Below are 114,558 nucleotides of genomic sequence, written 5' to 3'. Positions count from 1 at the left end.
CCACGATCCGGACGGCCGGCAACGGCCGATCTCCGACCCGCTCCGGCAATGCGACATAAGTGATGTCTCCCGCGTACCCTTCGCCGTCCGCCGCCGCGGCATAGCTTTCAAGCGACGGGGTCGCCGAGCCGAACACGACGGCGGCGCCGCTCAGCCGCGCCCGTTCCGCGGCCACGTCGCGGGCATGGTATTTCGGGCTTTCTTCCTGTTTGTAGGAAGTTTCGTGTTCCTCGTCGATGACGATCAAGCCGATCTTCGCGAAGGGAGCGAAAACCGCGGAACGGGCGCCGACCGCCACTTGGGCGCGGCCCTCCCGGATTTTGCGCCATTCGTCGTACCGCTCGCCCTGGGACAGCCGGCTGTGGAGCACGGCGACTCTCGCGCCGAACCGGCTTTTGAACCGGTCCACCATCTGGGGCGTGAGCGCGATTTCCGGCACGAGCACGATCGCTTCGCGCCCTTGCGACAGGCACATCTGGATCGCCTGCAAATAGATTTCCGTTTTGCCGCTTCCCGTGACGCCGTGCAGGAGGAAAACCCGATGCTCCCGCGAAGCCAGCGAGGACGCGATCGGATCCAACGCCGCCTGTTGGGCGGGCGTCAGCGCGAGCGGAGAAGAAGCCGCGAACTCACGGCCCTGATAGGGGTCGCGGTCTTCCGTTACCTGGCGAATCTCGACGGATCCCCGGTCGGCGAGCGCCCGAATGACCTGCGCGCTGACGTCCGTCGCTTCCGCCAACGCGGCCAGGGCGATGGGCTCCGGATGCTCCGCCAAGTACGCGAGCACGTCCCGCTGCTTCCGTGCCCTTGCGGGAAACTCCCGCAAGAGCTCGTCCAGCTTATCCGAGTCGGGCGGATACACGACCGGCACGGTCTTGACCGACAGCCGGTCCTCCACTTTCTGCAATTCCGTGAGGCGACCTTCCTTCAACCAACGCTTCAGCAGCGGTCCGCGATCGGGAAACTGCTGCAGCAGCGAGGACCACTTGACCGCGGAGCCGCGGCGGAACGCCTGCCACACGGCGGCTTCCGATTCATCCGCGTCAGGCGGGACTTCCGCCCCTTCCGCCGGGGCGATGTATTTCTCGGTCCGGCCCTTCAAGGCTGCGGGCAGCATCGCCTGCAAAGCCACGACGAGCGGGCACACCCACCGCCGGCTCATCCAGACGCCGAGCTCGACCAGCTCCGGCGTTAACGGCGGCAAAGCGTCAAGCACGTCGGTCAGAGACTTCAGCCGGCTGCGGTCGACTTCCGCTTCCGGCGCGAAGCCGACGACGAAGCCCTGCAAAGTTCGGCCGCCGAATGGAACGGCGACGCGGCTGCCGATCTCGGTCCAGGCGGCGAGCCGCTCCGGCACCTCATAATCAAAAGGCCGATCCGTCTCGCGGGTCGGCACGTCTACGATCACTCTGGCAATGATCATGCGCGGTTCATCCGTTCCGCGGCCAGCTGCCAAATCCGTTCCGCGACTTGGCGTTTGGCCGACAGAGGAATGCTTTCCACGAGTCCTTCCGGCCCGAACACCGAAGCGATGTTCGTATCGGTCCCGAATCCGGCGCCCGGCTGGGAGACGTCGTTGGCGACGATCAGGTCGCACTTTTTGCGCGCGAGCTTGTCCGTCGCGTATTTCTCCAAGTCGCCGGTCTCGGCGGCGAATCCGATCGTGAACGGCGCGCGCTCGCCGGGATGCGCCTCTTTCCACTCGCCGATCGCCTGAAGGATGTCCGGATTGCGGACCAGCTCCAGCGTCAGCGTCTCTCCGCTTTTTTTGATTTTCGCGTCATGCCGCACCGCCGGCCGGTAATCCGCAACGGCCGCGGCTTTCACCACCGCGTCCACCGCTCCGAGTCTCCGCAGGACGGCTTCGTGCATGTCGGCGGCGGACTGCACGCGTACGACTTCCACGCCACCCGGCGGCTTCTCGTCCGTCTTCGCGCAGATGAGCGTGACCTCCGCGCCGTAGTCGCGGGCCGCTTCCGCCAACGCGAAGCCCATTTTGCCGGACGAATCGTTCGTGATGTAACGCACCGGATCGATCCGCTCCACCGTTCCCCCGGCGGTGACGAGCACCTTGCGTCCGGCGAGCGGACGCGGTCCCGTCAGCCAGGCGGCCGCGGCTTCGGCGATTTCCTCCGGTTCGGCCAGCCGGCCTTTGCCGACGTAGCCGCAGGCGAGCTGCCCCGTCCCCGGTTCGACGAAGCGCACGCCTCTTGCCGCCAGTTTGTTCACGTTCTCGATCACGGCGGGATGCTCCCACATATGTACGTTCATCGCCGGCGCCACGATGATCGGGGCCGTCGCGGCGAGCAGCGTCGTGGTCAGCATGTCGTCGGCGATGCCGTTCGCCATTTTCCCGATGACGTTGGCCGTCGCCGGCGCCACGATGACAAGATCCGCCGCGTCCGCCCAATCGATGTGCTGCACGACGGCGGCATCCCGTTCGTCGAACACGTCCGTCGCGACGGGATGGCGGGACAGCGTCTGCAGCGTGAGCGGCGTAATGAATCGCGTCGCCCCTTCCGTCATGATGACGCGGACCGACGCTCCCCACGATACGAGCCGGCTGCACAGCGTCGCGGCTTTATAGGCGGCGATGCCGCCCGAGATGCCGAGCACGATCGTTTTGCCCGTTAGCGGCTTCACGGTTTACTCCTCCCATGCGTTCCAGACTAGAAAAAAAACAACCGCTGGGGTTGTCTTTCCTCGGGCGATGGCGCCCTGCCTTTATTTATTCAGGTGCTCGACGAGCACGTAATCGTGATAGATCTCTTCGAGCGCGACTCCGACCACCTTGTGGGATTTGGGAGCCATCATCTCGGACTGCTTGCCGTCCCTCAGGCCGCGTGCCCGTTTGGACGCCGCCACGACCAGCGTGTATTTGCTGTCGACCTTGCGGACCAATTCGTCAATCGATGGATACAACATGCGTTTCACCTCTCCGTTCCATTTTGCGCGGGGGTCAATTCCTGCAATTCGCGGAACAGCTCGTGCAGGAATCTCTCGCGTTTGCAATGCTCCGCGGTAATGATCGAAGCGATCCGGCTGCAGGCCGAATCGATCTGATCGTTCACGACGGCGTAATCGTAATGATACAGCAAGTTCATCTCTTCCACCGCCACGGAAAGCCGGTGGTCGATCGTCGCTTGCGTCTCGGTGCCCCGGCCGACGATCCGCTGCTTCAGCTCGTTCAAAGACGGCGGCAGCAGGAAAACGAACACGCCTTCCGGGAACTTCTCCTTCACCTTCAGCGCGCCTTGCACTTCGATTTCGAGGATGATGTCCTTGCCTTCCGCCAGCGTCTTCTCGACGAACTCGCGGGGCGTACCGTAATAATTGCCCACGTATTCGGCATATTCCAGCAAAGCGTCCGTGGCGATCATATGCTGGAAATGCTCACGCGTTTTGAAAAAATAATTGACGCCGTCTCGTTCGCCTTCGCGGGGCGACCGGGTCGTCGCGGAAACCGAATAGATCAGTTCGGGATGCCGCCGCCTCAGCTCGGTGCACACCGTGCCTTTGCCGACGCCGGACGGTCCGGATAATACGATCAGTAAACCTTTGTTCATGGATATCCCCGATTCATTCGTCATGTTCGTCGTCTTTGGTGGATAACCGGTGAGCCACCGTCTCCGGCTGAACAGCGGACAAGATCACGTGGTCGCTGTCGGTAATGATCACGGCACGCGTGCGGCGGCCGTAAGTCGCATCGATCAGCATATGCCGGTCCCGGGCTTCCTGGATGATCCGTTTGATCGGCGCGGATTCCGGGCTTACGATCGAAATGATCCGGTTCGCCGAGACGATGTTGCCGAAACCGATATTGATGAGCTTGATTGCCATGCAGCGTTTCCCTCCGGTCTGTCCTCGTCAGCAGCTTCCCGGGGCAGCGCGTAACTACGCTCCCATTGTTGCCGAAAGCGGCTCCCCGCATACTGCGGATTGGATGTCATTTCCACATCCTACTGATTTATTGCTTTATTGTACTTCAAATCACTAGGACGGACAAGAGGACGGACAAGTCCGCGATTACCCCCGCAGGGACACGGCGGCTCCCTTGCGCACGACGTATTCCGTCAATGCGGCGGTCATGTCATAGAAGAGAAACGGCGTGATCAAATAGATGCCGTTGAAGTGCGGCATGGCGGCATCGAGCAGCTCCTGCGCGATCGCGACGCCTTCCGCCCGGCCGGCCGGACCTTCCAGACCGTTCATTCGGGCCCTGACCTCGTCGGACAGCTGAATGCCCGGCACCTCGTTGTGCAGGTATTCCGCGTTGCGCCCGCTCGCCAGCGGCATGATGCCGAGGAAGATCGGCACGCCCAGATGGCGCGTCGATTCCGCGATCCGCTCGATCAGCGCCGGGTCGTACACCGGCTGCGTCATGATGTAGTCGGCTCCGGAAGCCACCTTGCGCTCCAGGCGTTGGACCGCTTTGTCGAGGTGCTTCACGTTCGGATTAAACGCGGCGCCGACGATGAACTTGGCTTTCTGCTTGAGCGGCTTGCCGGAAAACGCGACCCCTTCGTTGAGCTGCTTGATCATCCGGATGATCTCGAAGGAGGTCAGGTCGTACACGGAGCTCGAACCCGGCAAATCCCCGAACTTCGCCGGATCGCCCGTGACCGCGAGCACGTGGTCGATGCCGAGCGCGTCGAACCCCATCATGTGCGACTGGGTTCCGATCAGGTTCCGGTCCCGGCAAGCAATATGGGCGAGCGGGCGGATGCCGATCCGCTCCTTCACGAGCGCGCCGAGCGCCATGTTGCTCATCCGGGTGACGGCCAGCGAGTTGTCGGCCATCGTGACCGCATCGGCTCCGGCATCCTTCAGCGCCTTGGCGCCTTGCATAAAGCGCGCGATATCGAGGTCGCGCGGCGGGTCCAGCTCCACGATGACCGTATGGCGCCGGGACACAAGCTCGACGAGGCTCGGCTCGCCGACGTCCGTGAAGCCGCCCGATGCCGGCGTTTCCGACACCGCGATCCGGGAAGGCGACGTCTCCGGCCGGACCGGGCGTTCCGCCGCGGGCACGTAACCGTTCAGCGCCTGGGCGATCGCCGCGATATGCTCCGGCGTCGTGCCGCAGCAACCGCCGATCAGGCGCGAGCCGAGATCGGCGAACCGGATCGCCGATTGCGCGAAATATTCCGGCGTCGCCTTGTAGACGACCTTGCCGTCCACGAGGTCCGCGATGCCGGCGTTCGGAAACACGCTCAGGGGAGCGCCGAGATCCGCGGGAATCGTCTCCATCGCGCGGAGAATCGCGTTCGGTCCGCTGCGGCAGTTAAAGCCGATCACGTCCGCGCCCTCCGCCTTGAGCCGCCGGAACGCTTCGCCCAGCGGCACGCCGTCGTGCGTGCGGGCTGCGTCTTCCACCGCGAATTGGCAGATGACCGGAAGGTCGCTGCGTGCGCGGATCAAGCTTAGCGCCAGCGAAAGTTCCTCCAGGTCGAAGAAAGTTTCGAGCAGCAGACCGTCGGGTTTCGCCGCGAGCAGCGCCCCGATCTGTTCCTCGAAATCCCGCTTCATGCCGGCCGTGCGGGCGTTTTTGCGGCCGCCGGCGCGGATCGCTCCCATGGCGCCGACGACATAGGCCTTGTCCCCCGCGGCTTCGCGCGCGATGGCGACGCCGGCAGCGTTGATCTCTTCCGTTTTCTTCTCTAATCCGTATTTAGACAGTTTCCCGTGCTGGGCGGAAAACGTGTTGGTCTCGATCACGACCGCGCCTGCGTCGACATACCGCCTATGCACGTCGCCGATAATGCCCGGTTTGAGCAGGTTGAACTCTTCGTACGATACCCCGACCGGAAAACCGAGCTCGTACAAGTACGTCCCCATCGCCCCGTCGCCGACGAGCGGTTTCTGTTGAAGCGCCGTGCGCAAATCCGGTTTCATCCAGCTCCCCATCCAATCCATCCATAAAGTACTTATTAATGTAGCATAATTTGGCCGCCGGTAAAATGGAAAAACCCGACCAAGAGCGATCGGGTTCATCCGTTTTCCTTAACGGCGCGGTCATGCTTCCGCCTTCCGTATCCCCTTCTCGCGGACGGCGGCACGGGAACGGATCCTCGCCACGCCCAGCGAAACGGCTGCCGTCGCGGCCGCGACGATGACGGCCGTCGCTCCCATCCAACTGACGGAAGAGAGCGAGACCCGCTCCACGACGACGCCGCCGATTCCGGCTCCTGCGGCCATCGCGAATTGCAGGACGGAGGTGTTCAAGCTGAGCATGATGCCGGAGGCTTCCGGAGAGAGCGACATGAGATAAAATTGCTGGGTGGGACCGGACGACCAGGCGGAGAAAGCCCAGAGGATCAATACCGGGAAAACGACCGCCGGCGAATGCGCGCCCGCCGTCAGTAAAACGAGCGCGAGGGCGTGCAGCAGCATCCCGCCGACCAGCGTCCGGGGAACACCCCATTTGTCCGTTCCGTAGCCGCCGAGTTTGGAACCGATCAAGCTGGCCAGCCCGAACGCGAAAAGCGCGATGCTGACCTCTCTCTCGTCCATCCCGGTGATTTTGAGCAAAAACGGAGAAATGTAAGTGTAAGCGACCGAATAGCCGAAAATCCAGAAAAAGGTGATCGACAGGGCGATGGCGATTTTCCGGTCGCGGAGCAAGAGCAGCTGCCGGCGCAAGGGAACCGGCTCTTCCCCTTCCGATATCGGGATCGTAACGTAGACGAGAACCATCGCCAGAATCCCGAGCGCGCCGATTCCCGCGAATATCGTTTTCCATTCCAGCGCGGCGGCGACCACCCTTCCGAGCGGAACCCCGATGATCAGAGCGGTGCTGAAACCCATGACCAGGGTAGCGATGGCGCTCCCTTGCTTGCCCGGCTGCGCCAGCTTGGCGGCGACCGTAAGCGCGACGACGACGAACAGCCCCGTGCTGAGAGCCAGAATCACGCGCGATGCCATCAGCGCAATGAAACCCGGAGCCGAGACGGCGAGCGCATTGCCGATCACGAACGCTCCGAGCGCGGATAAGAGCACTTTCCGGCGTTCCATCCGGGCGGTCATCGCCATCAGGATCGGCGTTCCGAACGCGTAAGCGACCGAAAATACGGTGATCAGCTGGCCAGCTGCGGCGAGCGATACGCCGACGTCTTCCGAGATCATATCCAAAATGCCCGCGATGATAAACTCCGACGTTCCCACCAAGAAGCTGACGGCAGCCAACATGAAAATTTTCCAAGTGTTCGTCATGGATCAAAGCTCCCTTCCCCAACGCATTATTTTATATTTCTAAAAATATAGAAATAACAGCAAAAAAATTACTCCAGCAAATAAGGCGCGTATTTTTGCGCCACTTCGCGATTGACGCTGTAGTAGATGAAAGTTCCGTCTTTCCGGAGATTCAAGAGGCCGGAATCCGTCAGTTGCTTCAGGTGGTGGGACAGCGTGGAGCCGGCCACCGATTCCAGCTTGCCGCCGATATCGGAGCAGCACATATTCTTCTCCTCGATCAGGAGCAGGGCGATTTTGAGGCGCGTCGGTTCGCCGAGCGCTTTGTATACTTTAACGGCTTGTCGGAGTTCTTCGTTGTCGCTGGCCATGGATCGTTCACCTTCGCCGATTGGATTGATATTTCTAAAATCATCGAAATAAAAATAACATAACTTCCCTGGAAAGTAAACCCTCATTCCCCGGGTTGGGCGCAAAAAAAGCCGGGTTGCCCCGGCTTTCCTTCGATTCAACACCGTTATGCTTGCACCGAGCCTTCGAACGAGATGGCGGCCGGTCCGGTCATGTAGACGCGGTTGTCGGCTTCTTTCCATTCGATCAGCAAGTCGCCGCCGGCGAGCGAGATCGTGGCTTTGCGGTCCGTCAGCCCGTTCAGCACGGACGAGACGAGCGTCGCGCATGCTCCGGTTCCGCAGGCGAGCGTCGGGCCCGCGCCGCGTTCCCACACGCGCATGTCGACTTGCGAGCGGGAGTTTACCGTGGCGAATTCCACGTTGATTTTGCGCGGGAACAGCGGATGCTTCTCGAGCTGCGGTCCCCATTTCGCCAAATCGAAGCCGGCCGCGTCGTCCACGTAGATGACGCAGTGCGGATTGCCCATCGACACCGCGGTAAATTTGAATGCCCGGCCGTCCACCTCGACCGAATGGCCCAGCACCGGATTGGCGTCGATGGTCGTGGGCACGTCCAGCCCGTTGAGGATCGGCGCGCCCATGTCCACGGTCACCCGTTCGACCTTGCCCTCCGAGACTTCCAGAACGAGCGGCTGTACGCCGGCGCCCAGCGTTTCGATCGTGAGCTCCGTTTTGGACGTCAGCCCCTTATCATAGACGTATTTGGCCACGCAGCGGATGGCATTGCCGCACTGCTCGGCTTCCGAGCCGTCCGAATTGATGATGCGCATGCGGAAATCGGCCCGCTCAGAGGGCAGGATGTAGACGAGTCCGTCCGCCCCGATGCCGAAAAACCGGTTGCACAAACGAATCGCCAAATCGCTCGCGCCGGCCGGCAGCTCCTTCTCGCCGTAAACGACGACGAAGTCGTTGCCGAGCCCGTTCATTTTCGTGAATTGCATATGATCCTCTCCTTCAACCTTGCTCCGGAACACCGGTTCATGGCCTGTATCATACCGCAATCCCGCTCAAATGAGCATACAGCCAAACGCGGTTTGTTTGCACTTTTCCGTTACATCGGCGGTTTATGCTTCCGTGATCCGCAGCTTGTCCAAGGCCGTTTTGGCCCGGCTGCGGGCTTCCTCCACCGTATCGGCGGTCGACAAAGTGACCGCCATGCGGCGTCCCGGCTTCGTCACCGGCTTGCCGAACACGCGCGCTTGGGTATCCGGCACGGCGAGCGCTTCCTCCAGTCCTTCGATCCGGTAATCGTGCAGCTCGGCGTCCGCTTTGAGCGGGCGGCTCGCGCCGGGGGACACGACTTTGATCTCGGGAATCGGAAGCCCGAGAATCGCCCTGGCGTGCAGCGCGAATTCGGACAGGTTCTGGCTGACCAGCGTCACGAGGCCCGTATCGTGCGGACGCGGCGATACTTCGCTGAAGTACACCTTGTCTCCGGCCAGGAACAATTCGACGCCGAAAATACCCGCGCCTCCGAGCTCGTCCGTAATCGTTTTGGCGATCCGTTTCGATTCGGCCAGCTGCGCCGCCGTGATTTCATGCGGCTGCCACGATTCGATGTAGTCCCCGTCCTGCTGGATATGGCCGATCGGCTCGCAGAACAACGTGCCGTTCACGGAACGCACCGTCAGCAGCGTGATCTCGGAATCGAACCGGATGAACTGCTCGACGATCACGCGTCCTTGCCGCACGCGCCCCCCGTCCATGGCGAGCTGCCAGCTGCGCTCGACGTCGTCTTCGGAGCGGCAGACGCTCTGGCCTTTGCCGGAGGAACTCATGAGCGGCTTCACGACGCAGGGATACCCCATTTCGCGGGTCGCGGTGACGAATTCCCCGTAGGTGTCGGCAAAACGGTAATCCGCCGTCGGCAAGCCGAGCGTTTCGGAAGCGAGTCTCCGGATTCCCTCGCGGTCCATCGTCAGCCGGGCCGCCCGGGCCGTCGGGATGACGCGGAATCCTTCTTCCTCCAGCTTCACGAGCTCGGAGGTTGCGATCGCCTCGATTTCCGGCACGATCAGATCCGGCTTTTCCCGCTCGATCAGCTCCCGGAGCGCGGCGCCGTCCAGCATGTCGATCACGTAGCTGCGATCCGCCACGTGCATGGCCGGCGCCCCTTCGTAGCGGTCCACCGCCACCGTGTCGGCGCCGAGCCGCTGGGCCTCGATGACGACTTCTTTGCCGAGCTCGCCCGAGCCGAGGAGCATGATTTTTTTCGTCTGGTACATGGAAGAACGATACCGCCTTTCGTTGCGTGGTTTTCCCCATTATACCTTTCCGGCGTCCCGGGCACCTATTATTTTTCGCGCGAAAAAACCTCCGGGAGCGGACAGTAACGTCCGAACCGGAGGTTTCAGGCTTGCTTCTGGGCGGTGACTTACCGGGACAGGGGGCGTGTCGGTTGCGCGGCCGCTTTGCCGTAGCTGATTTTGCTGCCTTTTTTGGGCTTGGACGTGCCGAGCACGCTGCCGATGCCCATGAAGAACGTCGGGATTCCGGCCGCAACGGTGACGAGCGCCCAATCGCGGAAACCGAGCGGTACGGTTTTGAAAACGGGCTGAAGGGGCTCCACGTAGAGGACCGCCACCATGAGCACGAGTGAGGACAGCACCGCGAGTACGAGGAAACGATTCTCCAGTAGGCGCCGATGGAAAATGGAACGGGAGCTGCGGCAGTCGAAAACGTGGATCAGCTGAGCCATGACGAGCGTCGCGAACGCTACCGTCTGGGCATGGACGAGCGATGCGGCGTCGCCGGAGCCCTCCCGCAGCGTCAACACGAACGCGCCCAGCGTGCAGAGGCCGATCAGCAGGCCGCGGCTGATGATTTTCCAGCCGAGACGGCGCGCGAAAATGTTCTCCCTGGAAGACCGCGGCTTCTGGCGCATCAAGTCGCTTTCGGCTTGGTCGACCCCGAGGGCCATCGCCGGCAAGCCGTCCGTCACGAGATTGACCCACAGGATCTGGATCGGCACGAGCGGCAGCGGGAAACCCATCATCATGGCGAGGAACATCGTCATGATCTCTCCGACGTTGGAAGCGAGCAGGTAGCGGATGAATTTGCGGATGTTCTCGTAAATGCCCCGCCCTTCTTCGACGGCCGCGACGATCGTGGCGAAATTGTCGTCGGCGAGCACGAGCGCGGACGCTTCCTTCGTCACGTCGGTGCCGGTGATGCCCATGGCGATGCCGATGTCGGCCGCTTTGACGGCGGGCGCGTCGTTCACGCCGTCCCCGGTCATGGCGACGACGTGTCCGTTCCGTTGAAGCGACTGCACGATGCGAAGCTTATGCTCGGGAGACACCCGCGCGTAAACGCTCACCTCGTCTGAAATCCGATCGAGCTGCTCGTCGCTCATGACGGACAATTCGCTGCCGGTGACGACGCGGCCGTCGCGCTGCATGATCCCGATGCTTTTGGCGATCGCTTCCGCGGTCAACCCGTGGTCGCCCGTGATCATGACCGTCTTGATGCCGGCTTGGCGGCATTTGACGATCGCCTCGTGAACTTCCTTGCGGGGCGGATCGATCATGCCGACCAAGCCGACGAATACGAGGCCTCTTTCCGCTTGTTCGTTCGTTTCGCAAACTTCGTGCGACTTCAGGTCCCGGTATGCGAAGCCCAGCACGCGAAGGGCGTCCTTCGCCATCGCCTCGTTGGCCTGCAGCACCTTCTGGCGCAGCGTCGCGGTGAACGGGGTGATCTGGTTGTCCCAGAGCACGTATTCGCAGTGCTCCACGAGCAAGTCGGGGGCGCCTTTGGTCATCAGGAGCTGGCCTCCCTGATGGGAGACGAGCACGGACATGCGTTTGCGGTCGGGATCGAACGGATATTCTTTCTCGCGCCGGTACAGCGTGTCCAGCGAAGCCCGGCTGTGTCCCGTTTTCGAGGCCAGCACGAGCAGCGCGCCTTCGGTGGGATCGCCTTTGACTCTCCAATCCGCCGTTTCCGGGACCGTGTCTTCCTTGCCGGGTTTGCGCTTCTTGGCGTCTTCGTCCTTCTCCCCGCGGGCCAGCTCCGCGTTGTTGCACAGCGCCGCGACTTGCGCCAGCCGGCGGATGGCGGCGTCGCCTTTGGCCTCCACCGTCCTGCCGGCTTCCTTCAATTGACCGGTCGGGTCGTAGCCTTCTCCGGTGACGTCGATCCTGCGGCCTCCGAGCCACAGGCGGGTGACCGTCATCTGGTTTTGCGTCAGGGTGCCGGTTTTATCCGAGCAAATGACCGAAGCGCAGCCGAGCGTCTCCACGGAAGGAAGCTTGCGGACGATCGCCCGGCGGCGGATCATGCGCTGCACGCCGAGCGCCAGCGCGATCGTCACGATGGCGGGCAGGCCTTCCGGAATGGCCGCGACCGCGAGGCTGACGCCGGCCAGGAACATGCCGTAGAGCGGCTGGCCGTGCAGGACGCCTGCCACCACGACCATGACCGTGAGCAAGATGGAGATGACGATCAGGATTTTACCGAGCTGTTCCAGACGGCGCTGAAGCGGTGTCTCCGCTTCTTCGGTCTGCTGGATCAGATCGGCGATTTTGCCCATCTCCGTTTTCATGCCGGTCGTCGTCACGATCCCCTTCGCGGTGCCTCTCGTGACCATCGTGCCGAGATAGCCGCAGTTTTTGCGGTCTCCCAGCGGAAGATCGGCCGCCGTCAGCATATGGGGCTCCTTCACCACGGGCACGGACTCGCCCGTCAGCGCCGATTCGTCGACCGCGAGCTGCTGGCAGTCAATGAAGCGGAGATCGGCGGGAATCCGGTCGCCGCTCTCCAGCATGACGATGTCCCCGGGCACGAGGGACCGGGCGGGCACGGTATCGAGGCTTCCGCCGCGGATGACCTTCGCATGCGGAGCGGACAGCTCCTTCAGCGCCCGCAGCGAGCGTTCGGCTCGGTATTCCTGGAAAAAACCGAGGATCCCGTTAATGAGGATGATCGCGATGATCGTGAGGGCGTCGAGCATTTCCCCCAGCAAGCCCGAGATGATGACCGCCCCCACGAGGACGAGCACCATGAAATCTTTGAATTGATGAAGCAGCAGCTTCAGCGGAGGTTCTCCCTGCTTCTCCTGCAACTCGTTGACCCCGATCTCGGCGAGCCGCCTCTGCGCTTCTTCCGGCGCCAGCCCGCCCCTGGGATCGGTTCGAAGCGCCTCCGCCAGCCCGGCTTCGTCCAACTGGTGCCACGTTTTCCCTTCCACTTCGCGTTCATCTCCTCCCGTAAATGCGCTGTTTCGCTCCATCGGATCGCGCGGACAGCCTTTTCAAGCTATGTCTATTCAGACAAGCCGGGAAATATCCCCGTCTCCCTTTCCCTTTGCGGACAACTATGGCATCATAGCAAGTACGAACGGAAACCCGCACAGGAACAGGAGTTATCGCCTTATGTCTCTCGACGGCATCGTAACGCGCGCGCTCGTCCGCGAGCTTCAGGGCGTCGCCGGCGCCCGGATCGCCAAAATCTATCAACCGACCGACAACGAAATCGTTCTCCATATCCGCGGCCAAGGAACGAACGGCCGCCTGCTTCTGTCCGCCCACCCGTCGATGCCGCGTTTCCATTGGACGCAGCAGGCGTGGGAAAACCCGACGGAGCCCCCGATGTTCTGCATGCTGCTCCGCAAGCACTGCGAAGGCGGCGTCATCGAAAGCGTCCGCCAGGACGATTTGGAACGCGTCGTTTGGATCGACATCCGCCACCGCGACGAATTGGGCGACTTCTCGTTGAAACGTCTGACCCTCGAAATCATGGGCCGGCACAGCAACCTCATCCTGATGGATCCCGCGACCGGATACATCCACGACGGCATCCGGCACGTCACGCCCGCCGTCAGCAGCTACCGTGTCGTGCTTCCCGGCACGACATACGTGGCCCCGCCTTCCCAGGACAAACGCAACCCGCTGCTCGAAAACGCGGAATCGGCGGCGGCTGCCGCTGCGGAAGCGATCCGGCCGGACGGGACGCTTGACGCCCGCGCCGCTGCCCAAGCATGGGTGAACGCCTACACCGGCCTGAGCCCGCTCGTCGCCAAAGAAATCGCCGATCGTGCCGAAGGGCGGCCGGAGCGTTTGGGAGCCGTTTTCCGCGAAGCGATGGAAGACGTCTCCGCGCATCGCTATCGCCCGAATCTGGTGGAAACCGCGGACGGTAAAACGGTATTCTCCGCGCTGGAATTGACGCACGCGGATGGTGCCGCTACGACGTTCTCTTCGATGCACGAATGCCTGGAGGTTTACTACCGCGACAAAGCGGACCGGGATCTCGTGCGGCAGCGGACGGCGGACTTGAACCGGTTTCTGGTGAACGAGACCGCCAAGCTGGAGAAAAAACTCGTCAAGTTGGAAGAAACGCTGCAGGAGTCCGAGGAAGCCGATAAGCTCCGGCGCTTCGGGGAGTTATTGAATGCCCACCTGCACGAATTGAAGAAGGGCGACGTTTCGGCGACGGTCATCGACTATTACGAGGAAGACCAGCCGGAGATTTCGGTGGCGCTAGACCCGCTGCTGACGCCGACCGAGAATGCGCAGCGTTATTTCCGCAAGTACAACAAGCTGAAAAACAGCAAAACGGTCGTGGAAGAACAAATGTCCGCGGCGAGAGCGGAAATCGGTTATCTGGAGTCGGTCCTGCAAGGTCTCGCGACGGCCAGCCCTTCCGACATCGAGGAGATCCGCGAGGAACTGACGGAACAAGGGTACATCCGGCAGCGCGGCGCCAAACGGGGCGCGAAGAAAAAGAAAAAAGACGCCCCCGCCGTGCTTTGCTACACGTCCAGCGAAGGCATCTCGATCTACGTCGGCAAAAACAACACGCAAAACGACTACGTCACCAACCGGCTCGGCCAGCCTTCCGACACCTGGCTCCATACGAAGGACATCCCGGGGTCGCACGTGCTGATCCGAAGCGCGGAATACGGCGAGCAGACGTTAAGGGAAGCCGCGACGTTGGCGGCCTATTACAGCAAAGCGAGAAATTCCAGCAACGTGCCGGTCGACTACACGCGCATCCGCAACGTCCGCAAGCCGAACGGAGCCAAACCCGGCTTCGTGACGTACGAGGGGCAGAAAACCTTGTACGTCACGCCGGACGAAGCGTGGGTCCAATCGCTCCCCAGCGTCGTGAAGTGAGTAAAAGCGGCGCGCGGCGAATAACGGCATACAAAAACGGCGGAGCCGGTCATAAGACCGGCGTCCGCCGTTTTTATCATTACCTTATAGCTTCCTTGCGGCCAACAGCTTGTCCACGACCGTCTCGTCCACCGTCCGATTGCCGACCCTTCCGTGAAAAGTGACTCCTTGGCGCGTGCCGTGGAAATCGGAGCCGCCGGTGACGATTTTCCCGCGGGATTTGGCAAGCGTTCGGTAATGGCGCGCCGTCGATTCGTCATGATCGGAATGGAACGCCTCCAGCCCGTCCGCGCCCTGGTCCAGCAACTCCAGCACCAAGCGGTCGTTCCGGTACAATCCAGGATGCGCGACGATCGCGGCGCCGCCCGCTTCGTGGATCCACCGAACCGCATCCGCCGGTCCGATCCGCGGCGGATTGACGTAAGCCGCCGCCCCTTCCGCCAAGTAGCGGTTGAACGCTTCCTTCAGATCCTTGACGTAACCTTTGCGGATCAGCACTTCGGCCATATGCGGCCGCCCGATGGAGCCGTCTCCGCGGGGAGACGAGGAAGCCTCCCGCTCCACTTCTTCCATCGTAATGTCCAGGCCTAGCGCGTTCAGCTTCGCCAATATTTCTTCATTGCGGCGCGTCCTCACCTGGCGGAGCGAAACGAGCCTATCGAGCAGAACCGGATCGTCCGTCCGGAATCCGTAGCCGAGGATATGGATGTCCTTGCCTTCCGCCGACGTGCTGATTTCCACGCCCGGGATGACGCGGATGCCGTACTCTTCGCCTGCGGCGAGCGCTTCCGTGATGCCCGCGACGGTATCGTGGTCGGTGATCGCCACGGCCGCAAGTCCCGCTTCCTTCGCCATCCGGACGACTTCCGCCGGACGGTGGCGCCCGTCCGATGCCGTCGTATGCGTATGGAGATCAACTTGGCTCATGGGAAAGCCCCCTTAATTGTTCCAGTAGTGCGGCAGCCGGCATCGGCAGCAAGGAAGACGCCAATCGCACGGCGAAAAATTGGCGCCGGAACGAGACGTCCCGAATCCGGATCGGCTTCAGCACGCCGAGCGCCGCCTCGTGCTTGATCGTCCAGACCGAAAGCACCGCGAGCCCCAGCCCCGCCTCCACGGCGGACTTGATCGCGGCCGTGCTGCCGAAATCGCTCACGACTTTCAGGTCGGTTTCTTTCACGCCATGCCGGAAAATTTCGTCTTCCACGACTTGCCGGGTTCCGGAACCTTTCTCCCTCAATACGAGCGGCTGAGTCAGCACCTCGGCGAGCTCGACGCTTTCCCTCTCCGCGAACGGATGTCCCGCCGGCGCGACAAGGACCAATTCATCGGCCATGACGGCCTCGGCATGGATGCCGGGCGTATCGCAGGGCGCTTCGATCAAACCGAAATCGAGGCCTTGATGCTGAATGGCGTCGATGATCTCCGTCGTATTCATGACCTTCATGCTGACGGCGAGCTCGGGATGCCGGCTGAGGAACGACCCGAGCAGGCGGGGCAGCACGTACTCCCCGATCGTCAGGCTGGCGGCGAACTGCAGCCGCCCTTTCAAATCCTCGACGAAACGGATCATCATCGCGTCCGTATCCCGCATCAATTCCACGGCTTTGCGGGCTTGCGGCAGCAGCCAGTGTCCGGCTTCGGTCAGTTCGAGTTTTTTCGTGGTCCGGTTCAAGAGCTTCGTCCCGTAACGCTCTTCCAGCGCCTGAACCTGCATGGTCACGGCGGGCTGGGTCATATGAAGGGCATGGGCGGCCGCGGAAAAGCTTCCCCGTTCCGCGACGGTGTAAAAAATATGCAGCTGATGCACGTTCAGGGCCATGCTTCTACCGCCTTTTCGCCTCTCGATTTTAGGTTTATTATAGCATATTCGGAGAAAAGGCTGCTTTCGCAAGGAATCCCTGCGAAAGCAGCCTTAGGGCCGCCGCCGGCTTAGCGGCGTTTGCGGTTGTTTTTGATCAAGGTCATGCGGCGCGAATGCCGAAGCCAAGAGTAGTAGGTTTTCAGATCCCGAAGCTCCATCGTCTCCGACATGCGGCCGAGAAACGTCACCACGATCATCTTGTGCAGCGGTTGTCCCAGCAGATCCATATCTTTGTCGGATTCCGCGAACTCCGCCACGAACACCAAGTCGTCGTCGATCGTGTAGACGTCCTGTTCATTGCGGTAATAGGATAGGATGCGCCCTTCCTTCAGACACTCCCACATAAACTGCGCGATATCGGAAAAGCCCGTTTTCTCGCTCTCCACCCGGTCGGACCAGCGCGTCCTGGCATGATTGGTAATGATGATATCGGCCACTTTCTTGTCGCCGAGAACGACGTGAAAAGGCTCGTACGTGTTCCAACGCTCCGTCTCTTTGTCCTTCACCGGGCATCCCCTTCCGCACTAGGTCTTAAAGCCTATCAGCTTGCCCGTTTCCGCTAGGAAGTTATGTCCATTTTACCGCATCGATTCCCGACCGTTCAACAAAAATTTATATGGTTCCCAACATTCGCCAATCGAAATCGGCAAGGCGATCTCCCTTTCGTCCTCCCGACCGCCCGCTCCATCTGAATTACCCCAAAAAAAGAACAGCCTCCCGTAAGGGAGGCATCGTGTCGCAATGAAAACCACGTTCCTTACAAGCTGTAAAACCTCGTTTTATCGGGAACGTTTTTCTCGTATTCGGTTTTGATCTCGCCCCGGTAGGAGCGTTCGATCTTGCGGACGTAGGGAAGCTTTTGCAGATGGCGCAACGCTTCTTCCGCGCTGTCCGCGTTCATGTACAGTACCGCGTAGTTCATCTTGCGGGACAAATAATGGAGGGAACCGTATTTATCCAATCCCCTTGCGGCTTTGAAATCACTGAACCATACGATATAACCGAGCCGTTCTGCGAACATGGGTCACCCCTCCGACTTCTCGTCTCCGTTTCAGCCGACAGCCGGACCGTCGTCCTGCCGTCCTGCCGTCCGCTCGTTCATCCGCAGCCGCCGCTCCCGCAGGAGCAGCTTCCGCCGCCTCCGCAGCCCCCGCCCTTGGCTTGGGAGTCCGCTTCCGGCACTTTGACGCTCTCCGACACCGCGCGGGCCACGGTGAACGAAATGTCGTGCAGCAATTCGTCCAGCTCGCGCTCCGCTTGTTTGAATCGGTTGACCGATTCCAGCTTGTCCATTTCGGCCTGCACGGCGTAAACCCGGTCGAGCGCTTCGTTATAGTCCGGATGGAAGCGGCCGAACCGCTCGCATTCCGCGAATTTCTCTTTGGCTTTGGAAAGCCGGCGGGACACTTCCTTCGCTTCCGCGTCCTCTTCGACTTTCTTCTTCCAGTATACGTAATCATCCGCCATCGCGGATCGTTTGATCATTTCTCCCAGCGTGTACGCCTTTGATAGAAGCTCCGTCCAATCGGCAGGCTCCTCGAAGGCGTCCAGAGGCAATACGGGGAGGGTTTCCGGCATCACAGCCAAGCGTTTCACCTCACCTTGCGGCATGAAATTCAATCTTTATCATACCACATATGGGAGACGAACGGTCAACTTTCGACGCTTAAGGCACGCTCGGGGAATCCCATTGCGGCAGAACGATTTTCACCAGGCCGAACCGATCCGCCGGCAAAGACACCGTTTCGTAAGTGTCGGCCCCTCGTCCCGCCTGATCTTCGCGCGCCTTCCACCTTCCGCGCACCTCCCAGCTGTCTGCATGCGTGTCGATGGAATGCGGAACGAATAGATCCGGCTCCGCTTCGTCATCTCCAAGCTGCAGCGCCGTACGCCAGCCGATCGCCCGGCGGATCAGCTCCTGCCTCGTCGTGGCGTGATACGCGCCCGGCTTCCTGAACCAGGCGGCCGGCACCTGCTCCAGGCCCGGAAACAGCTCGGAATCCGATACGACGGAACGGTCGGGCTCATAGAAGGACAAGACGGTGCCGCAATAAATCCAGCCCGGCTCCGTCGACGCTTCGTTTCGATCCGCAGTCTCCGAAGCTGCTGTCCCCTCGGCCGGCGCCGCCGGGGGTTTAGACGGCTTGAAGCCGGTTTTCGCCAGCCTCGCCTCCAAACCTTTCAGCGCGTCCCGGCTCACGAGGAAATCCCGGTCCCCCAGCCGTTCCGCAAGCTTCCCGGCGATCTCGGCATCCTCCAGAAGCCATGACGCGGTTTCCGCGCTGTCCGTCCTCAGCAGGACGGCTTCTTCGAGCCGGATTTTGCCCAAATTCCGCAACCAATCCCGCAGCGCGTCTTCGACGGGACCGGGCACCGGCATGCCCGATCCCCTTTCGAGAAACGAACGGACCCGCTCCAGCGGCCAGCCGTTCTCATAAGCCCTTTCGGCCGCGGATTTCGTTAACCGATAAACATAGACGCGATCGGCCGATACCGGCTCCGCCAACTCCTCCAAGGCCCACCTTTCGGCAAGTCCAACGCCTGGCGGAACGTAAATTTCCCCGTCGGGTTGGACGTGAAACGGCTCCGTTTCGTCCTCAGCCGCCGCGAAGACGCTTATATCCAATGGCACTGTCAGTCGGAATACTCCTTCATTCCCGATGGTACCCCATTCCGCCCAACCGAACGCAGCAAGCAGATCGAGCCAAACCTCCACGTCGATAGGCCGGACTCCGATCCTCGCGATTTCGAGCTCCCGGTACCAGGCGTCCGGACGGCAGTCCGCGATCGCGGACGCGGCCATGTGCCTTGCCGGATCCGACGCCGCATACCGCTCGAGGATCCGGCGGTGCAGAACGGCATCCGCAAAGGCGATCGGGTTTGCCGTCCATGCCGCGGCTCCGGCAGCGTCCACGGCAATGGCTCCGTCCATCCTTTTCAGCACGCCCGTTACGAGACCAAGGTCCACCGCCAGCGCGGAAGCGGCCGGCTGCTGATCGTGCTGCGGGTAGACGAGCCCCAGCGGGGCAAGCTCTTCCGAAGCGATCTTCATCACGGACGCCAGCTTCTCCGCAGCCGGCTTGGAGATCGCTCCTTTCGCGGTGAGCGGAAGGCCTTTGCGTCCGATGAAAGCCCATGCGGACAGCAGCTTAAGCGCGAGGGTCGGGCGATACGGAGCCGGCCGGGGCACGACGTCCGCGGACTCGATAGCCGCCAGCGGCTCCGCGTTGGCGGGAAGGAGGAGCCGCTGCCATACCGCCGCCATGTCGGTCGGCACGTAGTAAAGCCGATCTCCCCAGGTTTTGCGGATCGCGAACAGGACGCCGGCCCTTCGCAGACGGGCCAAACCCGCCCGCCATTCGGCTCCGGTATGCAACCCATCCTTCAGCGCTTCTACGGCGCCTTTCTCCTCCTCAAACGCCGTTGAGCCGAAACGGAGCAGCAGACAGGCGAACAGTCTCTTCAAGGTTGGGTCCGATTGCCTCGCCCAATCCTCCGCCCACTCCGGCGAGGAGAGGATGTCCCGGAGGACCATCCCCCTCTTCAATCGAACGGCGACCGCCGGCTCGGCACCGATCACCGCGCCGATCGATTCCGGCAGCTTGTCGACGGAAGGCGCGGCGTTCATGTGGCGGCTCCTTCCGCCCCGCTCACGCCGGCTGCCTCCCAGACGTCGACGGAGTAGGCATAGCCTTGCTCGACCAGAAACCTCCCGCGGTTGCGGCTGAACTCGACCTCGTCCGTTTCCTCGCTCACCAGCGTGTAGAACGAGGCGGCCGAGCCCGACTTTTTCGGACGGAGGACTCGGCCCAAGCGCTGGGCTTCCTCTTGCCGCGAGCCGTAGCTGCCGGATACCTGGATCGCCACGGCGGCGTCCGGCAGGTCGACGGCGAAATTGGCCACCTTGGACACGAGAAGCGTGCCGATCTCGCCCCGGTTAAACCGGTCGAACAGCTTTTTCCTCTCTTCTTGCGGCATGGAACCGGTCACCAGGGGGAGGCCCAATTCGGCGGCAAGCCTCCGCAGTTGGTTTAAATATTGGCCGATCACGATCGTCGGCATCCCCGCATGCCGGACGAGCAAGCCCCGCACGACCTCCGCCTTGGCCGGGTTTTCCCCGGCGATCCGATGACGGGAACGCGGCGGCGCTTCCCGGTATTGCCTCGCCGCAGGCTCGGGGAGCGGTACCCGGATTTCATGGCAGGCCGCTTCCGCGATCCAGCCTTCCCGCTCGCCCCGCTTCCAGGCCAGCTCGTAGCGTTTGGGGCCGATAAGCGCGAAAACGTCGGTCTCCCGCCCGTCTTCCCTCACCAGCGTGGCGGTGAGGCCGAGCCTTCGGGTCGCTTGAAGATCGGCGGTCATCCGGAATACGGGAGCGGGAAGCAGATGGACTTCATCATAAATGATCAAGCCCCAGTCCCGATCCTCGAACAACTTCCAATGCGGGTGTCCGCCCGTCTTGGAACGGCGGTACGTCAGCACCTGGTAGGTCGCGACGGTTACGGGCCGCACTTGTTTGCTCGAGCCCGTGTATTCTCCGACCTCCTCTTCCCCCAGCGTCGTGTTCCGAAGCAGTTCCCGGATCCATTGGGTTACGGACATCGCGTTCGGGGTCAAAATCAGCGTTTCGCAGCCGAGCGCGGCCAACGCGGCCATGCCGACCCACGTTTTGCCTGCCCCGCACGGAAGCACGGCCACGCCGCTCCCGCCTCCGTTCCGGTCCGGACCCAGGAACGCGTCCAGCGCTTCCCGCTGGTAGCTCCGCAGACTCACGGATTGGCCGTCCGCGTTGATTTCCTTGAATCCGACCGCCAGCGATCCGCCGCTCCGGAATCCGGCTTCGTCGACGACGGGGCAGCCCCGCGCGGCTAACGCGCTTTTGAGAGCGCCTCTCCGATCGGGCTTCACGGCGACCCGAATCTCGCTGTTCTCCGGTGAGCTGTCGAAGCATTCGGCCGCATCCGGCCATTCGAAAGCCATCCGCAGCCGATCCGGCACGTCGGACGTCAAATACAAACCTTCGGGCCCGCTGCGCAGCCGAAAACGGCCGAAGCTCCCCATGCGTTCGCGGATTTCCCGCTCCACGGAAACCGGGATGCCGAACCGGGCGACCCGGCGCAGCTTCTCCACCACGGAGTCCGCGTTCTCTCCGTTCGCGGCGGCGTTCCACAGCGAAACCGGCGTCATCCGGTACGTATGGAGATGGCCCGGCCGTTTGGTCAGCTCCGCGATCGGGCGAAGCGCGTTCAGCGCTTCTTCGCAGAGCGGGTGGCGGGCGTCAAGCAGCAGGGTCCCGTCAGATTGCACCCACAGCGGCAGGGACGACGACATCAGCGTGATACCCCCTTTATCTCGCCGCTTTCCGGAATCCCGCGTCCAGCGCCTCCTGTTCCGTGCAAAACCATTTTTCGGGCTTCGTCGCCCGATAGGAGCTGCCGCCGGGAACGTGATAGATTTTTTCCCCTTTGGCATTGATGTTGCCTTTGATCGGGTTCGGGCAGGCGGGAGGCGCCGAGTCCGCGGACGATTCCGGCGCGGTTGTCTCTTTTCCAGCGTTCCCCGCGGCGCCTCCCCATAATCCGGCTCCCTTCGCCCGCGCTTCCCGCTGAAGCGACACGAACGAATCGGCGAAACCGACGTTCGGCGGCACGGTCATGACCTGCGCGTAGCCTTCGCGCATCAGCTTCTCATTGAACATTTCGTCGTCTCCCGCCACGAATACGTACCGGAGCAGACGCCCGTATTTATCCGTGTTCGAAACGTCGGGAAACAGGATCACCCGGCGCCCCGTCAACGCGTTGCCGCTGAAATCGGCGGCCTCTTGGCCGTAACGCTCGACTTTTCCGTGGATCTCCGGCGTGTTGACGCCGATCAGCCGAACTTTGTCTCCGCTCTCGAGCTCGAACGTGTCGCCGTCCACGACTCGCTTCACCGTACCCTGTTCCGCCCGGTCTGCCTGAAGCTCGGGATAGCGGCTGATAATTTTCCCGATGTCGGTTCCGGCATCCGCCGGCGCCGTTTTCGCTCCGCAGCCGGCCAAAGCGCAAACGACCGCCGTCAGCCACAAACAGGCAGCCACAACCGTCCGTTTCGTTCTCCCCATTTTTCTCCGCTCCCTTAACGAATGGTTTCCCCGCAAATAGAAAAAGCCCGTACGCCCGGCAACGCCGGCATACGAGCTTTCCGCCGAGTCCATCAGTGGATCGTGTGCTCCCGATGCTCGTGCTCCGAGATGCCGCTGAGGGCTTCCCCAGCCTCGGATACGAAAATTTCCCTGACGGCGAGGTCGCCGAGCGACACGATTCCTTTCAATTCCCCGTTGTCTACGACCGGAAGCCTGCGGATTTGCTTGGCCCCCATGAGGCTGACGGCCTCGTCCACCGACAGGTTCGAGGAAACGGTCTGCACGTCGTCCGACAGCACCTCCATGACGGAAGTCGAGCCCGAATGCTTTCCGGCGTAGCCCCGGATGACCAAATCGCGGTCCGTAATGACGCCGATCAGCTTCTTTCCTTCGACGACCGGCACGAAGCCGATATCGTGGTCCCTCATGGCCACTGCCGCCTCGTAAATGTTGTCCTTGGGCGTGACGGTCACGCAGCCCTCGGTCATGACATCCGCAATTTTGCGCATGGTGTCCCTCCTTTCCGGTATAGCGTGACCGAAACGGGGGCGGTCCATGCGGAAATTATGCTCCGCTAACCGTCGATGCCGCGTCGTCGGCCACCGCCGTCAGCAGGCGCGCGGCGACCAGCATCGCCCTCTCGTCGACGTCGAACCGCGGATGGTGATGCGGCGCCGAGGAACCGTCTTCCGCGCCGGCACCGACGAAAATAAAACAGCCGGGCTTTTCCTTCAGATAATAGGAGAAGTCCTCCCCCGCCATGATCCGTTCGCTGACAACCGTCCGGCAATCCGGCAAGGCCGACGCGGCGACCGCCAAAACCCTGGCGGCTTCCGCCTCGTCGTTCACGACCGGAGGATAGCCTTCGAAATAGCGGAACCGATACTCCGTGCCGTGCATTCGGCAAACATGGGCGACGACTTCCTCCAGCCGCCTGCGCACCAAACTCCGCGTTTCCGGCGTGAAGCTCCGCACGGTGCCGCTCAGCCTGCAGCGCTCGGCGATGACGTTGTTCGCCGTCCCCGCGTGGAGCTGTCCCACCGACAAGACCGCCGCGTCGAGCGGATTGACGCTGCGCGAGACGATCGTCTGCAGCGCCGTCACGAGCGCGGCGCCCGTCACGAGCGCATCGGCGCTTTCATGAGGCAAGCCGGCGTGCCCGCCCCTTCCGACGATTTCGACTTCAAATTCGTCGGGGCAAGCCATGATCGGACCCGGACGCGTCGCCACGACGCCATAGGGAAGGGGCGACCAAAGGTGAACGCCGAAGATGGCGTCAATCCCCTCCAGCACGCCTTCCGAAACCATGCTGACCGCTCCTCCCGGAAGCGTCTCTTCGGCGGGCTGGAACAGGAACAGGCGGGTGCCCTCCGTCTTGTCCCGGTTCAAGCTGTAATAACGGGCGACCGCCAGCAGCTGCGCGGTATGGGCGTCATGCCCGCAGGCGTGCATGACGCCCGGCACGGTCGACGCATATTCGCACGCTTTCTCGTCGGCGATCGGCAGCGCGTCGATATCCGCCCTCAGCGCGACGTTTCGGCCCGGAAGCGCCCCCGTCAGCTTCGCGGTGACACCCGTGCCCGCCACGCCGCGGCGCACCTCGAGCCCCCACGATTCGAGCAGGTCCCCGATCATTTTCGACGTTTCGAACTCGTGAAAGGAAAGCTCCGGATGTTGGTGCAAATGCCGGCGCCATTTCACCATGTCGGGATAAAGCGACTGCAGGATACTCTCCTTCATGATCGGGCGCCTCCTTCTTGTCGGCCGACCCCTCAGGCCGGACCCTATTCCGCTATTGTACCAGAATCCGGTTCTCGAGTCATCGCCGCTTTAACGCTTTCCATCAAAAAAATGTCAAATAACGTTCGAAGTTCGTCCCGCCGCCAGGGTTGCAGAAGCCCGTCAAACCGTCTATGATGAAGGGTGAAAACGAAGCTGGTTTGGACGTTCCAAAGGAGGAGCTTGAAACAGATGATACTCGAAAATACGGGCTTAAACGGACTGCGCAGCGACCTTGCACACCTTGACGAATCGGCCGAGAAACTCGGTTTCGTCCGTTGGCAATGGGAATACCGCCGCGCTACATATGATTTGAAACTGCACGACCGTTCCAGCGGGGAAGATTACTTCCTGCGCTTCAGCACGCGCGCCGTGGAAGGCAAACTCGAAAATCCGGACGCCGTCCTCGAATTGGAGCACGTCTACATCGGACGCGCGACGTTCCCCCACGGCCTGGACTACGAATCGCCGATTCCGCAGCCGATTTTGAATACGGCAACGCAGCGCGCGCAGGAACTGAAGCAGCTGCTGGCTTAAGACGAGAAGGGGAATTCCATGATGAAAACCCCGGCCGCGGGCCAGCGTGGGTCGCCGGATTTTCTTCTTCTTATCTTGACGCTGCTGCTCGTCGGTTTCGGCCTGGTCATGGTATTCAGCGCGAGCTCCAGCATGACCGTCGTTTCCGCCAAGTTCGGCAATGACGCTTTGTATTTTACGAAAAAACAGCTGCTGTGGGCAGGGCTCGGCACGTTCGTGATGCTGATGCTGATGAACGTCCACTACGAGAAGTTCAAAAAGTGGTTCGCCCCGTTCCTGTTTCTGACGATCGGCATGCTGGTCGTCGTCCTGTTCGTGGCCGACAACATCAACGGTGCCCGAAGCTGGCTCGGCATCGGCGGATTCGGCATTCAGCCGACGGAATTCGCGAAGCTGGCGGTCATCCTGTACCTGGCCGCCATCATCACCAAAAAAGACGAGAAGTTCCGGGAATTCAAACGCGGTTTGCTGCCGGTTCTCATCGTCCTTTTCGTCATCGTCCTTCTCATCCTGATGCAGCCTGACGTCGGATCATGCTTGATCCTCATGCTTTGCGCGGCGGCGGTCATCTTCGCCGGGGGGTCCAACCTGAAGCAATACTTCACGATCGTGGGCGTTGCGGCCGGACTCGGCATTCTCGGGGCCAGCATCTATACGATGTCCCATCCGGGCGGCGGTTTCCGCGGGGCGCGTTTCACGGCGTTTTTGAACCCGCTGGCGGACGAAAAAAACACGGGCTACCACCTGGTCCGCTCGCTGGAAGCGTTCGGCCACGGGGGCCTGACCGGCGCCGGCCTTGGGCACAGCGTCCAAAAGCTGTTCTACCTTCCTTACGCTTATAACGACTTCATCTTCGCGGTCATCGCAGAAGAGCTGGGCTTCATCGGCACGACGGTGTTCCTGCTGTTCTACATTCTCTTCCTCTGGCGGGCGCTCATCGTGGCGCTTCGGTGTCCGGATGTGTACGGAACGCTCGTCGGCATCGGAATCGTTTCCCTGATTTCCATCCAAGCCCTGATCAACATGGGCGGCGTCAGCGGAGCCATCCCCGTTACCGGGGTCACGCTTCCTTTCATCAGCTACGGAGGTTCGTCCATGCTGATGACCTTGTTCTCGATGGGCATCCTGCTCAGTATCTCCCGGGAATACAACCGGGTCGGAACCAAGGAGAAGGATCGGCGCCCCAACAGAACGTGACACAGACACGACAAAGGCCATCCCCGCGACTATGCCGAGGGGATGGCCTTTTGCATTCGTTCCTTATTTCACCCGTTGCGAATCCGCATCGGGCTCTTCGTCCTTGAAGGCGACGCCTTCGATTTTCACGTTGACCTCGACGACGCGCAGGCCGGTCATGTTCTCGACGGCTTCGCGCACGTTATCCTGAAGCCTCCGGCCGACTTCGTGGATCGGAATGCCGTAATGCACGACGATCCTCAGGTCGATCGCCGCTTCGAGCTGCCCGACTTCAACGGAAACGCCCTTCTGGGCGTTGCGTCCGCTGAGCCGCTTGGCGAGCCCTTCGGAAATGCCGCCCGACATGGCGGCAACGCCCGGCGTTTCCAATGCGGCAAGCCCGGCTATCGTAGCGACGACGTCGTCGGATATGCGTATAAGTCCTTCCTGAAGAACTTCTTCCGTCATGGCAGCCCACTCTCCCGAACCGTTATTGTTATCATTGTAATGGAAGACCCCTCCATAAAGCAACCGGCGCGGCGGCACGCCGCAGGCGGATTGTCCTCCCAACATTTACTTGCCTTTCCGTTTTCGCTATAGTAAAGAACGACGGCTTGGCCGTCATGACGTCAAATGCAACGAGGTGTCCGGACTTGAAAAAGTTGTTTTTTCCCCTGCTGATCGCCACGTTCGTGCTCAGCGCCGCCGCCCATTACATGCACTGGGGGGCGGAAATCGAATTCATCCTTTCCGCGGCCGCCATCGTCTTCGTGGCCGGATTCCTCGGAAAAGCGACCGAGTCCGTCGCCCATTACGCCGGACAGCGCGTAGGCGGACTGCTGAACGCGACCTTCGGCAACGCCGCCGAACTGATCATCGCGATTTTCCTGATTAAAGAAGGTTTGTTCGACGTCGTGAAAGCCAGCTTGACGGGCGCGATCATCGGCAACCTGCTGCTCGTCCTCGGCGCGAGCGCCTTAGCCGGCGGTCTGAAATTCAAAGAACAGAAGTTCAACGTGCACCTGGCCGGACAGAACGCCTCGCTGATGCTGCTGGGCATCATCGCCTTGTTCGTTCCCGCGGTGTTCGTGAAAACCGAAAACTTCCCGGAATCGGAGACGCTGACGCTCAGCGTTGTCGTCGCAGCCTTCCTGATCCTGGCCTATGCAGGCTGGCTGATCTATTCCATGGTCACGCATAAAGACCTGCTGGAGGACCATGTGGACACGCAGGCGGACCATGGCGAAGAGGCGGCTTGGTCCAAAGGCAGATCGATCCTGTACCTGACCCTGGCGACCGTCATGGTCGCGTTCGTGAGCGAATGGCTCGTGCATACCCTGCACGTGTTCACGGCGCGTTTCGGCATGTCCGAGCTGTTCGTCGGCGCCTTCGTCGTCGCCATCATCGGCAACGCCGCGGAACACAGCGCCGCCATCATGCTGGCGCTCAAAAACAAAATGGGCGCCGCCGTCGAAATCGCGGTCGGCAGCAGTCTCCAGATCGCTTTGTTCGTCGCTCCGGTGCTCGTGTTCGTCAGCTTGCTGTTCGAGCAGCACATGAACCTGATCTTCTCCACGATCGAGCTTGCCGCGATCGGGGTGTCGGTGCTAATCGCCACCTCCATCTCCCGGGACGGATCGACGACCTGGTACGAAGGCAAATTGCTCCTCATCGTATACGCCATTCTGGGCGTCGCCTTTTACTTCGTCTAATATCGCACGTCAAACCGACCGAGGGCAAAAAAAAATAGAGTGGCTTCCTCATGGAAGCTACTCTATTTTTTGATTCAAGGCTTCGTAAAGCAGCGCCAGATTGCGTTCCAGCTGGCTGACCAGCAGTTTGCCGGTCCCCTCTTCGAGGAGTCCCGCCCGCACCGCGAAGTCGACCGCACGGGAAAACCCGTACATCTGCGTATCGAGCACTTCTTCGTAAAGCGGACATTGCCGGGTGGTCAAATTCTCCATCTGAATGGCGATCAGCTTCTCGATTTTATCGGCATCTTCCTGCAGCAGGCGTTGCGCCTTATGCTTCAGGTTATCTATCGTATCCGTTTCCAGCAGAGCCATTTCCACTCCCCCCGCGCCGAACTGCTCCTATCTTCGCTATCCCTTTCATATTAGACGAAATTCGGCCGAAGCACAAGGACGGGGCGTCCCGGATCGATCCCGCAGCACCCTTCCGCGCAAAATAAAATACCCCCCGTCGTCTGACGGAGGGCAGGTTACCGAATGGATTAATCCACGACTTTCACGTTCAGGTTGTGCTTCGCGAAAATTTCGGCCAAAGCGCTTTTCGCTTCCTCGGCATCCGGACCGTGAACGTGCAGTTCATAGGAATGTCCGCCTACCAACGTGGTGAACAGTCCGAGGATGCTTTTGACGTCGATGTACTTGTTTTCGGCTTGAAGTACGATCGAAGAGCGAAATTTGTTGGCGGTTTGGGACAATTCCACGATTGCCGCGTTGTTAGACATCGGAATCCCTCCAGATTTTAGGTATGACCTTCTAACCCCCATCATACATTGTCGCGCGGAAGGCATGCAAGGGGGGAAAACGTTATTTCAACGCTTCCGGGTTCAAGCCTTCCAGCTCGGGCACGACGAAGATGCCGTCTTTGCGGATGAGCCGGTCGTCGAAGTAGATTTCTCCGCCGCCGTAGTCCTCGCGTTGGATGAGCACCAAATCCCAGTGGACCGAGGAACGGTTGCCGTTGTCGGTTTCCTCGTAGGCTTGGCCCGGCGTGAAGTGCAAGCTTCCGGCGATTTTCTCGTCGAACAGCGTATCCTTCATCGGATGCAGGATGTAAGGATTGAAGCCGAGGCTGAATTCGCCGATGTAGCGGGCGCCTTCGTCCGTGTCGAGAAGCGCGTTGATCCGGTCGGTGTCGTTGGCGGTCGCTTTGACGATTTTGCCGTTTTCGAACGTGAATTGGATGTTCTCGAACGTAAAGCCGTTATAGACGCTCGGCGTGTTGTAGGAAAGCGTGCCGTTGACGGAATTCCGCACCGGGCACGAAAACACTTCGCCGTCCGGAATGTTGCGGTCTCCGGCGCATTTTTTGGCTCCGATGCCTTTGATCGAGAACGTCAGGTCCGTGCCGGGACCGACGATGCGGACTTTGTCCGTGTTGTTCATGAGCTGCTCCAGCGGGTCCATGGCGCGCCTCATCTTGGCATAATCGAGGTTGCACACGTCGAAATAGAAATCCTCGAACGCTTCCGTGGACATGTTGGCCGATTGGGCCATCGAAGCGTTCGGATAACGCAGCACGACCCACTTCGTTTTCTTCACGCGCTGTTCGCTGTGGATCGGATGGCGGTACAAGCGGTCATAGAGCTTATAAGAGTCCGAAGGCACGTCCGCAAGCTCGTTGATGTTTTCGCCGGCGCGGATCCCTATGTAGCCTTGCATCTTTTTCATCCGTTCCAAATCGAAGGACGCCCAGGTTTCGATCATTTCGGTGGTGGCGTTGCGGAGCAAGCTCCGTTCCACGGAACGGTCCGTCAGCTCGACGAACGGCCGTCCTCCCCGCTGCGCGATTTCTTCGATGATGCATTTCAGCAGTTCCCTTTCGGAACCGATCATTTCGACCAATACGTTTTCGCCCGGCTGAACGTCGATGGAATATCCGACCAAATTCGCGGCCAGCCGCTGCAAACGCGGATCTCGCATAGAATACTTCCTCCTTGAGCCATTATCATGGAATTCGATGAGCATTCTTCCCCATTGTAACACTCCGCCCTGCCGGGAGGAAATCGGTGACGGAAACCCGCTTCTCGCTGTAGGGTTTTCCGTTCCACGTATAAGCGAGCTGAGTCTGTTCGGTCATTTGGCGGGGAAACCACGTCTTCGGATCGGCGGTCCATAAGCAGACCGTCTGTACTTTCAGCGTCGCAAGCGCCGCGTCCAATCGCGAATCGGCGTGCGTGAGCAGGTCCTCCGCCCGTTTCTTCTGCTCCGCGGTCAGCTTGCGTCCCTTGAGATCGGTCCGCAAACGGTCCAGCTCTTCCTTCAAGGAATTCGCGATTTGGTTTCTGGCCGTCTCGGGAACCAAGGTGAGCCGCAGCCTGACGTCACCGGCCCCATTTGCGGCCTGCTGCGTATCGTACTCGGCTTTCGCCCCGCCGCTCTGGATCGCTTTGAGAAGCTCCATCGGGTGAAAGGTTGACGGCCCCTCCTCCGCGGCTTTGGCCCGGAGAACCTGCCCGCCCGACCATTTAAGGTTCAGGTTCCCGTGTCCGGTGACTTCTCCTTGATACCGGGACTGATTCGCCACGGTGCCGCTGGGGTCATAGATCGCGACTTCGCCCGCGAATCCGTAGCTTTCGCTCCCGGCCAGCGCGGAAGCGGACATGGCGAACGCTTTATCCGCCGGCACTTGGTTCCCGTAACCCATACAGCCCGAGAGGCAGGACAAACCCAGCAGGGCGGCGGACGCCAAATAAAACCTGCGCAACATGAAAAAGCCTCCCTTCCTTATGCGGGTAGGCTTTCCCCATTCACTTAGGTTCATGCGGCTTCGTCAGCCGATCTCGACGCGGTTGCGTCCCAGGCGTTTGGCTTCATACAGAGCCATGTCCGCCCGGTAAAACAAGGATTCCACGCTGATCTTCTCGTCGGTCGAATGCCATTGCGACATGCCGCAGGATACGGTCACTTGCGGCTCGGTCTCGCTCTCCACCCGTTTGCGGATCCTTTCGGCGACTTTGCCCGTAATGTCGTAACCGACTTCCGGCAAATAGATGGCCAGTTCCTCGCCCCCCCATCGCGCGGCGATGTCGCCGTCCCGGATGGAGCTCTGGACGATGCCGCTCACCTGCTTGAGGATTTCGTCTCCGACCTGATGCCCGTAAGTATCGTTGACGCGTTTGAAATGGTCGATGTCGACCAGGATCAGCGAGCCGCAGTCGTTCCTCTTCTGCCTCCGCAGGATGCGTTCGTTCAGGTAATGCCGCGCGAACAGTCCGGTCAGATTGTCCGTGATGACCATCCGGCGCACTTCCGCGTGCAGGCTGGCGTTCGATACGGCCAGACCGAGGTGCGTCGACAGCACTTGAAGCAGCTTGTAATTGTCGTAGGAAAAATGGTTCGGCTCGCGGTGGCTGATCATGACGGCGCCGATGACTTCCCCGTTCAGGACGAGCGGCGAAGCGAGCAGCGAGCGCGAATCCGTAACGGACATCAGCTTGGAGGGAACCGGCGCCGCGGACGAGTAGTCCGAGAGGATGATCGGCTCCTTCGTGCTCCACATGACCCCGACGAAGCCGTAGTCGATCGAGAAGGATTCCCCGATCATCTCCGCCACGTTCGACGAGACCGCCACGAATTCGGTTTTGGCCGGGTTCACCTGCAGGATGCAGCAGAAATCCGCCCGGAAGATCCGGAGCAGCTCCGCGGAGGCGAACTGGATGGTATCGGATAGCTTCAGGCTGCTGTTGAGCCTTTTGGTCAAATCGTTGATCAAACGAAGTTCCCCGACGAGGATGTTGGCCTGCTCGTGAAGCTTCGCTTTCTCGAAGGCGGCGCCGGCGGAGCCCGCCAGCATGGAAAGCAAGCGGCTGTCCGCCCCGTCGAAATCGGACTCCGGCACGTCCAGGCGGAGAACGCCGTAAACGCCTTGCTTGCCCGCAAGCGGTACCGCCAGGCGGCGCCAGCCTTCGAGGCGCTGGTCGCGCATCGTGCCGTCGAGAAACGCCTGCCGGCACAGTTCCATTCCGCTCTGATGAAAGGCAAGCGGTTTCACCTTATCGTTCATGCTGCTGTAATCTTGGGATAAAAAGAGGTCCGCCCGGGAGGAGGGATACAGCCGCTCCAGGGAAGCCAGCAGCTCGGACAGCACCTGCTCCACTTCCATGTGGTCGTTCAGCCTGCGCAGTACCTCGAACAGGATCTCGCGCCGTTTTTCCTCCCGTTGGACGCTTCTTTGCTCCCTCAAGAAGCCGGCCACGAACAGGTGCTCGAACCGGCGGTACAGGCACCCTCGGTAATGAAGGGCCGCAGACTGGAGCAGCTTCAAGTCGTCGGCTTGGGCCGTGCCGCCGGGCAGCAGGCACGCCAAAACCGCGCAAACCGTTCCGGAGGCGCGGGTGAAGACCGGCACGGCGACGGAATCCCACGATCGCAGGGAAACGGCGTCCCGTTCGTCCGCGCGGGACAAAGCCGGGCGGCAGGATTTCAAGGCCGCGGAAACGGCCGCGGGCATGGGTTGGCCGGCCAAGCCGGCGCGCGATTGGAAGGCGCCGTCTTCGAGGCCGCTCCGCATCGCCGCGCAGGTTCCGTCCGCATGGTAGACGAGAAACAATCCGGTCAGCCAGGGAAAGCCGTCCGCCTGTTCGAACCAATCGGACAGACTGTCCGCCAGCATTTCGTGTATATAAGGAAGATCCGAATCGGTCAGTTCCTGATTTTGGAGCCATGGGGGCAATTGAAGAAGGTTGCCGGGATTCGGCGTCCCGCTCGAATCCGAAACGCCGGGGTGCTTATGATGCCTGCTTTCCGCCATAACCCTCATCACCTCCATGGGCGTATACCATTCCTTTCATATTACAATGAAAGCGTGAAATTTGCACTAGGTTCAAAGATTGATTGTTGGGTCTTTTTGCTTAATTTATCCAGGCCCTTCCTCTTTCGCTGAAACTGCTTGGAAAATTTCCTTGACATCCATACTCAATTTCTTATAATATATCTGTTGAATATTGGGCTCAACTTGTGTCACCCTCACGGGTCTCCCACCGGCGGGCAGCGGCTGAACTTCCCGGCGGAAACCGATCGCGATCGGTTGCGGCGAAATCCGGCACCAGTAAAACCCCATTTTTCAAAAATTCCCTTTTGGAAAAAGGAGTCTGCATAACATGTCCCGCTATACTGGTCCCAAGTTTAAATTGAGCCGCCGTCTCGGCATTTCCCTCAGCGGCACCGGCAAAGAACTGAAACGCCCTTTCGCACCGGGTCAACACGGCGCTAACCAACGCCGCAAGATCAGCGGTTACGGCGTTCAGCTTCAAGAAAAGCAAAAGCTTCGCCACATGTACGGACTGAACGAAAAGCAATTCCGCAACCTGTTCGACCGCGCGACCAAGCTGAAAGGCATCGCCGGCGAGAACTTCATGTTCCTGCTGGAAAGCCGCCTCGACAACCTGGTTTACCGCCTGGGCTGGGCCAACACCCGCTACGGTTCCCGTCAGCTCGTGTCCCACGGCCACGTAACGGTCAACGGCAAGAAAGTCGACATCGCTTCCTACACGGTTCAACCGGGCGACGTCATCGGCCTGCGTGAGCGCAGCCGCAGCCTGAAGTCGATCAAAGAGGCGAGCGAAGCCCGCCATCACCTGCCGACTTACCTCGACTACAACGCCGCCGCCATGGAAGGCAAGTACGTTCGCCTGCCTAGCCGCGACGAGCTGTCCCAAGACATCGACGAGAAGCAAATCGTCGAGTTCTACTCCCGTTAATCTCTTTCCTGCCTGGCAGGATCGCGAAAGCACCGTCTTCGGACGGTGCTTTTTTCGTTTTCCCTCTGGACCCTCCTGCTCTCCCTGCTATAATGGGGGAAATCGAGCCTTCCAGGAGAAGGAGATATTGAGGATGACGAGACAGCGGGTTTTCACCGGCTCCCCTTGGGAGCCCGTCGTAGGCTATTGCAGGGCCGTGCGCGTCGGCGACCGAATCGAGGTCGCGGGAACGACCGCCATGAAAGACGGAGAAATCGTCGGAGACGGCGATCCTTACGAACAGACGAAATTCGTCCTGCAAACGATCGAAAAGGCGCTGCGGGAGCTGGGAGCGGAATTGTCGGACGTCGTCCGGACCAGAATGTTCGTGACCGATATCTCCCGATGGGAAGAAATCGGCAGAGCGCATGGAGAGTTTTTTCGCGAAATCCAGCCCGCCGCCAGCATGATCGAGGTCAAGGCGCTCATCGACCCGCGCCTTCTCGTGGAAATCGAAGCCGAAGCCATCGTTGAGAAATAATTCTTACATTATATAGAGGAAAAACGGTCCCCAAGCGAGGGGGACGCTTGGGGACCGCTTCGGTCTCTTTTTTTATTTCTTCATGATGTCTTTCACGGCTTTGTCGAACTTCTCGAGCAGCTGGTCGCCGGTGATCCGCTTGCCGAGGTATTCCTGCATGGCGGAGCCCCATTGCTGCGTGATGCCGTCCGGGAAACGGTCCCAGTTCCAGTCTTTGATCTGGTCCGGATGCTGCGTGCTGAACGTCGCGAAGTCTCCTCCGATTTTGCCGACGGCTTCCGGATTGGGGGCGATCGTCGTGAGCGCCGGCACGAATTTGAATTCGGTCGCGATGTATTTCTTGCCCACCTCTGAGGTGACCATCCAGTTCAGAAAGGCTTTCGCCTCTTCCGGATGGGCGGACTTGCTGTTCACGATCCAGTTGTTCGGAACGCCGGCGAAGATGTAAGGCTTATCGCCGAGCGGAACCGGCATCATGCCGAGGTTCAAGTTCTTGTCGACTTCGTCGACCATGCCTTGGATCCAGTTGCCGTGTTGGACCATCGCGCCTTTGCCGGCCGCGAATTCCGCCACCTGCGTGTTGTAGTCCGTCGTCAGCGGTTTGTCCTGCCCATTGGCGAACATAATGTCCACGAGGCGCAGCCACTGCTTCATGACCGGATCGTCCTTGAACGTTTTCTTGCCGGCTTTGACGTCTTCGATCCACGCCGCCGGGTCCGGTTGATTGGCGAGCGCGATGTTGAGCGTATGGATGCCCATCGACCACCACTCGTTCGTCAGCTCCCAAGGCGTGATCTTCGCCGCTTTGAGCTTCTTGGCCGTTTCTTCGAGCTGGTCCAGCGTTTGCGGCAGCTCGGTGATGCCGGCTTTGGCGAACAGGTCTTTGTTATACGTGAAGCCGTAAGCTTCCATGTTCATCGGCATGCCGAGCAGCTTGCCGTCCTTCGTGATCTGGGCGACCGTCGCGGGGACCAGATCCTTTGCCCACGGCTCGTTCGACAGATCGGCCGCGCGGTCCATGTAAGGAACGATGCCCGCCCATCCGCCGGAGTTGAAAATTTCCGGCTCTTCGCCTGCCGCCAGCGTCGCCTTCAGCAGCGCGTTGTAATCCTCGCCGCCGCCGTGCGTCTCCACGACGACCTTCACGCCGGTTTCTTTCTCGTACTCGTCCGCCAGCTTCTGAAGCGCGTCGGCGATTTCGACCTTGAATTGGAAAATCTTGATCGTGACGTCTTTCTTCGGCGCGGGGGTTGTCGCCGAAGCGCTCGGGGACGCCGATGCGGATTCGCTCGGAGATGCGGCAGGACTGCTGCCGGCAGCCTCGTTGTTGCCGCCGCTCTTGCCGCATGCGCTAAGCACGGACAGCATGAGCATCGCGGTCAGGACGAGAAAGGAAAGCTTCTTTTTCATTCGTGGACCTCCCAAATGGATTCGTAATTACAGTGTCATTGTAAGTTGGAAACGTTTTATTCCGACACCGAGAATATTGAACAATCAGGTGTAAAATCTTGATTATTTCGATCGGTGTAGATGGAATATTACCCTTTCACGGATCCGGCGGTAATGCCTTCGACAATGTGCTTCTGCAAGAGCAGGAAAAACGCCACGATCGGGATCGTGCTTAACGTCAACGCCGCCATCGCCATGTCCCATTTGCGCAAATACTGGCCGAAAAACTTCTGGATGGCAAGCGGGATCGTCGTGAATTTGGCGTTGACGACGAGCACGGGAAGCAAATAATCGTTCCAAATCCAAAGCACGTTCAGGATGACGACGGTCACGACGATCGGCTTGAGCAGCGGGAACACGATTCGCCAGTAGACGCCGTAAGGCGAGCACCCGTCCACGACGGCCGCTTCTTCGATTTCCTGCGGCACGGTTTTGATGAAGCCGTGGAACAGGAACATCGAAAGCGAGATCCCGAATCCCAGATAGCAGATGACGATGCCGTACAGTTCCCCTCTCAGTTCGAACACCGAAGTGATCCGCATCAGCGGCAGCATGACCGATTGGAAGGGAATGATCATCGCCGCGACGAACGCGGTGAACAACAGCCGGTTAAACCGAGTCGGCCTTCGGACGATCCGGTAAGCCGTCATCGAACTGACGATCACGAGGCCGATGACGCTGAGCCCCGTCACCGCCAGGGAATGCAGGAAAACGGTCGGAAAGTCGATCGCCGTCCACGCTTTCCGGAAGTTGTCCAGCCCCCATTCGGCCGGCAGGGCGGCGGCGTTCCTCAAGATGTCTCCCAAGCTTTTGAACGAGTTCACGATCAGGAAATAAAACGGGGACAAAAACAGCAAAGCCAGCAGGATCCCGGCGGCTTCGACGGCCAGAAGCCCGGCGGAATATCGGTTTCTTTCGGGCATGTCAGGCTTCTACCTCCCGTTTCTTGGTGATCAGGACCTGCGTGACGGTGATCGCGGCGACGGCGATGAAGAAAATCATCGCTTTGGCGGTGCCGAGCCCGTACCGGTTGTTGACCAGGCCTTCCCGGTAGATGTTCAGCGCGATCGACTCCGAAGCGTAGCCCGGTCCCCCGCTGGTTAGCGAGAGGTTCAGGTCGAACATTTTGAAGGCGTTGGACGAAGTGAGGAACAGGCAAACCGTGATGGCCGGCATGATCAGCGGAACGATGACGCTCCGCAGTACCTGTCCCCGGCTCGCTCCGTCGATTTTGGCCGCTTCAAGAAGTTCTTTCGGCACGCCGACGAGCGCGGCGATGTAAATGATCATCATGTAGCCCGCGGTTTGCCAGACGAACACGATGACGATGCCCCAGAAAGCCGTGTTCGGCGTGCCCAGCCAAGACAGTTCAAACCAGCCGAATCCCGTCTTCTCGCCGAGCGTGCCGAAGCCGCGGACGAAGATGAAATACCAGATATAGCCGAGCAAAAGGCCGCCGATCACGTTCGGGAGGAAAAACACGGTGCGCAAGACGTTCCGCGTTTTGAGTCTCCGGTTCAGCATCAGGGCAAGCGTGAAAGCCGCGGCGTTCGTGAGGACGACGGAGACGATCATAAAGCGGGTCGTGAACCAGAACGACAACCAGAAGCGGCTGTCGTCCGTAAACACCCATTGCAAATTGTTCAGGCCCGTCCATTTGGCATTCGCCGGATCAAGGCCGTTCCACTCGGTAAAGGTGTAATAAAACCCCATGAAAAACGGCGCGACCACGATCAGCAGGAAAAAGACGAGACCGGGTCCTACGAATACGGTTTGCTGCAGCCACTCGCTCCACCTTTTCGGATTTTTTCGCATCGGGACTTCCCTTCTTTCTGTCAACGGTGGGACGTATTCAAGCGATCACATTCCCTCGAAGCTAGTATAAAGGGGCTCCCCTCCTTGCAACTACCGAAGGAAATGATAAAAAAAGTGGAATATATTGACCTGCGCACCGGTTATCGCTTACTGTTTGTATCGAAGACGAGACCGCCCAAAGGAGACCCGAAGGCATGCCCGCCTACTCCCCGTTCCGCAACACGATCCGCAACAAGCTGATGCTGCTGCTCCTTCTCGCGACGATTCTGCCGATCGCCTCTTCGATGGTCATCTCCTACAACTCGACCAAACGTTCCATCTCCGACGAGACGATCGAGAAGAACGCCCGGCTGCTGTCCCTGGGCACGACGAACCTGCTCAATTACGTCAACAACATCAACCAGAAATCCCTCGCGGTCTACAACTCTATCAACGTCCCCCGCTCGCTCTATTACATCCTCGAGCACAACATGGAGGACGAGGTATTCCCGAACGACCTGTCCGACGTCATCGCCAACCGCAATCTGCTCAAAGACCACTTGTACAACATCTATCAGAGCGTCAGCGAGTTCAACCAGGTCCGGCTGCACGTCGTCAAACAGAAAGTGACGTATATCCTGAAGAACGACAGCATCAAACTCGAAAACGACGCTTCGCTGACGTTTTCGGGAGCGCTTACCAAAACGTTCATCGAACCCTCCCACCTCGGCAGCACGTTCGGCGTGGTCAGCATGTCCGCCGGCACCCGGGAGATGGTGTTCACGCTGCACCGGCCGATTTTCCGCGCGCCCAGCGACGAATTGATGGCGGAGCTCGCGATCGATGTCCGGCTGAACGTGCTGAAGGACTTGACCCGGCAGCTTTATGACGACGGAAAAGAAAAGTTCATGATCGTGGATGCCAAAAAGAACATCGTGCTTTCCTCCGATCCGGATGCGACGGGACGCCTGGAAACGGCATCATGGCTGCCTTTCATCCTCTCCGACAACCGGAAGGACGCGGAAGGCGGACATTTCGCCTGGAGCGACGGCCGATTCTCGGGCCATGTTTTCTATGACCGCGCCGTGACGCCCTTCATGGACTGGTACCTGGTCAAGCTGACGCCCGACAGCCACCTGTATTCGGCGGCGGACGGCATCGCCCGCATCAACGTCTGGGTGGCGGCGGGGTTCTTAACGGTGGCGGTCGCCGCTACGCTGCTCGTGTCGCTCCTGTTCACGAAACCGCTGCTGCGGCTGATCGGATACGTGAACCAAATCGAACGGGGCAACCTGAACGTCGACATCGACATCCGTTCCCAGGACGAAATCGGCGTGCTGGCGCGGCGTTTCCGCTCGATGATGCAGACGATCAACAACCTGATCCTCAAGGAGTACCGGCTCGAACTCGCGAACAAGACGAACCAGCTGAAAGCGCTTCAGGCGCAGGTCAATCCGCATTTCCTGTACAATTCCCTGCAATCGGTCGGAACGGTCGCTTTGCAGCATAAAGACCAGCAAATCTACTCCCTGATCACGTCACTCGGGAAAATGATGCGTTACAGCATGAACACGGACGAGTCGGTCGTCACGCTCGACAAGGAACTGGACTATTTATCGGCTTACCTGGATTTGCAAAAACAAAGGTTCGACGCTTCGCTCGAGGTGGAGCTGGACGTCGACCCGGCTGCACGGACCCTCCAAGTCCCTAAAATGATCCTGCAGCCGCTCGCCGAAAATTTTTTCAAGCACGGCTTCGTGCCTGCGGAAGGGCAACCCGCTTGGCTCTCGGTCGCTTGCCGGCTCGATGCGGACCGCCTGCTCATCCGGATCGAAGACAACGGCAAGGGAATGGAACCGGAAGCGCTTGAAGCGTTAAACCGGTCGATCGAGGCGGGCGAGTCTCCAGGTGCCGGTCCGGACGGCGGCGGCATCGGACTGGCCAACGTGATCTCGCGGCTTCGCCTCCATTTTCACGAGGACGCATCGATGAAGCTCTCGGCCAGAGAGCCGAACGGATTGGAAATCCGTTTGGAAATCCCGCTCGACAAGGAGGAAACCGCGCATGAAAGCTCTGATCATTGACGACGAGAAACACGTCCGGGAAGCGATCCGCCTGCTGGTGCCCTGGGAGTCGTACGGCATCGGGACGGTGCTGGAAGCTTCGGACGGCCTGGCGGCCATGGAGACCATCGAGCGGGAGCGGCCGGCCATCGTGTTCACGGACATGATGATGCCCCGGCTGGGCGGCATGGAACTGATGGAATGGATCGCGAAAGAAGTTCCCGGCAGCAAAATGATCGTCATAAGCGGCCACGAAGATTTCTCGTTTGTCCGCCACGCGGTGAAATACGGAGGCATCGACTACATCCTGAAGCCGATCGACCCCGACCAGCTGAACGCCGCGGTCGGGAAAGCGGTCGACGGCTGGCGGGCGGATGAAGAGGCCCGGAACCGGGACTTGAGCCGGTCGATGGAGATCCACCGCTTGAAGCCGGTGTACCGGGATCAATATTTCAACTCGCTGCTTCTGGAAACGAAGGACGACCCGTCCGTCCGCGAAACGCTGCGGCAGGAATTTTCCCTGCCCGGCCCGGTGAATACCGCCCGGGCGGCGGTGCTGAGCTTGGACTTCGCGCCCTCCAGCATCCGAAGGAAGTTCGCGGCCGGCTGGGATCTCCTCTTCTTCAGCGTCACGAACGTGTGCAACGAAATTCTCCGAGGACGCGACGCCGGGTATGCGTTCCGCAACCGCGAAGAAGAGAACGAAATCGTCCTTATTCTTTGGGGAGCCGCCGTCACGGCGGAAACCCTCCTGAAGGAGCTCGGTGATGCGATCGCCCGCTCGCTGAAAGTCCGGTTCCCCTTCGGGCTCGGCGCCCCCGCCGCCTTCCCAGGCAAGCTGCAAACCTCGTACCGGCAGGCGCGCGCGGCGCTTCGCCATTCGCCGGTCAGCCCGGTCGGCTCCGGCGTCCGGATGTTCGAGGCCGGCCAAGAGACGGAACCGGTCGGCGAATTTTTCTACCGGTACGAGGAACGGATCCGGTTCGCCGTCCAAAGCGGTTCCCGCGAACAGGTCCAAGCCGCGCTGGAGCCCTGGTTCACGGTGCTGGAGGGCGCGCAAACCCGAACGCTCGAGCAGCTTCGCGTATGGTGGCGGGAATTCCGCCTTGCCCTGTCCATATGGCGGCAGCAAGCCGGTTTGCCTTCGGGCGAAGCCGAGGAAAACGGAGAAGACGGTTTTCCACCCGTGCTGGAGGAGGACGGTACGTTCGCTTTGGCCGCCTGGAAGGAACGATTTCTGCTGGAAACCTGCGAGCTGGCCGAAAGGCTGCCCCGGCACGGACATGGCGATGGCAGCACGATGAAAAGCATCGCCGCTTACGTCGAGCAATTCGCGTTCGAGGACTTGTCGCTGCAGGACATCGCCAACCGGTTTTACTTAAGCCGGGAATACATTTCGCGTAAGTTCAAGCAGGAAATGAATGAGAACCTGACCGATTTCATCGCGCGAGTGCGGGTCGAGCGGGCCCGGGAGCTGCTGCTGAACCCGCAGTTCAAAATCTCGCGCGTGGCCGAAATGGTCGGCTTCCAGGACGAAAAATATTTCAGCAAAGTCTTCAAGAAGTGGACCGGGTGCTCGCCCGGCGAATTCCGGAAAAACGCCAAAACGCCGCCTTCTCCTTAGGGAGACAGGCGGCGTTCGTGCGCTCGCGCCGAACGAGGGCGATCAGGCGAACGTGATGCCGGCGTAATTCTTTTTGCCCCGGCGAAGGACGGCGTACTTGCCGAACAACCGTTGATCGGCGCCGATCACGGTGTCGATGCCGGATTGTTTGACGCCGTTCACGTAGACGGCCCCGCTCTCGATGTCCTGACGCGCTTGCCTTTTGGAAGGCGCCAAGCCGCACGCGACGAGCAGATCGATCAGCGGCACGTCTCCCTCTTGCTCGATCTTCGCGCTCGCCATGTCCTTCATCGCCTCGACCAATTCGTCTTCACCGAGGTTCGACACATCCCCAGAGAACAGGGATACCGTCACTTTCTCCGCCGTTTCCACGGCTTCTTGGCCATGGACGAGCCGCGTCACTTCCCGGGCCAGCGTCTTCTGGGCGACGCGTTGTTCCGGATTCGCCTTCAGCTCTTCCTCCAGCGCCTCGATTTCCTCGCGGGACAGGAAGGTGAAGTATTTCAAGAACTTCACGACGTCCGCGTCGTCGGTGTTGATCCAGAACTGGTAGAACTGGTAAGCGGTCGTTTTGTTCCGGTCGAGCCATACGGCGCCCGACTCCGATTTGCCGAACTTTTTGCCGTCACTTTTGGTGACGAGCGGCATCGTCATGCCGTAAGCGTCGCCTTCTCCGCCCATTTTGCCGATCAGGTCCAAGCCGGCGGTAATGTTGCCCCACTGATCGCTGCCCCCGATTTGCAAGGAGCAGCCGTGATCGGCATGCAGCTTGTGGAAATCGTACGCCTGCAGGATCATGTAGCTGAATTCCGTAAAGGAGATGCCCTGCGACATTCTCGAGTCGACGGAGTCTTTGGCCAGCATGTAGTTGACCGTGAAGTTTTTGCCGACGTCCCGCAGGAACGTGATCAGGTCGAGCTCCGCAAGCCAATCGTAGTTGCTGACCAGCTTCGCCGCGTTCGGCTCGGCGTCGAAATCGAGGAACCGGGACAGCTGGCGTTTCAGGCTGTCGGTCCAAGCGGCGACGGTTTCCGGTCCGTTCAGCGAACGTTCGGTCGAGCGGCCGCTCGGGTCGCCGATGAGGCCGGTGCCTCCCCCGACGAGCGCGATCGGGACATGGCCGCCGTTCTGGAACCGGCGGAGCGTCAGGATGGGCAGCAAGCTGCCGATATGCAGGCTGTCGGCGGTCGGGTCGAAGCCGCAGTAGAGCACGACGCGCTCGGAGCTCAGTTTTTTGCTCAAGTTGTCGCGGTTCGCGACCTGGTAAACCAATCCCCGGTATTCCAAATCGTCCAGGATATCTTGCGGAGTCACGTTTTTGAGCGTAGTCGACATTCTCATCACCTCATTCGGATTTTGGAACCTTGCTTGAAAATAAAAATGCCCCTGCCGAAGCAGGGGCGAATGATCGCGGTACCACCCTTGTTGAACGCCGGCCGAAAGCGCCGTCCGTTCCACTCGTATCGGATATCGGCCGATTGCCGTCTTCTCCTTCCGCCGTCGGGCGGTTTCGGACGAAGAAGCTCCGGGACGTAATTCGCGTCCGTTCACGTACCGGCTTGCACCGACCGCCGGTTCTCTGGAACGTGGATTCCGAACGCTACTGGTTTCCCATCGTCGCTTGGTTTGCATGTGTTGATACACGTTATATCATGTTCGACTCGACGTGTCAACAACCGCGACGGGCCGACTTTTGGTGGAAGTCAACGATAACCATTATGTGCTATAATTATTTCTGATTGCTTAAGGAGGCCTCATCATGGATCAATCGAAACAACCCGCGCAAAATCCGTCCCCGCCTAGGCGTAAAGGCCAAGGTTTCATCGTCGCGGGCAAAATCGCCGGCTTTACGTTCCTGTGGCTGGTGCTGTTCGGCGTCCTTGCCGGGCTGACTGCCGCCGGCGCGGTCGCAGGCTACGTGGCTTCGCTCGTCAAAGACGATCCCATCCGCAGCCGTCAATTGATCGAGGAGAAAATCAGCGAAAACGCCCAGACCGGTTTCGTATATTTCCGCGACGGCTCGCTCGTCGGCCAGCTTCGCACCGAAGAAGACCGCCGGCCCATTACATACGACGAAATCCCCAAACCGATCCTCGACGCCGTCGTTTCGATCGAGGACAAAAACTTTTTCCAGCACGTCGGCATCGATACGAACGGCCTGCTGCGGGCGGTAAAACAGCAACTGCTGAACGAAAGCGTCCAGACCGGGGGCAGCACGATCACCCAGCAGGTGGCCCGCCGCGTGTTCCTGAGCCTGGACCAGACGCAGAGCCGCAAGGCGAAGGAAATTTTCCTGTCGCTTCGGCTGGAGCGTTTTCTGAGCAAGGAAGAAATCATTACCGCCTACCTCAACAAAATCCCGTACGGCAACGGCTCTTCCGGTTATAACCTGTATGGAATCAAGGCCGCCGCCAAAGGCATTTTCGGAGTCGACGACCTGAATAAGCTGAATATCGCCCAAGCGGCCTACCTGGCCGGCGTTCCACAGCTGCCTTCGCTGTATTCCGCCTTCTCCAGCAAAGGAGAATTCAGGGAAACGAACTTCAAGCGGGCCATGGAACGGCAGAAGCTCGTGCTTCGCCGGATGCTGGAGGAAAACAAAATCACCCAAGCCGAGTACCAGGAAGCGCTCGATTTCGATATTTACGGATCTTTGGCGAAGCCGGTCGAAAAGGCTTACAACACGTATCCTTACTTGATGCTGGAAGTCGAACGCCAAGCTTCGGAGCAGTTCGTGCTCGCGCAAAACCCGAATTTGACGCAGGCGGACCTGAAGAAAAAAGAAAACGCCTCGCTCGTCGAAGATGCGCGCCAGCAGCTGCTGCGCGGCGGCTACAAAATCACCACCACGATCGACAAGAAAATTTACGATCTGATGCACGACATCGCCGAGGATCCGAAAAACTTCTCGCCCGACAACAAGGTGAAGGGCGTCGAGCAGACCGCGGCCGTCATGCTGGACCACAAAACCGGCGCGATACTCGGGATGATCGAAGGACGCGATTTCCATCTGGAGCAGATGAACTTCGCTACCCAGATGACGCGCCAGCCAGGCTCCGCCATGAAGCCGATCGCCGCTTATTTGCCGGCGATCGATAAAGGGCTCATTTCGCCCGCTTCCGTCATCGACGACGCACCGATCATTCTGAACGACCGCGGAAGCTCCAAGCATATTCCGAAAAACGTCAACAACAAATACGCGGGCCTCGTTACCGCGCGATACGCGCTCAACCAATCGCTGAACCTGCCAGCCCTGAAGATCTTCCTGGACAAGGTGACGATCCCCGAAGCTTGGAAGTTCGCCAAGTCGATGGGCATTACGACGCTGACCGAGATCGACAACCATGCGCAAACCGGGGTTATCGGCGGTCTCAGCTACGGCGTCTCCGTCGAGGAGCTTACCAACGCCTACGGGACCATCGCGAATAAAGGCGTGTTCAACGACGCTTATTTGATCGAGAGCATCACGACTTCGGACGGACAGCCCGTCTACGCGCACAAGTCCGAACCGAAGCGGATCGTCAGCGAACAGTCGGCTTACATCATGACGGATATGCTGAAGACCGTGGTCTCGAACGGCAGCGGCGCGCTGGTGAAGGCCAATTTCAAAAACTACGGCAAAATCCCGATCGCCGGCAAAACGGGCACGACGCAAAATTACGGGGACGTGTGGTTCGAAGGCTTCACTCCGGACGTCACGCTCGGCGTATGGGTCGGCTACGAGAAGCAGATCCACGAGTTGTCGCCGGAAGGCCGCAACCGCGCCAAGCTGATCTGGAGCAAAGTCATGAATACGATCACGGACGCCAAGCCGGACATGTTCAAGACCAAGGAGTTCGCGAAACCGGACGGCATCGTGTCGATGACCGTGTCCAGCGTCAGCGGCAAACTGCCGACGGAGCTGACGAAGGAAGCCGGCAAGCTCGTAACGGATATATTCAACCGCAAGTTCATCCCGACCGAAGAAGACGACGCGCTCGTCAAAATGAAATATATTTCCTATAACGGGGTCAATTACGTGCCGCTGCCGGAGACGCCGGAAGACATGCTCCGCGAAGCCGTGATGGTAAAACGCGAGCGCCCGCTGGACGTGCTGATGGAAGAAATCAAGGCGGCGCTGGGGAAAACGACGAATGCGAAGCCTCTCTCCTTCTATTTACCGGCAGACGCGGCCAACAGCGCGCCCGGCAAGCCCGACCCGCGCGTCGACGACGGCAAGGCGCCACCCGCTCCGTCCGAAGTGTCGGCCGAAACGGTTGGAACGACGGTACAGGTATCGTTCGCGCCGGTCGCGACCGAGGACGTCGTCGGATACCGGCTGTACCGCTCTTCCGACGGCACCAATTATCAGAAAGTGGAAAATTCCATCCTGACCGGCGAGCCGGCAAGATTCGTCAACACCGGAGCCGGCGGCGCGGTTTACAGCTACTACGTTACCGCGGTGGACGTCAGCGGCAACGAATCGCCGCGAAGCTCGGTCGTTTCGACGGACGGCTCCGTCACCGGTTCGGATCCGAACTTCCCGTCCCCGGGGGACGGCGTCGGTCAGAATTCCGATGATCCCGGCTCGATCCTCGATCCGGGCAGCGGAGATAACGGCAGCGGCGGCAGCGGCGGCGCGTCCGTCCCCTCCGCTCCGACCGGACTGAAAGCCGAGGCCTCGGACATCGGAGTCACGCTGACTTGGCAGGAAAATTCTCCGGATGAAGGCGTCACGTCCTACCAAGTCTGGTTCGCGGCGAACGAGCGCGGCAAATACAAGCTGCTCGGCACGTCGGAGAAAAACCGTTTCGAGTACGTATCGCCGCTCAGCAACGGCTGGTACCGGATCTCGGCGATCAACGGAAATGGCGAGTCCAACCCGTCCGCGACGGTCCAGGCGAAGACGGGCGGCTAAATCAGAAAAAGAAATCCCCTTAAGCGGCGAACGCTTAAGGGGATTTTTTATTGCGCTAGAATGGACGCGAAAGTTTAATCTTCGATCGTGGACAGGTCTCCCGTCGGCAAGTTCAGCTCCCAAGCCTTGAGGACGCGTCTCATGATTTTGCCGCTGCGGGTTTTGGGCAGTTTGTCCTTGAACTCGATCTCGCGCGGAGACGCGTGGGCGGACAGCCCTTCCTTCACGAACTTGGCGATGTCGGCTTTCAGCTCGTCGGACGGCTCGAAGCCTTCGCGCAAGGAAATGAACGCTTTGATGATTTCGCCGCGCAGCGGATCCGGTTTGCCGATGACGCCGGCTTCGGCGACCGCCGGGTGCTCGACGAGCTTGCTCTCGACCTCGAACGGCCCTACCCGCTCGCCCGACGTATTGATGACGTCGTCGATGCGGCCCTGGAACCAGAAGTAGCCTTCGTCGTCGCGGTAAGCGGAATCTCCGGACACGTACCACCCGGGAATCCGGAAGTATTCCTCGTATTTGGCCGGGTTGTTCCAGATTTTGCGCATCATGGACGGCCACGGCGTGCGGATCGCCAGGTTGCCCATCCGGAGCGAAGGCAGTTCGTTGCCCTGGTCGTCGATGATCGCGGCTTGAACGCCGGGAATCGGACGGCCCATGGAGCCCGGTTTGATCGGCATGCTCGGGTAGTTGCAGATGAGCTGCCCGCCGGTTTCCGTCATCCACCACGTATCGTGGATGCGCTGGCCGTAAACTTTGTAGCCCCACCGGACGACTTCCGGGTTCAACGGCTCGCCTACGCTCAAAACGTGGCGCACGCTCGACAGGTCGAACGGTTTGACGACGTCTTCGCCGGCGCCCATGAGCATGCGGAACGCGGTTGGCGCGCTGTACCATACGGTGACTTTATATTTTTGGAGGGTGGAATACCAGTCCTGCGGGCTGAATCTACCGCCGCGGACGACGTTCGTGACGCCGTTCAGCCAAGGAGCGAAAACGCCGTAGGACGTCCCCGTGACCCAGCCCGGATCCGCGGTGCACCAGTAAACGTCGTCTTCCCGGAGGTCAAGGACGATGCGGCCGGTGTAATAATGCTGGATCATGGCGTTCTGGACGTGGAAAACGCCTTTCGGCTTGCCCGTCGATCCGGACGTGTAATGGAGGATAAGTCCGTCTTCCCGATCGAGCCACTCGATTTCGGTTTCGTCCGAAGCGCCGGACATCGCCTTGGCGAAATCGACGACGCCGTTTCCTTCCTCGACGCCTTCCCCGTACACGATGACGTGCTTGAGTTCCGGCAGCTGTTGACGGTCTACGCGGGGAAGCAGCGAAGGCGTGGTGACGATCGCCGATGCGCCGCTGTCCTGCAGGCGGTCCCGGACTGCCGTTTCCATAAACGCTTCGAACAAGGGACCGACGACGGCACCCACTTTCAGCGCGCCAAGCAGGCTGAAGTACAATTCGGGCGTCCGAGGCATGAAAATGAACACCCTGTCGCCTTTGGTGATGCCAAGACCGCGGAGCACGTTGGCGAACTTGTTCGACTGCTTGGCCATCTCCGCGTAGGTGTAGCTTTCATCGCGGCTATTGTCGCTGTAGTGCAGGGCGATTTTGTCACCGCGTCCCGCGGCGACATGCCGGTCGATGGCTTCATGGGCCATGTTGACCTTGCCCGTCTGCGACCACGTGAATTGCGCTTCCACGTCTTCCCACCGGAAATTCGCCACCGCTTCCTCGTAAGGCCCCAAATTGGAAACGGCCGCCTCCGGCGCCAGTTTCTCGTTGTGTTCCAGTGTCATCTTCTTCACCTTCCCGTCTGGTTTCCGTCTTAACGAAATCGCTTACAAACAGGGAGAACGAAAGATCCCGTCTCCGACATTAGCCATTATAACATAGCGATACGGCATGGCGCACACGTATGCCGGGGGAATTTCCTCCTGCGAAGGGACAAATTCTCCCGCCTGTTGTATAATGACACCAAACTCGAGCGGCATTCGGCGCTTCGCTTCTTGCGTCGGTACAGGGCCGCGATAATGGGGAGATCGCATGCAGCACGTCAAGATTCAGGTTGCCCATACGATCGAACGCGACGGACGTACGCTCGTCGTCGAAGGTCCGGTTCCGCCGGAACGGCTGCGGACGATGACCCTGCATCCTAAATTGGACGCGTTTCGCCGTCCCAAGGACCAGCATGAAGCTTTGGTGGAAATCGCGGGTCTGCCGGAAGGCCGCGTGGTGCTGGCCCGGGAAGGCGATCTGGTCGCGGGATACGTGACGTTCCACTACCCCGACGAAATGGAACGGTGGTACGAAGGCGGCATGGACGACCTGATCGAGCTCGGCGCCATCGAGGTGGCGGACGATTACCGCTCGATGGGGCTCGGCAAAGCGTTGATCGCGGCCGCCTTCGAACATGGCCAGCTCGACAATGCCATCGTCTACACCACCGAATATTACTGGCATTGGGACCTGGAAGGCAGCGGCCTGTCGGTCTGGGGTTACCGGGAAATGATGGAAAAGCTGATGAAGTCGGTCGGCATGGTATGGTTCGCGACCGACGATCCGGAAATTTGCGCCCATCCGGCCAATTGCCTCATGGTTCGGATCGGCAAAGACGTCCCGCTCGCGTCCGTCGAGCGTTTCGACCGCGTCCGGTTTCGGCAGCGTTTCATGTATTAGGGCTCCGATCGATTCAGAAAGGCAGGAGACGTAAGTTGAACTCGAGAACCGTATGGATCGACTCCTCCGCTTCGCAGCGATACCGCTTTCATGACGACCATCCGTTCCACCCGATCCGCCTGATGCTCACGGAACGGCTTCTCCGCCAAGCCGATGCGCTGCGGCCTTCGCAAATCCTCGATTCTCTCCAGGCGGAAGCCGCGGAAATCGCGGTGCGGGAGCTTCACCGGCCCGATTACGTCGACGCCGTGCAAGCGTTAAGCGCAGAAAAACCGGCCGCCGAAGCGATCCGCCGCGCGGCCGAATTCGGTTTGCAGCAGGACGGCGATACGCCGTATTTCCCCTGCATGCACGAAGCCGCCCTCTCCGTCGTCGCCGGATCCCTGGCCGCCGCGGAGGCCGTCATGTCGGGCGCCGCAGGGAGAGCCCTTCATTTGGCGGGCGGCTTGCACCACGCGTTCCCGGAACGGGCTGCGGGTTTCTGCGTCTACAATGACGCCGCCGCGGCCATCTCGATGATCCGCCGCAAGTACGGCGCCCGCGTTCTCTATGTCGATACCGACGTTCATCACGGCGACGGCGTGCAATGGTTCTACTACACCGATCCCGACGTGTTCACCTTTTCCATCCACGAAACGGGCAAATTCCTGTTTCCCGGTACCGGATTCGCGCATGAACGCGGCGAATCGAGCGGCTACGGCGCTTGCCTGAACGTGCCGATGGAACCTTATACCGAGGACGAGTCGTGGCTGGAATGCTTCGAAACCGCGCTGCATGCCGCCATCGCCTCGTTCCGGCCGGACGTCATCGTCAGCCAGCACGGCTGCGACGCGCACGCGTTCGATCCGCTGGCCCACATCCATTGCAGCATGCGCATTTACCGGGAGATGCCGCGCATCATCCGCGAAGCCGCCGACCGATACACGGAAGGCAAATGGGTAGCGCTCGGCGGCGGAGGTTATGACCATTGGCGCGTCGTGCCGCGAGCCTGGAGCCTGCTGTGGCTGGAGATGAGCGGGCATCCCCTGCTCGCCGCCATCGACGCCGCGGAGGCCGGACATCCGCTGCCGGCGGATTGGCCCAGCGCGGATTTGGGAGAGTGTCCGCCGCGGATGCCGGACCGCTGGCTCGACGATACGGCCGTATGGACGCCGATGCCGAGACGGGCGGAAATCACGGCGAACAACAAAAAAATGCTGGAGCTCGCGCTCCAGCATCTCGGGTAAACGGCCGGCGGCAACGCCGGCTTTTATCATGCCTCTTCCAGGTTCTTGACCATCTCGTCCACGATCGCGAACGAACGGTTCGCGGCTTCCACGGTGAATTCCGCGAAGTTCACGTGGGCGGAGCCGTCCGCCTTGTCGGACATCGAACGGATGATGACATGGGGAATGGCGTTCATGTAACAAACCTGCGCCACCGCCGCTCCCTCCATCTCCGTGCAGGTGCCGCCCATTTCCTCGTGCAGCATTCGGACCGTGTCGCGGTCGGCGATGAATTGGTCGCCCGACAGCACCTTGCCGACCCGGCAGCGTCCCGGGAAAACCCGTTCTCCCGCTTGCTCGGCCAGCCGCGTCAATCGTTCGTCCGACGGGAATTCCGACACTTCCTGATACGGTATCGCGCCGCGGGGAAAGCCGAGCGCGGTGACGTCCATATCGTGCTGTACGCTGCTGCGCGAAACGACGATGTCGCCGATATTCAACGCCGGATCGAGCGCGCCGGCGACGCCGGTGAAAATGACGGCCTCCGCGCCGAACTTGTCGATGAGCACCTGCGTGCACACCGCGGCGTTCACTTTACCTACTCCCGATTTGCAAAGCACGGCTTTCCGGCCATGGAAGCTGCCGACGTAATACGTAATGCCGGCATGGTTCTCCACCCGCTCGTCTTGCATCCCCCGCAGGAGCAAATCGATTTCCTCTTGCATGGCTCCGATAATGCCGATCGTTCGATAAGACAATCCTCTCATCCTTTCTTCACGAAGACGCCCCGCGGCGGGACCGGAGTCCCGAGCGGGGCTTCTCTATGTTTGCGATTTCGTCCTTCTCGCTTAGCGACCCTTAGGCGCTGCGACCGAACGGCGCGTAATCAGCTCGTGCGGCAGCGTGACTCTCGCGTTCTCGACCGCTTCCTTCTTCATGAGCTTCGTCAGAAGCCGCATGGAGACGGCGCCGATGTCGTACATCGGCTGCGCCACCGACGTCAGCAGCGGACGGACCATGGAAGCCATGCGGCTGTTGTCCACGCTGATGACGGAGACGTCGTCCGGTACCGTCAGCCCGGCGTCTTGCAGGCTGTGGATCGCCCCGATCGCCATCTCGTCGGTCGCCGCGAAAATCGCCGTCGGACGCTCGGACAGCTCCAGGAAGTACTGCGTCGCCTCGATGCCGGACTCATAGCGGTAGTTGCCTACCCGCACGTAATCTTCGCGGTACGGGATGCCGGCCTTCTCCAGGGCGCGCTTGTAGCCTTGGAAACGGGCATAGCCGTTCGCCGGATCCTGCAGCGTTCCGCTGATCATCGCGATGTTGCGGTGGCCCTCGGAGATCAGTTTCTCTACCGCGTCGAACGCGGCGCCCTCGTGATCGATGTCGACCGAAGGCATGACGCCCTTCTCGTCGGTCGTCGCGCAGAGCACGATCGGCACGCTCGACGTGTTGAACGCCTGAATGTGCTCGTCCGTCACGACGCCGCCCATGAACAGCAGGCCGTCGACTTGTTTCTCCAGCAGCGTGTTCACGACGCGGATTTCCTTGTCCTTGCGCTTGTCCGCGTTGCTCAGGATGATGTTGTAGTGGTACATGTTCGCGATGTCTTCGATCCCGCGCGCCACTTCGGCGAAAATCGCGTTGGCGATGTCCGGGATGACGACCCCGACCGTCGTCGTCTTCTTGCTTGCCAATCCCCGGGCCACCGCGTTCGGGCGGTAACCGAGCCGTTCGATGGCTTCGTATACTTTCTTCCGCGTCTGCGGCTTCACGTTCGGGTTATTGTTCACGACCCGGGAAACCGTGGCCATCGATACCCCGGCTTCGCGAGCCACGTCATAAATGGTTACCGTCACAATTGTTCGCTCCATTGCTCATGCCGGACGATGAAAAACGGCTTGTCCGTTCATGGATATTTAAGGTAATGATACGACAAATCTATCGATTTCGCAACGTGACATGGCGCTCTGCGGGCGGATTTCCGCTTATTCCGAAGCGCCTTCCGGCTTGCCTAACTTTTCAGAGAGAAATTCATAGGTAATGCGCCAATGCGACTCGTCCCATACCGGTTTGCCGTCTTGGACCAGGATCGCCTGCGGCGATTTGTGCTGGACGCCCAAACGCTCCGCGATGGCGTTGCTGACCGGACGGTCCTCGATCACGTGGACGATGGCGAAATCGAACTTCCCGTCCGCCGAATCCTTGACGAAATTCGTGTATTCCTCGTGCGCTCCCGCGCTGATCGGGCAGCTGGTGCTGTGCTTGAATACGAGCAATGGACGTTCCGAAGAGCTTTGGACCGCTTCCTGCCACTGCTCCAGCGTCTGTAATTGATGAATCGTCGTCATGATTTCCGTGCCTCCTTGAAAATGCTTCGTTAATTTTCATGGTATCAGAAATCACGGGCTATCGCAAAAGGATGGCCCGGTAAAGGAAAAGCGCGAGCAAAACGAAAAAAAGGGCCCGCGAAGGGCCCGGATAGGATTGGCTATAAGTACTTGGCAACGCCTTACGATATGTAGGGAACGCGGAGCTGCGACAATCTGCCTTGAAGTTCGGATTTCCATTGCTCGTCTCCGAGCGACGCGGCGATCAGCCACAAATCGAGCAAATCGTTCGTCCGCTGCTCCGCCGCCTGGGCCACGTCCCGTTCGCGGAGCGAATCTTCGCCCGCGGCAAGCGCCAGCGAGAGAACGCCGGCCAGCTCGTTGACCTGGTCGAACGGGATCGTCCGGGGAACGGGCTTCGCGCCGAGTTGGCCGATCAGTTTTCCGATATCGTCCTTGACGCCGGTATATACCTCGCTGCTTCCGCAACCGGAACAACTGTACACCGGCACCCGCGTGATGTTGACTTTGCGGGCGTAAATCACCGTGCGGAGGTGAAGCTGTTTGGTGTCTCCGCAATCGCATCGTTTTTTCAAAAGAGGTTCTCTCCTTACGAAAGCTAAGAGCTTACCTCCACTATATTCGCGGTGTCCGAGAAGAAATCCTTCCGGAAGCGCTTCAGTATTTTCTGGAAGTCGGGACTCTTCCTTGCTTGCGGAAAAGCCGGTAAATCAACAGCAGCACGCAGGCAGCCGCAGCTCCGATTCCGTCGTGCAAGAGGTCGTTCCAGTCGGGCGTGCGGTTCGGCACGTAGGCTTGATGCCATTCGTCGGTGGCGCCGTACAGGACGCAGACCGCGAGGATCCACAAATAGCCCTTCCAGGAAAACGCGCGGGAGCCGAGGCCGAACGCAACGGTCAGCGCCAGCACGAAATAGGCGGCATAGTGCATCGGATTGAAGTCTTCGAGTCCGGGCAGCAACCGCCGGAAGAAAGGCAGCCAAGTATCCAGCTCTCCCCCGCTTTGGGCGGACAGGAGGAAGATGACGGCCATCCAGACGACCATCGGCGCGAAGCGCCAAACGCGATAGGATGCCGTCGCGGGTGACCCGGGCGATTGGAACGAACGGCGAGAAGGCAATGGGTTCAAGCTCCTTTGTGCCGGTCCCCGCGCAAGTCGCGTGAACAAAGGGACCGGTTCTGCTAAAATGGAATCTCGTAAAGAAAGAATGGGAGGCGAAAGCATGTCCGCATCGAAAAAGGTCATCTGTTTCGTGGACGACGAATTCGAAGATTTGGAGTTGTGGTATCCGGTTTACCGAGCTCGGGAAGAAGGCGCCGAAGTGCTGCTGGCAGGCCCGGAGCGCGGGCGCAAATACGTCGGCAAATACGGCGTGCCCGCCGTTGCCGACTTGTCATACGAGGAGCTGGACCCAGACTCCTGCGACGGCCTGCTCGTCGTCGGCGGCTGGGCGCCGGACAAGATCCGCCGGGACAAGCGGGTGCTCGAATTCGTCCGCCAAATGGACGAGGCCGGCAAGCCGATCGGCCAAATCTGCCACGCGGGATGGGTGCTCATCTCGGCGAAAATCGCGGCAGGACGCACCGTCACCTCAACGCCGGGCATCCGTGACGATTGGGAAAACGCGGGCGCGACGTGGATCGACGAGCCGGTCGTCGTCGACCGCAACTGGATCTCCGCCCGCCGGCCGCCGGACCTTCCGCCGTACGCCAAAGCGTTCTGCGACAAGCTGTACGGCCGGGCATAAGCGGCAGCCACACAAGGAATCCCCGAAGAGCACGCCGGCGCCATTACGCGCCCGCACCGCTCCCGGGGATTTTTCTTTGTCGCGCCAAAGCGGTCTTATCCGCCTGCGCAGGACATCGCGGACGCGTGGAAGTTTTCCGCCAACCGGCGGATATCCGCCGCGGTACGGCAGCGCAGCATCTCTTCCAGCACGCTGCGGCAGTCGGTCGAACGGGTGCGCAGCATGCACTCTTTCACCGGCAGGATCGCCTGGGCCGACAGGCTCAGTTCCTCGATGCCGAGGCCCAGCCAAATCGGCAGCGCGAGCACGTCGCCGGCGAGCTCTCCGCAGACGCTGACGGGAATGCCGCGGCGTTTGGCCGCTTCCACGACATTGGCGAGCATGCGGATGACCGCCGGATGGAACGGCTCGTAGAGGTGGCTGATCTTCTCGTTCATCCGGTCGACGGCCAGCGTAAACTGAATCAAGTCGTTCGTTCCGATGCTGAAGAACGCGACTTCCTCGGCCAGCAGGTCTGCGATCGCCACCGCGGCCGGCACTTCGATCATGATGCCGGCCGGAATGCCGGAACGGTGCGGAATCCCCTGTTCTTCCAGCTCGCGGCGGGCTTGATCGAGCACCGCGTTGGCCTCCCTCACCTCTTCGACGGAAGCGATAAGAGGGTACATGACCTGGACGTCTCCGTAAGCCGCCGCCCTGAGTATCGCGCGCAGCTGGGTTTTGAACAGGTCCTTGCGGTCCAGGCTGAACCGGATCGCCCGGTAGCCGAGAAACGGATTGTCCTCTGCGGGCATCTCGTAGTAATCGAGCTGCTTATCCCCGCCGATGTCGAGCGTGCGGATGATGAGCGGTTTGCCCTGCAGCTTTTCCGCGGCCGCCCGGTACACCTCGAACTGTTCCTCTTCGGAAGGGAAATGGTTGCGGTCCATGTAGAGAAATTCCGTCCGGAACAAGCCCACGCCTTCCGCCCCGCAGTCGAGAGAAGCTTCCAGCTCTTTGATGGAGCTGATGTTCGAAGCGAGCTGAAGCGTAAAGCCGTCCGGCGTCAGGGAAGGAACGGCGATGAGCGACCGGAGCTTCTCCCGCTGCTCCAGATGACGCGATCGTCTGCCTGCGTATACTTCTATCGTGCTTGGATCCGGATCCAAGAACAACTGGCCGGTTCCGCCGTCTACGATGAGCAAGTCTCCCGTGGCGATGGGCGCTTCCAGCTTGCCTTCCGCCCCCATCACGAGCGGAATGCCGAAGGCGCGCGCCATAATGGCCGCGTGGGAAGTCGGGCTGCCAACCATCGTCACGATGCCGAGAACGAGCTCGGGACGCAAATGGATCAACTGAGAGGGCGACAGCTCCCGGACGACGAGCACGAACGGCTGCGTATCCTCGGGCAGCGAGATTTCGGGCACGCCGAGCAAGTGTTTGAGCAGCCGGTTGCCGACGTCCTTGATGTCGACGGCCCGCTCCTTCATGTATTCGTCGTCGAGCAGGTCGAACATCGTGACGAAATGGTCGATCGCTTCTTTGACGGCAACCTCTGCAGCCTTATACTGCCGCTGAATGATGCCCTGGATCTCGTTCATGAACACGGGATCCTCCAGAATCGCGATGTGGGCGTCGAAAATGCTGGACTCCTGCACGCCGACCGCCTCGTCGAGCTCCGATTTCATGCGCGCGATTTCGCTTTTGGACCGTCGAACGCCCTCGTACAGCCGCTCGAATTCCTTCGCCAAATCCGCGACGTCGATTTTTTTCTCCGGCAGCTCCCACTCCCAATTCGGCAGGACGAACGCTTTGCCGATCGCGATGCCGTTCGATGCTCCCAGCGCCTGAATCATGACTCCACCCCCTGGCCCTTCTGTTCTCTCTTTTCCACGACGACGGACATGACGGCCGCCTGCCCTTTTTTGACCGGTTTAAACGGCGCGAACCTCCAAGACCGGACGATTTCCGGGTTCGTAATGACCATGGGGGTCGCGAGCGATTTGGCCCGTTTGCGCAGCGTCGGCAAATGGAACCGCAGCAGCGGCTGCCCCGGCGACACCTCGTCGCCTTCCTTGGCGAGGGCCGTGAAACCTTCCCCTTTCAGCAGCGAAGTGTCGATGCCGACGTGGAGCAGCACCTCCAAGCCGTCCTCCGTGCGCAGGCCGACGGCGTGCAGCGACGGATGCACATGGATGATCTTCCCTTTGAGGGGCGCCACGAGCTCTCCTTTATCCGGGATGAACGCGACGCCGCGGCCCACGAGCTTGCCGGCGAAGATCGGATCGTCCACTTCCTCGATCGGGATCATGCGGCCTTGAACGGGCGCATGGAATTGCACCTGCTGCACGTCCTGCTGCATCAGCTTCTGGATTTCTTCCCGGATCAGCTCCGAATACGTGCCGAAAACGACCTGCACGTGTCCGCCGCCGAGCCGGATGACGCCGGCCGCGCCCAGATGGCGCAGCGCCTGCGCGTCGATCCTCCCGTCGTCGTCCAGAGTCAGGCGAAGCCGCGTGATGCAGGCTTCCATGCGGACGATGTTTTCCTTCGCGCCCAGCGCCTGCAGGATGAGCGGAGCCCGGTAAGGCACGTCCCCCGCCCAATCGTCCAAGCGGGTCGCGTCCTCGCGTCCGGGCGTCGTCAATTGGAAGCGCCGGATGCTCCACCGGAAAAGTACGTAATAAACCAACCCCGTCACGAGCCCGAGCGGGATGATCATCCAGCCCTTCGTCGCCAGCGGCAGGTTGATGAAGTATTCCAGCGCGCCGGCCGAGAAGCTGAAGCCGTGTCGGATGCCCATCTCGTAAGTGAGCCACATGACGCCGCCGGACAGTACGGCGTGCACCAGGAATAAGTAAGGCGCAACGAACAGGAAGGCGAATTCGACCGGTTCCGTCACGCCGGTGAGGAAGGAACCGAGCGCGGCGATCCGGAATTGCTTGGAAATTTTGGGCTTCAGGTCCTCCCTGGCCTCATGAATGATCGCGAACGCGACGGCGGGAAGGGCGAACATAATGACCGGGTACAGCCCCGCCATGTAAGCGCCGGCCTCGGGATCCCCGGCGAAAAACCTCGGCATGTCGCCGAAATAGACGGCCCCCGTTGCGTCTTTGTATTGCCCTACCTGGAACCAGAAAACGTGGTTCAGCAGATGGTGAAGGCCGAAAGCCACGAGAATCCGGTGCAGGAAGCCGTACAGGAAAATGCCAAAGCCTCCCGCGGAACCGACGAGGGTGCCGGCCGACGAGGCCAGGTTCACCAGGCTCTGCCCCGCTCCGATCATGATCCACGCGAACAACAGGGAAAAACCGCTCATGAACAGCGGAACGAATCGGGTTCCCCCGAAAAACTGCAGAAACTCCGGCAGCACGAACGATTTGAACCGTTCATGCGCCCAGCCGGACGCGATCCCGATGACCGCCCCCGCGAACATCGAGGGCTGGACGCCGTTGGGATCGTAAGCATACGTGATCGCGGTGAAAATGAACATTCCGGCAAGGGACGAAATCCCCGCCGCGGCCGATTGGTTCGACAAGCCGAGCGCGATGCCGACAGCGAACACGTGCGGCGTATATTGGAACATCACGAGTCCCGCGGCGTGAAGCAGCTCCGGCACTTGCGGCCAGCCGAGCGCCTCCCAGGGCAATCTCGCGAGCATCAGAAAAATGGCGGCGGCCGGCAGCACGGTCATCGGCAGCATCATGGCCCGTCCCAGCCTTTGGAGATAGCCCACTCCGAACATGCGGCGATACCCCTCCTCTTCCTCGATGGTAAGCCGAGGCCTGGCGTTTGTCAAAGAAAAAACCGGGCTTTCGCCCGGTCCCGGCGGCTCCGCTTCACGCTTTGCCGTGAGGAAGCAAAATCGAATCCTCCACCTTGATGCAGCGATCCATGATGACGTTCAGCCCGGCTTCCCGTGCGATCTCGGCCGCTTCGTCGTTCGCGATCCCGAGCTGCAGCCATAACGTCTTGGCTCGAACGCCTACCGCTTCTTTCGCGATCGGGGGCGTGTGCTCCGGACGCCGGAACACGTTGACGATGTCGATCGGCCCCGGCACGTCGGCCAGCGACGGATACGCCTTCTCCCCGAGAATCGATTCCGCGTTGGGATTCACGGGGATAATCTTGTATCCTTTAGCCTGCATGGCCGCGGATACCATATGCGATACCTTAGAGGGATCGTCGGACAGGCCGACGACCGCGATCGTTTGCGACTCCTGCAAAATCCGCTTGATCTCGTCGCGCGACGGATTCTCGAACGCCATGATCGATCAGCTCCTTTTATTTTTCTTCTTGTACCCACTCCACGTTGGCGCCAAGCGCCTTGAGGTGGTCGAAATACTGCGGATAGGATTTGGCCACGTGATGCGCGTCGCGGATCCGGATCGGCTTCGCCGCGCGAAGGCCGACGACCGTCAGCGCCATGATGACCCGGTGGTCGAAGTGCGCGTCGATCTCGACGCCGCCTTCCACGCCTTCCGGCCGGCCGTGCACGATAATCTCGTCCCGCTTCTCCTCGACGTTCGCCCCCGCCTTGCGGAGCTCCGCCAAGTAGTCGGTAATGCGGTCGCATTCCTTGTAACGGAGGTTCTCGACGTTATAGAAACGCGACGTCCCTTCGGCGAACACGCTTGCCGCGACCATGGCGAGCACGCCGTCGGTGAACTCGTCCCCGTCGAACTCTCCCGCCGTCATCCGTCCGTTCCCGCGCACGTGCACGGTTCCGTTTTCGTGGGTCAGAGGTACGTTCATCGCGCGCAAAACGTCGACGACCGCCCGCTCGCCCTGCTTGCTGTCTTCCATCAGCCGGTGCAGCTTCACGTCGGAGTCCGTGACGGCGGCCGCGGCCAGCACGGCGGCGGAGCCGGGGTAGTCGCCCTGAACCGTATAGGTTTGCGCCCGGTACTGCTGCTTGCCCGGCACGCGATAATGCATGAGGTCATCCGAAGCTTCCACGACGATTCCCGCCTGCCGCAGCACCTCGAGCGTTTGCCCGATGACGACCTTCGATTTGAGGTCGTGGAGCACTTCGATTTCGCTGTCTTCGTCGAGCAGCGGGGTCAGGAACAGCAGCGAGCTGAGAAATTGGGAGCTGACGCTGCCCGATACGCGGATTTTGCCTCCGCGCGGTTTGCCGCCCTTGAGCGTGATCGGCAGTTTCCCGCCGTTGTGCTCGATTTCGACGCCCATGCTTTGCAAGGCAACGATCAAGTCGTCGTGAGGACGTTTGCCCAGCGACTGCGGATAAGCGTTGACGAACGTCACTTCCTCCGGCAGCAGGGCGGCGATGGACAGGATAAAACGGAGAACCGCGCCCGCGTTGCCCACGTTCAGCTCCTTGACCGGTTTCGGATGGCGGCCGAAGCCCCGGATGACGATCTTCTCGGCATCCTCTTCGACCACTGCTCCCAAATCCCGGATGCAGCGGCGCATCGCTTCGCCGTCTTCGCTGTGGGCCGGATACAAAATGGTGCTGGTTCCTTCCGCGAGCGCCGCCGCGAGCAGGTAACGGGTGGTGTAGTTTTTGGACGACAGCGCTTGGAGTTCCCCTTGCAGCCTGCCCGTCGGCGTTACGATCATATCCATCTTGTACGTAACACTCCCTTATTGTATGTAGGACTGGCGCGGCCAGCCGCCTTTGAATCGAATTGACACGCGGCATGGCGTTTCTTATGATGATACCAAACGAAAGCGAAAGGGAGAATCCCCATGAATCCCCAAGAAACGATTACGGTGGAAGAGCTGAAGGCGCGGCTCGATGCCGGGGAGAAACCCCTGATCATCGACGTTCGCGAACCGGAAGAAGTCGCTTACGGCATGATTCCGGGCGCCATCCACCTGCCGATGGGCCAAATCCCGCAGCGGCTGGACGAGATCCCCCGCGAAGGCGAAGTCATCTTCGTCTGCCGCAGCAGCCACCGGAGCGGCCAAGTCTGCGATTACCTGAACATGCTGGGCTTCGAGAAGCCCGTGAACATGGTGGGCGGAATGCTGGCCTGGTCCCAGCTGCCATAAGGAAAGGCGGAGCGAAAGCTCCGCTTTTTTTATGGACCTGTTGCGGTTTCTTGCACGCTTCTTCGTATCATAGCATAACAGCCGCGGCACAGGTATAAAACCGGTTTTTTTTCCGTAAGGTGGTAGTGAAAGCCGAAGCCGAACCTGCAGGTGATCCGAATTGGCCAACACCTCCCATCCCCGGGCTCAAGAAAGCCCGCTTAAACGCCTATTGGACCCTTCCCAGCCGTTTTGCCGGGAAGATGTCCTGTGGGCTCTTCATCATGTCAAAAGAAAAGCGGCCGAAGGAGCGCCCGAATGGTCGGGGCTCGATCGGCCGCAGCTTATCGAATGTTTCGCCTGTTTCGCCGAAATGGCGCTCCTCCTGCTGCACAAGCAAACGCCTGGCCAGCCGGAGACTGCCTGCTTCCGGGTTATGCTCCGGACGCTGTTCGCGGCCGAAACGGCTTAGTTGTGGATCCAGTCGTGGTGGAACGTGCCTTCCTTGTCCAGCCGCTTGAACGTATGCGCGCCGAAGTAGTCGCGCTGCGCTTGCAGCAGGTTCGCCGGGAGGCGCTCCGAGCGGTAGCTGTCGTAGTAAGACAGCGCGCTGGAGAACGACGGTACCGGAATGCCGTAGCGAACCGCCGTCGCCACGACTTCGCGCCATGCGTCCTGGTAATTTTCGACGATTCCTTTGAAGTACTCGTCAAGCAGCAGGTTGCGCAGGTTGGCGTCGCGGTCGTACGCGTCTTTGATGTTCTGCAGGAAGCGGGCGCGGATGATGCAGCCGCCGCGGAAAATCATCGCGATATCGCCGTAGCGCAGGTTCCAGCCGTATTCCTCGGAAGCCGCGCGCATTTGCGCGAAGCCTTGCGCGTAGGAGCAGATTTTGCTCGCGAACAGCGCCTTGCGGATGCTTTCGATGAATGCCGCTTTGTCGCCTTGGAACGGCTGCGTCTTCGGACCGCTCAGCACTTTGCTGGCCGCGACGCGCTCTTCCTTGATGGCGGAAAGGAAGCGGGCGAATACCGATTCCGTAATGATGGACAGCGGAACGCCGAGATCGAGGGCGCTTTGGCTCGTCCATTTGCCGGTACCCTTCTGGCCGGCGGCGTCGAGGATGACGTCGACCATCGGCTTGCCGGTTTCCGAATCTTTCTGCGAGAAAATGTCCGCGGTGATCTCGATCAGATAGCTGTCGAGCTCGCCCTTGTTCCATTCGGTGAAGATGCCGTGGAGCTCGTCCGTCGACAGGCCGACGACGTCCTTGAGCAATTGGTAAGCTTCGCAGATGAGCTGCATGTCGCCGTACTCGATGCCGTTATGCACCATTTTCACGTAATGGCCGGCGCCGTCCGGTCCGATGTACGTGCAGCAAGGATCCCCGTTCACTTTCGCGGAAATGCCCGTGAGGATCGGCTCGACGAGACGATAAGCTTCTTCCGGGCCGCCCGGCATGATGGAAGGGCCTTTCAGCGCGCCTTCCTCGCCGCCCGAAACGCCGGTTCCGATGAAATGGAAGCCCTTCTCGGTCAGTTCTCTGCTGCGGCGCTGCGTATCCGGGAAGTAGGCGTTGCCGCCGTCGATGATGATGTCGCCTTTGTCCAGGTGGGGCAGCAGCGACTCGATCGTCGCGTCGGTTCCCGCTCCCGCTTGTACCATGATGAGGATTTTCCGCGGCTTCTCGAGCGCGTTCACGAATTCCTCAACCGAGAACGTGCCGACGAGGTTTTTGCCTTTGCCGTCCGTCGCGAGCAGGTCGTTCGTTTTGTCCGGCGAGCGGTTGAATACGGCTACCGTAAAACCGCGGCTTTCGATGTTGAGCGCCAGGTTGCGTCCCATAACGGCCATGCCGACGACGCCGATGTTTGCTTTGGTCATCATTCTTCATCCTTACCTTCCGTATTTACAACATCCCTTATTGTACTCTTTTTGCCCCGAGATGAAAACCATGCTTTAACATTTTCAGTCCATGGGCAAATGATGCCAAAACTAACTTGCTTTTTTATAGTTAGTTATATTATAGTATGTGCTAGAGATTATTAAGGAGGAATTATTACATGGCATCGTCCAACTGGAACCTCGACAAATCCCACAGCAACATCACGTTCAGCGTCCGTCATATGATGATCGCGAACGTACGCGGCAGCTTCACGGAATTCGACGCCGTCGTTACCGCCGATCCGGAAGATCCGACCACCGCAACCGCAACGATTACGATCGATGCGGCGAGCGTCGACACCAAAGACGCCGGCCGCGACGGCCACCTCAAATCGCCGGACTTCTTTAACGTCGAGCAGCACCCGAACATGACGTTCAAAGTGACCAAGGTGACCTCCAAAGGCGGAGAAGATTACGACATCACCGGCGACCTCACGATCGCGGGCGTTACGAAGTCGGTTACGCTGAGCGGCGAAATTTCCGGTCCGGCCAAGGATCCTTGGGGCAACGAGAAAATCGCCGTTTCGGCCAGCGGTTCCCTGGCACGCTCCGAGTTCGGACTGACGTGGAACGCGGCGCTGGAAACCGGCGGCGTGCTCGTCAGCGACACGATCAAGCTGAACGTCGAGCTCCAGTTCGCGAAAGCGGCTTAATTCCTCCTTCATAGGCAAAAAAGCATCCTTCCCCGCGTACGGGGGAGGATGCTTTCGTTCATGGCGGGTTTTCCCGCGCTTCTCATTTTACAGCTCCAGCTGCAGCATTTCGGTCCTCATGCTCCTGAGCTTCGTTTTGGAGGCTTCCGCGTCTTCGGCGTTGCCTTGGCGGAGGGCTTCGTAAAGCACGGCCAATTCGTAATCGATTTCCAGTCGGAGGACGGCTGCGCGCTGCTCCGCCCGATTCGATTTGAAAGCCTGAATCATGTCTTCTACCGTAACTTGGGGTTTCTTCTGATAAATGATCCGATGTTCCATGCCTGACACCTCCACCAGACGGATGATTTCCCCGAACATGATGCTTTCGATCAGCACTTGCCGGTCGCGAAACCGTTTGACGACCGCGTGTCCCTTCGAATCGTTGATCAGCTTCTCCATCCATTGCGACAGCCTGGCATCTTTGACGACGTAGTCCCCGACCATCTTGTAACGTCCGTGGACGCGCTGGAATCGGAGCTTGAGCAGCCGGCGCCCGGTGCGGACGGATACGATGAAATGATGGTCGCTTTCGTTCCAATAGAGCGAGTACCCTTGCTGGATCAATTCCCGGATCAGATTCTGCACTTGCCGGCGTTCGAAACGGACTTCCAGGTTGCAATATTCCACTTCTTGGCTGCGATTCACGGCCACCCACCTCCTGCGGAGTCCGCACGACCCGAGTTTGACCGAATGTTCTGAAAATTCGTTTCTTGCTATTATCTTATACTCCATCTTATGTTCTGGCAACTTGGTTTCTTGACTATTTTCCCTTATAGTGAGGGAAGTGTTCCGACATCATTGCGAGGTGACTTTTTTGAACGATTTGCGTTTTCCCGGCTTCGGACAAGCCGACTTCAAAGCCATGGAGGCCGAAGGGCTCGAGGGCCGCATGAAGGCGATCATCGGCACGGTCCGGCCCAAACTCGAAGCGCTCGGCGCCGAGCTCGCGCCCATGCTGTCCCGCCTCTGCGGCGAGGAAATGACGGCGCACGTGGCGAAGCATGCCCGCCGTTCGGTCAATCCGCCGGCCGACACTTGGGTCGCCTGGTCCAGCAATCCCCGGGGCTATAAAATGCATCCGCACTTCCAGGTCGGCATTTGGCCGACGCACGTCTTCCTGCAATTCGCGATCATCTATGAATGTCCGGACAAAACGGTATTCGCGGAAAACGCCCTGCGGGAGCTGGCTTCCGTTCGGCGCGCCGTCCCGGACGGATACGTGTGGTCCAAGGACCATATGGTACCGGAGGGTACGCCGCACGGCCGGCTGACGGACGAAGAACTGTCGGACTGGCTTCGAAGGCTGAAAACCGTCAAAGCGGCCGAGATCACCTGCGGCATCCATCTGCCGCCGGATAACCCGGTGCTGAAGGACGGAGAAGCTTTCCTCCGGAAAGCGGAGGAGACGTTCGCGGTGCTGCTTCCGCTCTACCGCATGGCGAGCGGAACCTGATCGATCGAACGTGAAAGGGCATTGTCGGCGTGAAGCCGGACAATGCCCTTTCTTCCGTTCGGCGCGGCAGTTCCTTACGCTTCCAGCCAAACGGTCTTTTCCGTCCCCGGCGTCCTGCGTCCTGCCGGCGCCGTCATGTCCGGATATCCGATATAGACGAAGCCGACGACTTCCTCGGCGTCGCCCAATCCGAGTTCCCGCTTGACGGCCGGGTGATTCAATTGGTCCCCGGTACGCCAGACGGCGCCCAGCCCGCTCTCATGCGCGGCGAGCAGAAGATTCTGCACGGCGGCATGCACCGCCGCGCGGTCTTCCTCGGCGATCGCTTTGGGCGATGCCGAAGGAACGCGGACAGGCGCGATCACAACCGGCGCCCGCCGGGCCTTCGCCTCCTCGCGAAGGCGTCGCTGCTCCCTTTCTTCGTCCGTGTGCTCCGGTCCCGCCATCGTCTCCGCCACGATTTCGGCATACGCCCTGCCCAGCCGGCTCCGCCCCTCTCCGATCAGCACGACGAATTTCCACGGCTCGGTATGGTGATGGTTCGGCGCCCATACCGCCGCTTCGATGACGCGTTCCACCAGCTCGCGCGGAACCGGATCTTCCTTCACTTTGCCGATGCTTCTCCGGGTACGGATGGCTTCTTCCACGTTCATGTACTTCTCCCCTTTTTCTTCCCCTTTACCCGCAATCGTACCGAACGCCGCCTGCGAATACAAGCCGCATTCGTCACGGCAGGCGATTCGGCCGCGATTATGCCGCGGCTTGCTGTCCGGCGGAACGGCGCTGGCGCGCCGACTTGCGGAAGAAGAACAGCTCGTAGAGGCAAGGCACGACGACGAGCGTCAGCAGGGTCGACGTGATCAACCCGCCGATGACGACGATAGCCAAGCTTTGCGAAACGATGCTGCCGCTTTCCGAAGAACCGAACACGAGAGGCAGCATGGCGCAAATCGTGGCGGTGGCGGTCATCAGGATCGGGCGCATCCGGGTGCCGGCCGCTTCCAGCAGCGCTTCGCGGATCGGCATTTTCTCTTCGTTGCGGCGCACGCGGTCCATCAGCACGATCGCGTTCGTGACGACGATGCCGATCAGCATGACGACCCCGAAAATCGCCGTGAAATCGGGAGAGATGCCCGAGATCAGCAGGCCGAGCACGGCGCCGATCGCGACGAACGGAATCGAGCACAGCACCGCGATCGAAGCGCGGATTTTCTTGTACGTGAAGACGAGAATCAGGAACACGATGCCGATCGAGACGAGAGCCATCGTAAACAGGCTCATGATGTCCCCGGATTGATCGGCCGAGGCTCCCCCGACGTTCAGCTTGATGCCGGCCGGAGGCGTGATTCCTTTCATCGCTTTGGTGATTTCCGCGCCTACGATGGACAACTGGGAAGGTTCGACCGTCGCGGTGACGCGGACATAAGGCTTGCCGTCTTTATGGAAGAACTGCGTCGCTTTCTCTTCCGCCGTCCATTTGGCGACGGCGGATACCGGTTTCGGTCCTTGTTCCGTCATGATCGTCAGGCCGTCCAAGTCGCTTTTCGTTTTCGGATTCAGCACCGGTTCCACCGAAACCGGCAGCGCTTGGCCGTTCACGGTCAGCATGCCGATCGGCACGGCGTTCAGCATGCCTTGGAGCTGCTGCGCGATTTCGCCGGCTTTGGCTTGCGTCGGATCTACCTGCAGCGTGTAGACCGTTTTCTTTTCTTGTTGATTGCTTTCCACTTTAAGGACGTCTTTGATCGGTTTGATTTTCGCGATCGCCTCTTCGGCGGTTTTCGAAATCTGCCCAAGGTCGTCGCCGGTCACGTCGACGAATACCTGCGTTGAGCTTCCTCCTCCGAAGAGCTCGCCTTTGCCCGCGTTCAGGTCCGCTCCCGGGAACCGGCTCCGCTGGCCTTTGATCGCCTCGATCAGCTTCTCGGCGTCCGCGCCGTCTTTCATGCCGATCGTGTAGCTGACGAGCGTCGGGGACGTGACGGAACCCCATTTGGCCGCATCCGAGCTGTTGCCCATGCTCATACTGACCCACTTTTGGCCTTCCTGTTTGAGCAGGAACGACTCGAGCTTTTTGCCGTTTTCCAGCACTTGATCCGTCGGCGTATCCGGTTTGTAGGCCAGCGAGACGGTCAAGTTCTTGGCGTTCGACGAATCGATGGCGCCCTTCGGCATGCTGACGTAAGTGGCGACGGATCCGATCAGCAGCAAGACGGCGATCAGGATCGGCACCCATTTGAAGCGGAGGTTCCATTCCAGGAAAGCCTTAAACCGTTTGGAAGGCTGGTGCTCCTTGATTTGGGACGATTTCAGCATGCCCGAGCTCATCAGCGGCACGACCGAGAGCGCCACGAGCAGCGAAGCGAGCAGCGAATACGTAATCGTCAGGGCGAACGGCAGCAGGAAGGATTGCAGGGAGCCCTTCAGCAAACCGATCGGCAGGAAAATCGCGACGGTACACAGAGTGGATACCGTAATCGCCGTGGACACTTCGCGGGTCGCGTCGATGACCAGGCCGACGGAGAAGGGCTCTTTCTGCAGCCGGCGAAAAATGTTCTCGATGACGACGATGCTGTCGTCGACGAGCCGGCCGACCGCGACCGCCACGCCGCCGAGCGTCAGGATGTTCAGCGTGACGCCGGACAAATCCAGCAAGTAAAGCGTGAGCGCCAGAGACAGCGGGATCGACACGATCGTGACCAGCGTCGCGCGGACATTCCTCATGAAGAGCAAGATGACGACGGTGGCGAACAAGGCGCCCATCAGCACTTCGCGCATCATGCTGTTCACCGAGTGGACCACTTGGTCGGAAGTGCTCATGATCACGCTCAAATTGACGCCTTTGTTTTCTTCGGACAGCTTCTTGACCGTATCCTCGACGCCTTTGCCGACGCTGACCGCATTGGAGCTCGCGCCTTTGGAGACGACCAGCATCAAAGCGGGCTTGCCGTTAAAGTTGTCGATGCTTTCCGCTTCGGGAACGATGCTCACGTCGGCGACGTCTCCAAGCGTCGCGCCGTTCGCGACAGGCAGCTTTTTGAGCGTTTCGATATCGCCGAGGTTCGCGGAGACGTTCAGGTTCGCCGTCGTGCCGTCGATCGCTTTCTCGCCGATCGAAGCCGAAGCGTCCCGGCCTTGGAGCACGCCGTACAGCGCCTGAAGCGGCACGCCTTTGGCGGCCAGTTTGGCCATGTCCGGAACGATGCTCACCTTCGCCTTCGACTTGCCGGACAGCTGCACGCTTCCGACTCCATCGATGGAATTGAAGGCGTCGACGACGCGCTGCTCGAGTTTTTCTTTTTCGGCATCCGTCAGCTTGTCGTCCGAAAACGTCATCGTCACGAACGAAATCGGGATCATCGAAGTATTAAACTGGATGACGTAAGGCTGGGAGACGCGCTCCGGCAGCTGCACGGCGTTCACCGCGCGCTCCACCTCGTTTTTCGCTTCCTTCATGTCCGTGTTCGAATCGAAATTCAGGTTCACCTGGGAGACGCCGTCGCCCGAAGTGGAAAACACGTTCGTCTTCCCTTTGACCGCGGCTACCGCTTGCTCCAGCGGGTTCGTGACCGATCGCTCCATCGTGGACGCGTCATAACCCGGACCGATCGCCGTAACCGTCACTTGAGGATTGTCGGCCTCCGGCAAAAATTCCATGGGCAGCTTGAAATAACTGAAAACGCCCATGCCCAAAACCATGATGATCAGGATGACCATCGCGGATTTGTTTTTGAATGCTCCTTGAATGAAACCCTTCACAGTTCATATTTCCCCTTCCGTCACTCGGTTTCTCTTTCGCCGATACCAGCATATCGAATCCGGCGGTCTCCCCGACAACGGCTGGGGACCGGACTTCGACCCGGACTCTGGTCGGATGGTAACTACGGCCGGAGTCCTTGCTTGCTCGGTTTCGCCATCCCCGATTATCGGTCCCGATTGTGAACGGAGTATGAAGGAAAGCTAAAGAACGGGTAAACAAAAAACGCCGTTCCTGTCGGAACGGCGTTGGCATCTTGCGGAATGTCAGGTTGGTCAGGCCGACTCAGCCGAAGTCACGCCGTCCGCCGCGCGGAACCGGGCCAGCAGCCCGAGCGCCGCGAGGGACAGCAAGCCGGACACGACGAAAGGCAGCCAAGAAGTGACGCTGAGCAAGGCGGAACCGAGAATCGGACCGACGATGCGGCCGAGACTGTCCATGGAGGAGCTCAAGCCGGACGCCGTTCCCTGGTCCACCTTCGTCTTCTGGGTAATCAAGGAGGTCACGCAAGGACGGAGCAGCGCGTTTCCGATCCCGAAGACGCACAGGTAAATGGTGGCCATGATCCAGCTGTTCGCCGTCAGAAGAAGGAAGAAGCCCGCCGCGGAGAACACCAGCCCGATGGCGATAAACCGCCCCTCCTGCCCCTTTTTCACGTGCCGACGGACGATGCCGCCCTGCACGAGCGCGCCGATCAACCCGCAGAAGAAGAACATGTACCCGACCTTTAGCGGGGTGACGTTAAAGCGTTCCATGCCGTACAGCTGCAAGGTCCCTTCCAGAATCGCGAGCGAGAACGTCACGAAAAACGCTAACGTATACAGAAACTTGAGCGCTCCCTGGAACGCGGTCCAGCGCGATACCCGAACCCGCTTGCGGGCCGCTTCGCGTTTTTCCGGTGTGAGCGATTCCTCCAGTTTGATTAAAGCGGCCAGGAAAGTGAACAGAGACAGAATCGCCGCGGCGAAAAACGGGGTATGGTGGGATACTTTGCTGAGCAGCCCCCCGAACAGCGGTCCGAAGGTGAACCCCATGCCGATGCTCATGCCGACGACGGCCATCCCTTTGGTGCGCTGCTCGTTCGTCGTCACGTCCGCCACATAGGCGACGATGCAAGCGGTGACCGCGCCGGAGAACAACCCGCCCAGGACGCGCGACACGTACATGAGCGCCAGGCTGTCGCCGGACAAGCCGAACAGCAGGAAGCTCACGCTGAAGCCGAGCACGCCGATCATGATGACCGGACGCCGGCCGATCCTCTCCGACAACCCTCCCCACACGGGAGCGAGCAGGAACGACATCAGCGAATATAACGTCAGCATGAGGCCCGTATGCCAGTTCGCCGATTCGGGACTGACGTCCGACACAAGCTGGGGCAATACGGGAATAATGATGCCGAAGCCGATAAATACCGTGAACAACATCAAGCCGACGATGATCAATTTGCTTTTCAAGACGGTTTCTCTCCTCATGCGGGAATGGAACGGTGAACCTCAACACTTCAAATGGTAGCACAGTCGCGCGGATTGTTCCAAACGGGAATGGATGACGTTTATGTGAACGCCGGCGCGGCGGTTGATTTCCCCCCTGAATTTGCTATACTCATGCTTATTCGACAAGGTCAGTCCCCACGATATATTGAACGGAAAGGCAGGGAGCCGCTTTGGACCATTCCCGCACCCCTTTATTCGACGCGCTTCGCCGCCACGCGGAGCAAAAACCGGTGCAATTCCACATCCCCGGCCATAAGGGCGGAGCCGGCATGGATCCGGAGTTCCGGGATTTCATCGGAGACAACGTGCTCTCCATCGACCTGATCAACATCGCGCCGCTCGACGACCTTCACCAGCCGGTGGGCGTCATCCTGGAAGCCCAGAAGCTGGCGGCGGACGCCTTCGGCGCGGACGCGACCTTCTTCTCGATCCAGGGCACCAGCTCGGCCATCATGACCATGATCCTGTCCGTGTGCGGCACCGGAGACAAAATTATCGTGCCCCGCAACGTCCATAAATCCATCCTGTCCGCGATCATTTTCGCCGGGGCCCGTCCGGTCTTCCTGTCCCCGGTCCGCGACCATAACCTGGGGATCGACCACGGGGTCACGACCAAATCCGTCCGCCGGGCATTGGAGCGCCATCCGGATGCGGCCGCCGTTCTGGTCATCAATCCGACGTACTTCGGGATCTGCGCGAACTTGAAGGAAATCGTGGACCTCGTCCACGAATACGATATTCCCGTGCTCGTGGACGAAGCGCACGGCGCCTTGATCCACTTCTCCGACGAGCTGCCGCTTTCCGCCATGCAGGCGGGCGCCGACATGGCGGCCACCAGCGTGCACAAGCTGGGCGGCTCGATGACCCAAAGCTCCGTCTTGAACGTGAGGGCCGGATTGGTCAACATCCAGCGTGTCCAAACGATCATGAGCCTGCTGACCACGACGTCGACCTCCTACCCGCTGCTGGCTTCCCTGGACGCCGCAAGGCGCCAGCTCGCTCTCCGCGGCAAGGAGCTGGCCGAGAGGGCCGTCCGTCTCGCGAAGAAAACGCGGGAAGCGATCAACGAAATTCCCGGGCTCTATTGCTTCGGCGAGGATATTCTCGGCGAAGAGGCGACGTTCGATTACGATCCGACGAAGCTCACGATCCATGTGCGCCACCTTGGCATCACCGGCTACGACGCCGAGAACTGGCTCCGCGACCGTTACCGGATCGAAGTCGAACTGAGCGACATGTACAACATCCTTTGCCTGGTCACGCCGGGCGACGACGGCGAAGCCTTGGAGCTTCTCGTGGAGGCGTTGAAGCAGCTGGCCTCCGAGCACCAGGACGCATCGGAGATCAAGGAGATCGCCGTCGAAGTGCCGGAAATTCCGCATCTGTCGCTCACGCCGAGGGATGCGTTTTACGGGGAAACGGAGCTCGTTCCGTTCCGCGAATCGGCAGGACGGATCATCGCGGAATTCATTTACGTCTATCCGCCTGGCATCCCGATTTTGCTTCCCGGCGAAGTCATCTCCCAGGAGAACATCGACTACATCGTCGACCACATCGAGGTCGGCCTTCCGGTCAAAGGTCCCGAAGACAGGACCATTACGAACGTGAAGGTCATCGTCGAAGAAACGGCGATTTCCTGAGCCGGCACACGATCAAAGAAGGTCCGCTCCCTTGGCCGGGAAGCGGACCTTCTTCCGTTTCAGGCAGTCATTGCCAGCGAATAGGGAACGTGCTATCATGGGCGTGGAGGTGGCCAACCGATGAGTCAAAGCGCTTACATATCTCTCGTGCAAGGGTCCCAGGTCCAAGACATCACGCTGGACGGCGTCAAGGACCAGCTTCGGCAATACCGCGAGCAAACCGAGCTCACCGGCCGCCAATTGGGGTGGGATTACGCCGACGCCGCGTTTCCGTACGCGATCGAGCAGAAGCCGGAAGCGGAAGGACAATGGTTTTATTTGAAGGGGAACAACCCGTTGTACCGCCATATCGTGATCGGAACCGGTTCGCGCGAAGACGGCGAGACCGTCGTGCCGTATATCCAGGTCGTCCTTCCGGACGGCTCCACCCACGGCGACAAAGCCAAAGCGAACGAACTGTGCAAGTGGATCGGCAAACGCCTGCAAGCCGAAGTGAAAATGTTCAACGGTCGGACTTTCTACTTCAATCCCCGCAAGTAATTCAATACTGTTCGTGAGAACCGATCGTCGGAAGCCGCTGCCCCAGCAGCGTCCGCAGCTCCTCCGCTGCCTGGGGATGCTCGACGAGGAATCGGGTGCGAAGAACGTCCGCATCCTTCAGATCGTCCGCGCACATCGGCGCCGACCTTCCCGTCTGCATGCATACGACCAGCGGCTTGCCGAAAAACAGATTCGTGTACACGATCGCGAAATCGAACCGGCTTTCCTCGGAAGCGCAGCCCACGAAGTTGACGTTCGACGATTCCGTGACGTCGTAGAGGTTCTCCATCATCATCCGTTCCCTCCCCGATGAATTGTCTGAATATTTCACTTATTTTACCATCGCGGATTTGTCCCTCACAAGCGGCGGTTCGCCCATTTTTCGGAACGCAAAAAAAAGAAGGCCGCTCTCCCCCGACCGGGGAGGCTTCGGCCTTCTTTTTTCATGCAGCGCCGGCAAGCAGCGGACTAGACGTCCGATTGCTCGGCTTCCTTGGATGCCAGCTCTTCATATACTTTCATGACGCGTTCCCATTCTTCGTCGTCCTCGATGTTGACGAGCACTTCATCCTCGCCGTCTTCCTCAATGCGGAAAATGACGCCCTCGTCTTCCGGATCGTTGCGGTCGAGCAGAACGGCATAGGCGCGGTCGCCGGTTTCGAACGTGTAGACGAGCACCATTTCGTGTTCAATGCCGTCTTCGTCGGTAACGACAAACACCGCTTCTTCGTCGTGCTCGTGGTTGCAGTTCTCGTCGTGGACATGATCGCTCATGGCGAACCTCCGTTCAATCGGTTAATATTGGGTTTCCCACGTATCGTACCATGTCCCCTACCCCGGGTCAAACGAAAGCGCCTCTCCGCGGTGCGGCGAGGCGCTGGCTGGTTTGCCTTATTTGATGATGATGCTTTTCTCCGACACGACTTGCATGGACGAATCTCCGACGGCCTTCATCCAACAGCGGACCACGTAACGTCCGGCGTATTTGAAATTGTAGGAGATGTCCTTGGTATTGAGGAGGAAGTCCTCCTTGTCGGACGGGAAATTGTCGTCTCCCGCATAACGCGCCTCGATCAGGGTCTCGTCCCCGTAAGGATCCGTGATCGTGAATTTCAGGCTCGAGATGTCCGTCTTCATGCTGTCGATCTGGGCGTGGACGTGGAATTTGTATCGGTCTTTGGGCACGCTTTGGAAGGCTTGGTTATCGTTCATCGTGAACATGTGCACGTTCGGTTTGCTGATGGTGACTTTCTTCTCGTCATTGTCCCAGGTCACGAAGGCTTGCAAAGACTTGGCCAGCGTTCCGACTGCCAAGTACGCCTTATTGTCGACCAGGATCCCGCCGTCGATCTCCTTCTTGTTCACCAGTACCCGGACATTTTGGGAAATCGACTCCGCGAAGGCAGCCGTGGCGAATAAGAGGGTAAGCACCATCGTCAACATCAATATTTTCCGAACTTTCATAACCTGCAACCTCCGTCGTCTCTCGCTTCATGTCTGCATAATGGTTATACCGCAGAGAGCGAGGAAAGTTGCGGGACCGGATGGGCGTTTCATAGAAAAATCCGGACATTCTTCATTTCTTGCCCGGAAGCGTCAACACGCAAGGCACGCCCGTTCCCACGGCCCCCGGCTGGCGCATGCGTTCCAAATAGGCCAACCCTCTCGTGCATGGCGTACGGCAAACGGCGCATACATCGGACATCACGATTTTCATTTGCGGCTGCACCCGGCCTTCCGGCACGGCCTTTTTCTTTTTCACGGCTTTCGACATCGGCTGTCACTCCCCGGATCATCACGATTCCCACCGTGACAGCATATGCGGCCCTAATCCGAAAGTTCCAGACGGCACCGTTCAGATTTCGTTCAGAAGTCACGCTTATAATGACTTTTGCGCCGAGGTAAATTATGGTACATTGTTTAGAGGCTGTCGAAAACGATAGAGGCGCAGCGAGATTGGAGGTCGCGGCTTGAAACTGCAGATGTTGGGAACCGGCAGTGCGTTCGCCAAAACTTTCTACAATAATAACGCCTTGCTGGAAGCCGGCGGCCGCACCTTGATGCTCGATTGCGGCATCACCGCCCCGCGGGCTCTGTACGAGCTCGGCAAAGGCTTCGACGAGATCGACGCGATTTTGATCTCGCATATCCACGCCGACCATGTGGGCGGACTGGAAGAATTCGCATTCCAGATGAAATTCATTTACCGGCGGAAGCCGGTTCTATACGCCGCGGATACGCTGCTCGTCCCTCTTTGGGAAAACTCCCTGAGGGGAGGGCTTGAGCAGGACGGCTGCCATACGCTGGAGGATTATTTCGAGGTGCGCCCTTTGACGGAGGGAGTCAAAACGGAACTGCTGCCGGGCATCGAAGCCGAATTGCTTCGGACGTCGCACATCCCGAACAAGCCGAGTTACTCGATCCTGTTCAACGACCGATTCTTCTACACGGCGGACATGACGTTCGACGGTGAGTTGCTGGAGCGGATGGTCAAGGAGCGCGGCGTTACGGCCATTTTCCACGACTGCCAGCTTCACCCTCCGGGCGTCGTCCACGCGGACCTCGCCCGGCTGCTTACGCTGCCGGAAGAGCTCCAGCGGATCATCTACCTCATGCATTACGGGGACGACCAACCCGATTTCGTCGGACGGACGGGCCGGATGAGATTCGTCGAACAGCATAAAATTTATGCCATCGAACACGGAACGGTAGTATCGGCGGCCGAAAACCGTTATGATGGGAAGGAATCCGTTCGAAAGGATGCCTAAACCTTGCTGACGACTTACATCATCTCTTTCATCCTGTTGGTCCTGATCACTTGGCTGTGCCTTTGGGTCACCAAGAAAGCCTATTCCAAAAAGTGGGACGAGGAATAAAGTTCCGCTTTCATACGCGAAGCTCCGGCGATGAGCCGGAGCTTCGTTCGTTCATTCTTCCTTTTCCTTCTCATAATCTTGCCAGAGAAACCGCCGGTCATATTCGGTCGTATCCCGCTGCACCAATCTGGCGACGCCGGCAATCACGACGCCGATCAGCGCGAACAATCCCGCCAGGCTGACGACCAGGTAAGCCGCATCATCCATTATCGCCGTTCCTCCCGACTGATTCCGTTGTTTCATGGATACGCCGGACCGCCGCAAATCATCACATAAAAATCCCGATTTACGGTTGACTTCGAGGAAGACAGTTGGTATGATAACAAATGTCTCTGACGCGGACATGATCTCATAGCTCAGCTGGGAGAGCACCATCTTGACAGGGTGGGGGTCGCAGGTTCGAACCCTGCTGAGATCACCATATTTTGTTCTTTACAATCGGGTTACGATCCGATATAATTATAACTTGTGTGAATGACTACGATCTCATAGCTCAGCTGGGAGAGCACCATCTTGACAGGGTGGGGGTCGCAGGTTCGAACCCTGCTGAGATCACCATACTTACACAACCAAGGAAGCCGTTACGGCTTCTTTTTTTGTTGTTTTCACGCCCCTTTCGCGAGGTGAAAAATTTCGAAGATCACGATGCAACCTTTTCCAATCCATGTGCGTCCATGACACCGACAGCGGTAAATCGCCGCACCCAATACCCAAGGAGGTCAATTACATGAATGGGATCAAACGCAGAACCGTCCTCATGCTGCTCGTCATCGCTTCCCTCGTCTTCTCCCTCGCCGGATCGGCTTACGCCTTCAGCGACACCCAGAAGGACAAGGAAAAAGCAGCCATCGAAAACTTGCAGAAGCAAGGCATTCTGAGCGGCACCGGCAAGGACAAATTTTCTCCTCAAGGCACGCTCACCGTGGGCAACGCGGTCGCGCTGATCGTGAAAGCGATGGATCTGAACATCGACGGACTTCGGTTCATTAAAGAACCGAAAGCCAGCGACTCGTTCACGAAAGTCAAAGACGACGCCTGGTATGCTCCTTCGTTCATCATCGCCTTCTACAACGGACTGGACATTCCGCAAGACATCGACCCGAACGCCAAGGCGACCCGCGAGCAATTCGCTTACTGGCTGTACAACGCATTGGCCAAAAAAGGCGAATACGCTTGGGTGAAAATGTACGTCACGATCCGCGACGAAAACCAAATCAACGCCGGTTACATGGACGCCATCCAAAAGCTGCTGATCGGTAAAATCGCGACACTCGACGCGAAAGGCAACTTTAGGCCGGAGCAAGCGGTCACGCGCAGCGAAGCGGCCGGCATGCTCTACCGTGCCCTTGAATTCGTCAAAAACACGCCGCCGATTGAGCCGGCCAACCCGGAAACCTCCGTCCTTTCGGACGTCAAGCTGACCTCGGAAAAGGTGAGCGACGATCTGCTGAAAGTCACCGTATCCGCTACCGTGCCCCATTTGGGATACGGGCTCGAAATCGCGGGCATCGCTTTCCACGGCAGCGAAGCGGTCGTCAGCTACCGTCCGATCCTGCCGGATCCGTCCGCCATGTACGGCCAGATGGTCAACACCGTGAAGGCGGTGACTTACGTCTCCTCGATGTATACGCCGAAGCTGGGCGATCAAGTGCCGGCGGAGTCCCGGAAACAGGAAACCGGCAATGGCACTCAAACCGTCCCCGTAGATAACGTTACGTCTCCCGTAAATACGAAACATCCGATCCGCAACCCGGACGGCTCCTCGGGCAGCTCCGGCGGCAGCGCCGGCGTACCGAGCGGTTACTAACTTTATGACAAAGCGGTGCCGACGAATCCGTCGGCACCGCTTTTTTTTTACTCCGGAATGCACCAATCGATTTCCGTCTGGCCCGTCGAGCGAAGAAACTCGTTGCTTCGGGAGAAAGGCTTGCTGCCGAAAAAACCGTTCCGCGCCGACAACGGGCTGGGATGTGCGGTCGCGATGACCAAGTGCCGTCGCTCGTCGATCATCGCCCTCTTCTCCTGCGCGTGACGGCCCCACAAAACGAAGACGAGCGGCTTTTCCCGCCGGCCCAACGATTCGATCACGGAATCCGTGAATTTCTCCCACCCCAGCTTGCGATGGGAATTCGGCTCGCTCTCGCGAACCGTCAGTACCGAGTTGAGCAGCAGTACGCCTTGCTCAGACCAAAACTCCAAATTCCCGTGAGCGGGGATCGCGCAGCCCAGATCGTCATGAAGCTCCCGATAGATGTTCTTCAAGGAAGGCGGAAGCTTGACGCCCCGCTTGACCGAAAAGCTGAGGCCGTGGGCTTGTCCCGCCCCGTGGTAGGGGTCCTGTCCGAGAATGACCACCTTCGTCCCCGCGTAAGAGGTATCCCGCAGAGCCCGGTAAATATCTTCTCGCGCAGGGAATACCGCTCCGTTCGCGTATTCCTCCCCCAGCTTCCTTTGCAGGTCCGCGAAATAAGGCTTTTCGAATTCCCCTCGCAGCACCTCTTCCCAATCGTTTTCGAACACGTCCGTCAGCCTCGTTTTCTCAAAATGTCGTCTCCGGCTCCTGAATGAAACCGATCCGGATGTCGTTCGCCAGCAGATCGCGAATATCGTCCACGATCTCCACCTCTTCGAGGGTTTTCCATAAAGGCGGCACGCCGAGCAGGCTTTGCGTCAACGGCTCGGTGAAGAATGCCTCCTCCTTGCCCGCGAAGTCGTCATAGCTTCGGAACAGGAACGGCTGTTTCCAGCCGATCGTGTATTCGAACGCGATTTCTTTGTCCGCATTGACGAACATCCGCATCAGCGTGCCGTATTGATGCTCGAATCTCATGACAAGCGTAATGCACCCTGCAAAATGCTGCTTGACTTCCGCCCGTTCCACGACGTGTTTCAGCGGCATGGACAACACGTCCGGCGAATCGGCGATTTCACGGAGCTCTTTCGCGAGTGCCGGTTCCTCGTTCAAGACGAGGACGAATGCCGCTCCGCGGATTTTGAAATCGAATCTCGTTTCCGAGTCTTGCTCGGGCACCTCGATCTGTTCCGGTACGGCACTTCCCGTATCCAACAGCATGCGCCGATAAAGACCGGTCAAATCCCGGAATACTTCTCGCGTCCGCTCTTCCACTTGCTTGACCAAACGTTCGTATTGCTCCCGGACGGCTAACGATTCCGCCAGTTCCATCGTGCATCGCCTCCCATCAACTGTAACCCAAGCCGGATGGAAGTCAATCGGAAAATGATGAAAAGAGCGCCATCGCTGGCGCCCTTTCTTTAATGGAATATGCCTTTGTTTTTGATCTCGATGTGTGGGTAAAGTTTCCTGACTCGCTGAAGCTGGGTAGAAGATATCGAACAGAAGACCTCGTCATCGCTGTCCCGGAAACGAATCTGCCGCATGTCCGCGTAAATGAAGGCGATCTTGTCCAGGTTTACGAGCGCGCCGCGGTCCAGCTCGACGAAGTTGCGGTCCTCCAGGAGGATCCGCCATTCTTCCAAAGCGGACTGCAATTGATAGAGACCGGATGCGCTGTAGAAATGGACGTCTTTCCCGAGAACCCTGAGAAAGTAGATGTCGTCTACGGAAAGAATGAATCTTTCGCCGCGGTCATGGCGGGTTCTTTTCCAAATGACAGGAATCTGGAAGGCTCCCATTCTCGATCATCCTACTTCAGTTCTTCAGGGGTCTCCGGGTTGCTCCACCAAAACTTGGCAACCGCGAACACGACTGCAAGGCTAGACATCACTTGAGAGAGAATTCTGACAGATTTCCGCATCTTTCTCACCTCTTTTCATTGTAACTAAAGTTAAAGATTGGCACAAGATGGATAATGAGACAATTGAATCCTGAAGCTGGGCGGTGAAGACGACAATTGCCACTGAAATCCATTTGAAAATGTGCCACTGTTTCTTAGATCGGATTTTTTGTCCGTTTCCTGTAGGGGAAAAGCAAAAATTTAGGAAAATTGATAAAATATTGATCGCCCAAAGGAACGTTTGAGAGAGTTGCGGCATGAGCAGGATCGCGGTCACGACCCCGACAGTGAAGAAGACGCACTGCATCCCCGTTTTCATATGCCAGCCCCCCGAGAAATAGCGGAGCGCTCCGATGACGGCCAACACCAGGTAAGCGTCCGCCGTTCTCGAGAAGATCAGCCCAACGATGCCGGTGCCGAACAGGATGAACAAAGTGCCTAAAATCAAGATGGCGGAAAATCTCAGCACGTCGACGGAGACTCTCTCGTCCCCCCCGTTGTTTCGGATCGCCACCGCCAACGAAGCGGCCCACCTCTCAATCATGGAGCCGCTCCCTCCTTTTCAGCAGATGGAAAATCGCGAAGGTGGACAGGATCAACGGCACGATCGCCAAAATGAACCATTGGAAATGCGTATACGTATAGAGCATGTAGGTGGCGGCCAGCGTCACGAAAGTGGCGACCACCATCAACGCCAAATACCGATTGATCCGATTCCACTTCAAATGGCTGCGCATGGAGGTCGGTACGAAGGTGTAGCCGATATAGCGCTTCTGCAAATACCACGCCAGCAGGAAATTGATAACCGCGAACGTGATTTGAACTTCATAGGTGGTCGTGCCGGTAATGGAGAAGTCCTTGCCTTCCGGGAAAAATCCGTTGATGACCCAGATGACGCCCCCCTGGATCGTGACGTAAGCGACCGTATAAGACAGTGCCATCAGGGCGGAATAGAAAAAGGCGATTTGGAACAGAAGCCACAGGAAGAGGATCAGCACGACCAATTGAACGATCGGCGCATAGCTTACTTGGTATTTCAGAGACAAAGCGTGCGAGAGGAACGAGCACGCTACGGAGGCGAAAATGATCTGCGGGATGTAGTATCTCAATTGAAAGCGGAATAAGGAAAGCAGGCCGCACAAAATGCCTACGTATTCCACGATGCTGATGAAAAGAAAATCCATATGCTCCAACCGTTCTCCCGCCCTTCCATCTTATCCTTCCAAGCCTTCGAAGAAATCGTAGTTTTGCAGCATCCGGTCGATCGTATCTCGAATAAGTAATAGGAGCCACCCTGCGGCCCATTTCTTCAAATTCAACCAAATTCCCCCTATATGTATGGCCCCACGACAATTTTACCAATAATCCGGTAACTCGTTAAGCATAAATGACAAAAAAGCCCCCTTCGCCGTGTCTGATCTTCGTCAGAACCGGCAAAGGGGACCGTTCATTTCGTCGTGGTGCCGAGGACGGGGGTCGAACCCGTACGGTGGTCACCCACCGCAGGATTTTAAGTCCTGTGCGTCTGCCAATTCCGCCACCCCGGCAAGGGAACAAAAACTAATATAGCACGCGGAGCCGAACTTTGGCAACTGCCAACCGAACGCCCGCCTTTCAACAAAAAAACCGCCTTCTGCGGTTTTCGTCCTGCAAACCTATGAGTTCGCGTTTGTGTTTCTTGGTGGTGGGCCCTGAGGGACTCGAACCCCCGACCAATCGGTTATGAGCCGACAGCTCTAACCAACTGAGCTAAGGGCCCTCGTCTCGGTCCCGAGAAAAGGTTGGTTGCGGGGGCAGGATTTGAACCTGCGGCCTTCGGGTTATGAGCCCGACGAGCTACCGGACTGCTCCACCCCGCGTCATTGACCTGCAATGTCCTTTAACAGCGACAAAATTTAGTATACAGCAAAGACAAGCCCCGCGTCAAGGATTTTCGGGCGGTTTCTCCCCGGAAACAGTTTCGTCTTTCTTCTGTGATTGAGCCGCGTCCGCCATCGCCATTTCGGCCAATTTCTGAAGCATGATGTGCTGAGGCATATGCATGAGATGCTCCAGAGGAACATTCATGAACGCCGCCAGCTTTACTGCGGTATCCGCGGATATCGGCATTCGTTTCAACTTTCTCGCCTCCCTCAGGCGCCGGGCGCCGATACCAGCTTACCATATCGCCGCCTGCTCCGCCAAGGAGGCGTAAACGCCTCCGTTCCCGCGCCCGTGGTCACGGAATATAGCGCACGCCATACCGCCCTTTGCGCGAGCGGAACACTTCGATTTCCCTCGGCATGTCGATGCCGAACATCCACCCGTCGTGTTCCATCCGCCTCACCAGGCAGCCTGCCTGAAACTTGCTCTCGTAAAGCCGCAGCCAATAGACCCAATTCATCGTTATCCATCCTCCGGAACTTGGCGTTCATACCTGTAGAATACGCCTGGAGGAAGATTTTGAAACGGATGCAGGCCATGAAATCATAAAAGCCGCGCCGCCGGGAAAGATGCTCCCTGCGCGGCGCGGCTATTCGGATCACTTCGCGGGCACCGCTTCGGCGCTGGCGGAATCCAAAGGTTTCACGACTCCGCCGCCTCCGTACACGTCGTCGAAGATGCCGTCGATCGGACCGTTCGGATTCGTTTTGATTTTTTGCAGCAGATCGTTGCCTTTCGTGTCCAGATACTCCAGCGCCTCTTTAACCGAACGCTGTCCTTGGAACACGGACATATACGCCTGGTTGACCAGTTGCTGCATCATGTTCAGGTTCGGTTTTTCCTGGAGCAGACGCTGTTCCGCGGGCGAACTGCCCGGCATTTGCGCGGGCTTCATTTCCGTGAACGCCTTTACGTTGTAGTTCATGCCTTCCCGGACTTTGATGAAGTCCGTGCGTGCCGGCATTTCGTAGGTGCTGCGGGATTTGAGCTTCGCCCATTCCTCGCCGTTCATGAATTTCACGAATTCCCAAGCGTCATCCTGGTTTTGGGCCTTCACGTTAATGCCGGCGAGCGAGCTGAGGTTCGTAGGCGCGCCGACGCCCGGGACGGAAGAATGGAACGGAACGGATACGACGTCCCAATCCAGCTTTTGGATTTTGAGCTTGTCGGCGTTGTCGTTCATTTGCTGGATGTCGTTGATCATGCCGTATTCGCCGATCGTCATGGCCACCCGTCCGTTCATGAACAGGCGTCCTTGATACGGGTTATACTGCTGGGGTTTGCCGTCCGTCGGCATGTCGACGTTCATGTCTTCCTGGTGCGGCACGACGTGCGCTTTGTACAGGTCATAAACGGTCTGCCAAAGGTTCTGCCATTGCGGCGTGTTCACCGTCATTTTCTCCGCTTTGTCGTCGTACAATTTCAGCTGCAGCGGAGCGGCGAAGTTCTGGATGTCGTAGTAGTTTTCGCCGGAGCCTCCCCATTGGCTGAAGGAGAATCCGAACACGGCGTCTTTGCCGGTGCCTTTGGTCATCTGCTTCGCCAGCGTAAACACGTCGTCCCAGCTCATGCCGTCGCGCGGAGGGGTAACTCCCGCTTGCTGGAACAGCTTCTTATTATAGTAGAGAGCGAAGGGCATGAAGGTCGGGGTCAACGCGTAAATGTTGTTGTTGCCCTGTTCCCGGATCCCGTCGATGACGGTCGGCACGAACGCGTTCACGTCGATTTTGTCTTCCTTAAGCATCGGATCGAGCTGTTTCAAAAGATTCTCGTTAACCAGCGAGCTAAGCAGCGAATAATCGAAAATCATGACGTCGACCGGTTGGGACCCGGTCATGATTTCCTTGACTTTGCCGAGCGTGTCGGGCTGCTTGTAGTTTCCGTTTTCGTCCATGTTGTCGAACTGCTGCTGGGACCAATCGACGGCCGGAACGATTTCGATATCGATGCCGGGATGGGAAAATTCGAACAAGTCCGTGAATTGCTGGCGGAAATAAGATTCGTCTTGCTTGCTGCCGTACATCGTGCCGATGCGGAGCGTGCGGCGGTTAGCCGGGTCGTTCAGGTCCTTGGACTGGCTGCAGGCGGCGAGCACGGGAATGAATAAGCTCAGCGCCAGGCCGATCAGCGTCCAGCGGCGGACGCGGCTTGCTTTCTTTTTCATGCGGTTTCTTCCCCCTCCATTTGTTTCGGTGCGCGGATGACGATTTTATCGCCGTCGATTTCCATGCTCGCCTTGTCTCCGATCGCTAACGCCTGCAAATACTCTTTGGGCACCTGCAGGCGGCCGACGCGGTCGACGACGACGAACGCTTCGTGCACTTCGCCCAGCGGCTGCCCGCCGATCGTCGGGGCGGACAGGTCCAGGTTCGGATTTCGTTTGATGAACTCGGTGCTGGTGAGGCCGTCGCGGATGGCGACGACGCGGTCGACTTTGCCGGCGAGCGACAGGTCATGGGTGACGATGACGATCGTAACGCCGAGCTCGCGGTTAAACCGCCGGAAAATGTCCATGATGATGTCCGATGTCCGGGTATCGACCGAACCCGTCGGTTCGTCGGCAAGCAGCAACTGGGGCTTGTTGGCCAGCGAAATCGCGATCGCGACCCGCTGCTGTTCGCCTCCGGAAAGCTGCTGCAGCTTGTTGTGCATGCGGTCCTTCAGCCCGACCCACTCCAGCAGCTGCTTCGCGTAAGCGCGGTCGAGCTTGCCGGAGAACATCATCGGCATTTCGACGTTTTCCAGCGCGGATAAGAACGGCAGCAGGTTGCGCGCGTTATTCTGCCAGATGAAGCCGACCGTCTCTCTCTTGTATTTCACGAGGTCGTCGTCGCTCGCCTTCAGCAAATTCCACGGGCCGACGGTCACTTGCCCCGCCGACGGACGGTCCAGGCCGCCGAGGATGTTCAGCAGCGTCGATTTCCCGCTTCCGCTGTTGCCGATGATGGCCATCATTTCCCCTTGCTTCACCGTCAGGTTGAGGCCTTGGAGCGCGACCACCTCGAGATCTTCGGCTTTGTAGATTTTGACGAGTCCTTCGCATTGGATCACGGATTATCGCTCCTCTCCCAGCTTCACGGCCTGGTGGACGCGCAAGCGGCGGATATGGGTGATCAGCAGGCCGGCTCCGATCAGCAGCATCGCGGCCACGACGACGGACAACCGCATCGTATCGACCGACGAGAACACGACGTGGAACGGCGGGACCTGCTGCGCCGAATTGTCGGTCGTCTGCAAGAACGGCAGGAACAGCAGGCTCGTCACCTTGCCGATTCCGACGCCGAGCGCGATCGACAGCCCCGCGGTGAAAATCTGCTCGAGGAGCAGCATCCCCGTTAACTGCTTCCGGGAAAGTCCCATGGCGCGAAGGATGCCGATCTGCACGATCCGGGACGACAGGTTGAAAAACCAGTAAAGGACGTAGCCGGACAGCGACACGATGACGGTTACGAGGAAGCCGAGGCTCAAAATGCCGAACACGCCGCCGCGGGCAGGATGCTTGCTCTGCGTGACCAGTTCGCTGCGCATGTCGTCTACTTGGGCCAGCTCGACCCCCTTGCCCTGAAGCACCGGGATGATCGGCGCCACCTTGGCGTCAGGTTCCATTTTGAGCCAGACGTCGTACGGGATGAGCGGAGCCTGATCGTAGATATAATCGAGATTGGCGACGAGGAACGGCGCCTGATCCGGGAACTCGCTCGGCCAGTAAGGGACGATGCCGATGATCACGAATTCGATCACCTGGTCCTGCAGCACCGCTTGGACGGTGTCACCTTGCTTCAAATCGAATTTCTTGGCGACGTTCGAGGAGATGAGCGCTCCTTCGGGCACTTGGCCCATCCATGCCAAGTAGCGGTAAGGGCTCGTCGGGTACATGTCTTTGCGGAACCAGGCGACCCGCGCGAAGTCGACGTTGTCGATCCCCATCACGATGCCTTGGCCCGCCGTTTTGCCCGACACCGTCAGGCTCGACGTCGCTTGGAGCACCCGCGCGGCGTGCTGGACGCCGGGCAGCGTGCGGAAAATCTCGAAGGGCGGCTCGCTGTAATTGATCCGCGAAGGCGCCGGCCGGCTGGGCTGGCCGCCTCCTCCGTTTCCGCCGCCGTTGCCGCCTCCATTGCCGCCTCCATTCCCGCCGCTTCCGCCGCCGTTATTACCGCCGCCCTGTTGCCCTTGGGGCGGTTGCTGCACTTCGGCTTGCCCTTCCCATACGGTTTTGACGACGACGTCGGAGCCGTATTTGTACATGATCCGCTCTTCCGAGTTGAGGCCGATCGTCCGGGCCGCCGAAGAGTTGTAGACGCCCAGGCCGAGCGTCAGGATCAGCAAAATCATGAGCGGGTAATAGGATTTGGCCGATCGGGACAGCTGCGTGATCGTCAGGTACAGCGGCACCGGAAGCAGCCTTTTCCAGATCAAGTTGATCAGTTTGAGCAGCAGCGGGAACAACCGGAGAAACACGAGTCCCCCTGCGAAGATGCTCAACGCCGGCACGAAAAACAGGAAAGGCTGAACGTTCAACTGGTCCGTCGTCATGCCGGTCTTGAAAGAGACCATCTGCCGCTCGTTGAACAAGTACCATCCGTAAGCGGCCACTCCGACAAGCCCCACGTCGAGGAACCATTTCTGCCAGAACGGCGTCTGCGCCGTCCGGGCGACTTTGTGTTTATAGTCGACGATCGACGTGCGGGTGAAGACGAGCGCCGGAATCACCGCGGCGAGAATGGCGACGACGACCGCCGCGAGTCCCGCCAGGGCGCCGTCCGTCGAGAAGCCGACGGGAATGGCTTTACGGTTGACGAACTCCAGGAAGCCGTTCGCCGAACCGATGCTCTTGGCCATGAACCAGCCGAGGAACGGACCGGTCACGAGAGCCGCGGCCCCGAGAATGACCCCTTCAAGCAGGAACAGCAGGAAGATTTGCCGGGTGCTCGCGCCGCGGCTGCGAAGGACGGCGATGTCGGATCGCTGCTTCTCCAGCGCCTGCCTGGAGTTCATCGTGATGAAGTAGAACACCATGGCGATCATCGGCGCGGCGAGCGTAAACAAGAGCGTCTGCAGCTGGATGCTGCTTCTGCGGAATTCACCGAGCATATCGGCGAACGAAATCTCGAGCCGCGTGTCGTTCGACCGCTTGTAAACCTCGATGTCGATGCGGCTGAGCGTGCCGGCCAGCGGCGAAAGCCGGCTCGTTTTGATCTCGCGCAAATCGTATGCCGTGTACCACTTGACCGTCTGCAGCGGGATGCCCCGCTTCTGCGCCAGATCCTGCAGCAGCGCGGGCTCCGCGATGAACAGGTTGTTCATCAGGGAGTCGAGACCCTGATACCAATAAGGGCTTGCCGCATTCGTCGGCTTGAACGACCCGACGATCTGTACGCGCACCGTCTCGTTCGAACCGCCGTACATCGGATAGAGCAGCACGTCCCCGACGTGGAGGTCGTTGCGGAACAGCGCTTCCTCCATCATGACCGCCTTCACCGTGCCGTCGGCGTCCGGATGGTCCGGATACCAAGCGCCGCCGACTTGCTCTACCTGCGCCTGCAGGCCGGAGAAAGCGGCCAGCGTCATTTTGCGCGTTCGGCTGGCGTCCACTTTGGTCGGATCCTCCGGCACGACTTCCGTGCTCCGCAGCGTCGCGCTGCGCTGGGAGGCTTCCGCAGGGAATCCGATATCTTCGGGCACATCGGTCCGGATGTACTTGTCGACGTTATCGAACGAGGGCCAATCCGTCTTGCCGCCGGTCGACTGGTACGTGATGAGCAGGGCGCCCGCCGGCAGCCCTTCGCTGTTGTCCTTGAGCGATTGCGCGACGACCCGTTTCAAGGCGCCGTCAGCGTAGATCGGAATGCTGGTCGTGAAGGCGACCGCCACGAGCAGCCCCGCCAGCGTGCTGAGCGTCAGCCAGCGGGTGTTCCACATTTTGCGGAAAAGAAACCGGATCAGCGCGTTCATGGATTATCGACCAACCACTTTCTGTCCCGGCGTCAGCCCTTGGAGGATTTCGGCGTCCGTCGACGTCTGCTGCCCCACCTCCACGTCGACTTCCCTCTTCGATCCGTCGGCTTCGGCGACTTGCACGTAAGTGCGTCCGCCGATCGTCCGGAGCGCGGCGAGCGGGATGACGACCGCATCCTTCCGGCGGTCGAGGATGATGGAGACGGACAGCGGCGTGCCGCGTTCCACCGTGTTCGGCAGCTTCGGCACGTCGACCAGCAGGTACTGGTCCAGCCGGAGCGGCGGCGTGCCGCCTCCGTTGCCGTTGCCGTTTCCGTTGCCGTTCGAGTTCTGGTCGGCGACGGGAAGCTGTTTGATTTTGCCTTGCAGCTGTCCGACGTTGCCGATGTCGACCTGGGCTTCCATGCCGAGCGCGACCTTCTGGAGATCGTCCTTCGACAGCGTCGCCGCGACGGTCAGTTTGCTCGGGTCCGCGATGACGCAAATCGGATCGTACGCTTTTATAGAAGCGCCTTCCTGTACGGAGACGGATACGACCGTTCCGTCGAAATCGGCGGTCAGCGTCGCTTTGGCGATGTCCGCTTCCAGATCGGAAAGCTGCTGCCGCTGCTCTTCGAAGCCGAGCATTTGCTGCTCGAAATCGACCGGATCCATTTCGTCTTTCTTGCGGAGCAGGTCCTTGATCTCAAGCTCCTGCTTCTTGATCGCGAGCTGCTGCGTCCGCAGCGATTTGCGCATGTCCTCGACGTCCAGCTCGGCGATCGGCTGACCCGCCTTCACTTTGTCGCCGGTCTGTATGTACAGCTTCTTCAGACGTTTGCCGTCCAACGTAAAATAGAGCGTTTTTTCTTTCGTCGACAGTACCCTGCCGGAACCCGACACTTTCGTCTCCAGCGTTTTGGTCGTCACTTCGTATTCCGGCTTCTTCGAGATTTGGGGAAGCTGGATCGCCGACAAATCCTCCTCCTGCGGCTCGCTGGGAAGAAGTCCGCAGCCGGCTACGGCAACGGACAGCACCGCCGCGGCGAGCACCCCGGCCGTCCGGCGTCCCGCCGAACCTTTCCCGGCCGTTTCAGCCGTTTCGGGCGAATACGCCGTCCACCATTTCATAAACATGGTCCGCTACCTCCATAATCGTTGGATCGTGTGTGGTCATGCAGATCGTCACGTTCTCCCGGGCGACGATTTCCCGGAACACGTTCATGATCTGCGCCGCCATCTGGCTGTCCAATTCGGCCGTCGGCTCATCCGCCAGCAGCAGGCTGGGCCGGTGCGCGATCGCCTTGGCGATCGCGACCCTCTGCTGCTCGCCGCCGGACAGCTCGAACGGACGATGGTGCATCCGTTTGCCGAGGCCGACGAGCTCCATGCAGGACGTGACCCTGGCTTTCCATTCCGACCGGGGCACGCCTGCCATCCTGAGCGACAGCTCGACATTCTCGTAAGCGGACAACAGCGGCAATAAGGCATAAGCTTGGAAAATGAATCCGATATCGCGCCTGCGGACCTCCGTCCGCCGGTCGTCATTCCACTCGTGAAACGGGCGTCCGCGAAAATGGATCGTTCCCTCGGTCGGGGTATCGAGTCCCCCCATGAGGTTCATCAGCGTCGTTTTGCCGGAACCCGAACGTCCCCGGAGCATGATGAGCTGCTTCGGATACAGATCCAGGTTGATCCCTTTCAACACCCGCAGCTTCGCTCCCCCGACGTCGAAGGACCGCTCCACGCCGCGTACCGACAGCAGCGGTTCTTCCGTTGCCGCCACGCTTTCCGGAGCGGGGTTCGTTTGCGTCCCCTCGGCCCGGTCCGCTTCGGGCGCCGGCCGGCGCCTGAGCCAAGCAAGCATGGCTTTTCCTCCCTTTCTTGGCATTCAACATTATAACGAGGCATCCGGAGGAAAAGTTACGGGTTTTATTAAAGCTTTATCATTTTTTTAACCGTCCGTCTGACAAAATTCGGCCCGCCCGTGAATTCCTCTTTATAAGAAGCGCGTTTTTTGTGTATGATTAGGAGATAAATATGAAACGCGAGGCAGGTTGAACGATATGGAAACGAAGTCGTCCTCATCCAATTTCATTAAAAACGTCGTAGTCGAAGATCTCGCCGCCGGCCGGGTGAAGGAAGTCGTCACCCGCTTCCCTCCGGAGCCGAACGGCTATCTGCATATCGGGCATGCCAAATCGATCTGCATCAATTTCGAGCTGGCCGACGAATTCAAAGGACGCACGAACCTGCGGTTCGACGACACGAACCCCGTCAAGGAAGACACGGAGTACGTCGAATCGATCAAACAGGACGTCAAATGGCTCGGCTTCGAGTGGGACGGCCTATTCTTCGCGTCCGACTATTTCGGGGAAATGTACGAGCGCGCCCTTCTGCTCATCCGGAAGGGTTTGGCGTTCGTCGACGACCAGACGGCGGACCAAATCCGCGAAACGCGCGGCACGCTGACGGAGCCGGGTCGAGAAAGCCCGTTCCGCAACCGCTCCGTTGAGGAAAATCTCGATCTCTTCAACCGCATGAAAGCGGGAGAATTCAAAGACGGGGAGAAAGTGCTTCGGGCCAAAATCGACATGGCTTCCCCGAACATCAACCTGCGCGACCCGGTGATTTACCGAATCCTGCACGCCCATCACCACAACACGGGGGACCGGTGGTGCATCTACCCGATGTACGCGTTCGCCCATCCGATCGAGGATGCGATCGAAGGCGTCACCCATTCGATCTGCACGCTGGAATTCGAGGACCAACGTCCTTTCTACGACTGGGTCGTCCGGGAGTGCGAGATGCCTTACGTGCCCCGTCAATATGAATTCGCGAGGCTGAATCTCTCGAATACGGTCATGAGCAAGAGAAAGCTCAAACAGCTCGTAGACGAGAAAGCCGTCGACGGCTGGGACGATCCCCGCATGCCGACGATTTCCGGCCTCCGCCGCAAAGGCTACACGCCGGAAGCGATCCGCGCGTTCTGCCGCGAGCTCGGCGTGAATAAAGGCTACGGGGTCGTGGATGAGCGCATGCTGGAGCACTTCATCCGCGAGGACTTGAAGCTGAAGGCGCTCCGCACGATGGCGGTGCTCGATCCGCTCAAGCTCGTCATCACCAACTATCCCGAAGGGCAGACGGAGTGGCTGGAAGCCGAAAACAACTCGGAAAATCCGGAAATGGGCCATCGCCAAATCCCGTTCTCCCGCGAAATCTACATCGAGCGGGACGACTTCATGGAGAATCCGCCGGCCAAGTATTTCCGTCTGTTCCCCGGCAACGAAGTCCGTCTGAAGCATGCGTATTTCGTCAAATGCGAGGAAGTCGTCAAAGACGCCGGCGGCAACGTGGTGGAAATCCGCTGCACCTACGACCCCGAGACGAAGAGCGGCAGCGGCTTCACCGGACGCAAGGTCAAGGGAACTATTCACTGGGTCGACGCTTCCCAAGCCGTCCCGGCCGAGTACCGGCTCTACGAGCCGCTGATTCTGGACGATTCCGAGGATGAAGACAAGCCTTTCCTGGAAAACCTAAACCCGAACTCGCTTACCGTCGCGCACGGATTCGTGGAACCCGGCATGAAGGAAGCGGCCGGCGGCGAGAAATTCCAGTTCTTCCGCCACGGGTACTTCAACGTCGACCCGAAAGATTCCGCGCCGGACCGCATCGTGTTCAACCGGATCGTTTCGCTCAAGAGCTCTTTCGAAATCTGACCGCCGCCAGGCGCTTCCGCTCCCGCCCCGCAACCTTGCGGACGGCGGGAGCGTCTATTTAACCGCGAATGAATCCGAACGGAGGATGGACGATGAAACGGACAGGATGGATCGGCATATTGACGGTAATGGCGCTGCTGGCCGGCAGCTGCGGGATGAAAACGCCCGCGTCGCCTCCGCCGGTGCAGGAAACCTCTTCCAACACGGCTGGCTCCACTCAGCCCCCGTCGGTTCCGGCTTCACCGCCCGGCTCGCCGTCACCTTCCCAGCCTCAGTACTCACCTTCCGCTTCCCCTTCACCTTCTCCTTCGGAGAAAGATCCGGTCGCGGAAAAGCTGGCCTCTATGTCGCTGGAGGAGAAAGTCGGCCAGATGGTACTGGCCGGCGTGGAAGGAACGGTGCTTGACGCGGTGGCGGCCAAGATGATCGCGCGGGATCATGTCGGCGGGATCATCTTGTTCAAAAACAACCTTTCCGGAGGCATCGGCTCCTCCGTGAAACTGCTGAACGCGCTCAAAAAAGCGAACCGCGGCAATCCCGCTCCGCTCTTCCTCAGCGTGGACCAGGAAGGAGGCCGGGTCAGCCGCCTGCCGCCATCGTTCGAACCGATGCCGGCGAACGCGGTCGTCGGCCGTACCGGCGATCCGAAGCTGGCGAAAAGGATGGGTTCCCTAATCGCGCGGCAGCTCAAGCTGCTCGGTTTTAACGTCGACTTCGCCCCCGTGCTCGACGTCAACAGCAATCCGAAAAACCCCGTCATCGGCGACCGTTCTTTCGGAAATACCGCCGCACTGGTTTCCCGGATGGGGACGGCTGAAATGGAAGGTATTCGCGGAGACGGCGTCATCCCGGTCGTGAAGCATTTTCCGGGTCACGGCGATACGGCGGTCGATTCGCATCTGGACCTTCCAGTCGTTCGGAAAACGGCCGCTGAGGTGGCCAAGATGGAGTGGATCCCGTTCCAGAAAGCCATCCATGACGGCGCGGATGCGGTGATGGTCGCGCATATCCTGTTTCCTCGCATTGACCCCGATGCTCCCGCTTCCCTCTCCAAAGTGATCATCGGGCAGCAATTGCGCGGAAAGCTGGGATTCGACGGCGTTGTCATTACGGACGACCTGACGATGGGAGCGATCGCCAAGCATTACGGCATCGCGGAGGCCGCGCTGAAATCGGTGGAAGCCGGCAGCGATATCCTGCTCGTCGCTCATGGTTACGACACGGAACACGGCGTTTACGAAGCGCTGCTGAAAGCCGTACGGGACGGCCGTATCACCGAAGACCGCATCAACCGGAGCGTCGAGCGCATCCTGAAGCTTAAGCGGAAGTACGCTTTGTCCGACGGCGCCGTGGCCGTGCCGAAAACAAGCGACTTGCCCAATTCGGCCATCCGGCAATGGCTCGCCGATGTGAACGCCGCAACGAAAGCAAAGAAATAGATCCAACACGCAGAATAGAAAGAGCCTGTTCTCCATCGGAGAACAGGCTCTTTTCGGGTTGAGCGCCGAATTACTTCTTGCTGATATAAGCGTTCGCCGAACGCAGACGTTCTTTCATCAACCGTTCCTGCTCCAGCGTATTCGCGAGATCCGTCTTGATCCGCATCGAGCAGGCGTTGCACAAGTGTCCCGCACGGATCGGAGCTTGGCACAGGTCGCATTGGTCCGTTAAGTTCGGATACTGTTGCAGCCGGATTTTCCCCGCGCGGATCCAGGAGCGGATCTTCTCCTGCGGGACGCCGGCGGCGTCGGAGAGCGATTCGTTATCGTACTGGCGGTTTCGAAGCAAAGCCCGTTCCGCCGACTCGAACTGTCGGTCCTCTTCCGCTTGGCAGGCGGCGCACAGGTTGCGCAGGTTTTTCTGATACACCTTGCCGCAGGAAGGACAATGAGCGATGTTCAATAGGTCTATGGACATGGGCGCAACCCTCATTTCGGCTGGTTCTATTGATTTAATTCTAGCACGAAAGTCTGGGAGTTTTCACCACAAAAATCGAAATTACGACAAAAAATGATCCCTAAGACTCAAAAACCCGTCCGCCGGGGACAGGTCCGATCCTCATCGAGCGATCATGCGATAAACAGCAAGTTTTCGAACATCGTAAGCAGTCGGACCTTCATGCCCGCAAGCTGCTCCAACACGGCTCGATCCGGCTCGCCGGCGTTCCCTCTGCGTTTGATCTTCTCGCACGTTCGCTCCATTTTCGCAATTTCTTCCCGGTAGGTCCGGTTCCTGTCGTATGTTTGGACCCGTTCGAGCAGGCCGCCGACGTCCGTCATCATTTGTTCGAACACATGGTTCATTTGCTTCTCCCTCTCTCTATCTCTCTTTTTCATTTGCTATAGGCATACTTGGATCATGATATGCTCGTCCGCTGTCATTCATTACCCCCGGATTCCTTTCTGAAAACGAAAAAAGCACCGGAACCCGTTGAGGTTCCGGTGCAGAGATGCCATTTTACGCCCAAACGTTCACGCGCCAAACGACTTCGGATCGCTTCGCCAAGCTTGGAGCAGGGCGACGTCTTTCTCCTGGATCGTGCCCTTCGCCAAAGCCGTTTCGATCAGCGCGGTGTAGTTCGAGAGCGTACGGAGCGGAATGTTTTCAGCCTGGAAAGCTTCAGCCGCGTTCGCGAACTGGTAGGTGAAGATCGCCGCGACGCCCAGCACCTCGCAGCCGGCATCGCGAACGGCGACGGCCGCCTTCAGCGAACTGCCGCCCGTGGAAATCAGATCCTCGATCAGGACGACCTTCTGTCCGGGCGTAAAATGCCCTTCGATCTGGTTCGTTTTGCCGTGGCCTTTGGCTTTGTCCCGCACGTACAGCATGGGAAGGTTCAGCTTCTGCGCGACCCAAGCCGCGTGGGGGATGCCGCCCGTGGCGATGCCGGCGACCGCCTCGCAAGCCGGGAATTCGCTGCGGATGACGGCCGCGAATCCTTCCGCGATGAGATCGCGTACGGCGGGAAAGCTCATCGTCAACCGGTTGTCGCAGTAAATCGGCGATTTGATGCCCGACGTCCAGGTGAACGGTTCGTTCGGTCTCAGGCTGACGGCCCCGATGTCCAGCAATCCGGCCGCGATATTGCCGGCCAATTGCTCCAGGTTGGCGTTGCTCGAACTCATGCTCCGGTCATCTCCTTCAAAATGGTTTCTAGCGCTTGAGAGGGGCTCGAGGCACCGGTGATCGGCCTTCCGATGACAAGGTAATCGGTGCCCATCGCCACGGCATCCGCCGGTGTCGTCACGCGCGTCTGGTCGCCGATTTCGGCGCCCTTCGGGCGGATCCCCGGCGTCACGGTGACGAAATCGGTGCCGCACGCCCGTTTCACCGCGCCGACTTCAAGCGGCGAGGCGACGACTCCCTGCAGTCCGGCCTCCCGGGCCAGACGGGCATAACGGACGACGGCTTCCTCTACGGTGCTCGGGATTCCGATTTCGTCCCTCAGCACCGTTTCGCTCGTGCTGGTCAGCTGCGTCACCGCAATGACTATCGGCGTTTGCCCCGCATCGCCCGCTTCCAAGGCTTCCCTCACTCCGTCCATCGCGGCGCTCATCATGGCCTTTCCACCCGCCGCATGTACGTTGAACAGGTCGACGCCCAATCTGGCGATGCTCCGCGCGCCGCCTCGCACCGTGTTGGGGATGTCGTGCATTTTCAGGTCCAGGAAAACCCGGAACCCCCGGGATTTCAGCTCCCGGACGACCGCCGGCCCTGCCGCGTAGAACAGCTCCATGCCGACCTTCATCCAGCAACCCGCGCCTTGCAGCTCGGAAGCGAGCCTCAGCGCGGCATCGGCATCGGGCTTGTCCAGCGCCACCATGACTTTGGCCGCCGCTTGGCTTTGCGTTAATCCGGACATTGTTGCCAACCCCCCTTCATTCATCGTTCTCTTGCCATATAGAAGCCCGATCCTTCGTCGCCTTAGAGGCGGAAAGACCGGGCATGCTGGTTCGGTTATGCCTGCTGGAATGCCGGCATCGGAGCGCTGGAGAAGCGGAGCGCCTGCAGCATGTTGAGCAGTGCGCTTACCGTATCCAGCGACGTCAGGCAGACGACGCCGTTCTCGACCGCTTCCCGGCGGATGCGGAATCCGTCGCGTTCAGGCGTTTTGCCTTTCGTCAGCGTATTGACGACGAACTGCGCTTGGCCGGTCCGGATCAGGTCGACGATGTTCGGCGAACCTTCGGACAGCTTCTTGACGCGGCGCACTTTCAAGCCCGCCGCTTCGAGCGCGTCGGCCGTGCCGCCGGTCGCGATCAGCTTGTAGCCGAGACGGTAGAAGCCTTTGAGAATCGCGATCGCCTCTTCTTTGTCTTTGTCGGCGATCGTGGCGATGATGGCGCCGGATTGCGGGATTTTCATGCCCGATCCGATCAAGCCTTTATACAGCGCCTTCGCATAGTGCGTATCCCGGCCCATGACTTCGCCGGTCGATTTCATCTCCGGTGTCAGCGTCGGGTCTACGCGGCGAAGCTTCGCGAAGGAGAACACCGGCACTTTCACGGAAACGTAGTCGTCTTCCGGCCACAAGCCTTCGCTGTATCCGAGGTCGGCGAGCTTCTTGCCGAGGATCGCCTGCGTGGCGAGATTCGCCATCGGCACGCTCGTGACCTTGGACAGGAACGGCACCGTACGGGACGATCTCGGGTTCACCTCGATCACGTAAACCTTCTCGTTCCATACGACGAACTGGATGTTCACGAGGCCGATCGTTTTCAGTTCCTTCGCGATCCTGATCGTGATGTCGATCGCTTGGCGCTTCACGTCATCGGACAGCGATTGCGGCGGGTAGACGGCGATCGAGTCGCCGGAGTGGACGCCCGCGCGTTCCACGTGTTCCATAATGCCCGGAATGAGCACCGTTTCGCCGTCGCAGATGGCGTCGACTTCGATTTCTTTGCCGAGCATGTAGCGGTCGATCAGGACCGGGTGCTCCGGATTGATTTGAACGGCTTCTTTCATGTAGGCCAGCAGCTCATCGTCGGAGTAGACGATTTCCATCGCGCGGCCGCCGAGCACGTATGAAGGACGAACCAGGACCGGGTAGCCCAGCTGTTGCGCCGTGCCCACCGCTTCATCGACGGAGGTGACGGTGCTGCCTTTCGGCTGCGCGATCTCCAGTTTGCGGAGCAGCGCTTCGAACTTCTTGCGGTCTTCGGCTTCGTCGATGCTTTCCAGCGACGTGCCGAGAATTTTCACGCCTGCGCGGGACAGAGGCGCAGCCAGGTTGATGGCCGTTTGGCCGCCGAACTGCACGATGACGCCGACCGGACGCTCTTGTTCGATGACGTTTAGGACGTCCTCGAAGAAGAGAGGTTCGAAGTACAAGCGGTCCGACGTGTTGAAGTCGGTGGACACCGTCTCCGGGTTGTTGTTGATGATGACCGCTTCATAGCCGGCGTTGCGGATCGCCCATACGGCATGCACGGTCGAATAGTCGAACTCGATGCCTTGGCCGATCCGGATCGGGCCGGAACCGAGCACGACGATTTTCTGCTTGTCGCTCGGAAGCACTTCGTTCTCGGTCTCATAGGTCGAGTAGTAGTACGGCGTCGACGCTTCGAATTCCGCCGCGCACGTATCGACCATTTTGTACACCGGCTTGAGGCCTTGGGAGTGACGGTAGGTGCGGACGTCGTCCTCCTTCGTCATCGCGGCGGAAGCGCCTTGGCCTTCCTTGCGCAGTTCGGCGATCGCGCGGTCCGTGAAGCCGTAACGCTTGGCTTTGTACAGCGTTTCCGGCGTCAGGCCCGGTTCGCGGCGGATGACGTCCTCGAATTGCACGAGCCGCTCGAACTTGTCGAGGAACCACCAATCGATGCTCGTAATGTCCTGGATCCGCTGCAGCCCCCAGCCGCGGCGGAACGCTTCGGCGACGAGGAACAACCTTTCGTCGTCGGCTTTGGCCAGACGGGATTCGAGCGTGGCGTCGTCGATCTCGTTCGCGCCTTTCAGCAGCAGCCGATGAACGCCGATCTCCAGCGAGCGGACGGCCTTGTGGATCGATTCCTCGAACGTGCGGCCGATCGCCATGACTTCGCCCGTCGCTTTCATTTGCGTGCCGAGCTTACGGTTGGCGGACGTGAATTTATCGAACGGCCAGCGCGGGATTTTCGTGACGATATAGTCCAGCGTCGGTTCGAAGCAGGCGTACGTCTGGCCAGTAACCGGGTTAACGATTTCGTCGAGGGTGTAGCCCACGGCGATTTTGGCGGCCATTTTGGCGATCGGATATCCGGTCGCTTTGGAAGCGAGCGCGGAAGACCGGCTGACGCGGGGATTCACTTCGATGACGTAGTATTGATAGCTGTGCGGGTCCAGCGCGAACTGGACGTTGCAGCCGCCCTCGATGTTGAGCGCGCGGATGATTTTCAGCGACGCGGAGCGGAGCATTTGGTATTCGCGGTCGGACAGCGTCTGGCTCGGCGCCACGACGATGCTGTCGCCGGTATGGACGCCGACCGGGTCGATGTTTTCCATGTTGCAGACGACGATGCAGTTGTCGTTGGCGTCGCGCATGACTTCATACTCGACTTCTTTCATGCCGGCGATCGACTTTTCGATCAAGCATTGCCCGATCGGGCTGTAACGGATGCCGTTGGCCACCGTCTCGCGCAGTTCTTCTTCGTTGCCCGTGATGCCGCCGCCCGTGCCCCCCAGCGTATAAGCCGGACGCACGATGACCGGATAACCGATTTCGTTCGCGAAATCGACGGCTTCTTGGACGGACGTGACGATGACGCTCTCGGGTACCGGCTGATCCAGCTCCCGCATCAACGCGCGGAACAGGTCACGGTCCTCGGCGCGTTCGATCGCCGTCAGCTGGGTGCCGAGCAGTTTGACGCCTTCCTGCTCCAGCACGCCTGCGCGGGCCAGTTCCACGGCCATGTTCAGGCCGGTTTGGCCGCCCAGCGTCGGGAGCAGCCCGTCCGGGCGCTCCTGGCGGATGATCTGGGAGACGAACTCCAGGTTGATCGGCTCGATGTAGACTTTGTCGGCCATGTTCGTATCCGTCATGATCGTCGCCGGGTTGCTGTTGATCAGCACGACTTCAAGGCCTTCTTCTTTCAGGGCTTGGCAGGCTTGCGTGCCGGCGTAGTCGAATTCCGCGGCTTGGCCGATGACGATCGGGCCGGAGCCGATGACGAGAATCTTTTTGAGCTCTTTATTTTTGGGCATATTGCAGTTCTCCTCTCAGCGTCTCCGCCAATTGCGCCTGACGCGGCCGCTCAGGGTTATTGCGCTTGTGCTCGCGGATCATGTCCAGGAAGCGGTCGAACAAGTAGCCGCTGTCGAACGGTCCCGGAGCGGCTTCCGGATGGTATTGGACGGAGAAGGCCGGGTAGCGCTTGTGTTTCAGGCCTTCGATCGTTTTGTCGTTGTTGTTGATGTGCGTCACTTCCAGCTCGGTGCCCTGGATCGACTCTTCTTTCACGGTATAGCCGTGGTTCTGGGAAGTGATGTAGCAGCGGCCGGATTCGAGCTCCTTCACCGGGTGGTTGCCGCCGCGATGGCCGAATTTCAGCTTGTCGGTATCCGCGCCGCAGGCGAGGGCGAACAGCTGGTGGCCGAGGCAGATGCCGAAAAGCGGGTACTGGCCGATCAATTGCCGCACCGTTTCGACCGCATGGGGAACGTCTTTCGGGTCCCCAGGTCCGTTGGAAAGCTGGATGCCGTCCGGGTTCAGGCGGCGGATTTGGTCCGCGGTCGTGTCGTGCGGCACGACGACGACGTCGCAGCCGCGCTTGGTCAGCTCGCGCAAAATGCCGCTCTTGGCGCCGTAGTCGATCAGCACGATGCGTTCCTTGTTGCCCGGGCTGGAGTAGATGTGCTTCGTGGACGTGCGGGCGACTTGGTCGCGCAGCAGCGGCGTCGCGCCGAGGCGCTCGCGAAGCTCTTCGATCCGCTCGGTTCCCGTCGTCAGAAGGCCTTTCATCGTGCCGTGATTGCGGAGAATCCGCGTCAGCATCCGCGTGTCGATCTCGCTGATCCCGATGATGCCGTATTCCTTCATCAAGGCATCCACCGAATCCTGGGCGCGCCAGTTGCTCGGCACCGGCTCATGCCGGCGCACGACGAAGCCGTGGATGTTCGGCGCTTCCGACTCGAAATCGTCGCGCGTAATGCCGTAGTTGCCGATCAGCGGGAACGTCATCGTGACGATTTGGCCGCAGTACGAAGGATCGGACACGACCTCCTGGTATCCCGTAATGCCCGTATTGAATACGACTTCGCCGGTCGACGCGCCCTCCGCGCCGAATGCGAGTCCCGTGAACAGCGTGCCGTCTTCCAACAGCAATCTCGCTTGCTTCTGCATTTTCGCTCACTCCCCTTGTTTAGCGGTTGATGCCCTTATCTTCCGTCCATACGACCTTGCCGCCGACCATCGTCCAAACCGGCCAACCGTGCAATTTCCATCCCGTGAACGGGGTGTTGCGTCCTAAACTCAGGAACGACTCGGGATTGACTTCCCGCTCGTTCTCCAGGTCGATCAAGGTAAGATCCGCCGGCGCGCCGGCTTCCAGCGTTCCGTACGGAAGCCCGAACACCCGGGCGGGGTCCGCCGTCATTTTGCGAAGAAGGAATCCGAGGCTCCAGCGTCCCGTGCGCACGAATTTCGTATAAAGCAGCGGGAACGCCGTTTCGAAGCCGTGGATGCCGAATGGCGCTTTCGCGAGCCCGCGGGATTTCTCCTCCGCGCTGTGCGGCGCGTGGTCGGTCACGATGATGTCGATCGTGCCGTCTTCAAGCCCCCGGATGCAAGCCTCGACGTCTTTCGGGGATCGGAGCGGCGGATTCATTTTCCAATTGGCGTCCATCGAGTCCGGAATGTCCTCGTCGGAGAGAACCAGATGGTGCGGGCAAACCTCCGAGGTGACGTTCACGCCGACCGATTTGCCGAGCCGGATCAACCGGACCGACTGCTCCGTGCTGACGTGGCAGACGTGGTAGTGAACGCCCGTCGCTTCGGCGAGCAGGATGTCCCGGCCGACGTGGATCGCTTCCGATTCGTTCGGAATGCCCTTCAGCCCGTGCCGCTTGGCGAATTCCCCGTCCGTCACGGCCGCGCCTTCGACGAGCGAGTCGTCTTCGCAGTGCGCGATCACCGGCCGGTCCAGCGAATGGGCCAGCGCCATCGCGTTTTTCATCATTTGCGCGTTCTGGACGCCGACGCCGTCGTCGGTGAAGCCGATCGCGCCGGCTTCTTTCAGCGCCGGGAAATCCGTCAGCTCGCGTCCAAGCTCGTTCTTCGAGATGGCCGCGTACGGCAGCACCCGGACGACGCCTTCCTTGGCCGCTTTATCCAGTACGAACTTTACGGTTTCCGGCTTATCCGTCACCGGCCGGGTGTTCGGCATCGGGGCGATCGTCGTGAATCCGCCCTTCGCCGCGGACTCGGTGCCGCTTCGGATCGTTTCCTTATACTCGAATCCGGGCTCGCGCAAATGCACATGCATGTCGATGAAGCCCGGGGACAGCAGCTTGCCGTCCGCGTCGACCACCTCGCAGCCCGCCGTATCCGGCCGTTCGCCTCCGCTGAGAGACAACTCGATTTTCCCGTCGGTTATTTTCAAATGCCGTTTTAAAAGCTCTCCGGTCGTGGGATCAACGGTAGACGCGTTTACGATCCAAATCGCCATTCCTTGCCGTGCCTCCTATGATTTCGCGCCCGTTCTCCGGCGTATGATTCCTGACTACCCGCGTGGATGTGAATTTTTATTCACTTTATTGTATACCTATTACCTCGCGTTGTCACTCATGCGCAGTCGAATTCACGAATTTGTATAAAGATTCGCCAAAAAGGTTCCGTGTGAGCCGTTATCCTTCCGCTTCCAAGGGGTGAAGAATCTGTACGTTATCGTCCCCGTCGATCTCCTGAAGCGATACGCGGATTTGTTCATGCCGCGAGGTCGGAACGTTTTTGCCCACGTAGTCGGGTCGGATCGGAAGCTCGCGGTGTCCCCTGTCGACCAAGACGGCCAACTGGATCGATTGCGGCCTTCCCGAATCCATCAAAGCGTCCAGAGCCGCCCGGATCGTCCTGCCGGTATACAACACGTCGTCGAACAGGATGATGCGCTTGTCCTTCGTGGAGAAAGGAAGCTTCGCTCCGTCTTCCGCGGAAGCGACTTGCCCGGAGGAGGTATCCTGGGGCCGGTCGTCGCGGTATCTCGTGATGTCCAGTTCCCCGACCGCTACCGGCACTCCCTCGATTTCAAGGATCCGCTCGGCCATCCGCTTGGCCAAATAAATGCCCCGTGTCCGGATGCCGACGAGCACGCATCCCTCGATGCCTTTGTTCTTCTCGACCATCTCGTGCGCGATTCTCGTCAGCGCTCTTCGGATGGCCGATTCGTCCATGATTACGCGGGATTCCAGCATGTCCTGTTCCCCCTCTGCCGGCTTTCCGGCCATAAAAATACCCCCTTGCGTCAGACGCAAGGGGGATTTCGGCAGTTGTTCATACCTGCGGCACCGCCAGCCTTATTCCCGCAGCGGGATAAGGGTATGGTACGGTCCGGGTTATGGATATCCTGCGCCACCTTGCCAGCCTCACGGGACTGAATTAAAGGCAACCGATTCACTAGAGGAATTATCCCATGCCGGACAACGGGTGTCAAGGCAGAATACGCGTTTTAAAACTCAAATTCGACATCGGTGAGGCGGCGTTTGATTTCTTCGATGACGCGGCGCTCTTCCGCTTCGCCCTGGGCGATGAACGTGACCGAGAACCGGACGAACCGGCCGGCGTCATCCCACGGCACCGTGGAGATCAGCTTCTCGCGGATGAGGTATTGGGAGAACTCCTCGCCGGACTCGAAGCGTTGGCCGCCCTTGATGCCTTTCGGCGCTTCCACGTACAGGAAGAAGGAGCCTTTCGGTTTCTCGGCGCGGAAGCCGATTTCGTTCAGTGCCGCAACCAGCATGTTGTGGCGGCGGGAATATTTGGCGGAGATCACTTCGGTGATTTCCGGGTGGTCGAGGCCGTAAGCCGCCGCTTTCTGGATGGCGATGAACTGGCCGGAGTCGCTGTTGTCCTTCACGTCTCCGAACGCTTTGACGATCAGCGGATTGCCGGCGATGAAGCCGATCCGCCAGCCGGTCATGTTGTAGGACTTGGAGAGCGAATGCAGCTCGACGCCTACGTCCTTGGCGCCCGGCACGGACAGGAAGCTGAACGGCTTCACGCCGTCATAAGTGAGCGCGGAATAAGGAGCGTCGTGCACGACGACGACCTGGTTTTTCTTTGCCCATTCGACCACCTTCGCGAAAAACTCAGGAGTCGCCGCGGCGCCCGTCGGGTTGTTCGGGTAGTTCAAGTACAGCAGCTTCGCGCGGCGCGCGATGTCTTCCGGAATGGCGTCCAGGTCCGGCAGGAAGTTGTTTTCCTTCGTCAGCTTGACGTTGTACACTTCGCCGCCGAGGTACTTCGTGTGCGTGCCGAGCACGGGATAACCCGGAACGGTCATGATCGTGACGTCGCCCGGATTGATGAACACGGAAGGCAGCATGGCCAGCGCCGGCTTCGCGCCGATCGTGTGCAGCACTTCGGTGACCGGATCGATGCCGTCGACGCTGAATACGTTCTTCAAATAACGGGCAGCCGCTTCCTTAAACGCCGGGATGCCGTTGTCGGCATAGCCGCGGTTTTCCGGCTTCGAAGCTTCTTCGGCCAGCTTGGCCACGATTTGCGCATCCGCCATTTCGTCCGGCTCGCCGACGCCCATGTCGATCAGCTCGACGTCCGGGAACGCTTGCTTGGCCGCCGCTTTGGCGCGTTTGATTTTCTCGAATTTATAGATGTTCGTGTCTTTCCCGTAGTTCGAACCGCCGATGCGGCCCGCGAATTGTTCTTGGATGAAGGTGGATTGGTATTTTTCGACGCTCACTTGTGCGACACTCCTTCGGATTTCTTTCGGTAGGATTCGATTCCCTTACTATGCCTGACCGGGCCGCCGACCGCCATGGATTTATGCAACGAACTTTTGCAGAAATCCGCATTACGGGCAAGGACGGTCCCTAGAAACGAAAAAATAGCGGATGCGGGGTCCGTTATTCCGAGGGTAAACCGGCATTTCGGCCAAATAACGAACCAGGGGTACGCTATTTGGGTGCTTTTTCGGTTTTTCGGCGAAATAACGAACCTAGGGTACGTTATTTGGACGCTATTTCGATTTTTCGCCGATATAACGAACCTGGGGTCGATATTCGCTCCGACCCACCCTTTTCGCCCGAAATAGCGAATATGGCGAGTCGCCGCTTTCAACGAAAAATAGCGACGCTGGGTATTACTAAATGGCCCAACAGACGCTCTTCCGCCGAAATAGCGACTCTGGGTGCCACTAAATGGCCCAACAGACGCTCAACCACTAAAATAGCAACATTGGATGTCACTAATATGCTTTTTGCACGAACTAACGAACCTGTGGTTCGCTAGTCCGGCGAACAGTTGCCTACAACAAAAAATAGCGGAACCGAGGTTCCGCTATTTCCGCTGATTGCCGCCAGCCGAGGTTCACCTCGTCCGCAATATGTTCAGCGCATGCTCCATATCTTCCGGCATCGGGGCCGAAAACTCCAGCGACTCGCCCGTCCGCGGGTGAACGAAGCCGAGCACGCCGGCATGCAGCGCCTGCCCGGACATGCCGAGCGTCCGCCCGGCCCTTCCTCCGTACACGGGATCGCCAACCAGCGGGAAGCCGATGTACTTCATGTGGACGCGGATTTGGTGCGTGCGCCCCGTCTCCAGCTTCAGCTCGACGAGCGTATAGTCGCCGAACCGTTCCAGCACGGCGAAATGGGTGACCGCCCGTTTGCCGCCCTTCTCGGTGACCGTATACAGCTTGCGGTCCTGCGGATCCCGCCCGAGCGGCGCGTCAATCGTGCCGCGGTCATGCGGGATGACGCCGTAGACGATCGCCAAATACCGGCGGTTGACCGAGTGCTCTTTCAACTGTTCCGCCAGCGAGGCGTGGGCGAGGTCGTTTTTCGCGGCCATCAGCAGACCGGACGTATCCTTGTCGATGCGGTGCACGATGCCGGGCCGCATGACGCCGTTAATGCCGGACAGGTCCTTGCAAAGGTACAGCAAAGCATTGACGACCGTGCCGTTCGGATGGCCGGCGGCCGGATGCACGACCATGCCCCTCGGCTTGTTGATGACGACGACGTCGGCATCCTCGTAGACGATTTCGAGGGGGATGTTTTCAGGCACCAGCTCCACGGGTTCGGGCTCCGGAATTTCTACGACCACCCGGTCTCCTTCGGCGACTCTGGCGTTCGGCTTACATGGCGCACCGTTCAAAGTCACGGCGCCCGTGCGGATCCACTCCTGCACTTGGGAACGGGAAACCGCCGGGTCTCCCATGCTATCCGTCACGTGCTTGTCCGCCCGTTCGCCGGCCTGTTCCGCGTTTACCGTCCATTCGTGCATGCGTTCATTTTCTTCCATGGCGGTCTGCTCCCATTCTTCAGACGGGCTGCTCTTCGCCGGATTTTTCTCCGTTGCCATTCTCGTTCTTCTCCTGTTTGGACGACAGCAGCGAATCCAGAATCACCAAAGCCACACCGACGCAAATGCCGGTATCGGCCAGATTGAAAATCGGAAACGTGTAGCTGCCGAAATTGAATTGCAGAAAATCGACGACTTCCCCGAACAAGGCGCGGTCCAGGAAGTTGCCTACGGCGCCGCCCAGGATCATGCCCAGCGCGACCATGAGCAGCCGGCTTCCCGTCCGGTAAGACCGCCCGAAATACCAGACGATCGCCGAGACGACCGCGACCGTGATCACGATGAAGAACCACCGCTGCTCTTGCAAAATCCCGAATGCGGCTCCGCGGTTGCGGATCGAAGTCAGCACGAAGAAATTGCCCAGGACCGGAATCCGGTCGTTCAATTCAAGGTTGTTCGCGACGATTTTTTTGCTCGCGTAGTCGATCAAAAACACCAACACCGCGACCGCGTAATAAGTCCAAAGGGGCCAAATGCGCCGTTGCATGGATGATTTCCGCCCTTCTCCCGATTATCCAACGTGCCCATTTTATCACATCGCCGGAACCAGCGTCCATGAACCGGGAGAAAACGGCATGCCCATGCAAATCAAGGCAGAATTGGCCGATCTTCACCCCGCCCGGCGGTACGTAAAACCGGCGGCGGCAGAGAACAATAGGTGTCAGGACGAAAGGAGTGGGCGTCAATGAGCCTTCCGATGAACCAGGAACGGATGCAGGCTTTGCGGCGGCGGCTGCTGAAGGAAAAAAGCGACCTCGAGCAACGGGTGCACGCGAACGACCATTATCAGTTGTCCTCCGCCCAACGCGATTCCATAGACGAATTGTCCGCGTACGACAACCATCCGGGGGATCTCGGAACCGAAACGTTCGAACGCGGCAAAGACCTCGCCTTGCTGGAACGGGACGCTTTCCGGCTTGAACGCGTGGAAGCCGCGCTCGAGCGGATGGATACGGGCGAGTACGGCCGGTGCAAAGAATGCGGGGCATTCATCCCGCCCGAGCGGCTGGAAGCCCTGCCGACGGCTGACCGCTGTGTGGAGCACGAGCCCCGTCAAAACACCTCCGCGCGCCGGCCGGTCGAAGAGCAGTTCCTGCAGCCGCCGTTCGGCCGCACCAGCCTGGACGCAACCGAATATACCGGCTTTGACGGCGAAGACGCGTGGCAGATCGTGGCGTCCTGGGGCAACTCGAATAGTCCCGCCATGGCCGAAAATAACGATATCGAAGATTACGACTCCGTGTATATCGAAGCCGGCGAAAACGAGGGCTTCGTGGAGCCGATCGAGAGCTTTCTGGCCACGGACATCACGGGGAAACACGTCTCCGTCGTCCGTAACCGGGAGTACTATCATTATTTGGACCGCAACGAAGGCGATCCCCTGCTTGAGCCCGACGAAATTTACGACGAGCGGTAAGCCGCTTCTTTAATAAGGATTGATTTGGAGCTGCCGTTGCACGATACGGACGATGTCGGCGATATAATCCCCGACGATGGGAAGATTGAGTTTGCCCAGGACTTGCAGCATCCAAACGATCGTCGCCGCGAAAAAGGTGAAGCCGAGCGCGATGCCGATCCCGCGCGACAATCCGGAGATGAAGTTCCGCCAAATCAGGAGCCACGGCTTGTGCACCAGGTCCACGTATTCGCGAAGCTGGGCTTTGTCCATGTCCATCGCCAAACGCTCGATGCGTTCCGAGAGCAGGGACAGCGTGCCTTGCAGCGCGCCCGCCTCAGGTGCCGGGGTAATTCCGCCCGCGGCGCCTATTCCGGGGGCTGCCATCTCGGACATTGCCGTCGCGCCAGACGGCCGGGACGCCCCGTCCTTGACGACGGCAGCCGGCCTCGGGTTGGGCCGGATCGTGATCCGCCGCGGCGTACGATCGTCCCGTTCCTTGTCCGTAGGTTCCGCCATTCCGCTTCCTCCCTTCCGCCAAAAAACGAGCCCGCGCCGGGCGGTCGACCAGGGGCCGACCTCCGGCGGACGGAGCTCGTTTTCTTCGTATGTCCTATTAGGTTGGCATTTCCCGCCCGGTTTATCCTCCGGTGACGATGCGGATTCCGATCGTCCGGTCGCCGGCCTGAACGGATTCCGTCTCCTCCGAGCGGCCGAAGGAGAAGTCGCCCACAAGCACGTTTTCCTTCAGCACGTGCGGGAACGCGCGCAGCGCCGCTTCCGTCTCGGCGTCCACGTCCAATACCAAGTCTACGCGGAGCTCGATCGGCAAATTCATTTTTTTGCGGGTGTCCTGCACGGCCCGGATCACTTCGCGCACCAAGCCTTCCTGTTCCAGCTCCGGCGTGATCTCGGTATTGAGCGCCACGGTGACGCCGCCGCCCGAAGCGGAAGCGAAGCCGGACTTGGCTTCTTTCTCCACCAGCAGCTCCTCGAGCGGAATCTCGAGCGCATCTCCTTCCGGCGTCGCGAACGCGAACTTCCCGCTACGAACGACGTCGCGGGATTCGTCCGCGGACAAAGCCTTCAAAGCCTGCTGGATCGGCGCGACGTTTTTGCCGTATTTTTTGCCGCCGATTTTCAGGTTCAGCTTCAGGTTGAAGCTGACGAAGCCGCTGTCGTCCGACACGATCGAAATGCGCTTCACGTTGATTTCGTCCTTGACGATGTCTTCGTAACCGGCCAGGTCGAAATCCTCCGACAAGGAGACGAGCAGCTCGGACAACGGCTGGCGCGTTTTGATGCCGGATTCGTTCCGGACGTTGCGGGCCAATTCCACCACCGCGCGCACGGCTGCCATTTCGCGTTCCAGCGCCTCGTCGGTCGCCGAAGCGTCCTCCACCGGGAAGTCCGCCAAATGAACGCTTCCTTCTCCTCCCAAATTGCCGTAGATGTCTTCCGACACGAAAGGCGCGTAAGGCGCGATCAGGCGCGACAGCGTCATCAGCGTCTCTCTCAGCGTCTGGTAGGCGGCGATTTTATCCTCCGTCAGCCCGGTGCCCCAGAAGCGGTCTCGCGAACGGCGAACGTACCAGTTGGACAATTCGTCCACGAACGCTTCGATCGCGCTCGCCGGGTTCAGGAAATCGTTGGCGCTCAGGCCCTTGCGGACTTCCCCGGTCAGCGTGTTCAGGCGGGACAGGATCCAGCGGTCCAGCTTGTTGCCGGGAACCCGCTCCGGATGCTCCGAAGGCACGAAGCCGTCGATGTCCGCGTACAGCGCGTAAAACGCATGGGTATTCACGAGCGTATCGATCACTTTGGACTTCGCCTCGGCGACGATGTTTTTGGAGAACCGTTTGCTGTTCCACGGCGCGCTGTCCGCGAGAAGCGCCCAACGGAACGCGTCCGTGCCGAATTCGTTGATGATTTCCCAAGGATCGATGACGTTGCCCTTCGATTTGCTCATTTTCTGGCCGTTCTCATCCAAAACGTGGCCGGTCGAGATGACCGATTTGTAAGGCGCTTTTCCGTTGAACAGCGTGGATACGGCCAGGAGGCTGAAAAACCAGCCGCGCGTCTGGTCGATGCCTTCGCAGATGAAGTCCGCCGGGTACTGTTCCTCGAACGCCTTCTCGTCGCCGAACGGATAGTGGTATTGCGCGAAAGGCATCGAACCGCTGTCGAACCACACGTCGATGACTTCCGAGGTCCGTTTCATCGTACCGCCGCAACCGCAGCGGAGGGTGACGTCGTCGACATACGGCTTGTGCAGCTCCAAATCCTCCGGCACCGAACCGATGGCGAGAGCCCGCATTTCCGCGTGGCTGTGCGGCGCTTTCTCCTTGCCGCAGGTTTCGCAAACCCAGACGTTGAGAGGAGTGCCCCAGTAACGGTTTCGGCTGATATTCCAATCGACGAGGTCCTCGAGAAACTTGCCGAAACGGCCGTCGCGGAGATGCTCGGGATACCAGGCGATCGTCTTGTTATTGGCGATCAGTTGATCCTTGACCGCGGTCGTCCGGATGAACCAGCTTTCGGTCGCGTAGTACAGCAGCGGGGATTTGCAGCGCCAGCAGAACGGATAGCTGTGCTCGTATTTCTCCTTATGGTACAGCAAGCCGCGCGCGGTCAAGTCTTTGACGATGTCGAGATCGCAGTCTTTGACGAAGCGCCCCGCGAAGTCGGTCACTTGTTCGGTGTACTTGCCCGCATTGTTGACGACCATGAGCATCGGCAGCCCATGCTGGCGGGCAACCCGGTTGTCGTCCTCGCCGTGCGCCGGCGAGATGTGGACGATCCCCGTACCGCTGGCGTCCGTGACGTATTCGGCGTCTACGACGCGGAACGCGCCTTCCAGACCCGCGGCGAACGGGAATACCGGCTCGTAGGCCAAGCCGACCAATTCGCGTCCGCGAACCGTGCCGACCGTCTCGTATTCGCCTTTCATGACCTTGTCGGCCAGCGAAGCCGCGACGATGTACGTTGCATCGCCTTGGCGCAGGCGGGCGTACTCGATGTCCGGGTTAACGGCCAGACCGACGTTCGCGGGCAGCGTCCACGGCGTCGTCGTCCAGGCGAGCGCGAACTCTCCGCTGTCTTTGAGCCGGAATTTCGCCGTCGCGGTCAAGTCCTTAACGTCCTCGTAGCCTTGCGCCACCTCGTGCGAGCTAAGCGTCGTCTGGCAGTCCGGGCAGTAAGGGCTGACGCGGTGCCCGCGATACAGCAAGCCCTTGTCGTGGATCGTGGCGAGAATGTTCCAAACACTCTCGATATACTCGTTGCGCAGCGTGATGTAAGGATCGTCGAGATCGGTCCAGTACGCGATCGCTTCGGTAAGCTCGCGCCATTGCCGCTCGTATTCGAACACGGACTCCTTGCACTTCTTCACGAACGGCTCGATGCCGTACTTCTCGATTTCCTGTTTGCCGGAGATGCCGAGCTGCTTCTCCACGCCGAGCTCGACCGGCAGCCCGTGCGTATCCCATCCGGCTTTCCGGACGACGCGGTAGCCGGACATCGTTTTGTAGCGGCTCACGAAATCTTTGATGACGCGACCCAGCACGTGACCGATATGCGGTTTGCCGTTCGCGGTCGGAGGCCCTTCGTAAAACACGAAATTCGGTCTTCCCTTGCGGTTTTCGATCGACTTGCGGAACGTTTGCTCCCGGTCCCATTCCGCCAGAATGCGGAGCTCGCGGGTTCTGGCCTTTTCTTTGACGTCGACGCGACGCATGCAGCATCTTCCTTTCCGTTGTACGAAAATAAAAAAAGCCCCATCCCATGAAGGGACGAGGCGCGCTCGCGGTACCACCCTTGTTCCGTCTGACCGCGTGACTTGGACGCGGCAACGGCACTTGTCGGCCGACGGCGAATCGGCCCGTCCGGTAACGGCGGACATCCGGCACCGTCTACTGGCAGCTGCCGGTCGGCAGATACGTTCGAGGGGCGTCTCGGGGACGATGTTCGGCAGGGCCCGAACGTTGGCTCGCAGCGGCCGCCAACTCTCTGGGATCGAGAACCCGCTTACTGTTTCCCGTCTTCGACTTTTCCAACTACCTATTGTTATACGGCTTGGCGCTTACTTTGTCAAATACGGCGGCGCGAATCATGAGAAACGCCCAAGCTCGTTTTGCGGCTCGGGCGCTAGATCCTTTCAGTACTGCCTTATGCTTCGATTTCGCGCGGTTCGCGGATGTCGAGCGACTCCCATCCGTCTTTGCCGAGCAGGTCGAGCTGCGTCTCTACCAGCGCGCGGAACCGGGCACGGTAGATCGCCGCCTGCTTCTTCAGCTCTTCCACTTCCAAAGCGACTTTGCGCGATTTGGCCAGCGAGTCGTTGATGATGCGGTCGGCGTTCTTCTCCGCTTCCTTCACGATCAGCTGCGCTTCCTTCTTCGCGTTGTTCTTCACTTCGTCCGCCGCTTCCTGGGCGACGATGATCGTTTTGCTCAGCGTCTCCTCGATATTGGCGAAATGGCCGAGCTTCTCCTGCATCGTCGCAAGCTGACTTTGCAGATCTTTATTTTCGCGAATCATCGCTTCGTAATCCTTGATGATCTGGTCGAGAAACTCGTTGACTTCATCTTCGTCATATCCACGCAGGCGACGGCCGAATTCCTTGTTATGGATGTCCAGTGGAGATAGTGGCATGGGTGTGCCTCCTCGTTTCTAATGTCCGCAAAAGCTTGGCGAGCTTTTTGACTAAATTCGACGGAACCGGCGAAAATCCTTCTGCCCGCCCTACACAAATTTGCCGATGCGGACCCTCGTTCTGCCGCTTTTCGACACGCCCTCGATTTCCATCACCTTGAAACGGCCGAAACCTTTCATCGAAACGATATCTCCCGCCCGAAGCGGAGTGGACGGATCCTCTTCCGTTTTCCAGTTGACCCGGCAGCGGCCCGCGCGGATCGGATCGACGATTTTCGTCCGGCTGAGCCGGAAGGCGTCGCTCGCGATGCCGTCCAGGCGGAGAGATGCGACGGAGATCGTCTGCTCCTCAAGCTGGGGCCGCACTTCCTTCAGAGCGGACAGCGGAAGCACCGAAACGGAGACGTCGACCCGGTGGGCCTGCTTCATGTGGCCGACCAGAAAATCCCCGATTTCTTCCGCGATCAGAGCATGGCAGCCGTCGGGCCGGACGTGGAGGTCTCCGATCTTGTCCCGTTTGATCCCGAGTCCGAGCAGCGCGCCGAGATAATCCCCGTGGTCGAGCTCGGACACGCGTCGGTCTCCCGAGGCGATCTCCAAAACGGCGATCCCCATGTCTTCATCCTCCAGCGGCCGGTAATCCGGCGCGATGAGGGCTCTTTGGCGCTCGGCGTCCGCGCTTCCTCCGTCCAGCCGGACCGCGGCGTCGGGATGCCGGTTCGCCAGCGCAAATAAAATATGCGCCTGGCGGGGGTCCAGAAAATCGGTCCGCTTCGTCTCGTGACGTTCGGCGGCTCGTTCGACCCATTCCCAGGCGCGGTCCACGAAAGCTCTCTCATCCGGATGGAAGTGAGCGTAAATCTCTTGATGGGGCATTCGGCACCCTTCCTATCGCATGAAAAAATCCACGATGGCCTTAAGTCCAAGCGCGACGAAATTGAGCGCCAGCAAAGCGACGATCGGCGAAATGTCCAGCACGCCTCCGAGCGGAGGAATCAGGCGGCGGAAAGGCCGCAAGTACGGTTCGACCAGGCGGCCGAGAAGTTCGCCCACGAAGCTTTCGCGTACGGCTGGAAGCCACGACATCAGCACGTAGATCAGGACCATGTAAAAATAGATTTGGTAAAGCAAATCGATGAAATTTTTAACGTCATTCAATCCGGAGTCACCTCATTTTGGGATAATCGGCTTCCTCCGAAAGCATTTCCGTGATGGTGCCCGATACTTCCACGGAGTCCGGAGTGCAGAGGAAAATGTCGGGTCCAAGCTTGGATATGTTGCCGCCCAAAGCGTACACCGTTCCGCTGAGGAAATCGACGATCCGAATGGCCTGCTCGCGGCGGATTCTCTGGAGATTCACGACGCAGGAGCGGCGGCTTTTCAGATGGTCGGCGATTTCCTGCGCCTCTTCGTAGGTTCTCGGTTCGGTAAGAACCATCCGGGCGGATTTCTGGGAATGGATGCTGACCACATTGTTCTTCCCTACATTCTTACGCGACTCGAAAGCCGGGGTTTCAATTTCCTGCTCCTCCTGCATCGAACGGCGCTCTTGTTCCCGGTCGATTTCCTCTTCTTCCTGCAAGCCCAAGTAATTCAAGAATTTGTTCATGACTCCCACGGTATACCCTCCTCCATGTCCGTCCTGCCCGCCGGTCGCGGCGGGCAAGATCAATTGGCCTCTATCTCTTCTTTCCCTACGAGGACGGTTCCCAAACGGACCCAGGTCGCGCCTTCCTCGACGGCGACTTCGAAATCGTTCGACATGCCCATCGACAGCTCCGTCAACGGGGCTTCGGTGAGCGCCGCCCGGTTCAGTTCGTCCCTCAGCTCCCGCAGCGCGCGGAACACCGAACGGGTACGCTCCGGCTCGTCTTCGAACGGGGCCATCGTCATCAGTCCGATCGGCTTGACGCCGGTCAACGGCCTCAATTGCCGGATCAGTTCCGGAACTTGCTCCGGCGCCAGTCCGTGCTTGCTTTCCTCGCCGGAAACGTTGACCTGGAGCAAACACGGCACCTCGATGCCCAGCGAAGAAGCTTTCTTGTGAATCGCTTCCGCGAGCGACAGCCGGTCCAACGAGTGAATGTATTGGAAACGGCCGACGACGTCCTTCACTTTATTCGTCTGAAGGGATCCTATGTAATGAAATTGTGCTTGTTCCTTCAGCGCTTCCCATTTGTCTTTCGCGTCGGGCCAGCGGTTCTCCCCGATATGCCGGGCTCCCGCTTTCACGACCGCCGCGGCCGTCGCCGTCGATACGTATTTCGTCACGGCGATGACGGTCACGTCTTCGCGTTTCCTTCCGCTCGCGGCGCACGCCCTCGCCAGCCTGTCCTCGACGTCCCGTATCCGGCTTTCCAGCGTCACGGAAACGCTCACCTCGATTTCCTGCCCAGCCAGCTCATCATGCGGCCGGTTTTCCCGTTCTCCGCCCGGTGGGAGAAAAACAGGTCGGTCCGGCAGCCGGTACACCAAGTTGACAATTCGATGCGGCTCGGCAATATTCCTGCTTTTATCATAAGATGTCGGTTGCATTCTTTCAAGTCAAGCCTCGCCCGTCCGTCCGACGTCGGCGTCAAGACGCGATCGTCCCGGATTGTCTCCCGAACGCGGGAGATGACCGCCTCGTCCACTTCGTAGCAGCAAGCTCCGATGGAAGGCCCGATGGCCCCTCGGATATCGGACGGCTTTGCGCCGTACGTTTCCGCCATCCGGCGGACCGTATGGCCGGCGATGTCCGCGACCGTCCCTTTCCAGCCCGCGTGCGCCAAGCCCAGGGCTCCGGTGACCGGATCCAGGAAATAAAGCGGCACGCAATCGGCGAAAAACTGCACGAGCAGAATATCGGGCTCGTCCGTGATCAGCGCGTCCGTATCCGCGACCGCGCTGCTTCGATCCAGCCGCCCGCGCCCCGCGTCCTCCGGCCGTACCGCGTGTACGGCGCAGCCGTGAACTTGCTCTCCGCAAGTCCAGGCCTCGAACGCCCACTCCAGCGATTCCGCGAGCGTGTTCCGTCTCGCGGCGACGGCCGCCGGATCGTCTCCGACATGGAGCGCGGTATTCCCCGCCTGACGGGTCGTGAAGCCGGCCGAAACGCCGCCGAATTCCGTCCAAGATTCCAGCTTCAGCAAGGCGGTTTCTCCCTCTGCGCCGAGGGGGATAAAAGGTTCCATCCGCGCTTCACCTCCGCCATCAGTGTACCATACCGGCGTCCGAAAGCCATCCTTCGCAGGTCCCGCTCACGCCTTATCGGCCGACGGTAGTCTCGTGCTCCTCCGCACGGTACGCTTTCGCGTCGTCCAGGCGGACCAGCACGACGTCCGCTCCGATCTTCACGATGTTGCGCCAAGGAATGACGACCTCGTTGCCGCCTCCGAACATGCCGAAAAACCGGGTCGCGGCCGGCACGACGATGGAATCGATTTTCCCTTGCCGCAAATCCAGTTCCAGATCGCTGATTTGCCCGAGCTTTTTGCCGTCCACGATATTGATGACGTCCTTCGTCTGGAAATCGGAAATTTTCACGTTCCGATACCCCCTTCCGCGACTGCCTATCCTTACTTATATGAGACGGCCAGGCAAAAAGTGTCCGCGGCGGACATAAAAAAGCGGGCCCTGAAGGCCCGCTCCCTACGATTTCACGTGTTTCTGCATTTGCTGGATGGCCGATTTCTCGAGCCGCGACACCTGCGCCTGGGAAATCCCGATTTCGTCGGCGACTTCCATCTGCGTCTTCCCTTCGAAAAACCGCATCGAGAGTATCATTTTCTCCCGGTCGTTCAGCTTGCGCATCGCTTCCCGAAGGGCGATTTCCTCGATCCATTGAATGTCCTTGTTGCGTTCGTCGCTGATCTGGTCCATGACGTAAATCGGATCCCCGCCGTCGTGATAGATCGGTTCGAACAGCGATACGGGATCCTGGATGGCGTCGAGCGCGAACACGATGTCTTCCTTGGGGACGCCCAGCACCTCCGAGATTTCCGAAATCGTGGGTTCCCTCGCGTGCTGGTTCGTCAGTTGGTCCCTGATCTGCAACGCCTTATAGGCGATATCGCGCAGGCTCCGCGACACCCGAATCGGGTTGTTGTCCCGCAAATAGCGGCGTATTTCCCCGATGATCATCGGAACGGCATAGGTGGAAAAACGGACGTTTTGGCTTAAATCGAAATTGTCGATGGCCTTCATGAGCCCGATGCAGCCGACCTGGAACAAGTCGTCCACGTACTCCCCGCGGTTGTTGAACCGCTGGATCACGCTGAGCACCAGGCGCAGGTTGCCGTTGACCAGCTTTTCCCGGGCTTCCCACTCACCGCGGGTTTGCAGAGCGAGGAACAGTTCCCTCATTTCGGCGTTGGTCAGCACAGGCAGCTTTGAGGTGTCTACTCCACAAATCTCCACTTTGTTGCGGGTCAATGGCCATTCCTCCCGGGAGCAAACGTTACTGTAAAGTATCTCCGGGGCGGGGCATTTTATTCTTTTACACCATTTTATTGAACTCTTTGCGGAGCCGCTTGATGATGCGTTTCTCGAGCCTGGAAATGTAGGATTGCGAGATCCCGAGCAGGTCCGCGACGTCCTTCTGCGTTTTCTCTTCCCCGTCGGCGAGGCCGAAGCGAAGCTCCATGATCGTCCGCTCCCGCTCGCTCAGCTTGTCGAGGGCCTTGTGCAGCAGCTTGCGGTCCACTTGCTCCTCGATGTTCCGGTAAATCGTATCGTTTTCGGTCCCCAGCACATCCGACAGAAGCAGCTCGTTGCCGTCCCAATCGATGTTCAGCGGTTCGTCGAAAGACACTTCCGTTCTCGTCTTGCTGTTGCGGCGCAAATACATGAGGATTTCGTTCTCGATGCACCTGGAGGCATACGTCGCCAGCTTGATCTTCTTCTCGGGATCGAACGTGTTGACCGCCTTGATCAGCCCGATCGCGCCGATCGAAACCAAGTCCTCGATATGGATGCCGGTATTTTCGAATTTGCGGGCGATGTACACGACGAGGCGCAGGTTGCGCTCGATCAGCATCGCGCGGATCGCGGCGTCACCCGTCGACAGCCGTTCGAGCAAGTACTCCTCTTCCTCCCGGCTGAGCGGCGGGGGGAGCGCTTCGCTTCCGCCGATGTAATACACTTCCTCGCTCTTCCAACCGAGCCAAAACAGCAGGCGGTAGAGCGACAATTGGGACATCAGCTTCCATTTGACGAGCATGGGCGGCATTACCTCCTGTCAGGCAGGTTGGGATGGGGCGGGCCTTGCGGCCCCGGACGCGATCATGTCGGGGTGGAGAATGGCCCGATACGCGCCGTCGGGCG

Annotated in this window: 109 protein-coding genes, 5 tRNA genes and 2 other annotated features (2 of these 116 only partly in view); of the genes, 25 read left to right on the top strand and 89 right to left on the bottom strand. The window is 59.6% G+C overall.

The window, feature by feature from the left end; translation table 11 throughout:
• From priA to EAV92_RS04525, 11 genes are all read right to left on the bottom strand, one after another.
• Positions 1-1,423, bottom strand: the 5' portion of a protein-coding gene (gene priA / locus EAV92_RS04575) for a primosomal protein N' (protein ID WP_123039961.1). Its footprint begins 1,067 nt before the window's first position; 1,423 of the gene's 2,490 nt are visible here — the first part of the coding sequence; the start codon lies at positions 1,421-1,423; the stop codon falls past the left edge of the window.
• Positions 1,420-2,643: a bifunctional phosphopantothenoylcysteine decarboxylase/phosphopantothenate--cysteine ligase CoaBC gene (gene coaBC / locus EAV92_RS04570; RefSeq protein WP_123039960.1), complete on the bottom strand. Its 1,224-nt coding sequence runs from the start codon at positions 2,641-2,643 to the stop codon at positions 1,420-1,422. Before coaBC ends, priA begins: the two co-directional genes overlap by 4 nt.
• A gap of 81 nt (positions 2,644-2,724) precedes the next feature.
• On the bottom strand, positions 2,725-2,925 hold the full coding sequence (gene rpoZ, locus EAV92_RS04565) for a DNA-directed RNA polymerase subunit omega (protein ID WP_123039959.1): 201 nt from the start codon (positions 2,923-2,925) through the stop codon (positions 2,725-2,727).
• A gap of 5 nt (positions 2,926-2,930) precedes the next feature.
• Positions 2,931-3,566: a guanylate kinase gene (gmk, locus tag EAV92_RS04560; RefSeq protein WP_123039958.1), complete on the bottom strand. Its 636-nt coding sequence runs from the start codon at positions 3,564-3,566 to the stop codon at positions 2,931-2,933.
• A 13-nt stretch (positions 3,567-3,579) separates the two neighbouring features.
• Positions 3,580-3,840 (bottom strand): extracellular matrix/biofilm regulator RemA, encoded by a 261-nt coding sequence (gene remA / locus EAV92_RS04555; protein ID WP_027084220.1) that lies wholly within the window; start codon positions 3,838-3,840, stop codon positions 3,580-3,582.
• Between the two features lie 186 nt (positions 3,841-4,026).
• The gene (locus EAV92_RS04550) at positions 4,027-5,895 is read right to left on the bottom strand and encodes a bifunctional homocysteine S-methyltransferase/methylenetetrahydrofolate reductase (protein WP_123039957.1); all 1,869 of its coding nucleotides are present in this window, start codon (positions 5,893-5,895) and stop codon (positions 4,027-4,029) included.
• A 120-nt stretch (positions 5,896-6,015) separates the two neighbouring features.
• A complete protein-coding gene (locus EAV92_RS04545; protein WP_123039956.1) occupies positions 6,016-7,212 on the bottom strand; it encodes an MFS transporter in 1,197 nt (398 codons plus the stop codon).
• 68 nt (positions 7,213-7,280) lie between these two features.
• Positions 7,281-7,562: an ArsR/SmtB family transcription factor gene (locus EAV92_RS04540; protein WP_123039955.1), complete on the bottom strand. Its 282-nt coding sequence runs from the start codon at positions 7,560-7,562 to the stop codon at positions 7,281-7,283.
• A gap of 146 nt (positions 7,563-7,708) precedes the next feature.
• Positions 7,709-8,545 (bottom strand): diaminopimelate epimerase, encoded by an 837-nt coding sequence (gene dapF, locus EAV92_RS04535; protein WP_123039954.1) that lies wholly within the window; start codon positions 8,543-8,545, stop codon positions 7,709-7,711.
• 123 nt (positions 8,546-8,668) lie between these two features.
• Positions 8,669-9,829, bottom strand: a complete 1,161-nt coding sequence (purT, locus tag EAV92_RS04530) for a phosphoribosylglycinamide formyltransferase 2 (protein ID WP_123039953.1) — start codon at positions 9,827-9,829, stop codon at positions 8,669-8,671.
• 149 nt (positions 9,830-9,978) lie between these two features.
• Positions 9,979-12,795, bottom strand: coding sequence for a calcium-translocating P-type ATPase, SERCA-type (locus EAV92_RS04525; RefSeq protein WP_241158441.1), 2,817 nt, complete (start codon positions 12,793-12,795; stop codon positions 9,979-9,981).
• Positions 12,796-12,979: 184 nt separating this feature from the next.
• Here EAV92_RS04525 and EAV92_RS04520 point away from each other — a divergent pair, with 184 nt between their 5' ends.
• The gene (locus EAV92_RS04520) at positions 12,980-14,722 is read left to right on the top strand and encodes an Rqc2 family fibronectin-binding protein (protein WP_123039951.1); all 1,743 of its coding nucleotides are present in this window, start codon (positions 12,980-12,982) and stop codon (positions 14,720-14,722) included.
• A gap of 84 nt (positions 14,723-14,806) precedes the next feature.
• Here the strand turns inward: EAV92_RS04520 and EAV92_RS04515 are convergent, their stop codons facing one another.
• The 10 genes from EAV92_RS04515 to EAV92_RS04470 form a co-directional block, all read right to left on the bottom strand.
• Positions 14,807-15,649: a PHP domain-containing protein gene (locus EAV92_RS04515; RefSeq protein ID WP_123039950.1), complete on the bottom strand. Its 843-nt coding sequence runs from the start codon at positions 15,647-15,649 to the stop codon at positions 14,807-14,809.
• Positions 15,636-16,544 (bottom strand): LysR family transcriptional regulator, encoded by a 909-nt coding sequence (locus tag EAV92_RS04510; RefSeq protein WP_123039949.1) that lies wholly within the window; start codon positions 16,542-16,544, stop codon positions 15,636-15,638. Before EAV92_RS04510 ends, EAV92_RS04515 begins: the two co-directional genes overlap by 14 nt.
• 110 nt (positions 16,545-16,654) lie before the next feature.
• Entirely contained in the window at positions 16,655-17,092 is a 438-nt protein-coding gene (locus tag EAV92_RS04505) for a hypothetical protein (RefSeq protein ID WP_123039948.1), read from the bottom strand.
• Between the two features lie 251 nt (positions 17,093-17,343).
• Positions 17,344-17,607, bottom strand: coding sequence for a YlbG family protein (locus tag EAV92_RS04500; protein ID WP_123039947.1), 264 nt, complete (start codon positions 17,605-17,607; stop codon positions 17,344-17,346).
• Between the two features lie 77 nt (positions 17,608-17,684).
• Positions 17,685-18,197, bottom strand: coding sequence for a YlbF/YmcA family competence regulator (locus tag EAV92_RS04495; protein ID WP_241158440.1), 513 nt, complete (start codon positions 18,195-18,197; stop codon positions 17,685-17,687).
• A gap of 55 nt (positions 18,198-18,252) precedes the next feature.
• Positions 18,253-20,214 carry a helicase-associated domain-containing protein gene (locus tag EAV92_RS04490; protein ID WP_123039945.1) on the bottom strand — a complete coding sequence of 654 codons (1,962 nt, stop codon included), beginning with the start codon at positions 20,212-20,214 and terminating at the stop codon, positions 18,253-18,255.
• Positions 20,211-21,917: a DNA repair helicase XPB gene (locus tag EAV92_RS04485; protein WP_206424283.1), complete on the bottom strand. Its 1,707-nt coding sequence runs from the start codon at positions 21,915-21,917 to the stop codon at positions 20,211-20,213. Before EAV92_RS04485 ends, EAV92_RS04490 begins: the two co-directional genes overlap by 4 nt.
• Before the next feature lie 16 nt (positions 21,918-21,933).
• The gene (locus EAV92_RS04480; protein ID WP_123043575.1) at positions 21,934-22,689 is read right to left on the bottom strand and encodes a thermonuclease family protein; all 756 of its coding nucleotides are present in this window, start codon (positions 22,687-22,689) and stop codon (positions 21,934-21,936) included.
• Between the two features lie 92 nt (positions 22,690-22,781).
• Entirely contained in the window at positions 22,782-23,219 is a 438-nt protein-coding gene (locus EAV92_RS04475; protein WP_123039944.1) for a CBS domain-containing protein, read from the bottom strand.
• 55 nt (positions 23,220-23,274) lie between these two features.
• On the bottom strand, positions 23,275-24,450 hold the full coding sequence (locus EAV92_RS04470; protein ID WP_123039943.1) for a M20 metallopeptidase family protein: 1,176 nt from the start codon (positions 24,448-24,450) through the stop codon (positions 23,275-23,277).
• A gap of 231 nt (positions 24,451-24,681) precedes the next feature.
• On the opposite strand from EAV92_RS04470, the gene EAV92_RS04465 reads away from it, so the two are divergent.
• Together EAV92_RS04465 and ftsW are read left to right on the top strand one after the other, a co-directional pair.
• Positions 24,682-25,026, top strand: coding sequence for a YugN family protein (locus EAV92_RS04465; RefSeq protein WP_123039942.1), 345 nt, complete (start codon positions 24,682-24,684; stop codon positions 25,024-25,026).
• Between the two features lie 18 nt (positions 25,027-25,044).
• Complete coding sequence (gene ftsW / locus EAV92_RS04460; RefSeq protein WP_338134394.1) at positions 25,045-26,223, top strand: putative lipid II flippase FtsW; 1,179 nt, start codon at positions 25,045-25,047, stop codon at positions 26,221-26,223.
• Positions 26,224-26,286: 63 nt separating this feature from the next.
• Here ftsW and EAV92_RS04455 read toward each other — a convergent pair whose 3' ends face one another.
• Positions 26,287-26,670, bottom strand: coding sequence for an Asp23/Gls24 family envelope stress response protein (locus EAV92_RS04455; protein ID WP_123043573.1), 384 nt, complete (start codon positions 26,668-26,670; stop codon positions 26,287-26,289).
• A gap of 185 nt (positions 26,671-26,855) precedes the next feature.
• Between EAV92_RS04455 and cax the strand changes: the two genes are divergently transcribed.
• A complete protein-coding gene (cax, locus tag EAV92_RS04450) occupies positions 26,856-27,914 on the top strand; it encodes a calcium/proton exchanger (protein WP_123039941.1) in 1,059 nt (352 codons plus the stop codon).
• Positions 27,915-27,971: 57 nt separating this feature from the next.
• Here the strand turns inward: cax and EAV92_RS04445 are convergent, their stop codons facing one another.
• From EAV92_RS04445 to EAV92_RS04425, 5 genes are all read right to left on the bottom strand, one after another.
• Positions 27,972-28,268 (bottom strand): Fpa/YlaN family protein, encoded by a 297-nt coding sequence (locus EAV92_RS04445; protein ID WP_123039940.1) that lies wholly within the window; start codon positions 28,266-28,268, stop codon positions 27,972-27,974.
• 167 nt (positions 28,269-28,435) lie between these two features.
• On the bottom strand, positions 28,436-28,675 hold the full coding sequence (locus EAV92_RS04440; RefSeq protein WP_123039939.1) for an HPr family phosphocarrier protein: 240 nt from the start codon (positions 28,673-28,675) through the stop codon (positions 28,436-28,438).
• An 82-nt stretch (positions 28,676-28,757) separates the two neighbouring features.
• Complete coding sequence (locus tag EAV92_RS04435) at positions 28,758-29,873, bottom strand: aminopeptidase (RefSeq protein WP_123039938.1); 1,116 nt, start codon at positions 29,871-29,873, stop codon at positions 28,758-28,760.
• 25 nt (positions 29,874-29,898) lie between these two features.
• Positions 29,899-30,660 (bottom strand): hypothetical protein, encoded by a 762-nt coding sequence (locus EAV92_RS04430; RefSeq protein WP_123039937.1) that lies wholly within the window; start codon positions 30,658-30,660, stop codon positions 29,899-29,901.
• Between the two features lie 63 nt (positions 30,661-30,723).
• The gene (locus EAV92_RS04425; protein ID WP_164472629.1) at positions 30,724-32,703 is read right to left on the bottom strand and encodes a sensor domain-containing diguanylate cyclase; all 1,980 of its coding nucleotides are present in this window, start codon (positions 32,701-32,703) and stop codon (positions 30,724-30,726) included.
• Between the two features lie 349 nt (positions 32,704-33,052).
• Here EAV92_RS04425 and rpsD point away from each other — a divergent pair, with 349 nt between their 5' ends.
• Together rpsD and EAV92_RS04410 are read left to right on the top strand one after the other, a co-directional pair.
• Positions 33,053-33,652 (top strand): 30S ribosomal protein S4, encoded by a 600-nt coding sequence (rpsD, locus tag EAV92_RS04415; RefSeq protein WP_123039934.1) that lies wholly within the window; start codon positions 33,053-33,055, stop codon positions 33,650-33,652.
• Between the two features lie 133 nt (positions 33,653-33,785).
• Positions 33,786-34,172, top strand: a complete 387-nt coding sequence (locus EAV92_RS04410) for a RidA family protein (RefSeq protein WP_123039933.1) — start codon at positions 33,786-33,788, stop codon at positions 34,170-34,172.
• Positions 34,173-34,244: 72 nt separating this feature from the next.
• Here the strand turns inward: EAV92_RS04410 and EAV92_RS04405 are convergent, their stop codons facing one another.
• From EAV92_RS04405 to EAV92_RS04395, 3 genes are all read right to left on the bottom strand, one after another.
• Positions 34,245-35,582: an ABC transporter substrate-binding protein gene (locus EAV92_RS04405; RefSeq protein ID WP_123039932.1), complete on the bottom strand. Its 1,338-nt coding sequence runs from the start codon at positions 35,580-35,582 to the stop codon at positions 34,245-34,247.
• 128 nt (positions 35,583-35,710) lie between these two features.
• Positions 35,711-36,544 carry a carbohydrate ABC transporter permease gene (locus tag EAV92_RS04400; RefSeq protein ID WP_123039931.1) on the bottom strand — a complete coding sequence of 278 codons (834 nt, stop codon included), beginning with the start codon at positions 36,542-36,544 and terminating at the stop codon, positions 35,711-35,713.
• A gap of 1 nt (position 36,545) precedes the next feature.
• The gene (locus EAV92_RS04395; RefSeq protein WP_123039930.1) at positions 36,546-37,436 is read right to left on the bottom strand and encodes a carbohydrate ABC transporter permease; all 891 of its coding nucleotides are present in this window, start codon (positions 37,434-37,436) and stop codon (positions 36,546-36,548) included.
• A 194-nt stretch (positions 37,437-37,630) separates the two neighbouring features.
• Between EAV92_RS04395 and EAV92_RS04390 the strand changes: the two genes are divergently transcribed.
• Both EAV92_RS04390 and EAV92_RS04385 read left to right on the top strand, forming a co-directional pair.
• Positions 37,631-39,499, top strand: coding sequence for a cache domain-containing sensor histidine kinase (locus EAV92_RS04390; RefSeq protein WP_123039929.1), 1,869 nt, complete (start codon positions 37,631-37,633; stop codon positions 39,497-39,499).
• Positions 39,480-41,102 carry a response regulator gene (locus EAV92_RS04385; protein WP_123039928.1) on the top strand — a complete coding sequence of 541 codons (1,623 nt, stop codon included), beginning with the start codon at positions 39,480-39,482 and terminating at the stop codon, positions 41,100-41,102. Before EAV92_RS04390 ends, EAV92_RS04385 begins: the two co-directional genes overlap by 20 nt.
• 42 nt (positions 41,103-41,144) lie before the next feature.
• Here EAV92_RS04385 and tyrS read toward each other — a convergent pair whose 3' ends face one another.
• Positions 41,145-42,437, bottom strand: a complete 1,293-nt coding sequence (gene tyrS, locus EAV92_RS04380) for a tyrosine--tRNA ligase (RefSeq protein ID WP_123043572.1) — start codon at positions 42,435-42,437, stop codon at positions 41,145-41,147.
• A 58-nt stretch (positions 42,438-42,495) separates the two neighbouring features.
• Positions 42,496-42,729 (bottom strand) — a binding site (T-box leader).
• 132 nt (positions 42,730-42,861) lie between these two features.
• Between tyrS and EAV92_RS04375 the strand changes: the two genes are divergently transcribed.
• On the top strand, positions 42,862-45,999 hold the full coding sequence (locus tag EAV92_RS04375) for a penicillin-binding protein 1A (RefSeq protein ID WP_123039927.1): 3,138 nt from the start codon (positions 42,862-42,864) through the stop codon (positions 45,997-45,999).
• Positions 46,000-46,073: 74 nt separating this feature from the next.
• On the opposite strand, the gene acsA is transcribed toward EAV92_RS04375, so the two are convergent.
• Complete coding sequence (acsA, locus tag EAV92_RS04370; RefSeq protein ID WP_123039926.1) at positions 46,074-47,798, bottom strand: acetate--CoA ligase; 1,725 nt, start codon at positions 47,796-47,798, stop codon at positions 46,074-46,076.
• Positions 47,799-48,045: 247 nt separating this feature from the next.
• On the opposite strand from acsA, the gene EAV92_RS04365 reads away from it, so the two are divergent.
• Positions 48,046-48,678: a GNAT family N-acetyltransferase gene (locus EAV92_RS04365; RefSeq protein WP_123039925.1), complete on the top strand. Its 633-nt coding sequence runs from the start codon at positions 48,046-48,048 to the stop codon at positions 48,676-48,678.
• A 35-nt stretch (positions 48,679-48,713) separates the two neighbouring features.
• Positions 48,714-49,904, top strand: coding sequence for an acetoin utilization protein AcuC (locus tag EAV92_RS04360; RefSeq protein WP_241158439.1), 1,191 nt, complete (start codon positions 48,714-48,716; stop codon positions 49,902-49,904).
• A gap of 26 nt (positions 49,905-49,930) precedes the next feature.
• Here EAV92_RS04360 and EAV92_RS04355 read toward each other — a convergent pair whose 3' ends face one another.
• From EAV92_RS04355 to EAV92_RS04335, 5 genes are all read right to left on the bottom strand, one after another.
• Positions 49,931-50,641, bottom strand: coding sequence for a 5'-methylthioadenosine/adenosylhomocysteine nucleosidase (locus tag EAV92_RS04355; protein WP_206424282.1), 711 nt, complete (start codon positions 50,639-50,641; stop codon positions 49,931-49,933).
• A 90-nt stretch (positions 50,642-50,731) separates the two neighbouring features.
• Entirely contained in the window at positions 50,732-51,745 is a 1,014-nt protein-coding gene (gene ccpA, locus EAV92_RS04350) for a catabolite control protein A (protein WP_123039923.1), read from the bottom strand.
• 129 nt (positions 51,746-51,874) lie between these two features.
• Complete coding sequence (gene ytxJ, locus EAV92_RS04345; protein WP_123039922.1) at positions 51,875-52,237, bottom strand: bacillithiol system redox-active protein YtxJ; 363 nt, start codon at positions 52,235-52,237, stop codon at positions 51,875-51,877.
• A 161-nt stretch (positions 52,238-52,398) separates the two neighbouring features.
• Entirely contained in the window at positions 52,399-52,812 is a 414-nt protein-coding gene (locus tag EAV92_RS04340; RefSeq protein ID WP_123039921.1) for a hypothetical protein, read from the bottom strand.
• An 82-nt stretch (positions 52,813-52,894) separates the two neighbouring features.
• Positions 52,895-53,356 (bottom strand): VanZ family protein, encoded by a 462-nt coding sequence (locus EAV92_RS04335; protein WP_241158438.1) that lies wholly within the window; start codon positions 53,354-53,356, stop codon positions 52,895-52,897.
• 103 nt (positions 53,357-53,459) lie between these two features.
• On the opposite strand from EAV92_RS04335, the gene EAV92_RS04330 reads away from it, so the two are divergent.
• On the top strand, positions 53,460-53,984 hold the full coding sequence (locus EAV92_RS04330; protein WP_123039920.1) for a type 1 glutamine amidotransferase domain-containing protein: 525 nt from the start codon (positions 53,460-53,462) through the stop codon (positions 53,982-53,984).
• A 95-nt stretch (positions 53,985-54,079) separates the two neighbouring features.
• Here the strand turns inward: EAV92_RS04330 and ptsP are convergent, their stop codons facing one another.
• From ptsP to aroA, 4 genes are all read right to left on the bottom strand, one after another.
• A complete protein-coding gene (gene ptsP, locus EAV92_RS04325; RefSeq protein ID WP_123039919.1) occupies positions 54,080-55,819 on the bottom strand; it encodes a phosphoenolpyruvate--protein phosphotransferase in 1,740 nt (579 codons plus the stop codon).
• Positions 55,816-57,708, bottom strand: a complete 1,893-nt coding sequence (locus EAV92_RS04320) for a glucose PTS transporter subunit IIA (protein ID WP_123039918.1) — start codon at positions 57,706-57,708, stop codon at positions 55,816-55,818. Before EAV92_RS04320 ends, ptsP begins: the two co-directional genes overlap by 4 nt.
• A 94-nt stretch (positions 57,709-57,802) precedes the next feature.
• The gene (locus EAV92_RS04315; RefSeq protein ID WP_123039917.1) at positions 57,803-58,231 is read right to left on the bottom strand and encodes a CoA-binding protein; all 429 of its coding nucleotides are present in this window, start codon (positions 58,229-58,231) and stop codon (positions 57,803-57,805) included.
• A 16-nt stretch (positions 58,232-58,247) separates the two neighbouring features.
• Complete coding sequence (gene aroA, locus EAV92_RS04310; RefSeq protein ID WP_123039916.1) at positions 58,248-59,552, bottom strand: 3-phosphoshikimate 1-carboxyvinyltransferase; 1,305 nt, start codon at positions 59,550-59,552, stop codon at positions 58,248-58,250.
• Between the two features lie 123 nt (positions 59,553-59,675).
• On the opposite strand from aroA, the gene EAV92_RS04305 reads away from it, so the two are divergent.
• Entirely contained in the window at positions 59,676-59,981 is a 306-nt protein-coding gene (locus tag EAV92_RS04305; RefSeq protein WP_123039915.1) for a rhodanese-like domain-containing protein, read from the top strand.
• A 160-nt stretch (positions 59,982-60,141) separates the two neighbouring features.
• Positions 60,142-60,432, top strand: coding sequence for a hypothetical protein (locus tag EAV92_RS04300; protein WP_123039914.1), 291 nt, complete (start codon positions 60,142-60,144; stop codon positions 60,430-60,432).
• Here EAV92_RS04300 and gndA read toward each other — a convergent pair.
• Positions 60,429-61,844 (bottom strand): NADP-dependent phosphogluconate dehydrogenase, encoded by a 1,416-nt coding sequence (gene gndA / locus EAV92_RS04295; protein WP_123039913.1) that lies wholly within the window; start codon positions 61,842-61,844, stop codon positions 60,429-60,431. The genes EAV92_RS04300 and gndA overlap by 4 nt on opposite strands.
• A gap of 179 nt (positions 61,845-62,023) precedes the next feature.
• Here gndA and EAV92_RS04290 point away from each other — a divergent pair, with 179 nt between their 5' ends.
• The gene (locus EAV92_RS04290) at positions 62,024-62,557 is read left to right on the top strand and encodes a YceI family protein (RefSeq protein ID WP_123039912.1); all 534 of its coding nucleotides are present in this window, start codon (positions 62,024-62,026) and stop codon (positions 62,555-62,557) included.
• Between the two features lie 87 nt (positions 62,558-62,644).
• On the opposite strand, the gene EAV92_RS04285 is transcribed toward EAV92_RS04290, so the two are convergent.
• Entirely contained in the window at positions 62,645-63,241 is a 597-nt protein-coding gene (locus EAV92_RS04285) for a hypothetical protein (RefSeq protein WP_123039911.1), read from the bottom strand.
• Between the two features lie 169 nt (positions 63,242-63,410).
• Here EAV92_RS04285 and EAV92_RS04280 point away from each other — a divergent pair, with 169 nt between their 5' ends.
• Positions 63,411-64,049, top strand: coding sequence for a YktB family protein (locus tag EAV92_RS04280; RefSeq protein WP_277424221.1), 639 nt, complete (start codon positions 63,411-63,413; stop codon positions 64,047-64,049).
• A gap of 74 nt (positions 64,050-64,123) precedes the next feature.
• Here the strand turns inward: EAV92_RS04280 and EAV92_RS04275 are convergent, their stop codons facing one another.
• The 3 genes from EAV92_RS04275 to EAV92_RS04265 all read right to left on the bottom strand — a co-directional run bounded on the left by EAV92_RS04275 (position 64,124) and on the right by EAV92_RS04265 (position 69,260).
• A complete protein-coding gene (locus EAV92_RS04275; protein ID WP_123043568.1) occupies positions 64,124-64,702 on the bottom strand; it encodes a nitroreductase family protein in 579 nt (192 codons plus the stop codon).
• A gap of 97 nt (positions 64,703-64,799) precedes the next feature.
• Positions 64,800-67,808, bottom strand: coding sequence for an efflux RND transporter permease subunit (locus EAV92_RS04270; RefSeq protein ID WP_123039910.1), 3,009 nt, complete (start codon positions 67,806-67,808; stop codon positions 64,800-64,802).
• A gap of 273 nt (positions 67,809-68,081) precedes the next feature.
• Positions 68,082-69,260 carry an MFS transporter gene (locus EAV92_RS04265; RefSeq protein WP_123039909.1) on the bottom strand — a complete coding sequence of 393 codons (1,179 nt, stop codon included), beginning with the start codon at positions 69,258-69,260 and terminating at the stop codon, positions 68,082-68,084.
• A 209-nt stretch (positions 69,261-69,469) separates the two neighbouring features.
• Between EAV92_RS04265 and EAV92_RS04260 the strand changes: the two genes are divergently transcribed.
• Positions 69,470-70,939 (top strand): aminotransferase class I/II-fold pyridoxal phosphate-dependent enzyme, encoded by a 1,470-nt coding sequence (locus tag EAV92_RS04260; RefSeq protein ID WP_123039908.1) that lies wholly within the window; start codon positions 69,470-69,472, stop codon positions 70,937-70,939.
• Positions 70,940-71,059: 120 nt separating this feature from the next.
• Complete coding sequence (locus EAV92_RS04255) at positions 71,060-71,479, top strand: DUF1885 family protein (RefSeq protein WP_123039907.1); 420 nt, start codon at positions 71,060-71,062, stop codon at positions 71,477-71,479.
• A 1-nt stretch (position 71,480) separates the two neighbouring features.
• Here the strand turns inward: EAV92_RS04255 and EAV92_RS04250 are convergent, their stop codons facing one another.
• From EAV92_RS04250 to EAV92_RS04235, 4 genes are all read right to left on the bottom strand, one after another.
• The gene (locus tag EAV92_RS04250) at positions 71,481-71,774 is read right to left on the bottom strand and encodes a DUF3055 domain-containing protein (protein ID WP_338134393.1); all 294 of its coding nucleotides are present in this window, start codon (positions 71,772-71,774) and stop codon (positions 71,481-71,483) included.
• A 173-nt stretch (positions 71,775-71,947) separates the two neighbouring features.
• Positions 71,948-72,253: a DUF1292 domain-containing protein gene (locus EAV92_RS04245; RefSeq protein WP_123039906.1), complete on the bottom strand. Its 306-nt coding sequence runs from the start codon at positions 72,251-72,253 to the stop codon at positions 71,948-71,950.
• Positions 72,254-72,370: 117 nt separating this feature from the next.
• Entirely contained in the window at positions 72,371-72,943 is a 573-nt protein-coding gene (locus EAV92_RS04240; protein WP_123039905.1) for a stalk domain-containing protein, read from the bottom strand.
• A gap of 112 nt (positions 72,944-73,055) precedes the next feature.
• Positions 73,056-73,253 carry a hypothetical protein gene (locus EAV92_RS04235; RefSeq protein ID WP_123039904.1) on the bottom strand — a complete coding sequence of 66 codons (198 nt, stop codon included), beginning with the start codon at positions 73,251-73,253 and terminating at the stop codon, positions 73,056-73,058.
• Between the two features lie 196 nt (positions 73,254-73,449).
• Here EAV92_RS04235 and EAV92_RS04230 point away from each other — a divergent pair, with 196 nt between their 5' ends.
• Positions 73,450-74,247, top strand: coding sequence for an MBL fold metallo-hydrolase (locus tag EAV92_RS04230; protein ID WP_241158437.1), 798 nt, complete (start codon positions 73,450-73,452; stop codon positions 74,245-74,247).
• Positions 74,248-74,406: 159 nt separating this feature from the next.
• Here the strand turns inward: EAV92_RS04230 and EAV92_RS24400 are convergent, their stop codons facing one another.
• Positions 74,407-74,562, bottom strand: coding sequence for a hypothetical protein (locus tag EAV92_RS24400; protein WP_164472628.1), 156 nt, complete (start codon positions 74,560-74,562; stop codon positions 74,407-74,409).
• 138 nt (positions 74,563-74,700) lie between these two features.
• Between EAV92_RS24400 and EAV92_RS04225 the strand changes: the two genes are divergently transcribed.
• The 3 genes from EAV92_RS04225 to EAV92_RS04215 all read left to right on the top strand — a co-directional run bounded on the left by EAV92_RS04225 (position 74,701) and on the right by EAV92_RS04215 (position 76,162).
• Positions 74,701-74,776 (top strand) — tRNA-Val (locus EAV92_RS04225).
• Positions 74,777-74,837: 61 nt separating this feature from the next.
• Positions 74,838-74,913, top strand: a tRNA-Val gene (locus EAV92_RS04220).
• 169 nt (positions 74,914-75,082) lie between these two features.
• Positions 75,083-76,162, top strand: a complete 1,080-nt coding sequence (locus EAV92_RS04215; RefSeq protein ID WP_164472627.1) for an S-layer homology domain-containing protein — start codon at positions 75,083-75,085, stop codon at positions 76,160-76,162.
• A 47-nt stretch (positions 76,163-76,209) separates the two neighbouring features.
• Here the strand turns inward: EAV92_RS04215 and EAV92_RS04210 are convergent, their stop codons facing one another.
• From EAV92_RS04210 to EAV92_RS04145, 15 genes are all read right to left on the bottom strand, one after another.
• Entirely contained in the window at positions 76,210-76,884 is a 675-nt protein-coding gene (locus EAV92_RS04210) for a uracil-DNA glycosylase (RefSeq protein WP_123039902.1), read from the bottom strand.
• A gap of 10 nt (positions 76,885-76,894) precedes the next feature.
• Positions 76,895-77,539 (bottom strand): hypothetical protein, encoded by a 645-nt coding sequence (locus tag EAV92_RS04205; protein ID WP_123039901.1) that lies wholly within the window; start codon positions 77,537-77,539, stop codon positions 76,895-76,897.
• Positions 77,540-77,628: 89 nt separating this feature from the next.
• A complete protein-coding gene (locus EAV92_RS04200) occupies positions 77,629-78,009 on the bottom strand; it encodes a LytTR family DNA-binding domain-containing protein (RefSeq protein ID WP_123039900.1) in 381 nt (126 codons plus the stop codon).
• An 81-nt stretch (positions 78,010-78,090) separates the two neighbouring features.
• The gene (locus EAV92_RS04195) at positions 78,091-78,654 is read right to left on the bottom strand and encodes an accessory gene regulator ArgB-like protein (protein WP_123039899.1); all 564 of its coding nucleotides are present in this window, start codon (positions 78,652-78,654) and stop codon (positions 78,091-78,093) included.
• A complete protein-coding gene (locus EAV92_RS04190; RefSeq protein WP_123039898.1) occupies positions 78,647-79,294 on the bottom strand; it encodes a hypothetical protein in 648 nt (215 codons plus the stop codon). Before EAV92_RS04190 ends, EAV92_RS04195 begins: the two co-directional genes overlap by 8 nt.
• A gap of 274 nt (positions 79,295-79,568) precedes the next feature.
• Positions 79,569-79,657: transfer RNA gene (locus tag EAV92_RS04185), tRNA-Leu, on the bottom strand.
• Between the two features lie 135 nt (positions 79,658-79,792).
• A tRNA-Ile gene (locus tag EAV92_RS04180) sits at positions 79,793-79,869 on the bottom strand.
• A gap of 23 nt (positions 79,870-79,892) precedes the next feature.
• Positions 79,893-79,969, bottom strand: a tRNA-Met gene (locus EAV92_RS04175).
• A gap of 64 nt (positions 79,970-80,033) precedes the next feature.
• On the bottom strand, positions 80,034-80,228 hold the full coding sequence (locus EAV92_RS04170) for a YycC family protein (protein WP_123039897.1): 195 nt from the start codon (positions 80,226-80,228) through the stop codon (positions 80,034-80,036).
• Between the two features lie 100 nt (positions 80,229-80,328).
• Positions 80,329-80,493, bottom strand: a complete 165-nt coding sequence (locus tag EAV92_RS24395; protein WP_164472626.1) for a hypothetical protein — start codon at positions 80,491-80,493, stop codon at positions 80,329-80,331.
• A 138-nt stretch (positions 80,494-80,631) separates the two neighbouring features.
• Positions 80,632-82,197 (bottom strand): ABC transporter substrate-binding protein, encoded by a 1,566-nt coding sequence (locus tag EAV92_RS04165; protein ID WP_123039896.1) that lies wholly within the window; start codon positions 82,195-82,197, stop codon positions 80,632-80,634.
• Positions 82,194-83,084 carry an ABC transporter ATP-binding protein gene (locus EAV92_RS04160; protein WP_123039895.1) on the bottom strand — a complete coding sequence of 297 codons (891 nt, stop codon included), beginning with the start codon at positions 83,082-83,084 and terminating at the stop codon, positions 82,194-82,196. The genes EAV92_RS04165 and EAV92_RS04160 overlap by 4 nt, the downstream gene beginning before the upstream one ends.
• A gap of 3 nt (positions 83,085-83,087) precedes the next feature.
• Positions 83,088-85,988 (bottom strand): ABC transporter permease, encoded by a 2,901-nt coding sequence (locus tag EAV92_RS04155; RefSeq protein WP_123039894.1) that lies wholly within the window; start codon positions 85,986-85,988, stop codon positions 83,088-83,090.
• Between the two features lie 3 nt (positions 85,989-85,991).
• On the bottom strand, positions 85,992-87,107 hold the full coding sequence (locus EAV92_RS04150) for an efflux RND transporter periplasmic adaptor subunit (protein ID WP_241158436.1): 1,116 nt from the start codon (positions 87,105-87,107) through the stop codon (positions 85,992-85,994).
• Complete coding sequence (locus EAV92_RS04145; RefSeq protein WP_123039893.1) at positions 87,064-87,837, bottom strand: ABC transporter ATP-binding protein; 774 nt, start codon at positions 87,835-87,837, stop codon at positions 87,064-87,066. Before EAV92_RS04145 ends, EAV92_RS04150 begins: the two co-directional genes overlap by 44 nt.
• 199 nt (positions 87,838-88,036) lie before the next feature.
• Between EAV92_RS04145 and EAV92_RS04140 the strand changes: the two genes are divergently transcribed.
• Together EAV92_RS04140 and nagZ are read left to right on the top strand one after the other, a co-directional pair.
• Positions 88,037-89,689, top strand: coding sequence for a glutamine--tRNA ligase/YqeY domain fusion protein (locus EAV92_RS04140; RefSeq protein ID WP_123039892.1), 1,653 nt, complete (start codon positions 88,037-88,039; stop codon positions 89,687-89,689).
• 92 nt (positions 89,690-89,781) lie between these two features.
• Positions 89,782-91,128 carry a beta-N-acetylhexosaminidase gene (gene nagZ, locus EAV92_RS04135; protein ID WP_123039891.1) on the top strand — a complete coding sequence of 449 codons (1,347 nt, stop codon included), beginning with the start codon at positions 89,782-89,784 and terminating at the stop codon, positions 91,126-91,128.
• A 70-nt stretch (positions 91,129-91,198) separates the two neighbouring features.
• Here nagZ and EAV92_RS04130 read toward each other — a convergent pair whose 3' ends face one another.
• From EAV92_RS04130 to lspA, 11 genes are all read right to left on the bottom strand, one after another.
• On the bottom strand, positions 91,199-91,606 hold the full coding sequence (locus EAV92_RS04130) for a hypothetical protein (RefSeq protein WP_241158435.1): 408 nt from the start codon (positions 91,604-91,606) through the stop codon (positions 91,199-91,201).
• 152 nt (positions 91,607-91,758) lie between these two features.
• Positions 91,759-91,992, bottom strand: a complete 234-nt coding sequence (locus EAV92_RS04125; RefSeq protein ID WP_123039890.1) for a hypothetical protein — start codon at positions 91,990-91,992, stop codon at positions 91,759-91,761.
• A gap of 168 nt (positions 91,993-92,160) precedes the next feature.
• Complete coding sequence (gene pyrE / locus EAV92_RS04120) at positions 92,161-92,814, bottom strand: orotate phosphoribosyltransferase (protein WP_123039889.1); 654 nt, start codon at positions 92,812-92,814, stop codon at positions 92,161-92,163.
• Entirely contained in the window at positions 92,811-93,551 is a 741-nt protein-coding gene (gene pyrF, locus EAV92_RS04115; RefSeq protein ID WP_123039888.1) for an orotidine-5'-phosphate decarboxylase, read from the bottom strand. The genes pyrE and pyrF overlap by 4 nt, the downstream gene beginning before the upstream one ends.
• A 95-nt stretch (positions 93,552-93,646) precedes the next feature.
• Positions 93,647-96,871 carry a carbamoyl-phosphate synthase large subunit gene (gene carB / locus EAV92_RS04110; RefSeq protein ID WP_123039887.1) on the bottom strand — a complete coding sequence of 1,075 codons (3,225 nt, stop codon included), beginning with the start codon at positions 96,869-96,871 and terminating at the stop codon, positions 93,647-93,649.
• A complete protein-coding gene (carA, locus tag EAV92_RS04105) occupies positions 96,858-98,009 on the bottom strand; it encodes a glutamine-hydrolyzing carbamoyl-phosphate synthase small subunit (protein WP_123039886.1) in 1,152 nt (383 codons plus the stop codon). The genes carB and carA overlap by 14 nt, the downstream gene beginning before the upstream one ends.
• Positions 98,010-98,028: 19 nt before the next feature.
• Positions 98,029-99,333, bottom strand: coding sequence for a dihydroorotase (locus EAV92_RS04100; protein ID WP_123039885.1), 1,305 nt, complete (start codon positions 99,331-99,333; stop codon positions 98,029-98,031).
• Positions 99,334-99,511: 178 nt separating this feature from the next.
• Positions 99,512-100,108, bottom strand: a complete 597-nt coding sequence (gene pyrR / locus EAV92_RS04095; protein WP_277424220.1) for a bifunctional pyr operon transcriptional regulator/uracil phosphoribosyltransferase PyrR — start codon at positions 100,106-100,108, stop codon at positions 99,512-99,514.
• 221 nt (positions 100,109-100,329) lie between these two features.
• Positions 100,330-101,583 (bottom strand): LL-diaminopimelate aminotransferase, encoded by a 1,254-nt coding sequence (locus tag EAV92_RS04090; protein ID WP_123039884.1) that lies wholly within the window; start codon positions 101,581-101,583, stop codon positions 100,330-100,332.
• 626 nt (positions 101,584-102,209) lie between these two features.
• Entirely contained in the window at positions 102,210-103,145 is a 936-nt protein-coding gene (locus tag EAV92_RS04085; protein ID WP_241158527.1) for an RluA family pseudouridine synthase, read from the bottom strand.
• 19 nt (positions 103,146-103,164) lie between these two features.
• On the bottom strand, positions 103,165-103,692 hold the full coding sequence (gene lspA, locus EAV92_RS04080) for a signal peptidase II (RefSeq protein WP_123039882.1): 528 nt from the start codon (positions 103,690-103,692) through the stop codon (positions 103,165-103,167).
• A gap of 198 nt (positions 103,693-103,890) precedes the next feature.
• Between lspA and EAV92_RS04075 the strand changes: the two genes are divergently transcribed.
• A complete protein-coding gene (locus EAV92_RS04075) occupies positions 103,891-104,622 on the top strand; it encodes a TraR/DksA C4-type zinc finger protein (RefSeq protein WP_123039881.1) in 732 nt (243 codons plus the stop codon).
• A 9-nt stretch (positions 104,623-104,631) separates the two neighbouring features.
• Here the strand turns inward: EAV92_RS04075 and EAV92_RS04070 are convergent, their stop codons facing one another.
• The 12 genes from EAV92_RS04070 to EAV92_RS04015 all read right to left on the bottom strand — a co-directional run.
• Positions 104,632-104,988: a DUF5665 domain-containing protein gene (locus EAV92_RS04070; protein ID WP_123043562.1), complete on the bottom strand. Its 357-nt coding sequence runs from the start codon at positions 104,986-104,988 to the stop codon at positions 104,632-104,634.
• Positions 104,989-105,241: 253 nt separating this feature from the next.
• The gene (ileS, locus tag EAV92_RS04065; protein ID WP_123039880.1) at positions 105,242-108,337 is read right to left on the bottom strand and encodes an isoleucine--tRNA ligase; all 3,096 of its coding nucleotides are present in this window, start codon (positions 108,335-108,337) and stop codon (positions 105,242-105,244) included.
• A gap of 48 nt (positions 108,338-108,385) precedes the next feature.
• Positions 108,386-108,653: a binding site (T-box leader), on the bottom strand.
• 115 nt (positions 108,654-108,768) lie between these two features.
• Positions 108,769-109,254, bottom strand: coding sequence for a DivIVA domain-containing protein (locus tag EAV92_RS04060; RefSeq protein ID WP_123039879.1), 486 nt, complete (start codon positions 109,252-109,254; stop codon positions 108,769-108,771).
• Between the two features lie 90 nt (positions 109,255-109,344).
• Positions 109,345-110,130, bottom strand: a complete 786-nt coding sequence (locus tag EAV92_RS04055) for a YlmH family RNA-binding protein (protein ID WP_123039878.1) — start codon at positions 110,128-110,130, stop codon at positions 109,345-109,347.
• 12 nt (positions 110,131-110,142) lie between these two features.
• Positions 110,143-110,412: a YggT family protein gene (locus EAV92_RS04050; RefSeq protein WP_123039877.1), complete on the bottom strand. Its 270-nt coding sequence runs from the start codon at positions 110,410-110,412 to the stop codon at positions 110,143-110,145.
• Positions 110,413-110,419: 7 nt separating this feature from the next.
• Positions 110,420-110,872 carry a cell division protein SepF gene (locus tag EAV92_RS04045; protein ID WP_123043561.1) on the bottom strand — a complete coding sequence of 151 codons (453 nt, stop codon included), beginning with the start codon at positions 110,870-110,872 and terminating at the stop codon, positions 110,420-110,422.
• A gap of 50 nt (positions 110,873-110,922) precedes the next feature.
• Positions 110,923-111,621: a YggS family pyridoxal phosphate-dependent enzyme gene (locus EAV92_RS04040; protein WP_123043560.1), complete on the bottom strand. Its 699-nt coding sequence runs from the start codon at positions 111,619-111,621 to the stop codon at positions 110,923-110,925.
• Positions 111,622-111,629: 8 nt separating this feature from the next.
• Positions 111,630-112,427, bottom strand: coding sequence for a peptidoglycan editing factor PgeF (pgeF, locus tag EAV92_RS04035; protein WP_123039876.1), 798 nt, complete (start codon positions 112,425-112,427; stop codon positions 111,630-111,632).
• A 73-nt stretch (positions 112,428-112,500) separates the two neighbouring features.
• Positions 112,501-112,779 carry a YlmC/YmxH family sporulation protein gene (locus EAV92_RS04030; protein WP_123039875.1) on the bottom strand — a complete coding sequence of 93 codons (279 nt, stop codon included), beginning with the start codon at positions 112,777-112,779 and terminating at the stop codon, positions 112,501-112,503.
• A gap of 105 nt (positions 112,780-112,884) precedes the next feature.
• Positions 112,885-113,667 carry an RNA polymerase sporulation sigma factor SigG gene (sigG, locus tag EAV92_RS04025; protein WP_123039874.1) on the bottom strand — a complete coding sequence of 261 codons (783 nt, stop codon included), beginning with the start codon at positions 113,665-113,667 and terminating at the stop codon, positions 112,885-112,887.
• 64 nt (positions 113,668-113,731) lie between these two features.
• Positions 113,732-114,454 (bottom strand): RNA polymerase sporulation sigma factor SigE, encoded by a 723-nt coding sequence (gene sigE / locus EAV92_RS04020; protein ID WP_123039873.1) that lies wholly within the window; start codon positions 114,452-114,454, stop codon positions 113,732-113,734.
• Between the two features lie 18 nt (positions 114,455-114,472).
• Positions 114,473-114,558, bottom strand: the end of a protein-coding gene (locus EAV92_RS04015) for a sigma-E processing peptidase SpoIIGA (protein WP_123039872.1). 880 nt of this gene lie beyond the right edge of the window; only the last 86 of its 966 coding nucleotides appear in the window; its start codon lies off the right edge, out of view; the stop codon is at positions 114,473-114,475.

The sequence above is a fragment of the Cohnella candidum genome (assembly GCF_003713065.1).
GTDB classification, from domain to species: domain Bacteria; phylum Bacillota; class Bacilli; order Paenibacillales; family Paenibacillaceae; genus Cohnella; species Cohnella candidum.
Note: the sequence above shows the minus strand (reverse complement) of the source record. Positions and strands in the feature narration are given on the sequence as shown.

What these genes read in the sequence shown, in the direction of transcription:
- EAV92_RS04470 (WP_123039943.1), bottom strand. Translation starts at nt 24,450, where the DNA reads ATGAAGGAGAGTATCCTGCAGTCGCTTTATCCCGACATGGTGAAATGG.
- EAV92_RS04390 (WP_123039929.1), top strand. Translation starts at nt 37,631, where the DNA reads ATGCCCGCCTACTCCCCGTTCCGCAACACGATCCGCAACAAGCTGATG.
- EAV92_RS04290 (WP_123039912.1), top strand. Translation starts at nt 62,024, where the DNA reads ATGGCATCGTCCAACTGGAACCTCGACAAATCCCACAGCAACATCACG.
- lspA (WP_123039882.1), bottom strand. Translation starts at nt 103,692, where the DNA reads ATGCAACGGCGCATTTGGCCCCTTTGGACTTATTACGCGGTCGCGGTG.
- EAV92_RS04440 (WP_123039939.1), bottom strand. Translation starts at nt 28,675, where the DNA reads ATGTCTAACAACGCGGCAATCGTGGAATTGTCCCAAACCGCCAACAAA.
- EAV92_RS04365 (WP_123039925.1), top strand. Translation starts at nt 48,046, where the DNA reads ATGCAGCACGTCAAGATTCAGGTTGCCCATACGATCGAACGCGACGGA.
- EAV92_RS04515 (WP_123039950.1), bottom strand. Translation starts at nt 15,649, where the DNA reads ATGAGCCAAGTTGATCTCCATACGCATACGACGGCATCGGACGGGCGC.
- EAV92_RS04150 (WP_241158436.1), bottom strand. Translation starts at nt 87,107, where the DNA reads ATGTTTATGAAATGGTGGACGGCGTATTCGCCCGAAACGGCTGAAACG.
- nagZ (WP_123039891.1), top strand. Translation starts at nt 89,782, where the DNA reads ATGAAACGGACAGGATGGATCGGCATATTGACGGTAATGGCGCTGCTG.
- EAV92_RS04165 (WP_123039896.1), bottom strand. Translation starts at nt 82,197, where the DNA reads ATGAAAAAGAAAGCAAGCCGCGTCCGCCGCTGGACGCTGATCGGCCTG.
- EAV92_RS04250 (WP_338134393.1), bottom strand. Translation starts at nt 71,774, where the DNA reads ATGATGATGGAGAACCTCTACGACGTCACGGAATCGTCGAACGTCAAC.
- EAV92_RS04315 (WP_123039917.1), bottom strand. Translation starts at nt 58,231, where the DNA reads ATGGCGTTCGAGAATCCGTCGCGCGACGAGATCAAGCGGATTTTGCAG.
- EAV92_RS04485 (WP_206424283.1), bottom strand. Translation starts at nt 21,917, where the DNA reads ATGTCGTCGTCCCTGCCGCTGTGGGTGCAATCTGACGGGACCCTGCTG.
- EAV92_RS04125 (WP_123039890.1), bottom strand. Translation starts at nt 91,992, where the DNA reads ATGAACCATGTGTTCGAACAAATGATGACGGACGTCGGCGGCCTGCTC.
- EAV92_RS04215 (WP_164472627.1), top strand. Translation starts at nt 75,083, where the DNA reads ATGAATGGGATCAAACGCAGAACCGTCCTCATGCTGCTCGTCATCGCT.
- EAV92_RS04495 (WP_241158440.1), bottom strand. Translation starts at nt 18,197, where the DNA reads ATGCCGCAAGGTGAGGTGAAACGCTTGGCTGTGATGCCGGAAACCCTC.
- EAV92_RS04395 (WP_123039930.1), bottom strand. Translation starts at nt 37,436, where the DNA reads ATGCGAAAAAATCCGAAAAGGTGGAGCGAGTGGCTGCAGCAAACCGTA.
- EAV92_RS04545 (WP_123039956.1), bottom strand. Translation starts at nt 7,212, where the DNA reads ATGACGAACACTTGGAAAATTTTCATGTTGGCTGCCGTCAGCTTCTTG.
- aroA (WP_123039916.1), bottom strand. Translation starts at nt 59,552, where the DNA reads ATGGATATGATCGTAACGCCGACGGGCAGGCTGCAAGGGGAACTCCAA.
- gmk (WP_123039958.1), bottom strand. Translation starts at nt 3,566, where the DNA reads ATGAACAAAGGTTTACTGATCGTATTATCCGGACCGTCCGGCGTCGGC.
- EAV92_RS04550 (WP_123039957.1), bottom strand. Translation starts at nt 5,895, where the DNA reads ATGAAACCGGATTTGCGCACGGCGCTTCAACAGAAACCGCTCGTCGGC.
- EAV92_RS04275 (WP_123043568.1), bottom strand. Translation starts at nt 64,702, where the DNA reads ATGAACGTGGAAGAAGCCATCCGTACCCGGAGAAGCATCGGCAAAGTG.
- EAV92_RS04245 (WP_123039906.1), bottom strand. Translation starts at nt 72,253, where the DNA reads ATGAGCGATCATGTCCACGACGAGAACTGCAACCACGAGCACGACGAA.
- pyrE (WP_123039889.1), bottom strand. Translation starts at nt 92,814, where the DNA reads ATGAGTTCGAGCAACGCCAACCTGGAGCAATTGGCCGGCAATATCGCG.
- ftsW (WP_338134394.1), top strand. Translation starts at nt 25,045, where the DNA reads ATGATGAAAACCCCGGCCGCGGGCCAGCGTGGGTCGCCGGATTTTCTT.
- carA (WP_123039886.1), bottom strand. Translation starts at nt 98,009, where the DNA reads ATGCAGAAGCAAGCGAGATTGCTGTTGGAAGACGGCACGCTGTTCACG.
- EAV92_RS04200 (WP_123039900.1), bottom strand. Translation starts at nt 78,009, where the DNA reads ATGGGAGCCTTCCAGATTCCTGTCATTTGGAAAAGAACCCGCCATGAC.
- EAV92_RS04465 (WP_123039942.1), top strand. Translation starts at nt 24,682, where the DNA reads ATGATACTCGAAAATACGGGCTTAAACGGACTGCGCAGCGACCTTGCA.
- gndA (WP_123039913.1), bottom strand. Translation starts at nt 61,844, where the DNA reads ATGACCAAAGCAAACATCGGCGTCGTCGGCATGGCCGTTATGGGACGC.
- EAV92_RS04320 (WP_123039918.1), bottom strand. Translation starts at nt 57,708, where the DNA reads ATGTTCGGAGTGGGCTATCTCCAAAGGCTGGGACGGGCCATGATGCTG.
- EAV92_RS04235 (WP_123039904.1), bottom strand. Translation starts at nt 73,253, where the DNA reads ATGTCGAAAGCCGTGAAAAAGAAAAAGGCCGTGCCGGAAGGCCGGGTG.
- pyrF (WP_123039888.1), bottom strand. Translation starts at nt 93,551, where the DNA reads ATGTCCGGATTAACGCAAAGCCAAGCGGCGGCCAAAGTCATGGTGGCG.
- tyrS (WP_123043572.1), bottom strand. Translation starts at nt 42,437, where the DNA reads ATGTCGACTACGCTCAAAAACGTGACTCCGCAAGATATCCTGGACGAT.
- acsA (WP_123039926.1), bottom strand. Translation starts at nt 47,798, where the DNA reads ATGACACTGGAACACAACGAGAAACTGGCGCCGGAGGCGGCCGTTTCC.
- EAV92_RS04475 (WP_123039944.1), bottom strand. Translation starts at nt 23,219, where the DNA reads ATGCGCAAAATTGCGGATGTCATGACCGAGGGCTGCGTGACCGTCACG.
- EAV92_RS04190 (WP_123039898.1), bottom strand. Translation starts at nt 79,294, where the DNA reads ATGGATTTTCTTTTCATCAGCATCGTGGAATACGTAGGCATTTTGTGC.
- EAV92_RS04140 (WP_123039892.1), top strand. Translation starts at nt 88,037, where the DNA reads ATGGAAACGAAGTCGTCCTCATCCAATTTCATTAAAAACGTCGTAGTC.
- EAV92_RS04070 (WP_123043562.1), bottom strand. Translation starts at nt 104,988, where the DNA reads ATGGCAGCCCCCGGAATAGGCGCCGCGGGCGGAATTACCCCGGCACCT.
- EAV92_RS04330 (WP_123039920.1), top strand. Translation starts at nt 53,460, where the DNA reads ATGTCCGCATCGAAAAAGGTCATCTGTTTCGTGGACGACGAATTCGAA.
- EAV92_RS04155 (WP_123039894.1), bottom strand. Translation starts at nt 85,988, where the DNA reads ATGAACGCGCTGATCCGGTTTCTTTTCCGCAAAATGTGGAACACCCGC.
- remA (WP_027084220.1), bottom strand. Translation starts at nt 3,840, where the DNA reads ATGGCAATCAAGCTCATCAATATCGGTTTCGGCAACATCGTCTCGGCG.
- EAV92_RS04435 (WP_123039938.1), bottom strand. Translation starts at nt 29,873, where the DNA reads ATGCGAGATCCGCGTTTGCAGCGGCTGGCCGCGAATTTGGTCGGATAT.
- ytxJ (WP_123039922.1), bottom strand. Translation starts at nt 52,237, where the DNA reads ATGACGACGATTCATCAATTACAGACGCTGGAGCAGTGGCAGGAAGCG.
- EAV92_RS04085 (WP_241158527.1), bottom strand. Translation starts at nt 103,145, where the DNA reads ATGGAAGAAAATGAACGCATGCACGAATGGACGGTAAACGCGGAACAG.
- EAV92_RS04205 (WP_123039901.1), bottom strand. Translation starts at nt 77,539, where the DNA reads ATGGAACTGGCGGAATCGTTAGCCGTCCGGGAGCAATACGAACGTTTG.
- EAV92_RS24395 (WP_164472626.1), bottom strand. Translation starts at nt 80,493, where the DNA reads ATGAATTGGGTCTATTGGCTGCGGCTTTACGAGAGCAAGTTTCAGGCA.
- EAV92_RS04130 (WP_241158435.1), bottom strand. Translation starts at nt 91,606, where the DNA reads ATGTCCATAGACCTATTGAACATCGCTCATTGTCCTTCCTGCGGCAAG.
- EAV92_RS04520 (WP_123039951.1), top strand. Translation starts at nt 12,980, where the DNA reads ATGTCTCTCGACGGCATCGTAACGCGCGCGCTCGTCCGCGAGCTTCAG.
- EAV92_RS04055 (WP_123039878.1), bottom strand. Translation starts at nt 110,130, where the DNA reads ATGCCCCATCAAGAGATTTACGCTCACTTCCATCCGGATGAGAGAGCT.
- EAV92_RS04540 (WP_123039955.1), bottom strand. Translation starts at nt 7,562, where the DNA reads ATGGCCAGCGACAACGAAGAACTCCGACAAGCCGTTAAAGTATACAAA.
- EAV92_RS04455 (WP_123043573.1), bottom strand. Translation starts at nt 26,670, where the DNA reads ATGACGGAAGAAGTTCTTCAGGAAGGACTTATACGCATATCCGACGAC.
- EAV92_RS04480 (WP_123043575.1), bottom strand. Translation starts at nt 22,689, where the DNA reads ATGGGGAGAACGAAACGGACGGTTGTGGCTGCCTGTTTGTGGCTGACG.
- EAV92_RS04410 (WP_123039933.1), top strand. Translation starts at nt 33,786, where the DNA reads ATGACGAGACAGCGGGTTTTCACCGGCTCCCCTTGGGAGCCCGTCGTA.
- rpsD (WP_123039934.1), top strand. Translation starts at nt 33,053, where the DNA reads ATGTCCCGCTATACTGGTCCCAAGTTTAAATTGAGCCGCCGTCTCGGC.
- EAV92_RS04500 (WP_123039947.1), bottom strand. Translation starts at nt 17,607, where the DNA reads ATGTTCGCAGAACGGCTCGGTTATATCGTATGGTTCAGTGATTTCAAA.
- EAV92_RS04405 (WP_123039932.1), bottom strand. Translation starts at nt 35,582, where the DNA reads ATGAAAAAGAAGCTTTCCTTTCTCGTCCTGACCGCGATGCTCATGCTG.
- rpoZ (WP_123039959.1), bottom strand. Translation starts at nt 2,925, where the DNA reads ATGTTGTATCCATCGATTGACGAATTGGTCCGCAAGGTCGACAGCAAA.
- ileS (WP_123039880.1), bottom strand. Translation starts at nt 108,337, where the DNA reads ATGCGTCGCGTCGACGTCAAAGAAAAGGCCAGAACCCGCGAGCTCCGC.
- pyrR (WP_277424220.1), bottom strand. Translation starts at nt 100,108, where the DNA reads ATGGCCGGAAAGCCGGCAGAGGGGGAACAGGACATGCTGGAATCCCGC.
- dapF (WP_123039954.1), bottom strand. Translation starts at nt 8,545, where the DNA reads ATGCAATTCACGAAAATGAACGGGCTCGGCAACGACTTCGTCGTCGTT.
- ptsP (WP_123039919.1), bottom strand. Translation starts at nt 55,819, where the DNA reads ATGATTCAGGCGCTGGGAGCATCGAACGGCATCGCGATCGGCAAAGCG.
- EAV92_RS04305 (WP_123039915.1), top strand. Translation starts at nt 59,676, where the DNA reads ATGAATCCCCAAGAAACGATTACGGTGGAAGAGCTGAAGGCGCGGCTC.
- EAV92_RS04425 (WP_164472629.1), bottom strand. Translation starts at nt 32,703, where the DNA reads ATGGCGGAAAGCAGGCATCATAAGCACCCCGGCGTTTCGGATTCGAGC.
- EAV92_RS04145 (WP_123039893.1), bottom strand. Translation starts at nt 87,837, where the DNA reads ATGCTTGCTTGGCTCAGGCGCCGGCCGGCGCCCGAAGCGGACCGGGCC.
- EAV92_RS04075 (WP_123039881.1), top strand. Translation starts at nt 103,891, where the DNA reads ATGAGCCTTCCGATGAACCAGGAACGGATGCAGGCTTTGCGGCGGCGG.
- EAV92_RS04510 (WP_123039949.1), bottom strand. Translation starts at nt 16,544, where the DNA reads ATGGCCCTGAACGTGCATCAGCTGCATATTTTTTACACCGTCGCGGAA.
- EAV92_RS04385 (WP_123039928.1), top strand. Translation starts at nt 39,480, where the DNA reads ATGAAAGCTCTGATCATTGACGACGAGAAACACGTCCGGGAAGCGATC.
- EAV92_RS04100 (WP_123039885.1), bottom strand. Translation starts at nt 99,333, where the DNA reads ATGGCGATTTGGATCGTAAACGCGTCTACCGTTGATCCCACGACCGGA.
- sigE (WP_123039873.1), bottom strand. Translation starts at nt 114,454, where the DNA reads ATGCTCGTCAAATGGAAGCTGATGTCCCAATTGTCGCTCTACCGCCTG.
- EAV92_RS24400 (WP_164472628.1), bottom strand. Translation starts at nt 74,562, where the DNA reads ATGGATGATGCGGCTTACCTGGTCGTCAGCCTGGCGGGATTGTTCGCG.
- EAV92_RS04060 (WP_123039879.1), bottom strand. Translation starts at nt 109,254, where the DNA reads ATGCCACTATCTCCACTGGACATCCATAACAAGGAATTCGGCCGTCGC.
- EAV92_RS04430 (WP_123039937.1), bottom strand. Translation starts at nt 30,660, where the DNA reads ATGTTGCGCAGGTTTTATTTGGCGTCCGCCGCCCTGCTGGGTTTGTCC.
- EAV92_RS04445 (WP_123039940.1), bottom strand. Translation starts at nt 28,268, where the DNA reads ATGGCTCTGCTGGAAACGGATACGATAGATAACCTGAAGCATAAGGCG.
- EAV92_RS04400 (WP_123039931.1), bottom strand. Translation starts at nt 36,544, where the DNA reads ATGCCCGAAAGAAACCGATATTCCGCCGGGCTTCTGGCCGTCGAAGCC.
- EAV92_RS04240 (WP_123039905.1), bottom strand. Translation starts at nt 72,943, where the DNA reads ATGAAAGTTCGGAAAATATTGATGTTGACGATGGTGCTTACCCTCTTA.
- purT (WP_123039953.1), bottom strand. Translation starts at nt 9,829, where the DNA reads ATGTACCAGACGAAAAAAATCATGCTCCTCGGCTCGGGCGAGCTCGGC.
- EAV92_RS04490 (WP_123039945.1), bottom strand. Translation starts at nt 20,214, where the DNA reads ATGAACGCCGCGCCTTCCGTCGACAAGCTGCCGGAATCGATCGGCGCG.
- EAV92_RS04195 (WP_123039899.1), bottom strand. Translation starts at nt 78,654, where the DNA reads ATGATTGAGAGGTGGGCCGCTTCGTTGGCGGTGGCGATCCGAAACAAC.
- carB (WP_123039887.1), bottom strand. Translation starts at nt 96,871, where the DNA reads ATGCCCAAAAATAAAGAGCTCAAAAAGATTCTCGTCATCGGCTCCGGC.
- EAV92_RS04255 (WP_123039907.1), top strand. Translation starts at nt 71,060, where the DNA reads ATGAGTCAAAGCGCTTACATATCTCTCGTGCAAGGGTCCCAGGTCCAA.
- EAV92_RS04375 (WP_123039927.1), top strand. Translation starts at nt 42,862, where the DNA reads ATGGATCAATCGAAACAACCCGCGCAAAATCCGTCCCCGCCTAGGCGT.
- pgeF (WP_123039876.1), bottom strand. Translation starts at nt 112,427, where the DNA reads ATGGAACCTTTTATCCCCCTCGGCGCAGAGGGAGAAACCGCCTTGCTG.